105 protein-coding genes and 3 pseudogenes (2 of these 108 cut by a window edge) are annotated in these 115,343 nt (G+C 66.4%); 51 read left to right on the top strand and 57 right to left on the bottom strand.

Annotation, left to right across the window (positions count from 1 at the left end):
• Window positions 1-551: the 5' portion of an alpha/beta fold hydrolase gene (locus tag DMB37_RS00820; protein ID WP_135230984.1), read on the bottom strand. Its footprint begins 265 nt before the window's first position; only the first 551 of its 816 coding nucleotides appear in the window; it begins with the start codon at window positions 549-551; its stop codon lies off the left edge, out of view.
• A 138-nt stretch (window positions 552-689) separates the two neighbouring features.
• On the opposite strand from DMB37_RS00820, the gene DMB37_RS00815 reads away from it, so the two are divergent.
• From DMB37_RS00815 to DMB37_RS00805, 3 genes are all read left to right on the top strand, one after another.
• Entirely contained in the window at window positions 690-1,280 is a 591-nt protein-coding gene (locus tag DMB37_RS00815; RefSeq protein WP_370465300.1) for a TetR/AcrR family transcriptional regulator, read from the top strand.
• Window positions 1,277-2,116 carry an alpha/beta fold hydrolase gene (locus DMB37_RS00810; RefSeq protein WP_135230983.1) on the top strand — a complete coding sequence of 280 codons (840 nt, stop codon included), beginning with the start codon at window positions 1,277-1,279 and terminating at the stop codon, window positions 2,114-2,116. The genes DMB37_RS00815 and DMB37_RS00810 overlap by 4 nt, the downstream gene beginning before the upstream one ends.
• A 118-nt stretch (window positions 2,117-2,234) precedes the next feature.
• Entirely contained in the window at window positions 2,235-3,140 is a 906-nt protein-coding gene (locus tag DMB37_RS00805) for an alpha/beta fold hydrolase (protein ID WP_206055148.1), read from the top strand.
• Between the two features lie 185 nt (window positions 3,141-3,325).
• Here DMB37_RS00805 and DMB37_RS00800 read toward each other — a convergent pair whose 3' ends face one another.
• From DMB37_RS00800 to DMB37_RS00785, 4 genes are read right to left on the bottom strand one after another with little or no spacing between them, the layout of a single operon-like run.
• Window positions 3,326-3,577: a hypothetical protein gene (locus DMB37_RS00800; protein WP_135230981.1), complete on the bottom strand. Its 252-nt coding sequence runs from the start codon at window positions 3,575-3,577 to the stop codon at window positions 3,326-3,328.
• A 10-nt stretch (window positions 3,578-3,587) separates the two neighbouring features.
• Window positions 3,588-5,096, bottom strand: a complete 1,509-nt coding sequence (locus DMB37_RS00795) for a hypothetical protein (RefSeq protein WP_135230980.1) — start codon at window positions 5,094-5,096, stop codon at window positions 3,588-3,590.
• A complete protein-coding gene (locus DMB37_RS00790) occupies window positions 5,093-5,404 on the bottom strand; it encodes a WXG100 family type VII secretion target (RefSeq protein ID WP_135230979.1) in 312 nt (103 codons plus the stop codon). The genes DMB37_RS00795 and DMB37_RS00790 overlap by 4 nt, the downstream gene beginning before the upstream one ends.
• Window positions 5,405-5,444: 40 nt before the next feature.
• Window positions 5,445-5,774 carry a WXG100 family type VII secretion target gene (locus tag DMB37_RS00785; RefSeq protein WP_167768667.1) on the bottom strand — a complete coding sequence of 110 codons (330 nt, stop codon included), beginning with the start codon at window positions 5,772-5,774 and terminating at the stop codon, window positions 5,445-5,447.
• Window positions 5,775-5,899: 125 nt separating this feature from the next.
• On the opposite strand from DMB37_RS00785, the gene DMB37_RS00780 reads away from it, so the two are divergent.
• A complete protein-coding gene (locus tag DMB37_RS00780; RefSeq protein ID WP_370465392.1) occupies window positions 5,900-6,478 on the top strand; it encodes a DoxX family protein in 579 nt (192 codons plus the stop codon).
• Between the two features lie 7 nt (window positions 6,479-6,485).
• Here DMB37_RS00780 and DMB37_RS00775 read toward each other — a convergent pair whose 3' ends face one another.
• Window positions 6,486-7,697 carry a DUF418 domain-containing protein gene (locus DMB37_RS00775; protein ID WP_135230976.1) on the bottom strand — a complete coding sequence of 404 codons (1,212 nt, stop codon included), beginning with the start codon at window positions 7,695-7,697 and terminating at the stop codon, window positions 6,486-6,488.
• A gap of 119 nt (window positions 7,698-7,816) precedes the next feature.
• Window positions 7,817-8,581 carry a hypothetical protein gene (locus DMB37_RS00770; protein WP_135230975.1) on the bottom strand — a complete coding sequence of 255 codons (765 nt, stop codon included), beginning with the start codon at window positions 8,579-8,581 and terminating at the stop codon, window positions 7,817-7,819.
• A 383-nt stretch (window positions 8,582-8,964) separates the two neighbouring features.
• Here DMB37_RS00770 and DMB37_RS00765 point away from each other — a divergent pair, with 383 nt between their 5' ends.
• Complete coding sequence (locus DMB37_RS00765; protein ID WP_135230974.1) at window positions 8,965-9,867, top strand: PD40 domain-containing protein; 903 nt, start codon at window positions 8,965-8,967, stop codon at window positions 9,865-9,867.
• A gap of 20 nt (window positions 9,868-9,887) precedes the next feature.
• Here DMB37_RS00765 and DMB37_RS00760 read toward each other — a convergent pair whose 3' ends face one another.
• The 9 genes from DMB37_RS00760 to DMB37_RS00720 all read right to left on the bottom strand — a co-directional run bounded on the left by DMB37_RS00760 (window position 9,888) and on the right by DMB37_RS00720 (window position 20,099).
• Entirely contained in the window at window positions 9,888-11,309 is a 1,422-nt protein-coding gene (locus DMB37_RS00760; protein ID WP_135230973.1) for a S8 family serine peptidase, read from the bottom strand.
• A gap of 425 nt (window positions 11,310-11,734) precedes the next feature.
• On the bottom strand, window positions 11,735-12,337 hold the full coding sequence (locus DMB37_RS00755) for a DUF308 domain-containing protein (protein ID WP_135230972.1): 603 nt from the start codon (window positions 12,335-12,337) through the stop codon (window positions 11,735-11,737).
• A 218-nt stretch (window positions 12,338-12,555) separates the two neighbouring features.
• Window positions 12,556-14,493, bottom strand: coding sequence for a M3 family metallopeptidase (locus DMB37_RS00750; protein WP_135230971.1), 1,938 nt, complete (start codon window positions 14,491-14,493; stop codon window positions 12,556-12,558).
• A 79-nt stretch (window positions 14,494-14,572) separates the two neighbouring features.
• Window positions 14,573-15,244, bottom strand: a complete 672-nt coding sequence (locus DMB37_RS00745; protein ID WP_135230970.1) for a 1,4-alpha-glucan branching protein — start codon at window positions 15,242-15,244, stop codon at window positions 14,573-14,575.
• 115 nt (window positions 15,245-15,359) lie between these two features.
• Window positions 15,360-16,505 (bottom strand): RNA polymerase sigma factor, encoded by a 1,146-nt coding sequence (locus DMB37_RS00740; protein WP_135230969.1) that lies wholly within the window; start codon window positions 16,503-16,505, stop codon window positions 15,360-15,362.
• Between the two features lie 6 nt (window positions 16,506-16,511).
• Window positions 16,512-16,916 (bottom strand): YciI family protein, encoded by a 405-nt coding sequence (locus DMB37_RS00735; RefSeq protein WP_135237251.1) that lies wholly within the window; start codon window positions 16,914-16,916, stop codon window positions 16,512-16,514.
• A gap of 98 nt (window positions 16,917-17,014) precedes the next feature.
• The gene (locus DMB37_RS00730) at window positions 17,015-17,512 is read right to left on the bottom strand and encodes a pyridoxamine 5'-phosphate oxidase family protein (RefSeq protein WP_135230968.1); all 498 of its coding nucleotides are present in this window, start codon (window positions 17,510-17,512) and stop codon (window positions 17,015-17,017) included.
• 392 nt (window positions 17,513-17,904) lie between these two features.
• Window positions 17,905-18,861: a hypothetical protein gene (locus DMB37_RS00725; RefSeq protein WP_135230967.1), complete on the bottom strand. Its 957-nt coding sequence runs from the start codon at window positions 18,859-18,861 to the stop codon at window positions 17,905-17,907.
• A 740-nt stretch (window positions 18,862-19,601) separates the two neighbouring features.
• Window positions 19,602-20,099, bottom strand: a complete 498-nt coding sequence (locus DMB37_RS00720) for an SgcJ/EcaC family oxidoreductase (protein WP_135230966.1) — start codon at window positions 20,097-20,099, stop codon at window positions 19,602-19,604.
• Between the two features lie 244 nt (window positions 20,100-20,343).
• On the opposite strand from DMB37_RS00720, the gene DMB37_RS00715 reads away from it, so the two are divergent.
• A complete protein-coding gene (locus DMB37_RS00715) occupies window positions 20,344-21,804 on the top strand; it encodes a carboxylesterase/lipase family protein (protein WP_135230965.1) in 1,461 nt (486 codons plus the stop codon).
• 104 nt (window positions 21,805-21,908) lie between these two features.
• Window positions 21,909-23,114 (top strand): site-specific integrase, encoded by a 1,206-nt coding sequence (locus DMB37_RS00710; protein WP_135230964.1) that lies wholly within the window; start codon window positions 21,909-21,911, stop codon window positions 23,112-23,114.
• Between the two features lie 117 nt (window positions 23,115-23,231).
• Here DMB37_RS00710 and DMB37_RS00705 read toward each other — a convergent pair whose 3' ends face one another.
• On the bottom strand, window positions 23,232-24,131 hold the full coding sequence (locus tag DMB37_RS00705; RefSeq protein ID WP_135230963.1) for a hypothetical protein: 900 nt from the start codon (window positions 24,129-24,131) through the stop codon (window positions 23,232-23,234).
• 543 nt (window positions 24,132-24,674) lie between these two features.
• Between DMB37_RS00705 and helR the strand changes: the two genes are divergently transcribed.
• Window positions 24,675-26,873, top strand: coding sequence for an RNA polymerase recycling motor ATPase HelR (helR, locus tag DMB37_RS00700; protein WP_167768666.1), 2,199 nt, complete (start codon window positions 24,675-24,677; stop codon window positions 26,871-26,873).
• Window positions 26,874-26,946: 73 nt separating this feature from the next.
• On the top strand, window positions 26,947-27,894 hold the full coding sequence (gene ligD / locus DMB37_RS00695) for a non-homologous end-joining DNA ligase (protein ID WP_135237249.1): 948 nt from the start codon (window positions 26,947-26,949) through the stop codon (window positions 27,892-27,894).
• Between the two features lie 62 nt (window positions 27,895-27,956).
• Here the strand turns inward: ligD and DMB37_RS00690 are convergent, their stop codons facing one another.
• Window positions 27,957-29,015 (bottom strand): AraC family transcriptional regulator, encoded by a 1,059-nt coding sequence (locus DMB37_RS00690; protein ID WP_135230962.1) that lies wholly within the window; start codon window positions 29,013-29,015, stop codon window positions 27,957-27,959.
• Between the two features lie 68 nt (window positions 29,016-29,083).
• Here DMB37_RS00690 and DMB37_RS00685 point away from each other — a divergent pair, with 68 nt between their 5' ends.
• From DMB37_RS00685 to DMB37_RS00670, 4 genes and pseudogenes are all read left to right on the top strand, one after another.
• A complete protein-coding gene (locus DMB37_RS00685; RefSeq protein WP_240772175.1) occupies window positions 29,084-29,866 on the top strand; it encodes an NAD(P)H-dependent oxidoreductase in 783 nt (260 codons plus the stop codon).
• A 267-nt stretch (window positions 29,867-30,133) separates the two neighbouring features.
• The gene (locus tag DMB37_RS00680; RefSeq protein WP_206055146.1) at window positions 30,134-31,126 is read left to right on the top strand and encodes a BtrH N-terminal domain-containing protein; all 993 of its coding nucleotides are present in this window, start codon (window positions 30,134-30,136) and stop codon (window positions 31,124-31,126) included.
• A gap of 236 nt (window positions 31,127-31,362) precedes the next feature.
• Window positions 31,363-32,270 (top strand): annotated as a pseudogene (locus DMB37_RS41855) (aldo/keto reductase).
• A 248-nt stretch (window positions 32,271-32,518) separates the two neighbouring features.
• Window positions 32,519-33,079, top strand: a complete 561-nt coding sequence (locus tag DMB37_RS00670) for a hypothetical protein (RefSeq protein ID WP_135230960.1) — start codon at window positions 32,519-32,521, stop codon at window positions 33,077-33,079.
• Window positions 33,080-33,437: 358 nt separating this feature from the next.
• Here the strand turns inward: DMB37_RS00670 and DMB37_RS00665 are convergent, their stop codons facing one another.
• A complete protein-coding gene (locus DMB37_RS00665) occupies window positions 33,438-33,878 on the bottom strand; it encodes a nuclear transport factor 2 family protein (RefSeq protein ID WP_135230959.1) in 441 nt (146 codons plus the stop codon).
• Window positions 33,879-34,160: 282 nt separating this feature from the next.
• Here DMB37_RS00665 and DMB37_RS00660 point away from each other — a divergent pair, with 282 nt between their 5' ends.
• Together DMB37_RS00660 and sigJ are read left to right on the top strand one after the other, a co-directional pair.
• A complete protein-coding gene (locus DMB37_RS00660) occupies window positions 34,161-35,396 on the top strand; it encodes an FAD-binding oxidoreductase (protein WP_135230958.1) in 1,236 nt (411 codons plus the stop codon).
• A 168-nt stretch (window positions 35,397-35,564) separates the two neighbouring features.
• Entirely contained in the window at window positions 35,565-36,491 is a 927-nt protein-coding gene (gene sigJ, locus DMB37_RS00655) for an RNA polymerase sigma factor SigJ (RefSeq protein ID WP_135230957.1), read from the top strand.
• A 45-nt stretch (window positions 36,492-36,536) separates the two neighbouring features.
• Here the strand turns inward: sigJ and DMB37_RS00650 are convergent, their stop codons facing one another.
• From DMB37_RS00650 to DMB37_RS00625, 6 genes are all read right to left on the bottom strand, one after another.
• Window positions 36,537-37,355, bottom strand: coding sequence for an LLM class flavin-dependent oxidoreductase (locus DMB37_RS00650; RefSeq protein WP_135230956.1), 819 nt, complete (start codon window positions 37,353-37,355; stop codon window positions 36,537-36,539).
• The gene (locus DMB37_RS00645) at window positions 37,355-38,203 is read right to left on the bottom strand and encodes an alpha/beta fold hydrolase (RefSeq protein WP_135230955.1); all 849 of its coding nucleotides are present in this window, start codon (window positions 38,201-38,203) and stop codon (window positions 37,355-37,357) included. The genes DMB37_RS00650 and DMB37_RS00645 overlap by 1 nt, the downstream gene beginning before the upstream one ends.
• Before the next feature lie 176 nt (window positions 38,204-38,379).
• Entirely contained in the window at window positions 38,380-39,228 is an 849-nt protein-coding gene (locus DMB37_RS00640) for an NAD(P)-dependent oxidoreductase (RefSeq protein WP_135230954.1), read from the bottom strand.
• Between the two features lie 61 nt (window positions 39,229-39,289).
• On the bottom strand, window positions 39,290-40,177 hold the full coding sequence (locus tag DMB37_RS00635; protein ID WP_135230953.1) for an LLM class flavin-dependent oxidoreductase: 888 nt from the start codon (window positions 40,175-40,177) through the stop codon (window positions 39,290-39,292).
• 7 nt (window positions 40,178-40,184) lie between these two features.
• Entirely contained in the window at window positions 40,185-40,793 is a 609-nt protein-coding gene (locus tag DMB37_RS00630) for an ABC transporter permease (RefSeq protein WP_206055144.1), read from the bottom strand.
• A gap of 225 nt (window positions 40,794-41,018) precedes the next feature.
• Window positions 41,019-41,753, bottom strand: a complete 735-nt coding sequence (locus DMB37_RS00625) for a hypothetical protein (protein ID WP_135230952.1) — start codon at window positions 41,751-41,753, stop codon at window positions 41,019-41,021.
• Between the two features lie 458 nt (window positions 41,754-42,211).
• Here DMB37_RS00625 and DMB37_RS00620 point away from each other — a divergent pair, with 458 nt between their 5' ends.
• The 3 genes from DMB37_RS00620 (at window position 42,212) to DMB37_RS00610 (ending at window position 45,698) form a co-directional block, all read left to right on the top strand.
• Complete coding sequence (locus DMB37_RS00620; RefSeq protein WP_135230951.1) at window positions 42,212-42,853, top strand: hemerythrin domain-containing protein; 642 nt, start codon at window positions 42,212-42,214, stop codon at window positions 42,851-42,853.
• 210 nt (window positions 42,854-43,063) lie between these two features.
• Complete coding sequence (locus tag DMB37_RS00615; protein ID WP_135230950.1) at window positions 43,064-44,617, top strand: acyl-CoA carboxylase subunit beta; 1,554 nt, start codon at window positions 43,064-43,066, stop codon at window positions 44,615-44,617.
• Window positions 44,618-44,723: 106 nt separating this feature from the next.
• Entirely contained in the window at window positions 44,724-45,698 is a 975-nt protein-coding gene (locus DMB37_RS00610; protein WP_135230949.1) for a helix-turn-helix domain-containing protein, read from the top strand.
• On the opposite strand, the gene DMB37_RS00605 is transcribed toward DMB37_RS00610, so the two are convergent.
• A complete protein-coding gene (locus tag DMB37_RS00605; protein WP_135230948.1) occupies window positions 45,684-46,517 on the bottom strand; it encodes a hypothetical protein in 834 nt (277 codons plus the stop codon). The two genes, DMB37_RS00610 and DMB37_RS00605, sit on opposite strands and share 15 nt — an antisense overlap.
• 122 nt (window positions 46,518-46,639) lie before the next feature.
• Here DMB37_RS00605 and DMB37_RS00600 point away from each other — a divergent pair, with 122 nt between their 5' ends.
• A complete protein-coding gene (locus tag DMB37_RS00600) occupies window positions 46,640-47,602 on the top strand; it encodes a threonine/serine dehydratase (RefSeq protein ID WP_135230947.1) in 963 nt (320 codons plus the stop codon).
• A 15-nt stretch (window positions 47,603-47,617) separates the two neighbouring features.
• Here the strand turns inward: DMB37_RS00600 and DMB37_RS00595 are convergent, their stop codons facing one another.
• From DMB37_RS00595 to DMB37_RS00585, 3 genes are read right to left on the bottom strand one after another with little or no spacing between them, the layout of a single operon-like run.
• Window positions 47,618-48,007, bottom strand: coding sequence for a RidA family protein (locus DMB37_RS00595; protein ID WP_135230946.1), 390 nt, complete (start codon window positions 48,005-48,007; stop codon window positions 47,618-47,620).
• Window positions 48,008-48,026: 19 nt separating this feature from the next.
• On the bottom strand, window positions 48,027-48,686 hold the full coding sequence (locus tag DMB37_RS00590) for a transcriptional regulator (RefSeq protein WP_135230945.1): 660 nt from the start codon (window positions 48,684-48,686) through the stop codon (window positions 48,027-48,029).
• Window positions 48,683-49,855, bottom strand: a complete 1,173-nt coding sequence (locus tag DMB37_RS00585) for a pyridoxal-phosphate dependent enzyme (RefSeq protein WP_240772172.1) — start codon at window positions 49,853-49,855, stop codon at window positions 48,683-48,685. Before DMB37_RS00585 ends, DMB37_RS00590 begins: the two co-directional genes overlap by 4 nt.
• 173 nt (window positions 49,856-50,028) lie before the next feature.
• Here DMB37_RS00585 and DMB37_RS00580 point away from each other — a divergent pair, with 173 nt between their 5' ends.
• From DMB37_RS00580 to DMB37_RS41845, 6 genes are all read left to right on the top strand, one after another.
• Window positions 50,029-51,255: a cytochrome P450 gene (locus tag DMB37_RS00580; protein WP_135230944.1), complete on the top strand. Its 1,227-nt coding sequence runs from the start codon at window positions 50,029-50,031 to the stop codon at window positions 51,253-51,255.
• 25 nt (window positions 51,256-51,280) lie between these two features.
• Window positions 51,281-51,478 (top strand): ferredoxin, encoded by a 198-nt coding sequence (locus DMB37_RS00575; RefSeq protein WP_135230943.1) that lies wholly within the window; start codon window positions 51,281-51,283, stop codon window positions 51,476-51,478.
• 195 nt (window positions 51,479-51,673) lie between these two features.
• Window positions 51,674-53,701: a hypothetical protein gene (locus tag DMB37_RS00570; protein ID WP_135230942.1), complete on the top strand. Its 2,028-nt coding sequence runs from the start codon at window positions 51,674-51,676 to the stop codon at window positions 53,699-53,701.
• Window positions 53,698-54,705: a hypothetical protein gene (locus DMB37_RS00565; protein ID WP_135230941.1), complete on the top strand. Its 1,008-nt coding sequence runs from the start codon at window positions 53,698-53,700 to the stop codon at window positions 54,703-54,705. Before DMB37_RS00570 ends, DMB37_RS00565 begins: the two co-directional genes overlap by 4 nt.
• 17 nt (window positions 54,706-54,722) lie before the next feature.
• The gene (locus DMB37_RS41850) at window positions 54,723-55,097 is read left to right on the top strand and encodes a transposase (protein ID WP_135230940.1); all 375 of its coding nucleotides are present in this window, start codon (window positions 54,723-54,725) and stop codon (window positions 55,095-55,097) included.
• 154 nt (window positions 55,098-55,251) lie between these two features.
• Window positions 55,252-55,614: an IS3 family transposase gene (locus DMB37_RS41845; protein WP_135237246.1), complete on the top strand. Its 363-nt coding sequence runs from the start codon at window positions 55,252-55,254 to the stop codon at window positions 55,612-55,614.
• Here DMB37_RS41845 and DMB37_RS00550 read toward each other — a convergent pair.
• Window positions 55,499-56,332, bottom strand: a complete 834-nt coding sequence (locus DMB37_RS00550) for an SAM-dependent methyltransferase (protein ID WP_135230939.1) — start codon at window positions 56,330-56,332, stop codon at window positions 55,499-55,501. The genes DMB37_RS41845 and DMB37_RS00550 overlap by 116 nt on opposite strands.
• Window positions 56,333-56,416: 84 nt before the next feature.
• Between DMB37_RS00550 and DMB37_RS00545 the strand changes: the two genes are divergently transcribed.
• The 4 genes from DMB37_RS00545 (at window position 56,417) to DMB37_RS00530 (ending at window position 60,746) form a co-directional block, all read left to right on the top strand.
• On the top strand, window positions 56,417-57,373 hold the full coding sequence (locus DMB37_RS00545; protein ID WP_206055143.1) for an Lrp/AsnC family transcriptional regulator: 957 nt from the start codon (window positions 56,417-56,419) through the stop codon (window positions 57,371-57,373).
• A 385-nt stretch (window positions 57,374-57,758) separates the two neighbouring features.
• Window positions 57,759-58,502, top strand: a complete 744-nt coding sequence (locus tag DMB37_RS00540) for a class I SAM-dependent methyltransferase (protein ID WP_135230937.1) — start codon at window positions 57,759-57,761, stop codon at window positions 58,500-58,502.
• Between the two features lie 452 nt (window positions 58,503-58,954).
• A complete protein-coding gene (locus DMB37_RS00535; RefSeq protein WP_240772171.1) occupies window positions 58,955-59,926 on the top strand; it encodes a hypothetical protein in 972 nt (323 codons plus the stop codon).
• Between the two features lie 241 nt (window positions 59,927-60,167).
• Window positions 60,168-60,746, top strand: coding sequence for a hypothetical protein (locus tag DMB37_RS00530; protein WP_135230935.1), 579 nt, complete (start codon window positions 60,168-60,170; stop codon window positions 60,744-60,746).
• A 141-nt stretch (window positions 60,747-60,887) separates the two neighbouring features.
• On the opposite strand, the pseudogene DMB37_RS00525 reads toward DMB37_RS00530, so the two are convergent.
• Together DMB37_RS00525 and DMB37_RS00520 are read right to left on the bottom strand one after the other, a co-directional pair.
• Window positions 60,888-61,274, bottom strand: a pseudogene (locus tag DMB37_RS00525) (SDR family oxidoreductase); the annotation flags it as partial.
• A gap of 81 nt (window positions 61,275-61,355) precedes the next feature.
• On the bottom strand, window positions 61,356-62,519 hold the full coding sequence (locus tag DMB37_RS00520; protein ID WP_135230933.1) for an IS110 family transposase: 1,164 nt from the start codon (window positions 62,517-62,519) through the stop codon (window positions 61,356-61,358).
• Between the two features lie 353 nt (window positions 62,520-62,872).
• Between DMB37_RS00520 and DMB37_RS00515 the strand changes: the two genes are divergently transcribed.
• The 3 genes from DMB37_RS00515 (at window position 62,873) to DMB37_RS00505 (ending at window position 65,381) form a co-directional block, all read left to right on the top strand.
• The gene (locus tag DMB37_RS00515) at window positions 62,873-63,733 is read left to right on the top strand and encodes a haloalkane dehalogenase (RefSeq protein ID WP_135230932.1); all 861 of its coding nucleotides are present in this window, start codon (window positions 62,873-62,875) and stop codon (window positions 63,731-63,733) included.
• A 459-nt stretch (window positions 63,734-64,192) separates the two neighbouring features.
• Window positions 64,193-64,711 carry a hypothetical protein gene (locus tag DMB37_RS00510; RefSeq protein WP_135230931.1) on the top strand — a complete coding sequence of 173 codons (519 nt, stop codon included), beginning with the start codon at window positions 64,193-64,195 and terminating at the stop codon, window positions 64,709-64,711.
• Between the two features lie 16 nt (window positions 64,712-64,727).
• The gene (locus tag DMB37_RS00505) at window positions 64,728-65,381 is read left to right on the top strand and encodes a hypothetical protein (protein ID WP_135230930.1); all 654 of its coding nucleotides are present in this window, start codon (window positions 64,728-64,730) and stop codon (window positions 65,379-65,381) included.
• 60 nt (window positions 65,382-65,441) lie between these two features.
• On the opposite strand, the gene DMB37_RS40895 is transcribed toward DMB37_RS00505, so the two are convergent.
• From DMB37_RS40895 to DMB37_RS00490, 3 genes are all read right to left on the bottom strand, one after another.
• Window positions 65,442-66,542 (bottom strand): hypothetical protein, encoded by a 1,101-nt coding sequence (locus tag DMB37_RS40895; protein ID WP_206055142.1) that lies wholly within the window; start codon window positions 66,540-66,542, stop codon window positions 65,442-65,444.
• Between the two features lie 191 nt (window positions 66,543-66,733).
• The gene (locus DMB37_RS00495; RefSeq protein ID WP_135230929.1) at window positions 66,734-67,378 is read right to left on the bottom strand and encodes a DUF1361 domain-containing protein; all 645 of its coding nucleotides are present in this window, start codon (window positions 67,376-67,378) and stop codon (window positions 66,734-66,736) included.
• A gap of 102 nt (window positions 67,379-67,480) precedes the next feature.
• The gene (locus tag DMB37_RS00490) at window positions 67,481-68,332 is read right to left on the bottom strand and encodes an alpha/beta fold hydrolase (protein ID WP_135230928.1); all 852 of its coding nucleotides are present in this window, start codon (window positions 68,330-68,332) and stop codon (window positions 67,481-67,483) included.
• A gap of 99 nt (window positions 68,333-68,431) precedes the next feature.
• Here DMB37_RS00490 and DMB37_RS00485 point away from each other — a divergent pair, with 99 nt between their 5' ends.
• Window positions 68,432-69,064: a TetR/AcrR family transcriptional regulator gene (locus DMB37_RS00485; protein WP_135230927.1), complete on the top strand. Its 633-nt coding sequence runs from the start codon at window positions 68,432-68,434 to the stop codon at window positions 69,062-69,064.
• A gap of 336 nt (window positions 69,065-69,400) precedes the next feature.
• Here DMB37_RS00485 and DMB37_RS00480 read toward each other — a convergent pair whose 3' ends face one another.
• Window positions 69,401-70,375, bottom strand: a complete 975-nt coding sequence (locus tag DMB37_RS00480) for a YafY family protein (protein WP_135230926.1) — start codon at window positions 70,373-70,375, stop codon at window positions 69,401-69,403.
• A gap of 63 nt (window positions 70,376-70,438) precedes the next feature.
• On the opposite strand from DMB37_RS00480, the gene DMB37_RS00475 reads away from it, so the two are divergent.
• Window positions 70,439-70,792: a nuclear transport factor 2 family protein gene (locus DMB37_RS00475; protein WP_206055141.1), complete on the top strand. Its 354-nt coding sequence runs from the start codon at window positions 70,439-70,441 to the stop codon at window positions 70,790-70,792.
• A gap of 241 nt (window positions 70,793-71,033) precedes the next feature.
• The gene (locus DMB37_RS00470) at window positions 71,034-71,519 is read left to right on the top strand and encodes a DUF488 domain-containing protein (RefSeq protein ID WP_135230925.1); all 486 of its coding nucleotides are present in this window, start codon (window positions 71,034-71,036) and stop codon (window positions 71,517-71,519) included.
• A gap of 198 nt (window positions 71,520-71,717) precedes the next feature.
• On the opposite strand, the gene DMB37_RS00465 is transcribed toward DMB37_RS00470, so the two are convergent.
• From DMB37_RS00465 to DMB37_RS00455, 3 genes are all read right to left on the bottom strand, one after another.
• Window positions 71,718-72,578, bottom strand: coding sequence for an NAD-dependent protein deacetylase (locus DMB37_RS00465; RefSeq protein WP_370465297.1), 861 nt, complete (start codon window positions 72,576-72,578; stop codon window positions 71,718-71,720).
• A gap of 23 nt (window positions 72,579-72,601) precedes the next feature.
• Window positions 72,602-73,252 carry a transcriptional repressor LexA gene (lexA, locus tag DMB37_RS00460; protein WP_135230924.1) on the bottom strand — a complete coding sequence of 217 codons (651 nt, stop codon included), beginning with the start codon at window positions 73,250-73,252 and terminating at the stop codon, window positions 72,602-72,604.
• Between the two features lie 67 nt (window positions 73,253-73,319).
• Window positions 73,320-73,697 (bottom strand): VOC family protein, encoded by a 378-nt coding sequence (locus DMB37_RS00455; protein ID WP_135230923.1) that lies wholly within the window; start codon window positions 73,695-73,697, stop codon window positions 73,320-73,322.
• A 106-nt stretch (window positions 73,698-73,803) separates the two neighbouring features.
• On the opposite strand from DMB37_RS00455, the gene DMB37_RS00450 reads away from it, so the two are divergent.
• A complete protein-coding gene (locus DMB37_RS00450; RefSeq protein ID WP_240772170.1) occupies window positions 73,804-74,457 on the top strand; it encodes an ATP-binding cassette domain-containing protein in 654 nt (217 codons plus the stop codon).
• Window positions 74,457-75,233 (top strand): iron export ABC transporter permease subunit FetB, encoded by a 777-nt coding sequence (fetB, locus tag DMB37_RS00445; RefSeq protein ID WP_135230922.1) that lies wholly within the window; start codon window positions 74,457-74,459, stop codon window positions 75,231-75,233. Before DMB37_RS00450 ends, fetB begins: the two co-directional genes overlap by 1 nt.
• A gap of 14 nt (window positions 75,234-75,247) precedes the next feature.
• Here the strand turns inward: fetB and DMB37_RS00440 are convergent, their stop codons facing one another.
• Entirely contained in the window at window positions 75,248-75,700 is a 453-nt protein-coding gene (locus DMB37_RS00440; protein ID WP_206055140.1) for a MarR family winged helix-turn-helix transcriptional regulator, read from the bottom strand.
• A gap of 196 nt (window positions 75,701-75,896) precedes the next feature.
• On the opposite strand from DMB37_RS00440, the gene DMB37_RS00435 reads away from it, so the two are divergent.
• Window positions 75,897-78,461 (top strand): excinuclease ABC subunit UvrA, encoded by a 2,565-nt coding sequence (locus DMB37_RS00435; RefSeq protein ID WP_167768664.1) that lies wholly within the window; start codon window positions 75,897-75,899, stop codon window positions 78,459-78,461.
• Between the two features lie 49 nt (window positions 78,462-78,510).
• On the opposite strand, the gene DMB37_RS00430 is transcribed toward DMB37_RS00435, so the two are convergent.
• Window positions 78,511-80,784, bottom strand: a complete 2,274-nt coding sequence (locus tag DMB37_RS00430; RefSeq protein WP_370465296.1) for a molybdopterin guanine dinucleotide-containing S/N-oxide reductase — start codon at window positions 80,782-80,784, stop codon at window positions 78,511-78,513.
• A gap of 112 nt (window positions 80,785-80,896) precedes the next feature.
• Window positions 80,897-81,373, bottom strand: a complete 477-nt coding sequence (locus tag DMB37_RS00425; protein WP_135230921.1) for a nitroreductase family deazaflavin-dependent oxidoreductase — start codon at window positions 81,371-81,373, stop codon at window positions 80,897-80,899.
• Between the two features lie 306 nt (window positions 81,374-81,679).
• Here DMB37_RS00425 and DMB37_RS00420 point away from each other — a divergent pair, with 306 nt between their 5' ends.
• The 6 genes from DMB37_RS00420 to proS all read left to right on the top strand — a co-directional run bounded on the left by DMB37_RS00420 (window position 81,680) and on the right by proS (window position 89,958).
• Entirely contained in the window at window positions 81,680-83,965 is a 2,286-nt protein-coding gene (locus tag DMB37_RS00420; RefSeq protein ID WP_135230920.1) for an MMPL family transporter, read from the top strand.
• Window positions 83,966-84,045: 80 nt separating this feature from the next.
• Window positions 84,046-84,984 (top strand): TIGR03621 family F420-dependent LLM class oxidoreductase, encoded by a 939-nt coding sequence (locus DMB37_RS00415; RefSeq protein ID WP_135230919.1) that lies wholly within the window; start codon window positions 84,046-84,048, stop codon window positions 84,982-84,984.
• Window positions 84,985-85,378: 394 nt separating this feature from the next.
• The gene (locus tag DMB37_RS00410) at window positions 85,379-86,707 is read left to right on the top strand and encodes a family 1 glycosylhydrolase (RefSeq protein WP_135230918.1); all 1,329 of its coding nucleotides are present in this window, start codon (window positions 85,379-85,381) and stop codon (window positions 86,705-86,707) included.
• Complete coding sequence (locus DMB37_RS00405; RefSeq protein WP_135230917.1) at window positions 86,704-86,919, top strand: hypothetical protein; 216 nt, start codon at window positions 86,704-86,706, stop codon at window positions 86,917-86,919. Before DMB37_RS00410 ends, DMB37_RS00405 begins: the two co-directional genes overlap by 4 nt.
• Before the next feature lie 143 nt (window positions 86,920-87,062).
• The gene (locus DMB37_RS00400) at window positions 87,063-88,439 is read left to right on the top strand and encodes a hypothetical protein (RefSeq protein ID WP_167768663.1); all 1,377 of its coding nucleotides are present in this window, start codon (window positions 87,063-87,065) and stop codon (window positions 88,437-88,439) included.
• Between the two features lie 79 nt (window positions 88,440-88,518).
• On the top strand, window positions 88,519-89,958 hold the full coding sequence (gene proS, locus DMB37_RS00395; RefSeq protein ID WP_135230915.1) for a proline--tRNA ligase: 1,440 nt from the start codon (window positions 88,519-88,521) through the stop codon (window positions 89,956-89,958).
• Window positions 89,959-89,991: 33 nt separating this feature from the next.
• Here the strand turns inward: proS and DMB37_RS00390 are convergent, their stop codons facing one another.
• The gene (locus tag DMB37_RS00390) at window positions 89,992-90,696 is read right to left on the bottom strand and encodes a TetR/AcrR family transcriptional regulator (protein ID WP_135230914.1); all 705 of its coding nucleotides are present in this window, start codon (window positions 90,694-90,696) and stop codon (window positions 89,992-89,994) included.
• Window positions 90,697-90,848: 152 nt separating this feature from the next.
• Here DMB37_RS00390 and DMB37_RS00385 point away from each other — a divergent pair, with 152 nt between their 5' ends.
• Both DMB37_RS00385 and DMB37_RS00380 read left to right on the top strand, forming a co-directional pair.
• The gene (locus DMB37_RS00385) at window positions 90,849-91,778 is read left to right on the top strand and encodes an NAD-dependent epimerase/dehydratase family protein (protein WP_135230913.1); all 930 of its coding nucleotides are present in this window, start codon (window positions 90,849-90,851) and stop codon (window positions 91,776-91,778) included.
• Window positions 91,779-91,893: 115 nt separating this feature from the next.
• Window positions 91,894-93,615 carry a GMC oxidoreductase gene (locus DMB37_RS00380; protein ID WP_135230912.1) on the top strand — a complete coding sequence of 574 codons (1,722 nt, stop codon included), beginning with the start codon at window positions 91,894-91,896 and terminating at the stop codon, window positions 93,613-93,615.
• A gap of 35 nt (window positions 93,616-93,650) precedes the next feature.
• Here DMB37_RS00380 and DMB37_RS00375 read toward each other — a convergent pair whose 3' ends face one another.
• Together DMB37_RS00375 and DMB37_RS00370 are read right to left on the bottom strand one after the other, a co-directional pair.
• Entirely contained in the window at window positions 93,651-94,559 is a 909-nt protein-coding gene (locus tag DMB37_RS00375; protein ID WP_135230911.1) for a helix-turn-helix transcriptional regulator, read from the bottom strand.
• Window positions 94,560-94,633: 74 nt separating this feature from the next.
• The gene (locus DMB37_RS00370) at window positions 94,634-95,287 is read right to left on the bottom strand and encodes a TetR/AcrR family transcriptional regulator (RefSeq protein ID WP_167768662.1); all 654 of its coding nucleotides are present in this window, start codon (window positions 95,285-95,287) and stop codon (window positions 94,634-94,636) included.
• Window positions 95,288-95,377: 90 nt separating this feature from the next.
• On the opposite strand from DMB37_RS00370, the gene DMB37_RS00365 reads away from it, so the two are divergent.
• The 3 genes from DMB37_RS00365 to DMB37_RS00355 all read left to right on the top strand — a co-directional run bounded on the left by DMB37_RS00365 (window position 95,378) and on the right by DMB37_RS00355 (window position 98,412).
• Window positions 95,378-96,331, top strand: coding sequence for a DUF1295 domain-containing protein (locus tag DMB37_RS00365; RefSeq protein ID WP_167768661.1), 954 nt, complete (start codon window positions 95,378-95,380; stop codon window positions 96,329-96,331).
• Between the two features lie 157 nt (window positions 96,332-96,488).
• Entirely contained in the window at window positions 96,489-97,655 is a 1,167-nt protein-coding gene (locus tag DMB37_RS00360; RefSeq protein ID WP_135230908.1) for a glycosyltransferase 87 family protein, read from the top strand.
• Between the two features lie 7 nt (window positions 97,656-97,662).
• A complete protein-coding gene (locus tag DMB37_RS00355; protein ID WP_135230907.1) occupies window positions 97,663-98,412 on the top strand; it encodes a nucleotidyltransferase domain-containing protein in 750 nt (249 codons plus the stop codon).
• A gap of 4 nt (window positions 98,413-98,416) precedes the next feature.
• Here the strand turns inward: DMB37_RS00355 and car are convergent, their stop codons facing one another.
• Window positions 98,417-101,923, bottom strand: coding sequence for a carboxylic acid reductase (gene car / locus DMB37_RS00350; protein WP_135230906.1), 3,507 nt, complete (start codon window positions 101,921-101,923; stop codon window positions 98,417-98,419).
• 243 nt (window positions 101,924-102,166) lie between these two features.
• On the opposite strand from car, the gene DMB37_RS00345 reads away from it, so the two are divergent.
• The gene (locus DMB37_RS00345; protein ID WP_240772168.1) at window positions 102,167-103,618 is read left to right on the top strand and encodes an MFS transporter; all 1,452 of its coding nucleotides are present in this window, start codon (window positions 102,167-102,169) and stop codon (window positions 103,616-103,618) included.
• Window positions 103,619-103,774: 156 nt separating this feature from the next.
• Here DMB37_RS00345 and DMB37_RS00340 read toward each other — a convergent pair whose 3' ends face one another.
• On the bottom strand, window positions 103,775-104,281 hold the full coding sequence (locus DMB37_RS00340; protein ID WP_135230905.1) for a GNAT family N-acetyltransferase: 507 nt from the start codon (window positions 104,279-104,281) through the stop codon (window positions 103,775-103,777).
• Between the two features lie 27 nt (window positions 104,282-104,308).
• Window positions 104,309-105,441 (bottom strand): annotated as a pseudogene (locus DMB37_RS00335) (MCE family protein).
• A 128-nt stretch (window positions 105,442-105,569) separates the two neighbouring features.
• On the opposite strand from DMB37_RS00335, the gene DMB37_RS00330 reads away from it, so the two are divergent.
• Complete coding sequence (locus DMB37_RS00330) at window positions 105,570-106,922, top strand: cytochrome P450 (protein WP_135230904.1); 1,353 nt, start codon at window positions 105,570-105,572, stop codon at window positions 106,920-106,922.
• Window positions 106,923-106,977: 55 nt separating this feature from the next.
• Here the strand turns inward: DMB37_RS00330 and DMB37_RS00325 are convergent, their stop codons facing one another.
• The 9 genes from DMB37_RS00325 to DMB37_RS00285 form a co-directional block, all read right to left on the bottom strand.
• Window positions 106,978-107,463, bottom strand: coding sequence for a glutathione peroxidase (locus DMB37_RS00325; protein WP_135230903.1), 486 nt, complete (start codon window positions 107,461-107,463; stop codon window positions 106,978-106,980).
• A complete protein-coding gene (locus DMB37_RS00320) occupies window positions 107,460-108,686 on the bottom strand; it encodes a cytochrome P450 (protein ID WP_135230902.1) in 1,227 nt (408 codons plus the stop codon). Before DMB37_RS00320 ends, DMB37_RS00325 begins: the two co-directional genes overlap by 4 nt.
• A gap of 43 nt (window positions 108,687-108,729) precedes the next feature.
• The gene (locus tag DMB37_RS00315; RefSeq protein ID WP_135230901.1) at window positions 108,730-110,322 is read right to left on the bottom strand and encodes a succinic semialdehyde dehydrogenase; all 1,593 of its coding nucleotides are present in this window, start codon (window positions 110,320-110,322) and stop codon (window positions 108,730-108,732) included.
• 110 nt (window positions 110,323-110,432) lie between these two features.
• Window positions 110,433-112,028 (bottom strand): acyl-CoA synthetase, encoded by a 1,596-nt coding sequence (locus tag DMB37_RS00310; RefSeq protein ID WP_135230900.1) that lies wholly within the window; start codon window positions 112,026-112,028, stop codon window positions 110,433-110,435.
• Between the two features lie 24 nt (window positions 112,029-112,052).
• Window positions 112,053-113,294 (bottom strand): hypothetical protein, encoded by a 1,242-nt coding sequence (locus DMB37_RS00305; RefSeq protein ID WP_135230899.1) that lies wholly within the window; start codon window positions 113,292-113,294, stop codon window positions 112,053-112,055.
• Window positions 113,295-113,299: 5 nt separating this feature from the next.
• Entirely contained in the window at window positions 113,300-113,848 is a 549-nt protein-coding gene (locus DMB37_RS00300) for a nuclear transport factor 2 family protein (protein ID WP_135230898.1), read from the bottom strand.
• Entirely contained in the window at window positions 113,848-114,054 is a 207-nt protein-coding gene (locus tag DMB37_RS00295) for a ferredoxin (RefSeq protein ID WP_135230897.1), read from the bottom strand. The genes DMB37_RS00300 and DMB37_RS00295 overlap by 1 nt, the downstream gene beginning before the upstream one ends.
• The gene (locus DMB37_RS00290; protein WP_135230896.1) at window positions 114,051-114,857 is read right to left on the bottom strand and encodes an SDR family oxidoreductase; all 807 of its coding nucleotides are present in this window, start codon (window positions 114,855-114,857) and stop codon (window positions 114,051-114,053) included. The genes DMB37_RS00295 and DMB37_RS00290 overlap by 4 nt, the downstream gene beginning before the upstream one ends.
• Window positions 114,857-115,343, bottom strand: the 3' portion of a protein-coding gene (locus tag DMB37_RS00285) for a cytochrome P450 (RefSeq protein ID WP_135230895.1). Its footprint extends 716 nt past the window's final position; the window shows 487 of its 1,203 coding nt (coding positions 717-1,203); the start codon falls outside the window, past its right edge; it ends in the stop codon at window positions 114,857-114,859. The genes DMB37_RS00290 and DMB37_RS00285 overlap by 1 nt, the downstream gene beginning before the upstream one ends.

The raw sequence follows: 115,343 nt of genomic DNA, 5'->3' as shown, positions 1-115,343 counted from the left end.
GCCGGATCACGGTCGCCGCCGAACATCTCCTCGAGCACCTGCTCGGGCATCTCCATGTTGGCGTTGGCGAAGAACTTGCGCCAAGCGCCCAGTGTGTCACCGCTGGCATAGGTGGCGGCGAGATCTGCTGTGCTCGTTTGCAATCCATTGTCCAGCACGACGTTCAGCGGCGGCTCGTGCGCGATCGCGGTGCTGACGAGTTCCGGGTGCGCCTGCACCAGCGCCAAGGTGGTGACCGCGCCACCGCTGGAACCGAAGACGACGGCGGGGCCCGTGCCGAGGTGGACGAGGATGCGGGCCAGGTCGTCGGCGCGCAGTGCCGGGGTCGAGTCCTGTTCGGGGTCGTCGAGCACGCTGCTCTTGTGTCCGCGCGGGTCCATGGTGAGCACCGTGTGATCGGTGGCCAGCAGGTCGGCGAGCGGGGCGAAAGCGGCGGCGTCCATCGGGGCGCCGACCAGTGCGATCAGCGGTCCGCTGCCACGCACCTCGTAATACAGGCGGGCGCCCGGGACATCGAGGGCGTGGGCTGCGACGGACGACGTCTGGGTCATGGGTTCTCCTCTGCGGGTGCTACGTGCTCACGACTGACGACGGTGCGTGGGTGCGAAACTCATCGGCGACCGCGCGCTTGCTAAGCCTAATAGTCCTAGGTTATAAACTAGGTGTACTAGCTTTAAGGAGGTGTCCAGATGATGGCACGAGCCGGGTTGACCGCCGACCGGGTCACGCGCGCGGCGGCCGACCTCGCCGATGAGATCGGGTTCGAGAAGGTCACGATGTCGGCGTTGGCCAAGAAGTTCGGCGTCAAGGACGCCAGCCTCTACTCCCACGTCAAGAACCTGCAGGAACTCCGAGCACGGGTCGCCATGCTCGCCGCAGCCGAAAAGACCGACCTCATCGCGACCGCCGTCGCGGGCCGCGCGGGCCGTGACGCACTCGCCGCCTTCGCGCACACCTGGCGCGAGTACGCGCTGCGGTATCCGGGCCGCTACGCCGCGACCCAAGCGCCGGTGCCGCCCGGACTGGTCGAGCCGGCCCCCGGCGCAGTGCGCGGCATCGAGCTCACCTACGGCATGCTGCGCGCCTACGGCCTCACCGAACCCGACCTCACCGACGCGGTCCGGTTGCTGCGCAGCACTTTTCACGGCTACGCCGCGCTGGAGGCAACCGGCGGTTTCAGCCACTCCCGCGATACCGCCGCCTCCTGGGAACGCATCATCGACGCACTGCACGTCACGCTCGAGCAGTGGCCGTCCAGCGACGAGAAAGACGAGAAATGAGAACCGGCACCCTGAAAGTCCCTGGCGCCACCCTCTACTACGAGGTACGCGGCGACGGACCCCTGCTTCTATTGCTGCCCGGCAGCGGAGGCGACGCGGCCGTGTTCGACCCGATCGTTGACACCCTGGCCGAGCATTTCACGGTCACCACCCTCGACCCGCGCGGTTACTCACGCAGCACCCTCGACACCGCCGAGCCCGTCGGCGAGCTGGTCGCGACGCAACGCGACGACGCCTACCGACTCCTCGAAACCCTCACTCCCGCAGGTGAAGACGCCTACATCTTCGGCGGAAGCGGCGGCGCGGTCATCGCCCTGGATCTGCTCGTCCACCACCCCGAACGGCTGCGCCTCGTCATCGCCCATGAACCCCCATGCTTCGCGGTACTTCCCGACGCCGCCGAACAGAAGGCGTTCATCGACGAGGTCTACACCCTGTTCCGCACCGAAGGGGTCGCGGCCGCAGGCGCCCGCTTCCTCCAAGGCATCGGCGGCACCATGAAGCCCATGCCCGACCCCGCCGACCTCCCACCCCGCGCCGCCGAAATGCTCCACCGCCTACACGCCAACGCCGCGCCCATGATGGCCAACGAACTCCGCCCCATCACCTCCTACGAACCCAACGAGACTGCCCTCGCCGCCCACACCGACCGGCTCGTCCTCGCCGCAGGACGAGAAACCCGAGGCCAGCTCCCCCACCGCCCAGCCGCCACTCTGGCCGCTCATCTCAACATCCCTCTCACCGAATTCCCCGGCGGACATAGCGGATTCACGGACGAGCCCACCGAATTCGGGCATCGACTTCTGGACCTTCTCCTCACCGCCCGGGTGCCCTAATACTCCAGCCGGACTTGGGGGCCGCGGTATGCGGCGTCATGACAGAACATCCGGGACCGATGAGTTACTGCCGCGAAAGTGGTCTCTTCTTGCGAAACGCAACCGTAGAGGAGACGCCGTGCCGCTTCATGTCCAACGATCACCCGAGCACCTGGTCACCGTCGGCGACGCCGCCCTGTGTGTGACCACCTTCGGGTCTTGGCGGCAGCCGGCGGTGCTGCTGCCGAGCACCTCACGCCTGTTCTGGGAAGACGAGTTCTGCGAGCGCCTCGCCCACGCCGGCCGTTTCGTCCTGCGCTACGACATCCGCGACACCGGCCGATCGACCGCCTACCCCACCGGCTCCCCCGGCTACACCCTCCGCGACTTGGCCTCGGACATCATCGGCCTGCTGGATGTCTTCGAACTTCCCAGAGCGCACCTGGTCGGCTTCTCGGTCGCCGGATGGATCTGTCAACTCGCCGCCCTCGACCACCCCGACCGCGTCTCTGCCCTGACCCTCATCAACACCCGCCCAACGTCCCCCGGCCCGGCAGACCCAGACCTACCCGACCACTCGGACCGGATCAAAGAATTCCTCACCAAAACCCCCGCTCCGAACTGGTCCGACCGAGCAGCAGTGATCGACTACTGCGTCGAACAGGCCCGGATACGCGCAGGCGCAAACGGATTCGACGACCAGGAGGCGCGGCACCAAGCAACCCGAATGGTCGACCGCACCACCAACATAACCTCCAGCCTGCTCAACCTGGCGTACGTCGATACAGGTGACCGCTGGCGCCGACGCCTGACCAACCTCACCGCACCAACCCTCGTCGCCCACGGCACCGACGACCCATTCTTCCCGTACGGCAACGGTGAGGCCATGGCCCGCGAGATCCCCGGCGCCACCCTTCTCCCCCTAAATGGCATCGGCCACGAACTCCCACCCACCACCTGGGATCAACTGCTCACCGCCATGCTGGCACTCCAGCCGAAATCCGTGACCGATGAAGGTGCCGGACGAAGGGCGTCCATCGCGTGAACACGTCGTGTTCGTCAGTGACACAACTGAATTTGCAGTGATCGCCGGGCACGGCATAGTGCGTGATCGCTGGCAACGGTGGTCCGACAGTTCGACCGTTGGCAGGAACGAAACAGCCAAGTCTCGGGTATGCCCGACCCATCCCAGAGCTGCCGGGCACGTATTCTCGACCGTGCCCGGTGCGGTCACCCCCAGTACTCGCCGCGCTTCTTGCGTTCTTCGAGCTGGGCCAGGTATTCGGCTTCTTTCGGGGTGCCGAGTCGGTCCTCCCCGCCGAATTTCTCGGGCAGGTGTTTCTGCTGCTCGGGGGGTATGGCATCGCGCACGCGGTTGAATTCAGCGATGGCTTCCAGCATCCGAGCCTTTTCTTCTTCGCTCAGAGGGTTGTCGTTCTCATCGGGTCCTCTGAATATCGCACCATTGATCTCTGTTGGCATTTCTCTGCCCCTAACTCTTTTCACCCATGACGATGACTGTGCGGCCGTCAATTGTTTTGTTGGAAATAATTTCGAACTGAGTGGGCGATTTGAACAGCACTTCTAGTTCGTCGGGTAGTCCGCCGTTGTGGCCGATGTATTTGCCGTTTTGTGAGAATATCTGGAACTCGACGTTTCGAGTGACTTCGCTCTTCGCCGCGTCGGGCAGGGCCGACGACGAGGTGAACGGCATTTCAAGTTTGTCGCCTCCCTCCTTGTATGCGGCGATCTCCTCCGGGGTCAGTTCGACCCGGCGGGTAACGGGACCTTGGTAGGGCGGCATCTTGTCGAGTGCAGAGTTGACGTCGGCGATCCAGGCTTTTTCGTCGGGGGTGAGTTCGCGACCCTCGCGAATCGCCTTGTTGATGACTGACCCGTCGCTTACATAACGATTCAACGCCGCCTGTTCGGTCGGTGAGAGCTCGATCTTCGCGGTGCCGGGTGGGTGCCGCGTCGGCGGCAGCTCGATCGGGTCCTTCGTCAGCGGTGCGGGCGGGTCGGGCTTGGGTTTGAGCGCGCTGATTCGATCGAGCTCTTGGGAATGGCGGGCAAGGTCTTGGTCGAATTTCACGCCGGCCCGGATATTGCGGGCTTTCTGCCAGTTCTCGATGAGGGTACGCATGGGGCGCGCGTAGCGGGCGCAGATGGCTGCGGCTCCGGCCAAGCCGATCGCGGCACCGGCACCAAATGTGATGAAGGAGGACGCGACCGAGATCGCGGCGGTGATCGCGAGCTCTTGAATGAGCGCGTCACGGACCATCTCCAGTTGCTGCTTGAGTTGGTCGCGCAGGTCGTCTAGGGCGGCGCGGTGATCGCGGCACGACTGGGCCAGATCGCCCATAGCTGTGAGCACCTGCTCCGCAGCAACTTTCAGAGCTCGCAGATCCTCATCGATGAACGCCGCTTCGGGAGCGATGATGTCCTGGAATGCAACAGCTCCTGCTTCGAGGATCCCAGGAAATGCGGCGGCCCCTTCCGAGGTGCGGGCACTATCCCAAGTCAAACCAGCATTCGAGATGGTGGTGGCGTTGCCGTCGGGAATGGTGAGGCCGATCTTTTCGACCAGACCTAGCCCCTCGTCTACCAATCCCTGACCGGGGCCGCCGGCGCTGGGTAGCGGTATTCGGCAACTCAGCACCGGGTACATCGGCTTCGGGGGCTTTGCCGGTGCAGGCCCGGCGTCGATGGTCGCCCCGTGCTCGTCGAGGGCGCGCTGGTAACCCATCTCGTTGAGCACGATGGCGTACGAGTGGGCCGCGGTCGCCACCTTCTCGACCATTTTGAGGATCTCGGTCGCGCGCCGGTCGTAGGAGGCGGCCCACTCCCGGGCATCCGCGTAGCTGCCCGCCATGTCGGTAGCTTTTTGCAGCTCCGGCCAGCGCGCGTCGACGGCGGCCCACCAGGCCGACGCACCCGCGGCGACCTTGGCGGCGGTGTCGTAATAGACCGTGGTGTCGACGTCGAGAACAGTTCCGGTCACTGCGCGACCTGACCGCTGCGGCCCAGCATGGCGAGGTTGGCGGCGGTTCCGCTCTCGTAGGAGGCGTGGGCGGCCGCTGCGGCGGCGCGCATCTTGTCGAGTCCTTCGGTCATGCGGGCTGCGGCGGCGACCCATTCGGCGTGGGCGGTGGCGTGCGCGTCGGCGGCGGCACCGTTCCAGGTCGATTGCACGGTGGCGATGCGCTGGTCCAGTTCGGTCAGGGAGTCGGTGACGAAGGAGTTGAGTGCGGCCACCTTGGCGGTGACGGCGTCCAGGTGTGCGAGGTCGACGCGGTATTGGTCGGTCATAGAACGTTGTCCCCCAACGGGTCTCGGTGCGGAGCGACTGTCAGGGCAGGTTCAGCGAACTTACCGCAGCGGCATTGCCTGCGTCGGTGGCGGCGCTGCGGTCGACGACGACGCCGAGCAGGTCGGCCATGTCGGCGAGAGCTTCGAAGACGTCCAGGGCGCCGCGGTGGACCTCGTCCCACGCGGTGGAGTACGCGGTGGCCGCGGTGCCACGCCAACTCGACTCGAGCGCGGTGACGTCGGCCGAGGCCGATCGCAGACCGTTGATGAGGTTCTGGGCGGTGGTCTGCACGTAGCGGCCGGCGTCGCTGACGTGGTCAGGCACCAGGTTGAAGGTGTTCGGTGCCGCGTTGGCGGCGCTCTCGGTCAACGGTTGCTCCTCAGGGGTTCGGGGCACTCTACGCAAGGTTGGACGTGCCCGGGTCGCCGACGGTTCCATCTGAATCTATCGGTTCGGAAAACCACATCGCGGGCCACCGTTGCACACCTCTCCGAATGCCGGGTTGCTCGGGTTGTCGGCGCTGCGAACGCGTGCACTGCGGCACTGAACTGTGGCGGGTGTCCGATGACAGGCACCTCACCGCTTCGATTTGCGCGCCATTGCTTCGCCCAGAGGTCGGCCCCCGAAGTTATGTGACACTCGTAGCTATGCGCCCGCAAACTCGAACTGCTGACATCTGGCTGCTCTGTTGTCGTCTCAGCGTGGGGCTGATGTTCCTGATCGGTGCGGTCAAGAAGGTCACCGATCTCGACTGGTTCCGCGACGAGTTCGTCGCGCTCGGCGCACCGTTTCCCCACCTCACCGCCCCGGTCACCGCCTGGATCGAGCTCGTCGGCGGCGCCCTGCTCATACTCGGTGCCTGCACCAGAATCGCGGCCGCCGCTCTCGCTGCCACCATGGCCGGCGCGCTGTGGCTGTCGGTGATCCCAGCGATAGGCAAGAACTTCCACACTTTTCCCGACCGCGTCAGCAACTTCTTCTACGCCCCGGAATGGCTGTTGCTGCTCGTCCTCGCGCTGCTGGTCAGCATGGGCGCGGGCCGCGCTTCCGCCGATAGTCGGCGCCACGCATAGTTCGGCGTCAATCCGCCTGTGCCGGAGTTTGTTCCGGCCGCCACCACTGCGGAATCGACAAATAGGTAGCCGCCCGCAGCACCCACTCTACCGGCCCGTACCGGTGCTCACGCAACCACCAGGTACTCAACGCCAGCTGCGCGGCATAGGTAACCAAGGCAATCGCGACGACGCCGAACGGCGGAATCTCGTCGACCAACGCGAGCCCATAACCGGTGTAGATCAGCATGAGCACGATGGATTGCCCGATGTAGTTGGACGCCGCCATCCGCCCAGCTGGCGCAAGGTGCCCGAGCATGGTCGCGGTGCGCGGAGACTGAGTGAGGCAGATGATGCCCGCTATGTAGGCGAACGTCATCAATGGATTGACCAGCTGCTGAATCCCGGCCCACTGGCTGGGCATCGTCATCCAGTTCATCGATCCCGCGAAGGTGCCCAGCGACACCGGCAGACCGACCCCAAGGCCGCCGACCACGACCCATGGTGCCCACCGCCGCAACGTTTCCCGGTCGCTGAACAGCTGCCGTTTCCCTGCCGCCATACCGAGCAGGAACATGCCGAGGCTGGTGATCCCCTGGGTGAACCAGATCAGGCCGATGAATATCGGCGCGAGCCAAATCTGTGTGCCGAGGGTGTCTTCGAGGCTGCCGGTATATCCGTCGTGGATCCGCTGGAAGTCGAACAAACCGGACAGCGCCGCGAGTTTGTCGTCCTCGGCAGGCAGGAAACTCCACCCGCACCACACCACATACAGCACCGCCCCCGTGATCGCGGCGGTGCGCGCCTTCAGCTTCTTCAGCGGGATCAGGATCAGGCACAGGAACGCGTACAAGGTGAGGATTTCACCGATCCACAGCAAGAACACGTGCACCAGCCCGATCACCATCAACGCAAGACACCGGCGCAACAGTCGCGCGTTGGCCGAGACTCCCGCGCGCTGCGCCGCCGCGATCTGCAGGGTGAACGAGTAACCGAACAAGAACGCGAACAGCAGATAGAACCGGCCGGAGAACAAGGCCTCGACCACCGCGTGCACCGTGTGATCGAGGGGACCGTCGAAGCGCGGTCGCGGGTTGTCACTCGTCCCGCCGTACGACCACAGGCTGCTTGCGACGAGGACGTTGGTGATGAGGATGCCGAACAGCGCGAATCCCCGGAGAATGTCGACCTCCGCGATCCGTCGACCCGAGACAGCAGCGGGGAGAACCGATTCGGACATACCAGTGAAGTTAGCCTTCCGAACCGGAACCGCGCGTCCGTCGACGTGCTGACAACCGCGCCGACCTCCAGGGTGCCGCGACTGCGACCTGCGGCGTATTGACAATAGCCACCTGGCGGTCACGCCAAATCCGCGACCTCCAAGTAGATCTGCCGCTCGACGGCGATCTCGGCCAGAAATCCCTGTGCGCCACCGGATGCCGCCGTCGCCGGGAACGCGGCGACGGCCAGCTCCCCGGCGCGCAATCGCATACCGGTGAACTCCCGCTGCCCGAGGATGATCGGCTGTGCCTGCTCGAAAGTCTTCCGGACGACCTCGTCCGCGAGTGGCTCACCGAGCAGGTCGGTCACCGTGCCCGGCACGATCCAGGCCGAAACAATCTGATCGAAGCTCGGCTGACGGGCGATGTGATGCGCCAGATACATCCGGCTCGGCCGACCGAAGCACAGATGCGTGAGCAGTCCGCGACCGCGTTCGCGATCCGGATCGAGTTCGGCGAAGTGGACGACGCGTCGCACGGTGGCGAGTACGTCGCCGGCGATGGCAATGCCATCACGTTCACGTCTGCCCCGGATCAGGCTGCCGCGGAACGACTTGCGCGGGCGCGCACGCCCCGGGTCGAGCTCCGCGATCGGGAAGTCCTCGGGATCGAAGGTGTGAATGCCGGTGTAACCGGACCGCCGATCCGCGCCGAGCGCCCGGCTGCCGCGTTCGTCGAGTGCGACCTCGAGCAGCACCTGGTAGTTGTAGGGCGACTGGAACGTCGGACGGTACGACAGGTAGCAGTCGAGGCCGGTGCCGAAGGCGACCATGCCGTGCGTGCCCGCACCGCCTGCCAGTCCGGGCTGATGATGTCCGGAGGTACGAATGTGGATGGCGCTCACGACCCCGCCTCGATTCGCTCGCTCATGATTGGCTCCTTTCTCCGCACCCTCAGAGTGCCGACCTCCGAGGCCGCTGCCACGAGTGCTCGACTACTCGAATCCGCAGGTAGGGGCTACTCGGTAGGGGCGGGGGCGCACTCCGCTGCGCGATGGCCGATCGCTCTGTGGCATGCGGTGCCAGTCCGCATGCTGCGCCATCGGGGCAGCCGCCCGGAGCGCGGAAGGGCTTCGACTCGTTGTCGGTGCCGGGCTCGTTCGGCTGCGGTTCCGTCGCGGCGCTGAACCAATTGGCCCCGACGTAATCTCGTCCGCACCGAGCAAGCTTGGTACCGTCGCGGATTTGTTCGCACTGCGAGGGGGTTCGCGTGGCTAGGTTGGTCGGCATGCGGAAAGTGAAAGTCGCGCTACGGCAGGTGGTCGTCGGCGTTGCGCTGTCCGGACTGCTCGTCGGCTGCGGTCCGAATTCGGAGCCGTCGAACCCGGACCCGTCGCCCCGTTCGGAGCAACCGCGACGCACCGAGAAGGTGGCGTTCCAGGACGGCTGGCAATCGGTCTTCGTCATGAATCCCGATGGCACCGATGTCGTTCGGATCGGCGAGGGCAACCATCCGAGCTTTTCCCGCGACGGATCGAAGATCGTGGTCGGCGGCACCGCCATCTCGACGATGGATCCGGACGGCAGTAACGTGCGGCGACTCACCGACGGCGGCTACGGCCCCAAGTTCTCCCCCGATGGCTCGCGGATCGCCTTCGCCCGCGGCGGTGCCATCTATGCGATCAATACTGACGGCAGCGACCTGAAGCAGCTCACCGCGCCCCCGGATCCGACAGCCCCGCCCGGCCCCGGCCAAGCCTCGTCGCAGAATCCTGTGTTCTCCCCTGATGGTTCGAAGATTCTGTTCACGAGGACCGGCGCAATCTGGGTGATGGCCGCCGATGGAACACACGCGCGGCAGGTGCTGGCGGATCCGTTCTGGAACTCCGACCCGATCTTCACGCCGGACGGCACGAAGATCGTCTTCACCAGTAACCGGGGTGGGAAGAACCGCTCCGAGATCTACGTGATGCATGCCAATGGCGCCGATGTCCGTCCCCTCACCGATGACGCGACAGTGCACCCGGCGTTCTCGCCGGACGGCTCGAAGATCCTCTACTCCCGCAATCCAGCACCCGAGCCGGGCGCCCAGATCTGGGTGATGAACAGCGACGGCAGCAACGCCCGCCAGCTCACCGATCCGAAACAGACCGCCCAGCACCCGAGTTGGGGCGCGGGCACCGGTCGATGATCCCGATCGCTGGGCATCGGTCAGTAGGGCGCGGCCATGGCTTTCAAATCCGGCAGGTTGCCGATCCGCTGCCTCGCCGGGCGTCCTGGTGCGCTGGTCTGGGCCGATCCGGTGGCCCGCAGCAGCGCACGTATTTCGGCGGGCGTTTTGCGGGAATCGGCTACCGCGCTGATGCCCTGGTAACTCGCGATCGCGCCGGTGACGATCGGTGAGGCACTGGACGTTCCGCTGAAGACGTCGGTATACCAGAGGTCTTCGTCGGAACCGCCCTGCAAGTCGCCGTATCCGGTGGTGGTCACTTCCCTGCCCCAGCCTTGGGCGTCGGCGCGGGACCCGAAGTTGGAGAAGGCCAGTCGGGACCGGCCTGGGCCGTGGTCACGGCCGTGGAAGCCTTGCGGTGGCGCACCCGCTCCGACGACGATCGCACCCGAGTCGGCCGCGCCGCCGCGGAACGGGTTGCGCCACGAGGCGGGAAACCCGGCGGGGCGCCGGTCGTAGAGGGCGGCGTCGAGGTCTTCGGCGCCGTTTCCGGCTGCTTCCACCACGATGACGCCGCGGGCGACGGCGTAGCGGATCGCCGCGAGATCGTCGGGCCACCACTCGATCGCGATGTAGCCCGCTTGGTCCGGGCGGCCCGCATAGTCGAATCGCGGTCCGGGACGGTGCAGTTCGAGCAAGATGACATCGCCTGCACCGAGCGCGTCGGCGGCGGTGCGGATCGCGGCGGCCGAGCCGGGTCCGAAGATCGACACCGCGCGGATGAGCGCGTCGGGTGCGATACCGGTGATGCCGTAGGCGTTCACGTCCCCGCTGATCTCGCCCGCGACCGCGGTGCCGTGGTCGCGCCAGCCCCGATCCGGTGAGGGGTTGCCACCGATCACTCCGCCCTGGCCCATCAGCAGGTCTTCGTGGGTGAACCGCCACGCGCCTTCGATATCGATCACGCGCACCCCCTGGCCGCGTCCGCCGGGCATGGTCCACGCCCACCGCGCGTCGACGCCCTGCGGTGCGGGGTCGAGGTAGCCCTGGCGCGCTTGGAAATTCGGGGTGACCGCCGGTGCGTCATCGACCCGCGCACCCGGTGCACCGTCCGGGGCGATCGGCGGTTCGGCGGGCGGTTTGACGTAGGCCCCGGCGACCTCGTCGTCTTCGCGCAGTCGTGCGGCGACCGCGTCGAGATCCTCGGCGACGCCGTGCACGGAGAAGTACTGGAGATACATCGCGGCAACGGGCTCGTGCGATGTACCCGCGACACGAGCGGGCAGGCGGTTGGCCGGGCCGAAGATCCGCGCAAGCCGACAACCCTCGGGCAGCAGCGTCGTCAATCGCGCCTCGGTGCTCTGACTTTCACGCAAGGCGGCCGAGGTGAGCGCGGTATCCGCCCCGTTGGTGACCACGATCAACTCAGCCGGTGATCGAAGCGGCCGCTGTTGGAATGCCATGGTATTAAGTCAACCCCCTGCACGGGACCGGCACTACCGTAATGCGCTACGCATCGGTCACGAGCGCATGTCGGCATGGGGTGCACGGGGGTTGGGTGAGCACGCGTCGAGGCGAACCGTGCGCGACCGCGATATCCCGGGGCCGGATCACGGCGCGGCGCACAAGCCTTCTGAGGCCTGCCATCGTTCTCGTGGCCGCCCGAACGGCGCGCTGAGCAACTCCGGCTTGACGACGAGTGGCTCGGTGCCGCGCGCCGTCATGCCGCTCGGGCGGACCTGCATCGCAACATCGCGGCGGTGCGCGCGGAATTGCCGATCAGGGAGTCCGGCCGCACCCTATGCGCGCCACCATATTCCGCCGGATCTCCCTGTGCGCAGCGCGTGCACAAGACCAGACTTCGGCTTCGCGTGCACGCAACTGACGATCAGGGATCCAGGCGAACCGCGCGCATCCGCGACACTCCGGTCAGGTCCACCACACCGTGGCGTACCGCAGCCACGCTGAGCACCTCCATGGTCCCGATGAGGATGAGGAACAGTCCGACCACCAAGCCGAGCACATCCACCGAGTCGAAGGGCAGCACACCGACGATGATGCCGAGCAGCATGGTGGCCAGCCCGAACACTTCCTGCCTGCCGCCGCCGATCAGGTTGGTTGCCCAGACGGCGACCGTCGCATGGCAGATGCCGCGAATCGACCACGCCAGCGCGATCCAGAACGACAGCAGCAGTGCCGAATTGCCGCCGTTGAAGCACAGCATGGCGAGCAACAACGACACCACTCCGCTGGCGAAGACGAGCACGCGCAGGGCGGGCGCGATTTTCGCGCCGAACGCGACGACCATCTGCAGTCCGCCGTTAAGCAGCAGGTAGAGGCCGAAAAGCAACTCCGCGGTCGGCAGCGATTTGTGCGGCCATATCGCTATGACCACACCCACGATCATCGAGCAGGCACCGGCAACCACTATCGCTTGCCGGACACCGCCGGCCAGTGGTTCCGTACGCCCTCCGAGCTCGTTTTCGGGCATAGCTACATGATATGGCCGAGCCGTTCCGTTAGCCGCGTGTTTGCTTCCACTCGGTGCGCCGAGTGCCGATCATCGGACGCAGTCGGCACTCTCGCGGGAGCGCTGGACTCGCCGGTCGGTCAGGTCGGCGACCATCCATGCGGGTTGCTAGACCGTTGCCGAATGCTCTTATGATGCGTCCCTGACGATTCGGCAGCTCGAGAGTTCCGGGCCGGGACTTATGGGGCCGACCGACCAGCACTCGCCACCGGCGCGGTATCCAACCACGCCCGGAAAGCATCGAAGCCGGAGGGGCGACCGAGGAAGTCGGCCACCAGATCCGCCGCGTCCCGAGATCCACCGGGAGCGAGAATTCGATCGCGATATCGGTGCGCCACCGTGGGATCGAACAGGTCATCGGCGTCGAAGGCGGAGAACAGATCCTTCGCGATCACCAGACTCCACAAATACGTGTAATACGCAGAGGTGTATCCGGCGAGATGTCCGAACGAAGCCTGAAAATGCGTGCCCGGCAATCCGGGAATCATGCCGTAACGTTCCATGGCCTGCATGACCGCTGCGGTGTGGTCGGCGGGCCGGTCCCGGTGCAGCAGATACGACACTGCGGCGTAGCCGACCTGGGTCTTTATCGTAATTCCCTTACCGAAGTCTTTCGCCGCTCGCATCCGTTCCACCAGGTCGGCGGGGATGCGAGTGCCGGTCTCATCGATGGCGAAGCTGCCCAGAATGTCCGCGTCCCATGCCCATTCCTCGAGCATCTGTGACGGTGCCTCGACGAAGTCCCACTCGGTGGCCACGCCCGAGAACCGTGCCCATTCCTGCCGACCACCGAGCACATGATGAATCAGATGCCCGAATTCGTGGAACAGCGTGACGACGTCTTGGTGTTCCATCAGCCCACGGGGGAAGTTGCACACCAACACTCCCTCGGGCAGCAGCCGGTCGGTGATGCCACCGACGAGATCGAACTGCGCCGCATGCTTGTATTTGCCTGGGCGTGGATGAAGGTCGAGGTAGATCCGGCCGCGCCGTTCACCGTCGGCATAGACGTCATAGGCGGTGACGTCCTCGTGCCAGCGCGGGACGTCGACCGGTCGATACTCCAGGCCGAACAGCCGACCGGTCACCTCGAGCAGGCCGGTGCGTACCCGGGTGAAATCGAAGTATCGGCGTACCTCCGTGGCATCGACATCGAATTGTTCGCGCCGGATCAGCTCCATGTAGTAACCGGTCTCGGAACGGTCGATCGTGTCGGCGGGGTCGTCCTCCCGGCGGCGCGCGAGCAGTGCGTCGACATCGCGGCGGCCCGCAGCATCAGCAGCGGTGGAGATCCGCTCGATGAACTCGGCGATGGCGTTTCCGGTGCCGATCATCTTGACGTCGGCGTCGTAGTCGGGCCAGCTGTCGTAACCGAGGAGCCGGGCCTTCTCGTCCCGCAGGTCGAACATCTCGTGCAGGACAGCGTCGTTGGCCGGCCAACCGCGGTTCTCGAACTCGATCGTGAGGCTGCGGCGGGCATCGGCGTCGCGTGCGTAGACCCGGAACGGGCGGTAGTCCGGATAGTCGGTGGTGACGGTGACGAGTCCATCCTCGGCGGGCGGATGGGCGGCAATGAAATCGGCAGGCAGACCGTCGAGTTGCGCGGCGCTGAGCCGGACCGATCGGACGTCGTCCCGGATGGCGCGGCCGAAGTCCTGGTCCAGCACGGTGAGCCGCTCGGAGATCTCCCGAAGCCTGGTGCGGGTCTTCTCGTCGCGGTCCACGCCGCTGCGGCGGAAGTCGCGCAGCACATGCTCGCGCATGCGCAGGGCGACCTCGTTCAAGCCTGCCGGGTCGGTGGCGGCGACGACGTCGTAGAGCGCACGGTCGAGGTTGCGATCGGTCTTGCTCCGATCGATCTGCTGGACCAGCTCCTCGGCCAGGGTGCGCACATCGGACTCGGGGTGCACCTCGACGAACAATCCGGCGGCCGACTCGGCACCGCGCAGCGCGATGTCCGCGTCGTTCCAGCGGCCGAGCACCGTGGCGGTGTCGCGGGAAGTGCCGTCCTTCAGCTGCTTCAGCGTGTCCGAGGCGGACTGCAATCGCTCGCCGACGTTATCGGCGAGCCAGGCGGACCAGTCAGCGGATGGCAGGGCAAGCGGCTGCGGGTTCATTCCTCGACAGTAATCGCCGTCATCTCGGTCAAGGCAGAGATGGCAGCTGCCGGATCATTGTCGGCAGCCATGACGTTCGTCAACTCGCCACGTGACCGTCGAAGGACAAGAACACGCCGCGTACCGAAGCACCGTCCGGCAACTGCCACGACGCGGTGACGTGACCGGCACCGGCCCGGTCGGACGACTCGTCACCGGGTTGCAGAACCCGGTTCACCCGCACGATCGCAGTGCTGCCGGGTACTTGAGCACCGACCATTATGTCGGTGCGCGACGATCCGTCTTCCGCCACCACCGGCTCCGATTCCAGTGTGGGAACGGCGATGTCGGGGGTGGTCACCGCGACCGATTCGTCCACCGTCGCGCTGGCGTGCTGCGCCTGAGGTTCGACCGTTCCGCCGAGCAGGGCCAGAATCTGCGCCACCACCACCGGATCACGCGTCCCGTCGTAGAGCCACCGTTGCCCGAGCACACCATGCATCGACGTGCCGATCAGCGCGTCCTCCGCGCCGTCGCGCGGTGCGCCGCGATAGGCGAACGGCACCTGGTAGGTGACCGGCTCTTCGCCCGAAGTGTCGGTCACCACCATGAATTCGATCCCGACCTCCCCGTCCGGATCGTCGAGCCGGAAACCCCCGGTCCGCTGCAACACCGGGCGAGCGCTTCCGCGATACCACGACCTCGTCGGCAACCACGCGGCCAACAACTCGACTTTGGTGGGCACCATCGTGGTCTCGTGGATCACGGCCATGCTTCGAGTCCTCCTGCTCCGCCTCGCGGCGCTGTTGTGTCTCGAGTTTATGGGAACGAACCGACCCTGTTCCGTTGAGTCTGCGACGATTTCAGAGCCACCTCACCGACTCCACTCACCCGCGCAGCTGCGTGTTGAGTCGCGCGGCCTGACGCGTGAGATGAACGCGCTCGGGAAGGCTGGTGGCCGTCCCGGCGGCTTCGGTGTAGAGCCGTGCCGCGGTCACCAAATCGCCGTCGCGTTCGTGCAGGTATGCCGCGACCGCAGTGTGTCGAGGCAGGCCGGGGTCGAGCTCCGCCAAGGCGGCCAGCCCCGCCCGCGGTCCGTCGGCCTCGCCCACCGCGACGGCTCGATTGAGGCGGGCCACCGGGTTGTCGGTGAGGCGCAGCAGCTCGTCGTACCACTCGACGATCTGCACCCAGTCGGTCTCCTCGGCGGTTTGGGCGTCGGCGTGCAGCGCCGCGATCGCAGCCTGGGCTTGGAACTCCCCCAAGCGATCCCGGCTGAGCGCGGCTTGGAGGACATCGACACCCTCGGCGATCATGCGGGTGTCCCACAGGCTTCGGTCCTGTTCCGCGAGTGGCACGAGGTTTCCGTCGGAGCGGGTCCGGGCCGGACGCCGGGCGTGGTGCAGCAGCATGAGCGCGAGCAGTCCCGCCACCTCCTCGTGCTTGGTCATGACCGCCAGCTGGCGGGTGAGCCGGATCGCCTCGGCGGCGAGGTCGACATCGCCGGAGTAGCCCTCGTTGAAGACGAGGTAGAGCACGCGCAGCACCGTGCCGACGTCACCGGCGCGGTTCAACCGGACACCCGAGACGGTTCGCTTGGCCCGGCTGATGCGCTGGGCCATGGTGGATTCCGGCACGAGGTAGGCCTGCGCGATCTGTTTCGTGGTCAGCCCGCCGACCGCGCGCAGGGTCAGCGCGACGGCCGACGCGGGCGTCAAAGACGGGTGCGCGCACAGGAAATACAGCTTCAGCGTGTCGTCCGCTGTTTCCGCCGGTCCGGGCGCGGGCTCCTCCTCGAGCAGTTCCTCGCGCCGCCGCCGGGAGGTGTCGGCGCGGGCGGCGTCGAGGAACTTGCGCCAGGCCACGGTGACCAACCAGCCCTTGGGGTCGCGCGGCGGATCGTCCGGCCACCCGCGCACCGCTTCGAGCAATGCTTCCTGCACCGCATCCTCGGCCGCCGCGAAGTCCGCGCCGCGGCGGCCGAGAATGCCGATCACCGCGGGCGTAAGTGCCCGCAGCAGAGCGTCATCCACTGCGCGTCACTCCGTGATGGTCGGCGGCGGGCTCCAGAACGGGCGCACCTCGAGCCACTCTTGCACCGGCTTACCACCCGCACCCGGCGCCGCGGACAACTGACCGGCGAGCTCGATCGCCCGCTCGTAGCTGTCCACGTCGACCACCATCCAGCCGGCGACCAGATCCTTGGTCTCCGCGAACGGGCCGTCGGTAACCGGCGGCCGTCCCTCGCCGTCGTAACGCACGAACGTGCCCTCCGGGGCGATCGCCTGCGAGTCGACGTACTCGCCGGTGCTCTGGAGTCGAGCGGCGAAGTCCTCCATGTACTGCACATGAGCCGTGATCTCGTCCGGTGTCCACTGGTCCATCGGGACGCCGTTGACCGATGCGGGTGCGCCCCGATAGTGCTTGAGGAACAGGTACTTCATGAGGTTCTCCTTGATGTGGTTCGGCCCATTGTGGCCGGTCTGCTTCAGGGACGAAGCCACGGGCGGATTCTCGACATCGCGCCGCGAGATTTTCCGACTCAGGCTTGCTGACGCTCCGCCCGCTGCTGGACCAATTCCTCGATCGGGCTCGGCAGGTTCGTCTCGAAGTCGATCAGCTTCGCCCACGTGGGCGTCACCACGATCCGGACCATGCTGTCGTACAGCGCCCGAACCCCGGCCTCCCATTCGACGCGCTGCTCGGGTGTCATCTGGTAGCCGCCGTTCATTTGCAGGTACTCCTCCGGGATACCGTCGACGACGTCCAGCTCGACCTGACCGCGGATGAGCAACAGTTTCGGTGGATGCACCTCGGTGTCGATCGTCAACGCCACCATCGGGTTCTTGCGCAGGGCCGCCAGTTTCGGGGCGTTCGTGGAGGTGCACATGACGATCTCCGAACCGTTCCAGGTGAACCCGATCGGGATATTGCGGGGTGTGCCGTCCTTGGCCACGTACGCCAGACGGGTGAAGTCGCGAGCCAGCAGCTCTCGGCTGATCGGTCGGTTCAGCACCTCGGTGATCTCGTTCGGTTGCATGGTCGTCCTCTCGGTGTGGTCGGCCGTTCTGGCCGGTGTATCCCTAGGACGGAGCAGGTGACCGGTTCTCGACATCATCGTGCGTGCCGATTATCAGAAGTTTGGCGAAGAGGGGTGCACATGGCGAACGTGCCCTGCCCATAGCGATCTGCGACTTCTGAACACCCGGGACGACTTTCAGCTCGCACAGCTCGGCCGCCGAGTGGAGCCTGACGGTAGCGATGTGCGTCGAACGCCGCAGTGTGCCGCTCCCACGGTGTACACGGAACCCAGGTGCCCACTCTCGAATTCCTCTGTGGCGGCTCGCGCGGCGCCGGCTTCGGACCGATGCCGACTGGCGTTGCCGCCGTTCGATCCTGGCCGCGCACGACTCTGGATCGCCGAGTACGAACTCACGCCCCCGATCGACTGTCCACCGCCGTAACCGTTCCCGGCTTGCGGCGGGTTTCGGCGAGCAGTTCATCGAGCTGGGCCTCGGCGCGCTCGGCGCGGGCCAGTGTTTGGCTGCGTGCTTCGTCCAGTGCCGCGATGCGATGCGCCGCCTCGGTGCGTGCCTTCTCGATGGTGGCAGTTGCTTCGGCGCGGACCGCGGCGAGATCGGCGGCGGCGGTCCGGCGGATCTCGGCCAGCTCGGTACGGGCGGTGTCGAGTTCGGCGCGGACCCTGCGCCACTCCTCGCGAGCCTCGTTGGCCGCTTCGATGCGTTCCATCGTGGCCTGCTCCGCACGCTCGGTGGCCCGTTCGGCGTCGGCGGCGCGCTGGACAGCAAGGTCGCGTTCGGACTGTGCCGCACTGACCTGGGCAGCCGATTCACGTTGCGCATGTGCGATTTCCGTCGCGGCTCGCCGTTCCGCCCGTTCCACCTGTTCAGCGGCTTCCTTGCGAATCCGATCGACTTCCTCGGCAGCCTCGCGCCGCGCAGTGCGCACCTCGGCCTCCGCTTCACTACGCGCCGCGAATACGTCATCGGCGGCCTGCCTGGTGGCACGCTCCACTTCACGCAGCGCATCATCACGGGTGCTGTTGGCGTCGGCAACCAAGGCTTCGGCACGTTCGGCCGCCCCGGCCGCGTCATCGGCGGCGGCCTCGGCGAGCGCACGCGCCTCCTCCGCCTCCCGTCGCGCCTGTTCCGCGGCGACGGTAGCCATTTCGGCCTCGGCAATACGCCGGGCCGCATCCGCTTGCACCGCCTGGACCTGCGCTTCGGCCACGGACGGGTCGCCCAGGGTGGACAGCTCGGCAACAGCGGCATTCAGGGTGTTACCCAGTTGGTCTGCCAGGCCACGGAATTGGATGAGCAGCTCATCCGTACGGAGCCGGGCCGCAGTCACCGGCCCCTGCTGCGTCACAGTGACAGAACCGGCCGGTGCCTCCGACTCCTCCTGCAGCCGTTGACGTTCCCGCCACGCGCGCCATCGTGTGTGATCTGGATGGTCACAGTATTCCGAGGGACGGCCAGGTCCCCCGCCACGCGTGATCGGTCGGGAGCAGCCCGGGTAGTTGCAGACGTTGGACACCGGAGAATCGTAGCGTTGGTTTCGTCACTATTGACGTATTCACACGAAACGAAATATGCCGTGTCGCAGGAAGGTTCATTTACTGACCTCGCCGTACTGACCCCCGATAAGTGAACATTATCGGCGGTCAGACCCGATCGGCATTCCACAGACTCCCCCAAACTGGCTGGTTCTAATACGTTTACGTTTGGTCGCACCCAACGAAACGGAATCGCAACGAAACCCGGCGAAAACTGTGCACCCCTGCACGGGCGTACCACTTCTCAGTTCTGAGGCGTCAACTCTGAGCCGGAGGGGTGTAATCAACCAACTTGGAGAAGGACGCATGCCGCCTGTGCGGCCGCGCGCTCAACTCCTGGCGGATGGATGTTGGTCGGCGGCGGCCGCCGGTCGCTTCCCGATACTGCCGCCGAGTAGCCATCCGGTCGGCGGTGAGCAATGCGGTGGTCACGACTTGACCTACCCAACAATCCAGGGCTGACTACCGGGCGCGCCCGGCGTCGGAAGCCACTATCGAAGTCGCCAAGTGGGGCACGGTCTGCGGTGCGGGGTGCCAGTGGCGAAGGCGGCATTCACAGCGTCCGAGTCGGCGGCGCGTCTGAACCTGGCTGCGCGGGATGACGGCCAACCGGAGCCGCACTATGCGACGCAATCGGTGCGAAGTCATCGAGCCCGTTGAGTCGCGTGTTCTGTACCGCCCGGATCAGCCAGCGCCCCGAGCGTTGTACGAGCACCGCAGTGATGAGACCGCGACGGTCCTCAGCCCCGGCAGCGCCCGGCAAGACGTGACCGGGCCACACCCATTCGGTATGCACCAGCACCGCTCCAGGAGTCAGCGGCTGGATGTCGATGATCGTCTGGCTGTAGTTCTTCTTCTGCGCCAGCACGGATTCGGGTACATCCTCGTGCCCGCGCACATTTTCCTCCCGCGACCGCCACCACACGCCCCGATGCGTGATGAAGTCGCACTCCTCGGTAAACAGCTCGCCCCATTCCCGCATCTCATGCCGAACCCAGAGTTCGGTATAGCGGTCGAAGAGTTCCCGAATCGCCTCGGTGTCATCATGCATGCATGGAAGTCTGAAATATCAACCATAGTTCAGGTCAAGCAAAGTGGTTGAACCCGTCGGGCGCGCCTTGCCTCCGACCTCTGGTGGTCAGAGGGCCTGCTCAATCTGATTCCGAGTCAGGCCAGACCGTGCTGAAAGCTGCGTCGCTCCGGCGCGGGCACTGCCTTTCCAGCAGGGTGTTCTCGGCAGATGATTTTCAGGGGTTCCTCGTGGGCACCCATCGGACGGAAGTGAGCACTCTGACGTGAACGACCAATGTGAAGTCCGCACTACTGCTGGAGTTGTGCGCGGCAGGTGGGAGAACGCTGTGGCGGTCTTCCGGGGCATCCCCTACGCTCAGCCACCGGTTGGGGTGCGGCGGTTTGCGGCTCCTGTTGCGGCGCAGTCGTGGGATGGCGTTAGGGATGCGCTGGAGTTCGGACCGCCGGTGCCGCAGGCGAATTGGGTAGCCGGCGGTGACTGCTTGACCGTCAATGTCTGGTCACCTGACCTCGGTGCCGCCGGGTTGCCGGTGATGGTGTGGATTCATGGCGGCAAGTACCTCGAGGGCACCTCCGGCAACCCGCACCTCGACGGTACGACTCTTGCTCGGTCCGGTGTGGTCGCGGTCAACATGAACTATCGCGTCGGCGCGGAAGGCTTCGCCCGTATCGGTGGTGCTCCCGACAACCGTGGCATTCTCGATCAGGTCGCCGCGCTGCGATGGGTGCAGGACAACGTCGCTGCGTTCGGGGGTGACCCGGGGAACGTCACTGTGTTCGGCCAGTCTGCTGGCGCGGGTTGCATTGCGGCACTGCTGGTTATGCCGATGGCTGCGGGGCTGTTTCGTCGTGCCATCGCGCAGAGTGTCCCGGGCACTTACTTCACACCGAGGCTCGCCGCCGCGATCTCGGCAACGATCGCCGCGGAAGTCGGTGTGCAAGCCACCGTGGACGAGCTGGCTCGTATTTCACCGCGCGCCTTGATCGACGCGACCGACGCGGTCATTCAGAAGATGCCGGAGTACGTCGAATCGTGGGGACCCACGGCGCTGACGCCTACACCGTTTTCGCCCGTCGTCGACGGTGATGTCCTGGCAGCAGCACCATGGCGTGCGCTCGCCGCCGGTGCCGCGCGGGGCATCGATGTGCTCGTGGGGCATACCCGCGACGAATACCGACTGTTCAACGCCCGTCTCGGTAGCGAGGTAACCGATGAGCAGGTGAGCGCCACACTCGAGCTACTCGCGCCTGCCTCGGACAAGGACTACCGAACCGTTTACCTCGAGGCCAGTCCCGGACAGCTGGATGAACTCGTCAACGCCGACTGGCTGTTTCGGATGCCGAGTCTGCATCTTGCGAACGCTCACCACGCGGGAGGTGGGCAAGCCTGGACCTATGAACTCTGCTGGAGCTTCAATCCCGCGCAAGGCGCCTCACACAGCCTCGACAACCTATTGGTGTTCGGCACGCTCAGCCTCGACGAAGTGCGCAGCTACGGTGGGCCGACGGCGGTGGACGAGGCCCACCACATCGGCCACGAGATGCGCGCCGGCTGGCTGAACTTCGCGAGCACCGGCGACCCCGGCTGGGCCCCATACGATCCGGACACCCGGTCAACCCGCGTCTACGCCGCCGAGCCGAGCACAGAGCCTTACCCCGAAGAACGCTCGCGCCAGATCTGGCAGACCCACCGATTCGACGTCCACGATCTGCGTACCGAGTGACACGCACATTCGGCACACCCCCGACGCGCGGTAGGCACTCGATCCCGCGAATTCGACTGCCACGGCGGGACAATGTCATCGGTCTAGAAACAGGGAGCTGATCGATGGAAGAGCGCGCCGCTGTCATTGCGATGCCGGAGTCGGTGCGCACCGAGTTGCGTCGCGGGGTGCGCAGTGTGCTCGTGGACGCGGCCGCGCTGCGGTTGGTGCGGGAGCGGTTCGACGACGATCAGGCGGGTTCGCTACGCCGCTATCTCGAAGCATCGCAATCCGCGAATACGTTGCGCGCCTACCGAACCGACTGGATCGCCTGGTCGGCGTGGTGTCTGGACGAAGGCCGGCAGGCGATGCCTGCGGACCCGCTCGACGTCGCCGTCTACCTGGCCGCCGCGGCCGACGCGCGCCGCGACACCGGGGAGTGGGCGTTCAGCGCGGCGACGCTGGAACGCAAGTCCGCCGCGATTGCCGCCGTGCACGCCGCCAACGGATTGCCCTCCCCCACCCGCTCCGACGTTGTCCGCCTCACTCTGCGCGGCATCCGAAAGACTCGGCGCACACAGCCGAAACGCAAACGCCCCGTGCTGTTGCACACCCTCGACCAGTTGCTGGCCGGGCTACCCGAACCCGGCTGGCCCACCGAACCCGCTCGGCGCCGTGACGCGCTCGTCTTGTTGATCGGGTTCGCGGGCGCGCTGCGACGCAGTGAGGTCGCCGGGCTACGCATCGCCGACGTGGAGGTGCAACTCGATCACGCCACCGGTGAACCGGTCCTGCTGGTGCGACTGCCGTCGACGAAAACCGACCCGACCGGTGTCGCCGAACAACGCGTCGCGCTGCCCCGCGGCCAACGCCCGCGCACCTGCCCCGTCTGCGCGTTCGCCGACTGGGTGCGCCTGCTCGAAATACACACCGCCGCAGGCACATCCGGCCTGCGCGCCCACCTCACGAACGACACCTCAGACCCGGACATCCACCGCTGTCACGGCTTCACCGGAACCGCTCTCGCCGAGCAACCCGACCTACCCTTGTGCCCCACCATAAATCGTCACGGTACGGTCGGCGCCACCCCCATGTCCGGCCGAGCCGTCGCCGAACTGGTCAAACGCTACGCCGCCCGCGCCGGACTGGACCCCGACCTCTTCTCCGGCCACTCCCTACGCGCCGGCTTCGCCACCCAGGCCGCGCTCGGCGGTGCCAGCGACCGCGAGATCATGCGTCAGGGACGCTGGTCCAATCCCCGCACCGTGCACGGATACATCCGCACAGCAAACCCGTTGGAAGACAACGCAGTCACCAAACTCGGCCTCTGAACGTCTACGAAGTATCCTGCGCCCGACTTCGATGAGGTCGCGAAAGCGTCTATCGGCCGCAGATGCGTCGGTACGCCCACGGCACCGACCTCGCTTGGCCGGGAAGCTGACGCGAACTCAGTCGAACAGTTCGTCCGCAGTATCGACCAACACGGCGCGCCGAACCCACGTCTCGAGCTGATCCACGTCAGCACACCTCGACACCCGCGTACGAATTTCGTCGCTGACGGAAATGCCGCGAGCATCCAGCACCGTCAGAACCATGCGGGCCGCCTCACTCGCCCGACCTTCGTCGACATACTTCCGGGCGAAGTCGCTCTGGTACTCGTATCCCGTGGTCATCAGCTCCTCCAGCTGGTGTTGCGCCGACTCAGACAGAGCCTTGTGCACGATGTCATAATACATTTTCGCTCGCTCGTCCTCGGTCTTAACGAGGCCTGCGAGCAGGGCAGCGAGAACTTCACGTGCCTGCGGGCCTTCGGCGTGTGCGATCGCCGACAGCACCGCACGCTCCGGCACCGCAACGGCTTCAGCCGGATCGGTCACCGCGGGCACCTGGCCCGGGCCCAGCACCAGCGGACGCAGGGTCATGCCGGGATGCCCGAGGTCGATCGGTCGCGCCGCCCATTCCGCGACACCGACATCCGGCGCCACCACGAGCAGGAACACCGGGCATTTCAACCGCGCCCGAAGGGTGACGACATAAACCGGCCAGCTCCATTGTCGAGTGCCGTCTCGACGTAGCTGCACCTCGACCGCGATTCCTGCCACCGGGGTACCGGACCCATCGGTCAGCGAGAAGGCCATGTCCCCGCGAAATTCCTTGGGCCCGATGTCGGTGAAATCGCAAGCCTCGGTACGGGTCTGCTGGAAATCGGGTAGGGGCAACCCGAATACCTCATGCAGAAAACCTGCTGCCAGCTCGGGCCGACAGCGGAACAGTTCCACCAACCCCTCGTGGATGTATTTTGGCGGCATGCCCGTGAGATTACGCTGCGCCACCGACACTTTCGACATATTTCGCGCAATGTGCAGTGCTCACAAACATATTCGTCGGTCAGGCTTACCGTGTCCACGACCAGCGTCGCTGCAGCCGTCATAAAGCGTGGCTTTGGAACGTCCGATTCGAGGGTGCAGACCGGAACCGCGCTATTGTGCGCAACCAGTTTCCGGCAAGGGGAACCGTTCATACGGCGTCGCGAGGAGGTCCGTCTACTCCGGACAAGAAAAATGGAAAGGATCTACTCCTTCCCACTCTCAATGTATAGCGCACAGGGGGGCTTGCGGCAAGGCCGGGGTGATGCCGCACAATTGCTCGCCTAGGTCAGAACCCTGTGAATGGAGATTTCGGGTGCGCGTGTGGTGGGCGACGAACAGGTCGCGGGGCGACGAGGGGGCGGTTGTGAAGCTGCGAGGCCGCGACCGAGTGACGGCTGCGACCGTCGCACTTCGCACCGAGGCGGCAGCCGCGACGCTGCTGGGGCCGGTCCGGCAAGGGTCGACGGTGTCGGCATGAACACACGGGAGATGGTCGTAACAGAACAAGAAGTGAAGGGGCACATGCCAACCCACGGGTACGAAGACGAATTGCAGTCCGAGCGCAGCTATGTTGCCGGGCTCTACACGCGGCTCGATGCCGAGCGCGCCCGCGTGAAGGGCAGGTACGCGGCGGCGTTGCGCGGGAACGACGGCACCCCGATGGAACGGGATTTCGAGGTGCGCGCGCTGGCCAAGGAGGCGATGCGGCTGGACGTGGCGGACAACGGGCTGTGTTTCGGTCGATTGGACACGCTCACCGGCGAGCGATCCTACATCGGCCGGATCGGGCTGTTCGACGAGGCGAACGAGTTCGAACCGCTGCTGCTCGATTGGCGGGCCCCGGCGGCGCGTCCGTTCTATGTGGCTACCGCCGCGACACCGGAGAACATGCGTCGCCGGCGCCAGTTCCACACCCGTGGGCGTCGGTTGGTCGATTTCACCGATGAGGTGCTCGGCCGTCCGGAGGGCTCCGAGCGCGGGGACGCGGCGTTGCTCGCGGCGGTCAACGCGCCGCGCGGTGATGGGATGAACGACATCGTGGCGACGATCCAGGCCGAGCAGGACGAGATCATCCGGCTCGACCATCCCGGCGTGCTGGTGATCGAGGGTGGGCCGGGCACGGGAAAGACCGTGGTGGCGCTGCACCGTGTCGCGTATCTGCTCTACACCCAACGTGAGCGGATGGAGCGGCAGGGTGTGCTCGTGGTCGGACCCAATCCGGCGTTTCTGAACCACATCAGCCGCGTGCTGCCGTCGCTGGGCGAGACCAACGTGGTGTTCACCACCACCGGCGACCTCGTGCCCGGCCTGCGCGTCACCGCTGAGGACACGCCGCAGGCGGCTCGCCTCAAAGGTTCACTGCAGATCCTGGACGTGCTCGCGGCGGCGGTCGCCGATCGCCAGCGCCTACCCTGTGAGCCTCAGCTCATCGAGTTGGCGGATGTCACGGTGCGAATCGACGCCGAGATCGCGGGGTGGGCCAGAGAAGAGGCGCGGGCGAGCGGGCGGCCACACAACGAGGCACGCGAGGTGTTCCAGGAAATCCTTACCTGGGCGCTCACCGAACGAGCGATCGCCCGGATCGGCAAGGGCTGGCTGACCCGCTCGGACACCGAAGCATGGGAGCAGTTGCGGGAAGACCTGATCGCGGAGCTCGCCGACAACGCCGCGTTCACGGCCGCACTCGAGGAGTTCTGGCCGATTCTGACACCGGAAACGCTGCTGGCCGAGCTTTATACGTCCGCCGAACGACTACTCGCGGCGGGCGGCGACGAGGCCCTGTTGCGTACCGACGGCACCGCCTGGACGGTCTCGGACGTGCCGCTGCTCGACGAATTGGTCGATCTGCTCGGGCGCGACAAGCCCGTCGACCAGACCGCCGAGCGGGAACGCAAGGAGCAGGCGCAGTATGCCGCCGGCGTGCTGGACCTGATGGTGGGTCGCGAGGACATGATGGACGACGAGGACCACCTGTTCGCCCAAGACCTGCTCTACGCCGAAGACCTGGCGGATCGTTTCCTCGAGCGCGACACTCGGGAACTCGCCGAACGCGCTGCGGCGGATCGGGATTGGACCTACCGGCATGTCGTCGTCGACGAGGCGCAGGAGTTGTCCGAAATGGACTGGCGGGTACTGATGCGACGCTGCCCTGGCAAATCGTTCACCGTGGTCGGCGATCTGGCTCAACGCCGGTCGGCCGCGGGCGCTACCTCGTGGGACGCGATGTTGCAGCCGTATGTGCCCGGCCGGTGGATCTACCGGTCGATGACCGTGAACTACCGCACCCCTGCGGAGATCATGGCCGTTGCCGCTGCGGTACTCGCCGAGTTCGCCCCCGATGTACAGCCGCCGGAGTCGGTGCGCGCGTGTGGAGTCCAGCCGTGGGCGAAGCGGGTGCGCGCTGACGAATTGCCCACTGTCATCGAGGAATTCGTCCGCGAGGAGGCAGGTCGCGAAGGTACCAGCGTGGTGATCGGGCCGCCGGATGTGCCCGGTGCGGTGGCGGCATCGGAGACGAAGGGGTTGGAGTTCGACGCCGTTCTCGTCGTGGAGCCGGAACGGATCCTCGCCGACGGACCGCGCGGTGCGGCCGAGCTCTACGTCGCGTTGACCCGCGCCACCCAGCGCCTCGGCGTGCTGCACCAGGGAGAATTGCCGCAGGCCCTGACCGGACTCGCCGAAACCGGGACTCCCGCCCCGGTCGGGAGCCGACCACAGTAGTTATTGGCGCGACCGTCCCATACTTACCGATTGCTGGATATATGCTGATCTTGTGCAATCAGCGCCGGCGCCGATGCTGGCCGTCTCCGGGCGGCCACCGGCAGACACCGGTCTGTGGGCGATCGAGATGAAGTGGGACGGCATTCGCGCCCTCGGCCGATGGCACGGCGGGCAATGCCGGTTCTACAGTAGGAACACCCGCGATATCAGTGGTTCTTTTCCCGAGTTGACCACTGCTTTTGCTGGTCTCCTCGATGGCATGGACGTGTTGGTCGACGGAGAGATCGTGGCACCCGAGCCGGGCACCGGCGTGCCATCTTTCCGTCGGCTACAGCGCCGGATGCACGTGGTCCGGCCCACCGCCGAACTCTTGCGTGAAGTGCCGGTGCAATACCTCGTTTTCGATTTGCTCGGCGTCAACGGAGAGTCGATCATGGCGCTGCCCTATGCCGAAAGACGCGCCCGACTAGACGAATTGGCGATCGACCTACCCCTCACTCGCACCCCGCCCTACTACGTCGACGTCACTTCGGCCACCATGCTCGAGGTCGCCAGGGACCACGGACTGGAAGGCATCATCTCCAAACGCCTCGACTCCAGTTATCAGCCCGGCCGCCGCTCCCCCGCCTGGATCAAAACCCCGCTACGCAAAACCACCGAGGTGGTCATCGCCGGCTGGCTCCCCGGCAACGGGCGCTACTCCGGCATCTTCGGCTCCATCGTGATGGGTGCCTACGACGCGGCGGGCCGCCTCGTGCACATCGGCAACGTCGGCACCGGCTGGACGATGCGAGACCGCAAGGTCCTCCAGTTCCGCCTCAACGAAATCACCCGCCCCGACACCCCTTTCGACATCCCACCGCCACGCTCCGTCACCGCATCGGCGCACTGGGTCGAACCCGAACTCGTGGCCGACATCGAATACCGCGAGGCCAGCGCCGACGGGCTCCGCCACCCGAGTTGGCGCGGTCTGCGGACCGATAAGGCGCCGCACGAAGCCAAAACGCCGGATCTCGGCTGATATCCACCCGGGTCCGCACGCGGCATCGCCGGTACTGGAATCTCAAGGGGATACCCGATTGGTTAGCGCGAGACCGAGACCCCTGTCCTCGTCGCACGCGTGCGGCGTGAGCGCGTGGCGTGGTTCGATGCTGTCGAGATCCACCCGGACGACGACTCGTCGCGGGGTGCGGCCCGCACCAGCGCTGCCCGGAACTCGGTGGGACTCGTCCCGCGGAGCCGTTTGAAGGCCGCGCTGAAGCCGAAGGTGTCGGAGTAGCCGACCGTGTTCGCCACCTGGGCGACGCTGCGAGCCGGGTCGGCGAGCAGTTCTTCGGCTTCGGCCATGCGCCATTCGGTGAGGTAGGCCAGTGGCGGTTCGCCCATCACTTCGGTGAAGCGCCGAGCGAACAGTGCGCGCGAGACCGCCGCCTCGGCGGCCAGGCTCGCCACGGTCCAGCGGTGGAACGGCCGGTCGTGGATGGCGGTGAGCGCCGGGCCGACGATCGGGTCGGCCATCCCCCGGTACCAGGCGGGCGCGCAATGCTGCTGTTCGGCGAGCCAGGTGCGCAACGTGCAGACCAGTGCCCAGTCCAGCAGCCGGTCCATCAGCGCCTGCGAGCCCGCGCTGAAACGGACTGCGTCGGCGGCGGATTGCTCCAGCCACAAGCACATTTCAGGGTCTTCGTTGATCACCATCACCTGCGGGAGCGCTCGCAACAGCCGTTCGTGGCGTCGCCCCGATGCCCGGTAGGCGCCGACGAGCAGCGAAGTCTCGCCTGGCACACCGGTTGTGGATGGCGTGACGATCAATTCCGATGCCGCGCAACTGGTATCGGCCGGGCCGAATCCGTCCGGCACGAAACAGGACAGCTCGTAGCGCTCGTGCGGACGGTCGAGCGCGTCGGGCGCGTCGGCAAGGTAAAAAGGTTCACCCGCCTGCACGAGCGCGGTGTCGCCGGCGACCAAGCTCGTGCGCGATCCATCAGCGAGCACCAGCGTGCCGTCGCCACGCAGCACCGTCACCATGATCAGGGGCGCACGGTCGGCGAAGCGAATCGTCCACGGCGGGCGCAGCACGGCATGGGCCACGACCGATCCCTCGGCACGAATGCCGCTCAGCAACGAACTCAACGGGTCCACCCTGCCATCGTAGACGAATTCCTATCGAATGAAGATGATCACCCATAGATCGTCCACACGATCCGCGGTTGACTGATGCGACCGGGCCCGACCAGCCCGCACCCGATCGAACAGGAGAACGCACCGTGACCCAGTCCGCCGCCACCATGACCCCCACCGCCGGATCGAGCACCACCGATTCCGCCACACCGGGCGCCACCGCGCTCGTGGTCCTCGGCCACCACCGCTCCGACTCGCTGTCCGCTCATATCGCCGGCCGCGCCGTCGGCCGCCTCGCCGCCGCCGGGTACACGGTCGACTTCCTCGATCTGCAGGCCGAGAACTTCGACCCGCGGATGACCGTCGCAGACCAGCCCGAGTGGGGCAATCGCGACAAGGTCTACTCCCCCACCACCGAGGCGCACATGCGGCGCCTGCTGGCCGCCGAGATCGTGGTCGTGGTGTTCCCGGTCTACTGGCAGAGCGTTCCCGCCCTGCTCAAAGGCTGGATTGATGCCGTTTGGAACTACGGTTTCGCCTACGGCCGCAGCAAGCCGCGCCTAGCAGGCAAGCGCATCCTGTGGCTCGGATTGGCCGGAGCGACAGCCGATGACGCGATCATCCCCGGCATGCAGCGGCTACTGGAAGCCCAGCTCAACGACGGCTTGGCCTACTACAGCGGTTTCGCGGACTCGCGGGTAGGCCTGCTTCCCGATGCCGAGGAGCAGCCCCAAAGTATCGACGCCGAAGGCAATCTCGTGATCGGCGAGGCGATCGACGGGGACGCGCGGACCGCCCACTACGCCGCCTTCGACGCGAAGGCCGATGGCTTCGTCGACGCATTGCTCGCCGCGAGTCACGTCGCCGCCTGAAAGGGGGTTGAAGAACATCCCGCGCACCGATCCGAGCGACGGCCGGACCGAATTTCGCCGGGTAGTGCCGATCTTTCTCGAGGCGGGCCAGAAGTCCGGCCGGGATAGCGTTGGACTCTCCCACCACGGGAGAGTCCAACATAATGGCAGCGCGATTTCTTCGCCGTCCAAGAGTGCGGGCTGTACGTGAGGCCGTTCCCGCTTGGGCAAGCGGAAGCGCCGAGAGAAGAGTGATGATCGCTGCCCAGGAAGGGTGTCCGCATAGCCATGCTGATCGACATTGATGCCCGCGGTATGCGGCATTGTGAGACAACCGCTTTGGGCGTGCTGCTGCGACAGCATGGGCTCGAGCTGTCCGAGCCGATGATGTTCGGTCTCGGCTCCGGACTGTCGTTCATCTACTGGGACAGTAAGAGTATGGGCTTCCCCTTCCTCGGCGGTCGGGTCAAGCCGTTCGAACTCACCAGAAACCTGGCCACCCGGCTCGGGCTGGAGCTCTTGGTCCAGGAGACCAGCTCCCCCCGCAAGGCGTGGGAGAACCTGGTTGATCTCCTCGGCGCCGGCCACCCCGTCGGCCTTCAGCTCGACAGCTACTACTTGGACTACTTCAAGTCGAAGGTGCACTTCGGCGGTCACGTCGTCGCCATGTACGGCTACGACGACCACGACGCCTACCTAGTGGACACCGACCAGCAAGGCGGCGCGGTGTCCACCACGCTGACCAGCCTCGCCCAGGCCAGGGCCGCGCGTGGTCCGATGACCGCCAAGCACCGATCCTTCGCCCTCACTGCTGCGCAGGACCCGCCTTCCCCGCAGAGCCGGATCGTTCCCGCCATCACCGCCTGCGCCGACGCTTTCCTCAACCCGCCCATCGCCAACCTCGGATACCGCGGCATCGAAAAGGCGGGCAAGCTGGTACCCACCTGGTTCGAGCGGACCGACGACCCGCAGCGCGACCTACCGCAAGCCGCCCTCTTGATGGAGCAGGCAGGCACCGGCGGCGCCCTCTTCCGCAACTTCTACCGCGACTTCCTCGCCGAATGCACCCAAACCCTCGCCAACCCCCACCTGCGCAGCGGTCACCGGTTGTACGTCGAGGCGGCGACCGGTTGGACACAAGTCGCCGCACTGATCGCGCAAGCCGGTGAGTCAGGCGATGCGCAATACCTTGCCCGAGCAGGCGCCCTCCTCAGCGACCTCTCCCGGATCGAGCGCGAAGCCATGCAGGCGCTGAGCCGGCTCGAGAGTGAGCTGAAGTAGCTGGTGGTGGCCCCGGATAACTTTGTTGTCCAGCGACACCTGCAGACCGTCGCAGCCACAGCGGCGAAGATTTCGGGGCTTTCCGAGCCTGGGATAGCGGCTGGCGGGCACGACCGCCTGCGGTGCAATACATTCGCGCACACCGCTGATCGCGCACTGGCTGAACAGAGAGCTGGTGTTCCGGGGCGCTCGGCGGCTGCGGAATTGTGGTTTTGCCGTGTGGCAGACTGACTTTCATGGTTTCGGGCGGGATGGATGCGGCGGCTGGGGGATCCTGGAAGCTCGGCGAGTCGACGGTCAATCGGATCGGGCTGGGCGCGATGCGGCTTCCGCAGTACGGTCAGGCGTTCGCAGCGGATGCGGTGCCGCGCGATCGGGGTGACGCTGTTCGGGTGCTGCGTCGGGCGGTCGAGCTCGGGGTGAATCACATTGATACTGCCGCGTTCTACTTTTCCCGATTGCGCTCGGCGAACGAGCTGATCAATCACGCACTGGCTCCGTACCCCGATGAGCTGGTCATCGCCGCGAAAGTCGGGCCGCGCCGCGATCGGTCCGGGAATTGGCTGGAGCCGGCCACACCGGGGCAACTGCGCGGTGAGGTCGAGGAAATCTTCGCCAACTCGGCCGCGATCATCTCGACCTGGTGTATCTGCGGCGGTCCGGCCGCGACTCGATCGCCGAGCATTTCGGTGTGCTGGCCGAGTTGCGCGAGGCCGGGCTGATCCGTCACCTCGGGGTCTCGAATGCCACGCCCGCGGATTTGGCCGAAGCGCAGGCGATCGCCCCGGTGGTGTGCGTACAGAACCCGTACGGGCTGGGCCACCGCGGCGACCAGGACGAGTTCGTCGACGCCTGCGGTGCGCAGGGAATCGCGTTCGTGCCGTTCTTCACCATCGCCGGTACGGGTCGGGAAGCGGGTATTACGCCTGGCGAACACCCGGAAGTCGGTGCGATCGCCCACGCTCACGACGCCACACCAGCGCAGATTCGCCTGGCATGGGCATTGCACCGCGGTCCGCATCTGCTGCTCATCCCCGGCACAGGTGACCCGGACCACCTGATGGACAACGTGGCCGCGGCCGGACTATCGCTCACGCCAGACGAGTTGACCCGGCTCGACGCCGTACACCGAGCCCAACACTAAGGACGAACTCCAAGCGGCAGGCGTGAAATCGACCCAAAACCGCCGGTTGACCGATGACACATCGGGTCGCCCTGTTGGTCGGACGATCAGGAGGAAGTGTGGCTGGCATCGGCCGAGAGGCGAGTGGCATCAGTTCCCCCTGATCGACTGTCCAGCAGCGGATTTCGCAGCGTACATCGGCACATGCTCAGGAGCGCGCATCAACGGATGCCCGGGTCCGCCGAGTTCAGCGCAACGAAGTTCCCCGCATGATGGTGGGCATGACCGATGCGCGACCAGTGTCCGATTTGCTGAACTCCGGCCATTTCGGCAACGACGCGATCAGGGCAGTCGAATCCTTGAACGAGACCGGGCGTGCGGCCGAGTGCCCTCAATTCACCGATCGTCTGGTGGCTGCGCTGCTGGATGGTCTGCGGGCGTTGGACGCTCTCCCCCGCAACGATCCGTTCTGGCGGTCCACCAACGGCATCGCCACCTTGACCAAGGTGCGCAACCATGCCGCACAGCGCCTTCGTGCCGCTCCCGAGGACGGCGCAGCCCGGTGGGTACTGGTCGCAGCGGAGGTCGCTGTGGGCGGCGACGACGGTGGGCTGGCGTGGCTGGGTCCGTTGATCGCGGCCGACGCGGCCCTCGTCGACGATGCCGTCACCATCGCTGACATCCTGGAGAACCTGATCGGATCGGATGCCTCGCAAGCTCTTCGGCTCGCATGCAGCGGGGTCGATCGCGAGCAGCTGAGGCACATTGCCCGCACCGAAGGTAATGCGGCTGCTCAGCGCGTACTGGCTCTGTTCGACGGCGACCGCTGACCGCAATCCGCGGTTGACGCCGGGGGTGTGTTCGGCGGATTCGGCGAGGAAATCGAGATCCTTGGCGTGGTCGTGGTGGGTGTGGGCGCGGAAGACGATGTCGACCCGTTGTCCTTCACTCCGGCCACGGTTGTCCGCGCTCCAGCCGCTGCGGGTGGTCGACGCGCTAGGCGGCGGTGGATGCCATGGGGAACCTCTCCGATCTGATGTTCTGCCAAGGATCGGGGCGCGCGGCGGAATCTCCAGCGAATTGTTCGGCGGCAGTGGCGAATTCGGTGAAGGTCATCGGCCGAAGACGGTGTGTCGGCTGACGTCACCGTCGACCGGCCCGGGTATCCCGAGCCGGTCTGCGGTTTCGTCAGGCAGGTTGGTCCTTGTCCGCGGCGAGCCAGACTTGCATGTTCTCCGGGTTGATCGGAATCGAGATGTGTTCGTGGGTGATCAGCCAGCCGCCGTTCGACCGGTGCAGGCACACCGTCTCGCGGACCCAAATCGACGCTTGCAGACCACCTTTGCGGGTTCCCGAGTCCAGGTGCAGCATGTTGGCGAAGGCGACGTCGCCGCTGGTCCGCACGGTGCGGTCGTGGGTTTGCAAGCTGATACGGCCCTCGTAGCCGTCGAACCAGCGCAGGAAGTTGCGGCGCACCTCGTCGTGCCCGGCGAACCGGAGTGGGGGTACGACGTCGTAGTAGACGATGTCGGGGTCGTAGTGCTCCATGAGTCGATCGATGTTCTTCGACTGCTGTGCCTCAGCACGGTCGGCGAAGAACGCCGCGAGTTCGGAATCGTTGGTAGTCATCGCGTCCTCTGTTCGGGATTCCGACCGGCACCGGTTCGCCGGCGACGGCCGCTGTGGTTCCGCTACTCCGACGACGCCGCCGTCCGGAATGTGAGGCGCGCTGCGGCTGGGCCGACGGCGCAACGCCCATCCAAGAGGTCGCCGCCCAGCGAAATTGCCTCCGCGAGCTGCACATTCGGCCCGAAAATTGCCATAGGCGAAAATTTCCGGAGTCGGCTAGGGTCGGTTTCATCCCAGGGCCCCGGGGTTCGAAATATCGGTCGAACTCGCTGTGGAGGAACAATGTCTGACCATTCCGACGTCGTCGTCATCGGTGGCGGAATACTAGGGTGCACAATGGCGCTGCACCTGATCGAAGCCGGTGCCGGAAGGATCCTTCTGCTGGAACGCGACGGGCTCTTCCAGGGCACCAGCGCAGCTGGCGCCGGATTCCTGGCAAGCTGGACACCATTCGCCGCAGAGCAAGCCGTCACCAGCTACAGCCTGGACTACTACGCCCGGCTGCAAGCCGAAGGCCACGACATCGACCTGCGTCGCAACGGGATCCTGTCGCTGGACGCCCGAGCGTCCTCATTGCAGGAAATCAGGGACAGCAGGGCGGAGTACGGCGAGCAGGCCACCGTCCTGGACGCGGCCGAAGTCGAGGCGCTGACCCACGGCCTGATCGCGGGCAGTGGAATATCCGGTGGATTGTTCGCGCCAGGCGGTGCGCAGGTCTTCGCGCCGAAGGTCGGGGCAGCCCTTGCCGAGCGGCTGCATCGTTACCCGGGAGTGGTCGACGCGCGGCGGCCGGTAACCGCGCTGCGGACCCGCGGCGGTCGCATCGTCGGCGTCGAAACCACCACCGGGACAATTGATTGCGCGGCCGTCGTGGTAGCGGCGGGCGCCTGGAGCAACGAATTGCTCGCTCCCCTCGGCATATTTCTGCCCACCGCACCGCAGATCACCTCACGGATCATCACCGAGAACCTCGACCTGCCCGGCACCCTGCCCGCGCTGTTCCTTTCGGGTCTGATCCCCGAGGATCCCGACGGCGGAACACTATTGTGGGTGCGCCGCCACGACGGCGGCTTGCTGTGGGGCGGCACTTACGACACGTACCCGCGCAACATCCTGCTGGACGCCCCGATGCCGGAACGGCTCGACGAAATCCCTTACGACGGTGTGCGGGAACTGCTGCGAGTGGCCGCACGCGCCGACACCGTCATGCCGGCCCTTGCCCGGCGATCCAGCATCACGGTCGAACACGGCGCACCCTGCTACACCCCTGATTGGCGTGCACTGGTCGGGCCGGTCGCCGCGGTCGAGGGCCTCTATGCCCTGACCGGAGACAACGAAGCCGGGTTCACCCACGGCCCCGGCCATGCCAAGGTTCTCACCGACCTACTCCTGCACGGAACCAGCGAGCTGACCCCCGCCGACGACTGGAGCCCCGACCGTTTCGGCGATCAATACGCCACCGAAACCGCCGTCATCGAGGCCTATCTCGACTACCAGAGGTCGTTTGCCGCCAGGTGAGCTTGTTGCCGTGGGCCTTGCTCGGGCCCACCGCTGGTCGTGGGTGGCGGCGAACGTCCCCGCCGCCCACGCCAGTTCCCGCGCGGTCGCCCTGGCAACATCACATTCCGGACGGCTGTTTCGTCGTAACGATGTGAGCGGAAGCAACAGCGGAAGATCGGCGACACGATGACCACCGATGCGGGGCCGGACGGGCGGCTCGATCCGAGTCTGGACACGATCATGAGCGAGCGTCGGCAGCTGATCAATCTCGCGTATCGGCTCCTCGGTTCGCTTGCCGATGCCGAGGACGTCGTGCAGGAGACCTATGCGCGCTGGTATGCCATGTCCAGGAATCAGCAGCGGGCCATTGCGTCCCCGGGTGCCTGGTTGACGAGAGTCGCGGGCCGCATCTGCTTGGATCTGCTCGGTTCGGCGCGCGTCAGGCGGGAACGCTATGTCGGCGAGTGGGTTCCCGAACCGCTGCCCGACCGCGGTGAGTGGAGCGAGGGCACCGACCCTGCCGACCGGGTCACCCTGGACGAGTCGATCACCATGGCTTTTCTTGTCGTGCTCGAATCGATGACCCCGGCCGAGCGCGTGGCGTTCATCCTGCACGACGTTTTCCGCTACCCGTTCGCGGAAGTGGCCGAGATCGTCGGTCGCAGCCCGGCCGCGTGCCGTCAGCTCGCCACCTCAGCGCGCAGGCGCATCGATGCCGCGCAGCCCGCCGCGGCACCTACCGCCGAGCTGGCGCGCGTCGTCCGAGGGTTCAAGCAGGCGTGGGAAGCCCGGGACATCAACGCCCTCATCGGTTTCCTCGACCCCGCCGCGACGGCCATCGCCGACGGCGGCGGTCAGGTCAACGCTGCACCGCGCCCGATCGAGGGTAGCGAGCAGATCGCCCGCTACCTCGCCGACGTCTCAGGCCGGGTACGCGGTGTGACGATCCTGGAGCGCACGGTCAACGGCCAACCCGGTCTGGTGACCCAGATGAACGGCACCGTTACGGCGGTGGTGGCGTTCGATATCTCGGACAATCGGATCCGACGCATCTGGGCTGTCCGCAATCCCGACAAGCTCCGCCAATGGACGACCGCACAGCTCATTCGATAGTGGCCGGCCGGTGTTGCCACGCAAGCGAACTGCCGAATCGCACCGTCACCCTTCGACCGGCCCGTCGCGGAGTACACCGCGCAGCTGGTCCAGTGTCACGGTGTCCGGCTCGAACTCGGCCAGCCACCAGGTGGCGCCCGCTTTGGCGTAGGGCGCGGGGTCGGCGTTGGCCGGGAGGGGGACGGCGATGTCGAACGGGGTGGTGTTGTGCTGCCGGAGGGCGGTGAGGGTGGTGGCGATGTCGGCGAGTTGGTCGGGGTGCTCGAGGTTGACGGGGAAGAAGCCGTCGTGGCGGGCGGCGCGGCGCAGCGGGCGAAGGTTGCCGGGGAATCCTGCGGCCCATACCGGTACGCCGGGGCGTTGAATGGGAGTGGGCAGGAAGGTGATTCCGTCGACGGTGTAGTGCTCGCTGTGATGGTGCACCGGCTCACCGGACCAGGCAGCGGTGAGGATCTGCAGTGATTCGTCGAGCATCCGGCCGCGGCGCCGGTCGTCGAGTTCTTCGCCGGTGGCCGATAGTTCTTCGGCGAAGCGGTTGCTGCCGAGGCCGACGCCGAGGGTGAGGCGGCCGCCGCTGAGGCGGTCGAGTGTCGCGGTTTCCCTGGCGACCTTGGTGGGTCGGCGGCGGGCAAGGGGTGTGACCATGGGGCCGAACCGGAGGTTTTCGGTGGCGGTGGCGATCGCGGCCAGGGTGATCCACGGGTCGGCCACCTGCCGGACCGGCTCCCGCCAACGCACGTGGTCCCAGACGAACATGCCGTGCCAGCCTGCCTCCTCCGCCTCGGCGGCGAGTCGCGCTACCGCGACCGGGTCGGCGAGATCATCGAAAATCGGTAGCCAGAGTGCCGACTGCAACGTGGTCATCAGAGACCGCCTTTGGTGTGCTGAAGCAGGGCCGGGACGAACACATCCCAGAGCGGCTTCGGTAGGTCGTGCCCGGCGCCTTCCAGGATCAACAGCGTCGCGCCGGGAATCGTGTCGCGCAGCGAATATCCGTGCGGGAGTGGGAAAACCGGATCGTGGTCGCCGTGCACCACCAGAGTCGGCGCCTTGATGGCGGCGAAGTCGCGGGACGCCCCGTCGAAGCTCATCGCGTAGTGGTTGACGAGGGTGGATCCGATGTCGCGAGTGCGGGCCACGTCCCGCTCGACCAGTGCGCGGGTGGCGGATTCGTCGAAGTAGGGTGAGCCGCCCGAGTACAACTTCGCCGAGGCGACAACATAATCCACTACCGCGCGGGAATCAGTGGGGTCCGGGTCGGCAGGGGTGCTGAACTCCTCCGCCGACGGCGGAAGTCCCTCCGCGCCGGTGGAAGTGGAGACGAACGTCAGGGACGCCACCCGGTCGGGGTGGTCTACACCGAGAATGAGCCCGATGCCGCCGGACATCGATCGGCAGACGATGTGTGCACGCTCGATGTGCAGGGCGTCGAGGAGACCGAGTGCGTCCGCGGCCAGGTCGGTATACGCGTAGCCCGGCTGCCCCTTCGGGTAGCTGGTGGATCTACCGGTGTCCCGGTTGTCGTAGCGGATCACGAACCGGTCGCCGCGCGAGATCTGTTCGCACAGTTCGGTTTCCCACCACAGCATCGAGGCGGATGCGCCATCGATGAGCAGGATCGCCGGGTCGGCGGGATTGCCGAAGGTCTCGAAGCACAGCTCGACCTCGTTGAGCTCGACGAGTTGCTCGCCGTGCGAAAGGGAATCGGTCATGGAGGCAACGCTAGACCGCACGGTCCGTCACCAACAGCGCCAGTTTTCGATCGATCAGCGAGGTGACTCGCCAGCCTGGATTCACGTCCGAGGTGGAACTGCGGCATTTCACCGCGCTCGGCCGCCCAGGCCGACGTGGACTCGTTCGGCCGGGCGATCGTGAGCCAGGGACGTCGCTAGCCGACGAGCGCCGCGGCGTCGTAGGTCGGCTGATAACCGAGCTGCCGACGAGCTTTGCCGGAATCGTAGACGCGGTCGATGGTGGTCGGCAGTGGCCAGCCTTGCTGCTGGAACAAGGCGACGATGTCGGGCGCTCGTTGTTCGAGCAGTGGTCTCGGGTCGTGCCACAACTGCTGGGTGTCGTTGGGGCGGAACACCATTGGCCCGGCAATGTTGAATGCGCCGGTTACCTCAGGGTGTTCAGCGGCCAGTCGGTGGGCGCGGGCAACATCGCGGACGTCGACCCCGCGATAGAGCCGGTGGGCAGCCCGGATAGCAAGCTCCTCCGGGAAGCAGCGGGCGATGCGCAGCACGACTGCGGTGAGCGTCCGATCACCTTCGGCGACAAGCTTTTCCGCGGCGAGCTTGGTTTCGTCATAGATGTCGCGCGGCCGAGGTTCCAGCGTTTCGTCGACCCAGACCGCGCGATCGGCGGGCACCAGTGCGTGGCCGTATACCGAGGTGCTGCTGGTGTAAACCATTCGCCGGACACCACATTCGGACGCCTGCTCGAGCAGCGCGGCGGTGGCGTCCACGTTGACGGCACGGAACTCGTCGTCGCCGACCCGGCCGACGTGCGGAGCGTGCAGCGCAGCGGTGTGCACGACAACCTCGGCCCCCTTCAAGGCGCGTGCTCGAAGTTGCGGGTCGCGCAGATCGCCTCGATGGGTGGTCCACTGGCCGGGAAGAACATCCCAGCCGCGCACCTGCCAACCCGCCGCGTGCATTTCCTGCGCGACGGCAGCTCCCACCACACCGGACGAACCAGTTATCAAAACTACTGCCGACTCCACGGACTCCGACATTACCCGCGTGGACGCCGACCCCGACATACCTGCTGACCGCGCACCTCAGCGGCTGAGGTGGTCAGGCGCACAGGGCTCGGGTGGCGGGGATGACGTCGCTGATCCAGCGGCGGAGTTGGGTGTCGTCAGCGGATTCGGGCCAGTAGACGAAGGTGTCGAAGCCGGTTTCGTTGGCGAAATCGGCGAGGATGCGGGCCCAGCCTGCCGCGTCGGTGCGGATCGGCGCTTCGCCGCGAAGCGTGACCGGGCCTGGAGTTTCGGTGATAGTGCCGACGAGTTGGGCCATCCGGGTGATGTCGGCGGGGTTACGTCCTGCGTCGGTCGCGGCGAGGGAGATGATGTCTTGTGTCGCTTGCCATTTCTCGTACGGCAGGTAATGCGGGATGGGCGCGGCCCAGCCGTCGGCGATCCGTCCGGTGAGTGCGTTGGCCTTCGGGCCGACGCTGCCGAACCAGATGCCGACCGGATGTGCGGGCGCCGGCCCGGACTGCACGCCGTGCACGGTGTAGTGCGTGCCATGGACTTTCGCCTTCGTCCCCGGCAGCCACATGGCGCGGATGATCGCGGTGGCTTCCTCGAGTGCTTGCAGCGCTTCGGGATTCGACCGCACCGGGCCGCCCATGGCGCCGATCGCGGGCCAGAACGCGCCCGCGCCCAAGGCCAGGTCGAATCGGCCCCCGCTGAGCAGATCCAGAGTCGCGGCTTGTTTCCCGAGCATCGCGGGGCCGCGCAACGGCAGGCTCGCCACATCCGGAAACACCCGCAGCCGTTCGGTTTCCGCCAGAATGGTGGCGATCACCGCGAACGTGTCGGCCAGTCCGCCCGAGTACGGATGGTCCTGGATGCCGAGCAGATCCAGGCCTTCCCGGTCCGCCACCTTCGCCATCGCACGCAACTGCGGCAGCTCGGTCACAGTCGGCGCCAACTGAATACCGAATCGTAAATTCACAGTGCGATCATGCCAGCCCGCTCAGCCGTGATTCTCTATGCCTCGGCGGCGCGTCATCCCGGGGTCGGCACAGTGCGGCGACGAGGTAACCGCCGCCTCCGGCGATAGCCAAGACCCAGTACAGGTTTGCTCCGTCGAGCAGTAGCGCGGCCGACGACGTCACCGCAAGCCAGGCACCGAGCGTGTACTGGACGAGATCACGATATGCGGCTCCGCCTGCGAGGTAGATCATTCCGACGACGAGGCCGGACCCGGTCGGCCACAACAGCGTCTGTACCTGCACGTCGTGCAGTGCCGCCTGCAGAGCTGTGATGATGAGAAACAGCGCAGTGAAGCCGATCAACCACGATGCGGCCAGCAAGATGCCGACACCAGCCTCGCGACCGTGGGCACCGCGCTGCGCTCGGACCGCGAACACGCCGGTGACGGCCAGGCCGACCAGCAGTCCGCCGAGGAGAAGAACCGGCGCGACGGCGGAAGGTATCGGCAGACTGGGCTCGTCGCCGTAGGTCAGCGCGAATGCGGTGTAACCGAGCAGCCAGGCGAAACCGAAAGTCAGATACGAGGGTCTGTTATTCGGAACGGTGGCCACTGCGCGTGGATTGTGATGGGACATAGCGGTCCTCCTATGTGGACATAGAAAGTAGAACCCGCCCCGCCGAGACACTCCATGAGCGAGAGTCTCGAACACATAGCCCAGCGTCTCGTTAGTTGACGTTGCGTACCGTCGTCGGACCCGAGATGCTCGCGCGAATCTTCGGCGACCAGGTATCCCGCCCGCCCTGCGGCACCAGTGCGCGGCTTCAGCGTCCGCGCTCACCGGCACATAACGAGGCCCTGTTCAGCTTCGGACGCCGAGTGTGCCGGTCCAGGCTGCAGTGTCCAGGCCCGCGCGACGGGCCAGTGCGAACATGGCGGCGATGTCGTCGTCGGTGCGTGGCCGGGAATCGTCGCCGGGGTAGTGCTGCTCCGTCAACCGCGTCATCGACTCGGCGAAGGAGCGCAGCACGTTCTCCGTGACGGTGCCGCGCTCGGCGGCGTCGAGTAGCTGGTCGCACAGCTCAGGCATGCCGGCGTCGGTGGCGTCGAACTCCAGCCGCTCAGCGATCTCGCCGACCGCACCCTCCCGGGTGGTCAACGACGAGATGCCGCAGTCGAGTCCGTCGTCGGCCAGGTCGTCCGGGTAGGGCGCCCGATGCCAGGCCCCCTCGTCGAACCAGTAGACACAGCCGACCATGTAGTCGTCGATCAGGCCTTGAAGGTAGTGGCGCGGTAGCCATTCCGGGGCGCCGGCCAGCAGGTCGATCGCGGGCTCGTGCGTTTTGACGTTGCTCGATTCGTCTTCGCCGACGAGTACCGCGCGCCCGACGCCGTACCACTTGAACACCCACCAGGTGCAGCCGCAGTCGTCCCAGTGCAAGCCGTCGTCGTCGATCCAGTATCCGTAACGATGGTGCGCGGGCTCGCGCTCCTGGTCCCGGTCGTAGGTCGCGACCGCGACGGCCGCCCACCACGTCCACAGCAGTCGCGCGTCCGGCAGGTCGTCGGGGCGCCCCGGGCGGTGCAGCTTCGCCAAAATTGTTCTCCTGATCCGCGTTTCGGGTGCCAGCATAGGCGGCCGCCGCGACGTCGCGGATCGATGCCACCCGGTGCGGCGGAACGAGCCCGGTTCCCGCTGATCGGCCCGGAGCATCTCACCGACTCGCCGCACCGATTGACCGAGATCGCCGCACTGACGTCCCGGCCGGGTCTAGCCACCTGGGCGCGCGAGCAGCCGCCCTCGAGCGACCTCGGCCGGGTGTCCGACGGGACGCTCGCGCCGACGAATGCGGCCCCGGCTCCCCCGCCCAGCGCCTCGACGGCGCGGGGCCAGATGCAGACAGATCCGGTCTCGCTTGCCCTCCACTGTCGAGCGTTCCAGAGGATCGCCGTCCGGGTGCGTTATTGTCGATCCACAGGGACCCGCCGGCTGCCCCGAGAGCTAGTTTGCCTGGCGTCCAGTGCTGACCTGAAATGCGTTATCAGGGAGGAATTGTGGACATTACCGAGCTGATTCTCGACGACCACCGTGAGCAGCGGCGGCTGTTCGCGATCCTGGAGCAGATCGACCGCACCGAGACCGAGGTGCTTTCCGCGATCTGGGACCGGCTCGCAGCCTTCCTCGAGCTGCACGCGAAGGCCGAGGAGGAGATCTTCTATCCGGAGCTGCTGCAGGTGGGTATCGCGGCCCGGCGCGCGGATCGGGTGGAGGACGAGACGCTCGACGCGATCCACGACCACAACGAGATCAGGGACGCGGTCGCCGAGGTGGCACAGCATCAGGTGGGCACCGATGACTGGTACGCGGCGGTCGCGGCGGCGAATCTGGCCAACAGCGATCACATGGCCGAGGAGGAACGCGAGGGCCTCACCGATTTCCGCAGGCTGGCCGGGCTGTCGCGCCGCCATCGGCTGGCCGTCGCCTTCGCCGCCTACGAGGCGCGCAATTACGCCGGTGTCGAGGCGGTCGACGAGGATCCCGCCGGCTACATCCGCGAGGTCGAGAAGAAACTGCCGACCAAGACCAAGCCGGCAAACGAGAGCGAGCCGTCGACCGAGGACCAGCCGCCGGCCACCGAGAACAAACCGACGCCCTCGAACGGATCGCTGAGTGTCGGCAGCCTGAAGCGCAACTGACCCCCGGCACGCGCCAACCGCCACGTCGCCTCATACCCCACACGGCACAGTCGACCCGCTCCGGGCCCGCTTTCGAGCTGTTGGGAATGCCATACCAATCGGGCCCGAACTGTGACCTGTCCCGCATATGGGGACTGTTATCGCGTTCTTGTGTCTACACCGCTTAACGTCGCCAAGGCACAACAGTTGGTAGGGAAGGTGGCGACAAGCGTGGTTGATACCCAGGCGAAGCTAGATGAACTGGTCAAGATCCTGGCGATCGCTGCGGAACCCGCAGGTGAGGGCGGTATTGCCAAGCGGGAGAAGAAGGGCATTCCGAGCGTCCGGGAGCGGATACACATGCTGCTCGACCCCGGGACGTTCCGCGAGACCAGCGCGTTGGCGCGCCAGCCCGACCAACCGGACGCTCTCTACGGCGATGGACTGGTCACCGGCCGCGGGTTGATCGGCGGCCGTCCGGTGGTGGTGATCGCGCACGACCAGACCGTCTACGGCGGGTCGGTCGGCATCACCTCCGCCCGAAAGTTCATGCGCGCGTTGCAGTTCGCGTTCGACAACGCCTGCCCGGTGGTGACGATCAACGACTCCGGCGGCGCACGGATCCAGGACGCGGTGGGCTCGATCGCGTCGTTCGGTGATATTTCCCGCGTGTTGGAGAAGCTGTCCGGCTATGTGCCGCAGGTGTCGATCATTCTCGGCAAGTGCGCCGCGGGTTCGGTGTACGGGCCGATCAATACCGACGTGCTGATCGGCACCAAGGATTCCTACATGTTCGTGACCGGGCCCGAGGTGATCAAAGCCGTCAACGGTGAGGACATCTCGGCCGAGGACCTCGGTGGCGCACAGGTGCAGGCCAAGCGCGGCACCCTGCATCACGTGGCGGCCACCGAGCAGGAAGCCTACGACTGGGCCCGCCAGTACCTGAGCTATTTCCCGACCAGTTGCCTCGAGCAGCCGCCGATCGTGAATCCGGGTCTGGAGCCGGAGATCACCGCGACCGATCGGGAACTCGACAAGATCATCCCGGATTCCGACCGCACCGGGTACGACATGCACGAGATCCTGCTGCGGATCTTCGACGACGGTGAATTCCACGAGGTGCGTGCGGAATTCGCGCCGAACCTGATCACCGGATTCGCCAGGGTCGACGGTTTTCCGGTCGGTGTGATCGCCAATCAACCGCTGGTGCTCGGTGGCTCCATCGACGCGGCCTGCTCGGACAAGTCGACCTATTTCATCCGGCTCTGCGACGCGTTCAACATTCCGCTGGTCTTCGTCGTCGATACGCCGGGCGTGCTGCCGGGTCTCGATCAGGAAGCCAACGGGGTGATTATTCGCGGTGGCCGGGTGCCGCGCGCGATCATCGAGGCGACGGTGCCGATCATCAATCTGGTGGTGCGTAAGTCCTATGGCGGCGCCTACGGCATGATGGCGGCCCGGCAGGTGGGCGCCGATATCAGTTTCGCCTGGCCGACGGCCCGGATCGCGGTGATCGGCGCCGAGAGCGCGGTCGACCTCATCGGCAAGCGGCAATTGGCGGCGGTGCCTGCGGAGCAGCGGGCGGCCGCGCGCGATTTCATGGTCAACCATTACAACGAGACCATCGCCACCCCGTGGATCGCCGCCGAACGCGGGTACATCGACGCCGTCATCGAGCCGGCCCGCACGCGCCTGGAGATCCGGCATGCGTTGCGCTTGTTGCGCGACAAGCCGCCGGTCAAGCCGGAGTTCAATCCGCGGAAGCATTCGGTCTATCCGATGTGAGCGCTCTCGAAGCGGCACCATGAAGGTGGTTTGACTCGGCCCCTGCTGCGGGGAACTATGGGCGCGGCGGGGGTCCGAGAACGAACGCGGAATGGATCGGCCGGCGATGGACAGTACTGGAGCGGACTTCGCCGCCTCGCGTGGGGTTTTCGCCCTGGATTCGACCGATCCGGGTGCGGTATCGCGCGGTTTCGAGACCTTCCGGCACGGGTGGCAGACACAGGTCGGCGACGGCTTTCCGCTGCCGACCTTCAGCCCGGTGACCACCGGTGATTTCCGGGTCAGAAGCCGCGTCGCGAAGCTGCGCGACGTGGCCGTCACCGATCTCGACAGTGCGTCGGTCATCCGCACGGCAGGTACTCCGTACGGCTACGACGATCAGGTGCGCATTTACGTAGTGCGCCGCGGCATTTGGACTTTGGGTGCGTCGGCCGATCATGACGAATACACCGTCGCGGCCGGGCAGTTCCTGCTGCGGCACGGCCCGCCGTTGCATTTCGGGGCGACGCCGGAGACCACGGTCAGGATTCTCACGCTGCCCTCCGCCGTGCTCGCGCCGCGACTGCGGAACCGGAGCCGCACCGAGGCGGCGGACTCGGCCGAGCTGCGCCTGCTGATGGCGCACACGACCATGGTGCACGCCACCGTGGCGGACCTCGGCCCGGCCGGTGTGCACGCCGCCCACGGCGCCATGCTCGAACTGGCCAGGGCGGTGACGACGGGTCGGTTCGACGACGCGGAGCCGGAGCTGCGGCCCGCGCTCGCTCAGGCGGCGAAGGCCTTGGTGGACAGCCGGCTTGCCGATCCCGAGCTGTCTGCGGCGATGCTGGCCCGTGAACTCCACGTCTCCGTGCGCACTCTGCAACGAGCGTTCACCATGGCCGGCGAGTCGGTGACCGGCTACATCCGCGACCGCAGGTTGGCACAGGCGCGCCTCGCCCTCACTGCCCCGTCCCACCGGCCGACGGTCGCCGAACTCGCCGCGTACTGGCAATTCTCCGACAGCAGCCATTTCATCCGCGCGTTCAAGAAACGCTACGGCCAGACGCCCGCCGAGTGCGCCCGTTCAGCGAGGCCCTAACGACTTGGCGCGCAGTTCACCTCGCGGACCGATCGCCTCGGCCACGCCCAGACAGGTGCCGCCGAGAAAGATGCCGAGCTGGTAATGGACGGAGTCGGCATCGAAAGACTGGACCAGGACGCCGATTTCGTAATTTCCGGGATAGGTGACCTCGCCGACGTAGTCGATGCGATAGGACGACGGTGACAGGTCGGGCACCAGCCCGTCGAGGTCGAGTGCCGCGGCGGTGAATGCCGCGACCGCCTCGTCGTACCAGGTGGCCAGCGCGATGAAATTGACGTGCTGATTGATGTCGACGTCGCTGATCCGGGCACGCAGCGGGGCGAAGTACGCATAGTGGTTGCGCTGCTGGCGTTCGGCATTCGGACGGGTTACCACCGTCTCGCTGGAATCCGGGCCTGCCAGAGCGGTGAGATCGGTGACCAATTCGTCCGGCAGGGCGAGTGGGCCCGCGGTGCCGAACAGCACGACCGTGGCGCTACCACTGCCCACGCGGTGGCCGCCGGCGAACACCGCATGTCCGTAGGTGAACGACGACCGCCCGATCCGACGGATATCGGTGTGCACCTCGATATCGGTGTCCGTGCCGCGGGCGGGGGCGAGTCGTTCGACGCTTTGGCTGACGAAAATGATCTGATAGGGACCGAATGCACCGGCCGCTACCAGTCGTTCGAACCGCGGCAGTTCCAGTCGTATCCGAGCGTCCTCCAGCCAGCGGGCCATCCCTACCGTGCTCACGGTGCCGTCCCGACCCAGATCGCCTTGCCGCACTCGGATATCGGACCTGACCGGAAACGCGCAGTCACTGATGGTTTTCATGAACGGGGACACTAGAAGGAATCCGTGATCCGGGACATCGGCCAGCCGGCTTATGGCGTGGATGTTCCATAGGGTTGACGCGGTTGTTCAAACGGCAGGTTGCCGCTGGGTATCGTCGTGCTGTGCTCGAGACACGGCTCGATCTGGACCGGATTCGTGCGGCCCGCCGCGTGATCGATCCGATCTTTCTGGATACCCCGATGTACCGATGCGATGCGCTGGGGCGTCGGCTCGGCTGCACGGTGAGTATCAAGCTGGAGACGGCGAATCCGGTGCGTAGTTTCAAGGCTCGCGGTACCGAGCTCGTCTCCAGTCTGTTGAGCGAGCAGGAGCGAACGGCGGTGGTTTGTGCCAGCGCGGGCAACCTCGGGCAGGCGCTGGCGTGGTCCGGTCGCCGCCGTGGCTTGCGGGTGACCGTGGTGGCGTCGCGGCGGGCGCCTGCGGCCAAGCTCGATCGGATCCGTGCGCTGGGTGCCGAATTGCTGGTGGTGGACGGCGATTTCGAGATGGCCCGCGAGCAGGCGGTGGGTATCGCGCGATCGCGCGGGATTCGGCTGGTCGAGGACAGTCTGGACGTGGAGACCTGTGAGGGGGCCGCGACGATCGGGCTCGAGGTGGCGGATTCGGCGGACGCGTTCGATGCGGTGCTGATCGCGCTGGGTGGCGGGGCGATGGCCACCGGTATCGGTTACGTCTTGAAGTCCCTCACACCCGGTGTCGAGGTGCTCTGTGTGCAGCCCGCGGGTGCACCGGCGATGACCCGCTCGTGGCATGCGCGGCGGGTGATCACCACCGAGTCGTATGACACCATCGCCGACGGGGTCGCCGGTCGATTCCCCATCCCTGCGGTGTTGGACGACCTCCTCGCGGTGGCGGACGACGCCGTGCTGGTTCAGGAGTCATCGATCATCGCGGGCGTTCGAATGCTGTGGGAGCACACGGGTTTGGTGGTCGAGCCCTCCGCCGCGCTCGGTGTCGCCGCCGTCCTCGAGGATCCGGGCCGTTTCGCCGGGCGTCACGTCGTGACGGTCATCTGCGGTGGCAATGTCGACCTGGATGCTTATCTCGGGTGGATATCGGCGTGATTCGAATTCGCCCTGTCATTCCGGGAGCGCGGCGATGGCGTGGATCTCGATAGCCGAGTCGTAGTGCAACGCACTGGCGCCCGCCACGATACGAGCCGGGCGGTGCGGGCCGAGCCATGCGGCATAGATCGTGTCGAAGGCGGGCCAGTCCGCGAGGTCGGTGACGTGTACCGAGACCGATACCAGCCGGGTCCTGTCGGTACCTGCGGCGGCCAGACACCGGTCGAGGTTGTCGAGGACTTGCCGGGCCTGGACGTCGAAAGGCGCTCCGGCCAAGCTGTTTCCGCCTTCGTCGACCGGCAGCTGGCCGGAGAGGTAGGCGAGCCCGCCGTGCATGGCGACATGCGAGTAGTGCCCGGCCGGTGGTCGCAGATCTGGACTGTTGCGTAGCTGGATGTCGGTCATGTCCGGAGCAGTCCTTTGTTTACTTGGCGTAGTTGTAGACACTGGCGCGGGAAACGCCGAGCAGGTCGGCGATGGTTTGCGCGGAGCCGCTGGATTCGAAGTAGCCGTCGCGGCGAAGTTGTTTGACCAGTTCGCGTTTGGCGTCGACGGGCAGACTCCGCGGGGTGTGTGAGCGGGCCGCGGCGAACGCCTCGATGGTCTCGCGCAGCTCGCGGGAGGTCCGGTCGCGCAGCGTCTCGAGGACCTCGCCGCCGTGCGCTACCTCGGTGGCGACGAGGTTCGCGAGGGTGCGGGTCAGCGGGGACAACGAGGAGACGTCGAGGTTCAGGCACAGCGCCGCGACGTATCGTCCCTGCCTGTTCTTGATGCCGATCGAGGTGCTTTTGACCGGTCGTCCGTCGGGGAATCGGTTGGGGTAGTTCTGGATCACGCTCGGGTAGTCGGGGTCGGCGATGCGCGCCAGTCCGAGCTCGGTAGCCGAATCCCCTACCTGCCTGCCCGACAGGTTGTTCTCGATGGCGCGGATAGCGTGCTGCGGATTGCGCAGGTCGTGGAGCACGACCTCGCACAGTCCGGGAAACATCCGGCCGATCGCGCCCGCGATCTTTTCCGCCTCGGCCAGGAGGTGCTCGTCCTCTTCGGCACGGTCATTGCGGGTCGTATCGTCGTCGGCGCTCATGCACGCGCCCCTTGTCCTTGATTCGCGCGGCCTTCGTCGAAGATGCCTGCCATTTTCTCCGACGACTTGGTCCCGGCGCCGGTGAGGACGACCACGGTGGTCTCGCGCTCGCCGACGGCGCCCTCGGCGATGAAGTGGTCCAGCGCCGCGGCGGCGACGCAGCTGGTGGGTTCGGCGTAGAGGCCGCGCGAGGCGAGCTTGCGCACCGCTTTCCGGATCATCGCCTCGGAGACGGCGACGGCCGCGCCACCGGAGCGGCGGATCGCGGCGACCGCTTCGGGCAGCCGGACCGGATCGGCGATCGCGGCGCCCTCGGCGATGGTGGGAACGCGTGGTTCGCGGCCGGCCGGGTCGAGACCGTTGACCGTGTCGGCGATGGTCGCCCAGTGCTCGGGCTGGCCGACGAACAGGCGGGGCCGGTGCGCGATCTGGCCCGCCGCGAGCAGCTCGCTGAACGCGATGTCACAACCCAGGACGTTGCTGCCGGCGCCGGCGACCAGCACTACGTTGTCGGGAGCCTGGAACCCGAGGTCCTCCCACATCTCGTAGGCCACGGTCTTGGTGCCCTGCAAGAAGAATGGGTGCCAGTTGTGGCTGGCGTACCTGATCTGTTCGGACTGGCGGATCGCCTCCTGCGACACCTCCGCACGGGTGCCCGCGACGAGTTCGATCTGCGCACCATGGGCGCGCACCTGCAGAATTTTCGCGGCCGAGGTCGACTCGGGCACGATGATCTTGGCTCGGATCCCGGCGGCGGCGCTGTAGGCCGCGACCGAGGAGCCGCCGTTGCCGGAGCTGTCCTCGAGCACGTGGTCCGCGCCTTGGCCGAGCAGGTGCGAGACCATCACCGCTACCCCGCGGTCTTTGAAACTCGATGTCGGGTTGAACCATTCGAGTTTGAAGTGCACGCGCCGACCCGACCAGTCCATCGGCACCATCGGGGTGCAGCCCTCGCCGAGGCTCACCCGGTGGCGCGCATCGACCGGGATCGCCGCCTGGTAGCGCCACAGCGACCGTTCCGAGGTGACGATCCGGTCTTTCGTGATACCCGGCAGCGCACTCATCGCCAGTGCGGTGCCGTCGTCACCGCGCCAGCGAGGGTCCGCGATGTCGTAGCGGTGACCGGACCGGTCGTACAGGAATGCGTCGGTGATGGGCGTGTCGGTCACAGTCTCAATCCTTCTTGCCGGTCCAGGAGGTTCTAGACTATCAGTCTAGATTTGTATTCACAGTCTAATCCAGCCGCTGATGCCGCCCAGGAGGCCGTATCAGCGCCGTGACAGCCGTATGTCAGGTCGTTCCGCGACCGTGGTCCTCACAACAGCCACGAAAGGAAAACCTGATGACTAAACCGGTTTCGATCCCGAACGGTCTCCCCACGGCGCGCGACGCCGGCCCCTTCGATCCGCCCAGCGAGATCAGCCGGATGCGCGAGGCCGGCCCGGTCTGTCCGCTGATCTTCCCCGACGGGCACGAGGGCTGGTTCGTCACCGGATACGACGCGGTCCGCCAGCTCATGGCCGATACCCGGTTCAGCTCGCGCCAGGATCTCGGCATCATGCACGTGCCCTACGAGACACCCGGCATGCCCGCTGCCACCGAACCGTCCCCGCAGATTCCGGGTCTGTTCATCGCCATGGACCCGCCGGATCACACCCGGCTGCGGCGCATGCTCACCGGCACCTTCACCGTCCGGCGGATGAAACAGCTCGAAGAGCACATCATCGAGATCGCCGAGCAGCAGTTGGCCGAGATGGCGAAATTGACCCCGCCGGTCGATCTGGTCAAGGAGTTCGCGCTGCCGCTGCCGTCGCTGGTGATCTGCGAAATGCTCGGCGTCCCTTATGCGGACCGGGAGACCTTCCAGGTCAACTCCGCCAAGTTCCTGGTCAAGGACCAGTCGCTGGAGGAGAAGATGGGCGCGTACGGCGCGATGATGGGCTACCTCGCCCAGCTGGTCACGGCCAAACGCGCCGAACCCGGCGACGATATCCTGTCCGACCTGGCCCGCAACGACGAACTCGCCATCGAGGATCTGACCGGCATCGCGTTCCTGCTGCTGCTCGCGGGCCACGAAACTACTGCGAACATGCTGGCGCTGGGCACTTTTGCGCTGCTCGAGCACCCGGACCAGTTGGCCGAACTGCGTGCCGATCCAGAGCTGGTGCCCGATGCCGTCGAGGAACTCCTGCGCTACCTGTCCATCGCTGACATCTTCTATCGCTACGCCACCGAGGACATCGAGCTGTGCGGTGAAACGATCCGCAAGGGATCGACCGTCGTCGTCTCGCTGCTGGCCGCCAATCACGATCCGCAGCGCTTCGACAACCCCGGCACCCTCGACATCCATCGCAAGGCGCGCGGTCACCTGTCCTTCGGACACGGGGTGCACACCTGCCTCGGCCAGCAGCTCGCTCGCATCGAAATGCGTGCCGGCTTCGCCGGGCTGCTCCGGCGCTTCCCGACCCTCGAGCTCGCCATCCCGGCCGACGAGGTGAAACTGCGGACCGACATGAACATCTACGGCGTGCACGAATTGCCGGTCACGTGGACGCAACCGGCCCCGTAAACCCTCGAGCACGAAGGAGATAACGATGACACGGCTTGTCGCGGATCGGGAGCGCTGTATCGGATCGGGCATGTGCGCCCTCATCGCGCCGGAGGTGTTCGACCAAGACGAGGACGACGGGCGGGTGCGGGTGCTGGATCCGAGCCCGCGCGGTGGTCACGCGGCGGTGCGCGACGCGGTGGACGCTTGCCCGGCCAGGGCACTCGACATCGACTCGGACTAGCGGACATCGGCTCGCGCCGCCGGGCCCGACCTCAGGGCCTGGACGCGCCTCAGCGAATCGCCCCAACAATGCGCCGAAAAATGAAGTAGCCCACTACTCGTGTTACCGCCTCCTCCCCGTCCCACGCTTTTTCTGGGGCGGGAAGAGGAGGAACGACATGATGAAATCTCGAGAGCACGACAGCGGGAGGATGTCATGACCGGTATCCCCACGCAGTTCGCGATCGCCGATCTGGTGCTGGAAGCGCGCGAAGCCGCGGGACTGCCCGTCCCAGCGAGTGGCGATCTGCCATTCTTCTATCTGGGTGCGATCGGCGCGAAACTCGGTGACTTTCTGCCCGCGCGAACAGAACTCGGCGCGGGCGAACCGAACAGCCGGGTATTCGCCGCCTGGTTGCCCATTCTCGGCCTGCTCGCCGGAACACCGGCTGTCCCCGGCCTCTACGCGAACCTGTCCACGCTGAGGGAACGGCTCGACTGGTTCAGGGCGCTGACCCAGCAGGCCGACCTCGCGGCGAAGCTGGAACTCGTCACCAATCTCGACAAGATCGAGGAGATGGACGGCATCATCACCGCGATGCGGGCCCAGCTCGCGACGGTGGCGACCCTGGCACCCACGTTCGCGCTGGCCGTCCGCAGCGTCGGTGGCAGTGCTACCACCCCCGCCGACCAGCGGTGGAAGCTCCACCCGACCCGGCAATGGCGCGCTCGGGATACGTTGCACGGCAGCAAGACCGGGCTCTTTCTCACCCAAATCCGCAGGCGCGCCGACGTCAGCGGCGACAGCAGGCTGCGGGCGTATGCGGACGGGATGATGGTCGCCTATGCCGCGCAGGCGTGCGGCAACCCGTTTCTCAACGGCATCGTCGGCGGTCCCCGCCGCAATCATTGGTGGCGTCACCAGTGGCTAGGGAACTATGTCGACACCTGGGTGTGGGGATACGTGGAGAAGCGCCGTAAGATTCGTGCGACCGGGGCCGAGATGGTCTTCAATTCCGGTGGTCTCGTACCGAATCCGACTCTCCCGACCTGGGATAACGTCTGCGGCGCCGAATTGCACCGCCGCATCACGATGGGCGGCATCGATCAGAATTCGGTGTTCGCCGCGATCGGCGCCGGTACCCCGCTGCCACCGCGACTGCCCGCCGCATTGGTCACCCTCTGGTCGGACAGCTACCAAGCCGCCTACGGCACACCGGCTCCCGGCCTCGGCATCAACGCCGGGGGCATTCAAAGCGCGTATTCGCTGACCTGGCTGACCCTGTGGATGTCCACGTCGAGCAGCTTCCTCGGCTGCCATCCGCCGGACCAGATCAACCCGCCCGACAGCTGCGGTCCCCGCCCGGACTGGGTCGCCGTCGACGGTTCGGTGGTGCTGCCCGGCGGCACCGTCATCACACCGCCGAAACCATCGATCGGCAGCGTCTCGGCGCTGGAGACGGCCAGCGCCATTGCCGCGGCGTTGCTCGGCCTGGCCAACTACGCGATCGGCAATATGGCAGGCGGCGCCGCGATGCTGGCCGGTGCAGTCGCACTCCTCGACGACGCCACCCCGCCCGACTGGGACAAGCTCAGCTGCCACGCCGAGTGGTTCGCGGTCTACCTTGCCAACTTCGAGAACGCCCTGCGTGACCTGCTGGTCACCGCGGGATTGATCCCGCCGTATACGACACAGCTGGCGCACAACCCGGTTGCGTTCACGCCGATGGGCGGCGCCCAGGTGGTGCCGCCCACGGCCGCGCTCAACACCTGCCGGAGCAGGTCCGGACTCGAACAGGGGTACCCCCGCTCGGTCTGGTCGCCGGCACCGGCGAATCTGAGCAACTGGACCCAATATCCGACCGAACCGGTCGAGACACCCCGCCAGGTCTCCTATCCGGCGAATGCGGTGTGGCCCTTCCATTTCGTCGACGGCTGGACGTTCACCGCCAACGGCGACGGCACCTACACCTCGACCCAGGTGAACCCCATGGTGCGCCGGAACACCACACCTGCACTGCTCAGCGCCCAGGAATGGCAGGAGCGAGCCGACCAGGCGGTCAACGACGCCAGCCTCGAACGCGGGTTCGGCAACGCCGTCGACAACGCCCTAGCCCTGCTGGCCGCCGACCCGACGATGAACTTCCTGGACTGGGACCTGGACGCGGACCGTGGTATCGGCTGGCCGGCGTGGACCTGGAGTGCGCCCGCGGTGCAGCCCGGCGAGATCGAGCTCGAACCATGACGCTCGAAAAGGACGGTAAGACAATGCAAGAACACGACGACGAGCCTGCCCCGCTGCAACCCGGTGCCAAACTCGTGCTCGGGTACGACTACTCCGACAACGGTGACGGGCGCCCACTCCCCTACGGAACCGTCTTCTACTGCTCACCCTTCATCGCGCTGTCCACCGCCGATCCGGTGACCGGCTGGATACCGCCCGATACCCCGGCAATCCTCACCGCCACGGTCCAGAACCTGTCCGGTTTGGGCGCCGCATTGGGCACGAAGCTGAACTTCTACTACGCCAGACCGAGTCTGGGCGCGCTCACCGACGTTACCTGGATCGGAGAATCGAAGCCGAAATCGCTGCCGCCCGGTGCCGCGGAGATCATGGAGTGCACCACGCCATGGACACCGACGCTGGATTTCGGCACCCATCAGTGCCTGCTCGTGCATGCCGAAAGTCTCGAAGAGAAAGTCGAATTCCCCTGGCGCGCCGATCTCGATCGCCGCGTCGGTCAACGGAATCTGGTCGTCGACCCGCCCGGCACCGCGGGCACCAAGATATTGACGGTCACCAACCCGTTCGCCTTCGACGCGGTGACCTGGCTGGTGCAGCACAGCTGGCGGATCAGCGGCCTCACTCCGCAGGTCACCCATGCCCTGGGGACGACTCTGGCAGACCTGTGCTCCCACGTCGCCGACCCGAAACGCCGTCGCCTGCTGCTCCGGCACGACGTCGAGGTCAGCGTAGGCGAGCCGGTGGGCATCCACTTCGAAGGCTTCGGCAGCGACGAGCCGTTCGAGCTCTTCGACGACCGCACCGTCGAACAGCTGTTGCGGCGCCGCGGCGAGAACTCCGGCGGTCATGTGCTCGCGGAGACGGCGCTCCCGCCGGGGTCGAAGCGCGACACCGTCTTTCACGTGGCGAGCCCGGATGACGGTGCCACGTATGTGCACCAGCTGACCCAGGTGATCGGCGGCATCGAGATCGGGGGTTACACCGTCCTCGCAGTGTCGGACTAACTGCCGAAGTCCCAACGTTGGGGGCAAGAGGAGACAGGGCTCTGCGGCCGCGCTTTCTCGGAGGGCTCTGGCTGTGGTCCGATAGGGCCGGAAGGAGTCATTCGTGGCAGCACCGAAGAAGTACCCCCGACAAGTTGAAGGCGAGGGCGGTCCGCCTGTATCGGGAGCCGGACCCGAAGCCGACGATCCGTAAGTTGGCCGAGCAGCTCGGGGTGCATCACGAGGCGTTGCGGAACTGGATCCGCCAAGCCGAAGCCGACGCCGGCGAACGCGATGACAGGCCGAGCGCCGACATGCTCGCCGAGAACCGCGCGTTGAGAAACGGGTCGCGGAATTGGAGCGGGTCAACGAGCTATTGCGTTCTGCGAGTGCGTATTTCGCCTCGGAGCTAGGCCCGGCCCGGCGGTGATCATGCGGTTCATTCAACAGAACAGCCAGCACCTGGTCGAGCTCCTACTGCGGGTCCTGGGCATCGCGTCCTCGACCTACTACTAATGGAAGAAACGCGCCGCGCAGCCGTCGGATCGCTGGGTCGAAGACGGGAAGCTGCTGGCCGAGATCGTCGACATTCACACCAATTCTGGCGGCACCTACGGGTCGCCGAGAGTGCATGCGATGTTGCGGCGCAGAGGGATTCGCGTCGGCCGCAAACAATGCACGATTCCGTGTGTTCGAGGCGGCCGACGGACGTGGGGTTCGCGACGAACGCTCAGCGGTACGGCCCGGCAGTCGAAGGTAACCGCGGGCCGATCCGACGGCGCTGATGTGACGGTCTGGCTCCGAACGGCAGCGATCAGGCACCGCGTTCCGCGCGCACGAGGAAGCCGTGCGGCGCGCCCGGGGTGTCGCGAGGGAGGTTGGGATGCGGCCAACGGCCGAATCGGGTTCCCACGGTACTCATCAGGGTGACTTCGGGTCGCCAGCCGCGTGTGGTGAGCAGGTCCTCGGGCCGGTCGGTGCCGAATAGCCACGGCGCCTGCATTTTCGCCATGCGGTCGAGTAGGGGGCGCATGGCCGGATGTTCCAGGAACGACTGCCCGACGATATCCATGTGCAGGCGGCTGCCGGGCGCCGACAATGCGGTGACCCGGTCGAGCAGGCGAAGCACGTCGGACTCGGGCAGGTATTGGGTCAGGCCCTCGATCAGCCATTGCGTTGGTGCGTTCGGATCGAAACCGGCGGCGATCAGTGGTCCGGTCCAGTCGCTCGCCAGGTCGAGGCCCACCGGCACTCGGACACATCGGGGCGCTGCGTTGATGAGTTCATCTTTGACCGCGAGCACGGCAGGCCGGTCGAGTTCGAACACGGTGGTGCCTGCCGGAAAATCGAGCCGATAGGCGCGGGAATCCATACCTGCGGCAAGGATGCAGATTTGGAGCGGGCCTGGCGCGGCAAGCATGTCGTCGAAGTATCGCGTCCGCACCACGATGGCCGGATTGTCGCCGAACTCGTCGAGCAGCTCCTGCCCCGCCACTCCCGCGAGGCGGGCCGCGAACGGATCATCGAAGAGGCGGTCCGGACGCGCCGACTCCACGGCGCGCATGCGGGCTGTCAGTCGCCCGGTGAGAGCTACCGGGTCGAGGGTGTCGGTGCCGGTGGAAACTGAGGTCTGGTCATGGTCTGCCATAGTGGGAGTGTCACGCGGAGTTGGCAGATCCGGGATGGACGCACGTCCAATGTGACGGATTCCGAAGATTCAGGGGCAACTTTGGTGGATTCACTCGACAAGCAGTTGGTGCATGCGCTTGCCGTCGATGGTCGCGCGTCGTTCAGCTCGATCGCGGAGGTGCTCGACTGCTCGGACCGCACGATCGCGTACCGATATCGCAAGCTCAGGGCGGCGGGGCTACGAGTGGTCGGTTCCCTCGACGGTCGACGACTCGGCTACGTCGATTGGCTGATCCGCATCAGCTGCGCCCCGGATGCGGCGCTTGCGGTGGCGACCGCGCTGGCGCGCCGCGACGACACATTCTGGGTCCATCTGGCGTCGGGCGGTACGGAAATCGTCTGCATCACGCGGACGCGCGGTGCCGGAGATCAATTGTTGCTGGAAAAGCTCAGTCGCACACCGCGAATCATCGGCGTCACGGCACAGTGCATGCTGCGTGGGGTAGCCGGTGTGGGTGGGTGGCCCGGTCGGCTCGTTGCGTTGAGCCCGGACCAGGTCGCGCGCCTGCGCCCAGTCGAGAGCCCCGGTGGGTCCAATGAACCCGAGCCGGTCGAGTTCACCGATGCGGACTGGTCGCTGATGCAGGCCCTGGCGGTCGACGGCCGGACAGGGTTCCCGGGTCTGGCCGCCGTGACGGGCTGCTCGGCGTCCACCGTGCGGCGGCGATTGGCGCAACTGCGGCAAGACGGAGTGCTCTACTTCGACATCGACCTGGATCCAACCTGGTTCGGCTACCACTGTCACGCGATGTTGTGGCTCACCGTCGCGCCCGCCGAATTGGCCTGCGTCGCAGACACACTCGCCCGGCACGTGGAGATCGCCTACGCTGCGGCCACCACCGGGACCACCAATCTGGTGGCGTTCGCGGTATTCCACGATCTCGACGCGTTGTACGACTATCTGGCCAGGCGCATCGGCGCCCTGGACGGCGTGCTTCGAGTCGAGTCGTCACTCATCGGCCGTCAGGTCAAGCTCGCAGGCGCACACGTCAAGGCCTGACCTGCTCGACTGCGTTGGGGAACAGGCAGATTCAGCAGCCTCGACCTGATCACTTATCGCCCATCCGCTCGCCGCGAGAATGTCGTCCACGGTTTCGTGCGGGACATCCGGATGACGCGGCGAGGGTGCCCAACGCGATCAGCTCCGAATGTGTTGGAGCCATGGGACCTTGGGGTTCCCGTGGAAACGGCGCGGAAGCCAACGGATTTGGCGTAGCCGTAGGTCAGGGCAGGAGATTCCTGGGTCAACCTCTGGTGACTGCCCACGCCTGGTTGCAGATCCGCTGCCGAGCTGCGCGTCGCAGTACCCCGAGACCGGTGAGCTATGTTTCAGACCGAGGCGGTTGCACCCGGTGACGCGCGTTCATGGCTGTTAGCTTCGAGGTATGGAAGCCTCGACACCTCCGGACGGCTCTGGCCGTGCTGCGGCCTACGATCCGATCGCCGAAGTTTACGCTGCGGAGAACGCGACCAGTCTGCTCAACGAGTATTACAACAGGCCTGCGATCCGTGATCTGCTCGGTGACGTCTCCGGTAAGCATGTGCTGGACGTGGGGTGTGGCTCCGGTCCAACGCTCGTCGACTTGATCGAGGGTGGAGCTACGGCCGTCGGCATCGACGGCAGCAAGGCGCTCATCGACATCGCCCGCGGCCGCGTCGGAAGCGCCACAGAGCTGTACGTCGCAGATCTGGCTGACCCGTTGCCGTTCGACGACTCCACCTTCGACGATGTCGTGTGCTCTCTGACGCTCCACTATCTCGAGGACTGGCATTCCCCGCTGACGGAGATCCGACGGGTGCTGAAGCCCGGAGGCCGCCTGATCCTGTCTGTGGAGCATCCGCTTGTCATGTGGTTCACCGCCGTCCAGGCAGGCAACACGACGAACTACTTCGCCACCCGGCCCCGGCACGTGACGGACATGGCAGGGCAGGACGCCGACCTGACGTTTTGGGACCGGTCCCTGTCGACGATGTTCAAGACCTTCTTCGACACCGGATTTCGAGTGACCCACCTCGATGAGCCTGGTCCCGCACCGGAGGCGCTGGAGCGGTTCCCAGAATTCTTCGAAGATAGGGATGACCCCCGCTTTCTGGCCTTCCTGTTCCTGGTCCTGGTCCCGGCAGCTTGATCTCTGTACAGATCCGATCAGTCCGGTCGGTTAACGATCGGCTGACAGTGCTTCTCAACGCACGATAGTGCCGAAGAGCGTGCGTGCATGGCGTCCGCCGACGAGTGTGCAGCATGTCGGTACGGGCAGACACAATGCAGGATATGGAAACCGGTGATGTCAAGGACGCGGCCCAGCCCTTCCCGGCTGTGAACAGATGGCAGGTGGGTTTGACCTGCGCCGCGATCGTCGCGGCCGGCTACCTCGTCGCCTGGCTGGTGCACGAGCCGGAGCCCACAGATCGGGCCGAAAGTTCCTATGTCACTCCGCCGGTCGCGTTTCCGGTGCGGATCCCGGGTTGCGATGTCGTGGAACCTCCGCGGGAAGGGCAAACGTTCGGGATGATGTACTCCGGCACGGATAGTTATGACAATCCGTCCTATCCGTGGTTCTCCGGTCCCAAGGCGGGCGCGATGACGCAGGCGCTGCACGATGGGCTCCCCGGTGATGTCGAGATCGTCTTCGCGCCGGTAACGCGCTCGCTGGTGTTCCAGCCGATCCTCGGCGATGCCACGCAGAACAAGGGATTCGACGGATGGAGCGAGGCACGCGCCACGCTGCTGCGCGCTGACCGAGAGGGCGCGCTGGCGGTGACCGTTCGCCAGTCCACCAAGCCGATTCGACCGTGCGTCGCCGGCGAACTCGACGAACGGCGCCACCTTCCCGACGGCACGATCGTCGACACCCAGGACACCTGGTACGAAATGAAGGGAGTTCGCACCCTTACGCGCGACGCCACCGCTTATCTACCCGACGGATCCGTCGTTCACGCGAACGCCACTGATCACGCCGCCGAGGGCAGCGGCCGTACCCGAGCTGTCCCCTTGTCCATCGATGAACTCGTCGCGCTCGTGACCGACCCCGGACTACGCATCAGCGCGCCGGTCCCGCCCGGAACGCCGCGCCCGCCCGAGGTCTGCCTGCGCTTCTGGAAATCCGGCGCGGTGATCGATCAGGCCCAGGCTCGTCGATGGGACGAGGTGCTGGCCCAGATCCCGCTCGACGGTGTGACCCTGGACCGGCCGCTGGGGGCGCTGCTGCAAGGTGAGAGGGGCGGCGGGGTGTGCCAGGTGGTTCGAGTAACCACGCTCGGTTGGCAATCGCGGTTGGCCGTCGTGATCAGTACCGAGCAACCCCTGCCGCAGGAGCCCGATACTTCCTCCTACGATGGCGCGACGCGGCGGCTACCCGACGGGACTGCGGTCGAGACCCGCGAAGTGCGAAGTGCGGCGCTGTCGTCCACGCCGCGAACTGACCGCACGGTCACCGTCACCCACCCGTCCGGGACACAGATCAAAATCTCCTTCGACGACGCCCCCGCCGAGCTTCTGCCGTTAGCGCTGCTCGAGCAGATCGCCCTGAATCCGGGACTCGACGTGTCGTGATGAGAGCGATCCGTGCTGACTTCAGTCAGTGCGGGTGAGCGATCATGCCGCGTGGCGCGCGTTCCCCGGGTTGTTCGGTGCGTGGCTCGCCGTCGTGATCAGGCTCCGACGCATCGCGGCGGCGACTATGTGTTCCCATTGGGATCGAAGATCTAGCATGACGCGCCTGGCGTGACCTGGGAGCGCACCGAATCACTCGCAAGCCCTGCTCGCCCGAACTCGAAGCTCGGAGGCATTTGTCGTGGTGCGGATTTCACTTGGTATCTCGCGTCGCAAGTTCGTGTGGACTGCTTTTGGCGTCGTCATGCTCGGCGGGGTGGTCACGGCCGGTCCGGCATCTGCGGATTGGCCCGCTGACCAGTCATTCACCATAACCAGCGTCAAAGTCTCCGGTACCTGTTTGAGCGCGGAGGGCGAGCTTGTCGTTCTGAAGAGCTGCTCGGGCCGCATCGAACAGGCTTGGCTGGCGATCGACGGGACGCGAGTGACCCGCGTCCGCAATGTCGCGACCGGACAATGTCTGTTGGCCGAGCTGTTCGATGGCGCGGTGCGGCTGCGGGGCGTCGACTGCGGGCACAGCGGGCTGAGTGATCAGCGTTGGAAGTATCTCAACATAGCGGGGTACACAGACCGGGGAGTGATTCAACGAGAGGCATACAGTCGCGGTACCCCCAGCAGGTGTTGGCAGGCGTTCACCTATGCGGGTGGGCCGAGTGGCACCGGTGCTGTCGGCAGTATCCGAACGGCCACCGACTGCGAGATGATCAAGGGCGACGCGCTCCCGGCCGAGAATCTGTGGATGCTTAAGCCGACTCGCTGAGTCGATACTGCCACTCGATTCGGACATCGGATCGGCCCGCCACGCTGCATGCGCCGAATATCAACGGCCCGAGATCATCTCGGGCCGTTCGCGTCGGTAGAATGCATACTCTTGCCGACTACACGACGTATTCCAGGTGTATCAGTGGCCCATGCCCATGCCGCCGTCGACCGGGATGATGGCACCGCTGATGTAGGCGGCGTCGTCGGAGGCGAGGAAGCTGATGGCCGCGGCGACTTCGTCGGGTCGGCCGATGCGCGCCGCCGGTATCGCCTTCAGAGCGGCCTCGCGCGCGTCGTCGGATACCTCTTGCTGAGTCATGTCGGTATCGATGAACCCCGGAGCGACCACGTTGGCGGTGATGTTTCGTGACCCGATCTCGCGGGTGATCGCGCGAGCCATGCCCACCAATCCAGCCTTGGCGGCCGCGCAGTTCACCTGGCCGGGAATGCCGGACTGGCCGGCGATCGAGCCCAGGAAGATGATGCGCCAGAACCGCGCCCGCAACATTGCTCGGTTGGCTCGCTTGACGCAGCCCCCTGATCGGTCAGTTCCTGGGCGAGACATGGCGCGCGTTCGCGGACCTCCGCAGCTGGCTCCCCTCTCGCGTCAAGACATGATTCGCAGGTCGGGAGTATTCTGGTTATCGGTGAGTCCGGGTTGTGGCTTGTCCGAAGTGCCGGTGTGCGGGGTTGAGCCGGTCGCGCTGGAGTCAAGAGTCGCCCCCGATTGCCCTCCCGGGCTTGCCGTTTCCCGTCGTTGCTGGTCGGCGAGCATGCGCGCGTAGACGATATTGGACAGGCGGCGTTTCAACGCCCGCGTCGCTTCCATCGAGGTCTTGCCCGCAGCTTTGCGGCGGTCGTAATAGGTGCGGCCCGCGCTGGGATTACGCAGCTGAACGATGGCCATGATGTGCAAGACCCGATTGATTTTCCGGTTCCCGGCACGCGATAGCCGATGCCGTTGCTGCTGACCAGAAGAAGCATCCAAGGGGGCGGTGCCGTTCCAGGACGCGAACCGGTTGCGGTCCCGGAATCGGTGCAGGTCACCGACATCGGCAAGCAGCCGGGCGGCCCCAGCGGGTCCGATCCCGTTGAGGTCGGTCAAGGTGGAACCACGTTCGGCGACGAGCTCGCGCAATTCCTTATCCGCGGTCTTGATCTTGCGATCGATGACCTCCAGTTGACCGATCAACTCAACGGTCAGGCGGCGGCGGACCTTGCCTGCGGGATCACGGGGCTTGACGGTCGCGACCAACTTCCGTGCTTGCATCGCGGACAGGAATTTCTTAGCCCCGCCGGGCAGCAATTCCAGCAGCAACCGGTGTAAACGGTTGACGGTGTCGGTGCGGGCGCGGCCGAGTTCGTCGCGTCGGTCGGCGAGCATGCCCAACGCGATCAGTTCCGAATCAGCTTGCACGCGATGCAGATTCGGTGAACGTAAAGCCGCCAACGCTACTGAATGCGCATCGACAGGATCGGTTTTGCGGCCGTTGCCGGTGGCGAATACCCGCACCTGCGCCGAGAGTTTCGCCGGCACATCGACGACGGTTTCACCGTCATGGACCAGGCGGTGGGCGAGGTGGCGGCCGATGCCATTGCATCCCTCGATCGCCCACACCCGATCCGGGTATCGCCTTGCGGCGGTGAGCATTGCGCTGTAGCCGGCGTTGTCGGTGTCATATCGCCCCGTCGCCAGCACCGCTGCCGCGGGGTCGATGATTTCGATCGTGGCTGAGCGTTTGTGCGGGTCCATCCCGATGATGACCTTCACCAGTGCATCCTTCCCGAATCGACGGATGGTGTCCGTGCGGGAAGGCACCGCTACTTCGAGCTGGGCAAACCCCTCTTAAGCCATTCCCTGCACGGTGACCGGTGAGGAGCAAGCCATTTGAGAGCCACACCAATGACGCAGGTGGGCAGCCGATTACCGAGCTTCTCACCGGGCACCTGGACCCGATCCTGGCCGGGATCAAGCCCTAGCGCCAATGCTAAGTAGCCGATTACCGACCGTCAGGTGGTTGCAGTGTGGAACTCGCCGGAATCGCAGGTTTTCAACGGTTTTCTTGGTGGGTCCACCACGCCCCGTTGGACCACATGTAGCCTCGCGCCTGAGGGAGGGGCCTGATGTTGATCGACTTTGTTCCTGACGGGGATCTGTACCCATTCGAGTCGCGTTGGTTCGACTCGTCTGCCGGCCGGGTTCACTACATCGATGAGGGCACGGGGCCGGCTATCTTGTTTTGTCACGGTGCTCCGGCGTGGAGTTTCCTCTACCGCAACATCGTGAAGGACCTGCGCGATCGGTACCGGTGTATCGCCGTCGACTACCTGGGTTTCGGATTGTCCGAGCGCCCTGCGGGTTTCGGCTACACCATCGCCGAGCTCGCCGCGGTCCTCGGTGAGCTGATCGATCACCTGCGACTCGACGGCTTCGTTGTGATGGGACACGATTGGGGCGGACCCATCGGTCTGGGCGCGGTCACCGCGCGCGCGGACCGGGTGCGGGGGATCGTGCTGGGCAACACCGTGTTCTGGCCGATCGAAGCGATGGCTAATCGGGCTTTCAGCGCGATCATGAGCAGCCGTCCGATGCAGCGGCGGATACTGGAACAGAATTTCCTCGTCGAGCGCGTCCTGCTCACGGAGCTGGGGCGCACACTCACCGCGGCCGAGGCCGAGCACTATCGCGCGGTGCAGCCCACTGCCGAGGCCCGGCGCGGACTTGCCATGATGCCCAGACAAATTCGTGCCGCGCGCCCGCTGCTGAACCAACTCGCCCGAGACGTGCCCGTCCTGCTCGGCGACAAGCCGACCCTGCTGGTGTGGGGCATGCGGGACATGGTGTTCCGTCCGAACGACTGCGTCCCGCGGATGCGGGCCGCCTTCACCGATCTCGACGTGGTCGAGCTGCCACACGCCCGGCACTTCATTCAGGAGCATGCGTCGGAGGCGATCACAGCGGCGATCGCACAGCGATTCCCGTAACCGGCTGGGGTCAAAGACATCCCGCCCTGACTCGACAGAGTGCAGGCGGCCCACCTCGGCATGCGGGAACGAACGACGAACCCTGGCAGCGATGGCGTAACGAAGTATCGGTGGTCGCCGCTGCCCGCCGCGCGCTTCCCGGTCTGCAGGTGCCTCGGCGACCGTCGACGGGATGGTAAGGCCGCGTGCGGTTTTGCATACGCTGACGATATGGCCGGGCTTTTAACATCTGCTCTATGCGTGTACCGGTCATTGAGGACGAGCCCTCGAGACGTCCGCTGCCCGGAGGGTCCGTCTTCTCTCGGGTGACGGCCCGACTTCCTGTGCAGCATCGCGGATTCCGATGAGGTGTACCGACTTCCGTCGCGTCGACTCCGTCAGATCGATGCTCCGTTGAGCGATTTACCTGGCACTACGCCGTGCCCAAGCCTGTGGTGCGGTCCAACCGAAGGAGTACCGTTGAACAGAACCAAACTCGCTCTCCTCTTCGTCGCGGTCCTGGGCTCGGTGTCGGCACCGGCGCATGCCGAACCCACGACACCCGGAGCGCTGGGATCTGGATTTCCTCAGGTGTTCAGGCTGTTCCAGCTCAGCGACCCGAACAACCCGGCCTGCGTCTACTACAACCAAGTCGCCGCAGGCCGTGGCGCGGCGGCGGACGCTTCCAACTGCAAATCCGATGCACCGCATTGGTTCCGGCGGGATACCCTGCCCGATTCCGTTCTGTTCCAGCTCGACGACTTCCCCGACAAGTGCCTCATCGGCGATGCCTCGACCTCGCCAGGCGTGGTGATCGTCGGGTCTTGCGACGACCCGCGCGCGGGCTGGGTCGGCGGCGGGAGCACCAACCCGCCCCGATGGGCGTTCGCGCCGAGTTCTGCGCCGCGAATGTACTTGCGCGACAACGGGATAGCGCTGGTCCTGCAGAACACCAAGGCCCCACTCCAGACCCCCGGGTACTACTGGAATCCCCAATAAGCCAAGTGGATAATCGTTGGCCGAGAAGGTATTTGAAGAGACGCCACCCGTGTCGGGCATGTGCGTGAGCAGGGTAGATCAGCCGCCGAGCCGAGTACGGCTCGGCGGGTTGCTTGCCATCCCTGCGCTATTTGCCGCAACGATCGCGACATGGTTCATTGCCGTGCCCGTAGACGGGTTGGCGGTCCGCTTCTACCGATTCGACGCCATCCCCCTCATGGCGGCCCCGATATTCTGGACGATCGCCGCGGTGCTCTGCTTTGCGTGCGACCCTAGGCTTTCTCGGTACCGCAAGTGGGTGTGGAGAACGTTTGTTGCCGTCGTGACGCTGGTGACGATACCGCTATGGATTTTCACGGCGTTCATAGCAGCCTGGTCCGGCGATGACGGCAACGTCAAAAACATCACGCTGAGCTCCGACGGCCGCCACGAAGCGGTCATGGTGCCTCACCACGCCTTCGATTCCGGCTGCCGCGTATGGCTTCGAGAGCGCGGCGGGCTGTTCAGCAGGCAGGCACTGGTGTGGGTCGAGTACGAAGGGCCCTGCCCCGCACAGATATCCTTCATAGGCGATAGCACGATCAGCGTCACCGAGTTGCACGGTGGGAAGACCCTGACGACGACCTTCGACCCCGACCGAACCTCAGTCGCTGCCGTGTTGTACTCGTAGCGAAGCTACTCCTTCTCGATCCGCAATCGCCGCTCCACGGGACCCGGCCGGACCGACGCGTCAGGTGAGCTGGTCCGGTTCAACCTCCTCGGTTCCGCCGGGGCTTTCGTCCCGCGCGGTGATCGCCACCCCGCGCGCTGCTGTGAATCTGTGGCTGTTGGCTATGGCCCACGTTCTGATCGCGGCGCTCTGTTCCGGATTCATGCGCGGCGTCCAGCGGCCATACCGCACGCTTTCCACGCCCATGCTGTGTGCGGGGAGAAGCCGCGAGAGCTGTTCGAACTGGGTCGGTGTCACGAAGGCCAGGTAGTAATCATGCCCGAAAGCCAGCGACGCCAGGATGGTACCGAGGGCAAAGGTGTGCTCACCGATCTCTTCGAGGAACGCTTGGATGTATCCGACGCGATCGTGCTGGGCATGCTCGGCGTCGAAGGCGGCGACCCAATCCCAGGGCAGCGCCGTGGGATAGGAGCTCAGTGATGTCAACTGCTCGCGGACAGACTGGGGATCGGCGGCACGGGAGATGACCGCTATGCCCGCGACCGCGTCTGGAGATTCGGGGTCGCGAACCGATTCGGCGGCGCCAGGGGTGAGGTGAGCCCGTCGTTGCGCCATGATGGCCCGCACGCTGGACTCGAAATCGGGTTGCTGGCGGGCATAGTCATGGGCGTAGGCCGCGACTTGCGAGGTCTGGCGCACTACGCGGTCCGGTTCGGGTGGGGCGGGCCAGAATTGCAGGAGGTACCGGTCCAGCAGTGGCTCATCGTCGAGTCGGACGTCCTTCTCCCGTGCCTGGTCCATGCCTTGGGCGCAGTACCGCACCCGGTAGTCGAGCCCTTCTTTCAAATCCAGGTCCCAGGAGGCCTCGCCTGCCCACTGCACCAGGAAGCTTCGATCCGAGACCGGGTAGAAGGAGACCTCCACGACGTCTTCCCATGCCGGATCCAGCGGTGGAGCCTGGCCGTGCACTTCGACGGTGAAGCCGACGTCGCCGGTGTGCAAACCGGTGCGCAGGAAGAGCTCGCCGGGTACCGCGGCGCCGCACAGTCCTGAGCTCTGCCCGGCGAACGCCTCGTCCATGCGCGAGTTGATGCCTCCGGGGGCACTCTCAACATAGATCTGGCCGTAGGAGACACCGACCTCGCGCTCGAGTCTGAACACCTCTCACACCATCCCCACCGACGAGCGCCCGCCATGGCCCGGCTGCGGCGCCCCAGATGACGAGGGGACGTTCATCTGGGCAGGATCGGCGCCGGCCAGGGCGAGGGGCTCGGCAGAAGCCTGGTGCGGTCTGGTACTTCGGGAACGGATCATGAGCGGCAGCGTAGAGAAACCCACTGACACGGCGGCCCTCAAACCGCGCGGCGGAGGCGGCGCAGATCGGCCACCGCCGTCTCGACCACCGCCTTGGTCACGAAATGTCCGACGGCGGTGACGAAGAAGGTGGCCACGATGAGGATGGGGGCCCAGGACCAACTGAGGGCGAGGACCATGCGTTCGAAGGTGCCGCGGGGTTGGACGACGGGTTCCCAGCTGTTGAGGCGGGTCCAGCGGCCGAGGAAAACGCCTACCGCGCAGAGTAGGTGCAGGCCGAGGGTCATCGGGGCGCGCCAGCGGGTTCGGCCGATGTGGTCGAGGTAGCGGCCGAGTTCGGCCAGCGCGAGGTAGTAGGCGAGGAAGCCGGAGGCGATGAATGTCGCATAGACGGGCAGGACCGTGGTGACCACCGGGCCGTCACCGAGGAAGCGGATGTCGTCGCGGAGGTGCACGAGGTCGGTGACCACATAGGGCGCGTTGGGCAGGAACAGCACGAACAGCACGGCGCCCGCCCACCACAGTGGCGAGCGGGACACCTTCCGATCGCTACGTCTCCACCGAAACACCAACAGCGCCAACACCACTGGCACCCAGGCCAGGATGGTGTTCCAGGCCAGCCAGACGAAATCTCGCCGGACCACATCCAATAGGCCCGGCCCCACCCGATCGAGTACATCCATGGCGCCATCATGGGCGATCGGAGGCGCCGCGGCGGGCTCTCCGAGCCGGAGGCCACCACATCGCTACAGGCTCACCACACCATCTCCACAGTCGCAGCGGGTTCAGCGAGTCAGGAAGGACTGCAATGCGGTGATCAGCGCGGCCGGATTGTCTTCCTGCACATTGTGTCCCGCGTCCGGCACGACGACGAGTTGCCCGTCGGGGATGCGCTCGACCAGACGTTCCGCGGCGGACTGCGGCAGCACTCTGCTGCGACCGCCGCGCGCCAGCAGCACCGGGACCCGGGACAGTTGCGCGGCCAGTCGTTCGAGTGCGGCGAGGATGGCCGGGAAGTCGGGTGGAGTCAGGTCGCCTTTGGGCACCCAGCCGCCGTCGTCGGTGCGGCGGAACAGTGTGCTCATGCGGTAGGTGACGCCCGCGCGATCGGCGCGCGGACTGACCCGCATCGCGGAGTCCACCACCGTGTCGAGTTCCCGGACCGGGCCGAGCCCTAAGATGAATTCCCTTACTCGCCGGGTGCTTTCGAAGTCGGCGCCGGGGGCGACATCGATGAGCGCGACTCGTTCCACCAAATCCGGCCGCGTGTCGGCGATGTGGGCGGCAACCACGCCGCCGAGCGACATGCCGACGAACCGGACTCGCTCGAAACCGAGATGGTCGGCCGCGGCGGCGACGTCGGCCGCCATGGTCTCGATCCGGTAGTCGTCGGACCACTCGCTGTCACCGTGCCCGCGCAGATCCAGCGCGACCAGCCGGACAGCGCCGCGCAGGCCGAGGCAGACGAAGTCCCAGGTATGCGCGGTCAACGCCCCGCCGTGCAGCAGGATGGTCGGGAATCCCGTTCCACCCCAGTCGAATCCGTGCAATCGGCAGCCCGCGCGGGAGAAACGGAAGTCGCGCGGCGGTGTCGGATCGTGGATCGGGACACCCAAGGCCGCCGCTCGCTCGGTCATCGACGGAATCGTGGATTGTCCTCGCACGGCGCCACCTTCCTTACCTTGAGTATCCAAGGTAATGGATACTACCTTGGATACTCAAGGTAATATTTGCGGATGGCCACCCGAGTGCGACGCAAACCCGATGACGCCAAGCGACTGATCCTCGAGGCCGCGGGCAAGCTACTCGCCGCGGGCGGCCCGGCCGCCGTGCAGGTGCGCGCCGTCGCCGCCGAGATCGGGGTCTCCGATGCCGCGGTCAACCACCACTTCGGTACGCGCAACGGACTATTGGAGGCACTGCTGCGTTTCGGCGGCTCCAAGCTGAAGGCCGAACTGCACACGGTCCTCGCCACGTGGACCGACGGACCCATCGAACCCGCCGAGCTGGTGCGCGCACTCGCCGCGCTGTACGCCGACGGGTACGCAGAACTCGCGCTCGCGCTGCACCGCTCCGGCTGGCGCGACGCCGGAAGCGGGCTGCTCGACGAGGTGGTCGACCGGCTGCACAGTCAGGCAGAGCAGCACTGCACCGCGACCGGTCGAATTCCCCCGCCGCGTGAGGCGATTCAGCTGACGATCGCCGCGCTGCATCAAGCTGTCGCGACGGATCCGCTGTTCGGAAACGAATTCCGCAGGAGCGTCGGGCTGGACGCGTCGGCTCGTGAGCGCATGCTCGACTGGTGGACGGAGATCTTGCGCGCGACGGTCGCCGGGACCGAAGGGGCGACGGCGCGCTCGACGAGCTAGGGACAGCCGGTTCCTCAGGAAATCGTTTCGCCGAGATGGACGAGTTCGGTGATGGGGTCGGCGCGAGGCGGCCACAGCTCACGGGGCAGGTGGTGGCCCATGCGCTCGGAGGCTTGCCGCAAGTCCCACCCGCCCGATGCCGACAAAATCACCTCCGTCCGGCATGCGATGCCATCTTGCACGAGCCGCAAACTAGTCGCGACATAGCTTTTCAGCTGGCGATTCTTTCCGGATTCCACGCCGTCGCGGCGCCCTCTGCGGTGCAACCGTCATATCGGCTGCACGCAATGCCGAATTGCACTCGCCGCCAGAAGCTTCGATAGCAGACGACGACGCTCAGGGTGACAGTTCGTAGCGGGTGGCGATTGCGGTGGCACGGTCGCGCAAGGCGGTGCGCAACCATTGTGGGGACAAGGCTTCGGCGTTGGTGGCGAGTTGCCATAGTGCCCATTCGGCGTGGCGGGGGTCTTGAAAGGTTGCTTCGAGTCGTAGCCAGCCGTCGGCTTCGGTTTCTTCGGCGCGGACGGTCAGTGCGGTGTCTACCAGTTCTTCGCGGCGGGCCGGGTTCATGCGTAGTAACACGGTGACTTGGTCGCCGCCGGTTCGGAATTGCGTGCTGCGTTCCTGCCAGGCCTGGGATAGGTCCACGCGGTCCGGTCGCTGGGCGGGTTCGGGGAGTTCTTCGGCGGCGAGGATTCGGGACAGTCGGTAGGTGCGGTCCGCGCCGGACTTGGTGGCCAGTAGATAGCCCTGGCCGCGGACGGTGACCAGGCCGATCGGGTCCACCGTGCGCCAGGTCGGGTCCTGGCCCACGGCCGCGTAGTGGATGCGCAGCTTGTGTCCGGCGAACACCGCGCGCCGGACCTCGGTCACCACGGTGTCGGGCACCTCCTCGGCGACTATGCGGCGCGAGAGCAGATCGGTTTCCGGTTCGATGAGCAATCGCTGGGCCGCGTCGTTGGCGGTGGCCCGATAGCTTTCGGGGAGTGCGTCGACCACCTTGCGCATGGCCGAAGCCAGCGCCGAGCCGAGGCCGAAGGCCTGTGCGCCGCGCCGTGATCCGGCGACCAGTAGGGCGAGTGCCTCGTCGTGATTGAGTCCGGTGAGCTCGGTCTGGAAACCGGGGAGCAGGGCGAATCCGCCGTGCCTGCCGCGTTCGGCGTAGACGGGCACGCCGGCTGCGGACAGCGCCTCGATGTCGCGCAGCACGGTGCGCGTGGACACCTCGAGCTCGCGGGCCAGCGCGGTCGCGGAGAGCCTTCCGTGCTGGCGCAGCAGCAGCACCATCGAGACCAACCGGTCGGCGCGCATGGGCAGAATTATGCCAGGAATACACGACACAGGATGTCGTGATTCGTTGAGAGGCTTAGGAGTATGACAAACAAGAATGTGGCCACTGACCCCAACGACCTGGGCAAGTACTTCATCGAGCGCGCCAACGCGGGCGACGTCGACGGACTGGTGGCGTTGTACGAGCCGAACGCCGTGCTGGCGTTCCCGCCCGGCAACCTCGCGACCGGACATGCGGAGATCCGGAAGGTGTACGAGCAGTTCGTCGCGGCCGCGCCCGTGCTGACGCCGGGTCGGCAGCATCCGGTGCTGATGAGCGACGATCTGGCATTGACGGCATCCACGCTGACCACCGGCGAGGTGGCGGTCGAGATCGCTCGTCGTCAGCCGGACGGGTCGTGGTTGTGGGCGCTCGACCAGCCGGTACTCATGCCGTAGTGGAGCCGGGCGGTGGGCTCGGGCGAGCCCACCGCTGTGGGGCAGGTAGCGGAGCGGCGCCGAGCTGACCGAACTCGTGCTGGGTGTCGCGATCCGAGCGTGCGGCGCCGCGTCGAATGTCAGATATGGGCTGGGCTGACGGCGCCGATGGCGGCGGATTGCCCACGCTTGGTTCGCAATCCACACGGCGAGCGCCTTGCCATCCCGGCGCGGCTTCGCCACCGAGTTGGGCAGGTACTGGATGAAACGAATTGCGACGATCGGGGTCTACGGTTTCACGGCCGCAACCTTCATCGAGCAACTCACCGATGCGGGCGTGGGATTGCTGCTCGATCTGCGCCAGCGCCGCGGCGTTCGGGGCGCCGAGTACTCCTGGGCGAACTCGGCGCGGCTCCAGCAAGCGCTCGCCGCGGCGGACATCGGCTACCGGCATGTGCGGGAGCTGGCACCGACCACCGAGATGCGCCACCTCCAGTACCGCGAGGACGACCGCCAAGGTGTCGGCAAACGCAACCGCGTCACGCTGGCCACCGAGTACGCCGAGCGCTATACCCGGGAGATCCTCGACCCGTTCGACCTCGGCACGCTCGTGGCGGAGCTACCGAGCGGCTCGATGACTGCGCTCTTCTGTGTCGAGCGCGATCCGCAGGCCTGCCATCGCTCGCTCGTGGCCGCCCGCCTGCATGTCGAGCACGGACTGCCGGTCACCCACCTGCACCCGCACTAAACGCTTTTCGCCGCGGTCGCCGCCGACCCCGGTGCCCCGCCGGGTGCGCACCTGGCCACATGCGGCGTGACTGAGGCGGCAACCCTGGTCTGGGGTCGGCGGGACGAGTCGCACGGGCAAACCCCCCACCGGGGCACGCGCAAAGTTGACACCCAGTACGCACGACGCTGCCGGCACACCGTGCCCGCCGGCCAGTACTCACCCTGCCGAGGACAAAACGCGTACGTCCCCGAGCGCGTCGGCGAGCGCGACCAGCGCATTCGAGCATCCGGCGTCGAGTAGGCACGTGGCCAGCTCATCCCCGCGGGTGGTCCCCCGGTTGACGATCACCACTGGCCGACCGGTTTTCGCCGCGTGCCGCACGAACCGCAATCCCGACATCACGGTCAGCGACGACCCCGCGACCAGCAGCGCATCTGCCTCGTCGACGAGTTCGAACGCCGCCGCCACGCGCTCCTTGGGCACGTTCTCCCCGAAGTACACGATGTCGGGCTTGAGCATTCCCCCGCAGCTCGCGCAGTCGACCATCCGGAAACTGTCGGTGTCCGCGACGACCGCATCGGCATCGGGGGCGACTTCCACCCCGTTCGTCGTCGCGCCCTCGGCGAAACCCGGGTTCGCGGTTTCGAGCCGCTCCGCCAACGCCATCCGCGATATCAACGCCTCGCACCGCAGGCACCGCACTCGCGCGTAAGTGCCGTGCAGGTCGATGACCCGCCGGTGTCCGGCTTTGGTGTGCAGCAGATCGACGTTCTGGGTGATCAGCCCGGTGACCACACCCATCCGCTCCAACCGCGCCAGCGCGCGATGCCCCGGATTGGGCCGGGACGCGTCCATCCGCCGCCAGCCGATGTGGTTGCGTGCCCAATACCGCTGCCGGAACACCGGATCGCCGACGAACTGCTGATAGGTCATCGGGTTACGCGGCGGCGAGGCCGGCCCGCGATAGTCGGGGATGCCGCTGTCGGTGGACAAGCCGGCACCGGTGAGCACTACCACCCGGCGACCGGCGAGTACCTCGACCAGCCGCTGGACATCTGGCTCCGACATGTCCGACATCAGTTCAGGGTACGACGGCCCGTTCAGACGCGGCGCATGACCGAGACCACCTTGCCCAGCACAGCGGCCTGATCACCGTCGATGATCTCGTAGGCGGGGTTGCGCGGTTCCAGATACACATGCCCGTTGCGCCGCCGGTACACCTTCACCGTGGCCTCGCCGTCGATCATCGCCGCCACGATCTCCCCCGAGTGCGCCTCGTTCTGCTGGCGCACCACCACGATGTCACCGTCGCAGATCGCGGCGTCGATCATCGAGTCGCCGCGCACCCGCAGCCCGAACACGGTGCCGCGGCCGACGAGCTGGCGCGACATGGTCACCATGTCGTCGGTGTGTTCCTCGGCGAGGATGGGTGTGCCCGCGGCGATGTCGCCGACCACCGGCACGGCCACCGAGTCCTCGTTGGTCTCCCGCGGCGCCGACCCGTTCAGGAACATCCGCACATCGATCGGCCGCGACATCGTCTCGCTGCGCCGCAGGAACCCCTTCTCCTCCAGGCTGTTCAGATGCTTGGACACCGACGACGACGAACGCAACCCCACCGCGTCCCCGAGCTGCCGGGAGTTCGGCGCGTAGCCGTGCCGCACCACCCAGTCCCGGATGGTGGCGAGGATCCGCTGCTGGCGCTCCGGCAGCCGGGAAGTGTCGAGATGCTCGAGGTCGTCGTAGGTCACCGGGGCATCGTAGAGGTCGCCGCCGATCGCACGGCCGCACAGCCCATTCCGGTGGAGTGTCGCGCCCTCAGCCGAGGCCGCGTTCGGATGTGCTTCGCTCGACACAGAATTCGTTGCCCTCGGGATCGCGCAGGGTGACCCAGCCCAGACCGTCGGCGGTGCGGTGATCCTCGAACAGCGTCGCGCCGAGCCCGATGACCCGCTCGACCTCCTCGTCGCGGGTGCGTTCGGTCGGCACCCAATCGAAGTGGATCCGGTTCTTCACCGTTTTGCCCTCCGGGACCCGGATGAACAGCAACCCCGGCACCGGCTCGGGCGCGACCAGCAAAGCCTCGTCGTCGTCTGCTTGGTCCTCGTCGGAGACGGGCCAGCCGGTGACGTCGCTCCAGAACGAGGCGAGCTTGTACGGATCGGCGCAGTCGATGGTCACGTGGCGCAGCAGCATGGCAGCGAGCCTATCGGTGGCCCGAGTGCCGATGCAGCACAATAAAATCGCCGCGCTGTACCGGCCGATGTGCGTCGGCGCGCGCGACGCGTAGCAGGATTGCCGCGTGCACACCTTCGTCCTGGACCGGGTCGGCGCGGTCGCCGACTCGACGCCGCTGCTCGTCGACCTCGACGTCACCATGTCCGGTGGCCGATGCACCGCGGTAGTCGGGCCGAGCGGTACCGGCAAAACCACGCTGTTGCGATTGCTCAACCGTCTCGCCGAACCGAGCAGTGGACGGATTCTGCTCGACGACATCCCGATCACCGAACTCGATGTGCCTGCGCTGCGCCGTCGAGTCGGGTTGGTGCCGCAGCGCCCGGTGCTGCTGGCCGATGTGGTGGCCGACGAGCTGCGGGTAGGGTGCCCGGACTTGTCGACCACGCAGGTCACCGCCCTGTTGGGCAGGGTCGGGTTGCCGGAGTCGTTCGCCGAACGCCGGTGCGTGGAGTTGTCCGGCGGTGAGGCGCAACGGGTGTGCCTGGCCCGCGCGCTGGCCGTCGAACCGGACGTGTTGCTGTTGGACGAGCCCACCTCGGCGTTGGACGCGGTCGCCGCCACCGCCGTGGCCGAGCTGATCCGCGCGCACGCCGACGCGGGTGGCACCGTGGTCCTCGTCAGTCACGACCAAAGTTTCGTGCGGACCGCCGCCGACGACATCCTGATACTCGACGACAAACATCTGGTCCAGGACGATCAGATCGATCGGAACCCGTGATGGCGGAGGGTCTTTCGGTCCCCGACTGGACCGGCGTCTCGGCCTCGCTGCTGCTGGTCGCGCTGGCCGCCTTCATCGCCTACCGCCAGCACCTGAAGCTGACCCGTGAGCTGGTGATCGCCGCGATCCGGGCCGGAGTTCAGCTGGTCGCGGTGGGTGCGATCCTGCTGGTCGTGTTCCGGCACACCGCATTACCCGGTGCGTTCGCGTGGGTGATCCTGATGGTGATCATCGCCGGGCAGGTCGCGGGACGTCGAGGTGCGGGCTTGCCGCAGGCGCGGCGCGCCGCGACGATCGGCGTTGCGGTCGGTGCCACGATCACCCTCGGCGCGCTCGTACTGCTGGGGGTGATCTCCACCGAACCCCGCGTGGTGGTCCCCGTCGGCGGGATGGTCGTCTCCGGCGCGATGCAGGCCACCGGTATCGCGTTGCGGCGGATCCGGGAGGACGCCAGGCAGGCCCGGCCCGCCATCGAAGCCCGATTGTGCCTGGGATTGCCTGCGCGGCAAGCGTTTCTGCCGCATCGGCAGTCCGCGCTGCGCACCGCACTCGTGCCTGCCATCGACTCCACCAAGGTGGTCGGCTTGATCAGCCTGCCCGGCGCGATGACCGGACTCATCCTGGCCGGGGTCGACCCGCTCACCGCGATCCGCTATCAGATCGTGGTCATGTACATGCTGCTCGCGGCCACCGCACTGGCTGCGCTCGCCGCCGCGAGGGTGGCCGAACGCGCGTTGTTCGACGACGCCCAGCGGCTCGTACCCCTCCCCGACTGACCGCAGCCGAGGTTCTAGGACTTGCCGTCGGCGTCGCGTGCATGCCCGGCGGCGCGGAGCGTGGCGAGGGCCGTGGTGACCGTGTGAATCGTCTGATGGTCGAGTACCGCGCCGATGCGCTGTTGGAGTTCACCTTCGAAAACGACGGTGGCACGGTCGAGGACCTGCCGTCCGGTCGGGGTCAGCACGACGAGAGATGATCGGCGGTCGTCAGGGTTCGCGCGGCGTGCGCAGTAGCCGGCCGCCTCGATTCGGTCGACCACTTTGCTGGTGCCGCCGACAGTGATCGAGAACTCCGCGGCGATGTCCTGCACGCGGCTACCGCTGTGTCCGGCCAAAAATCGCAGGATCTCGAACCAGGTCAGCTGGAGATCGCATTCGGTACGCAAGGTCGCGTCGATGGCGTTCCACAGCTCGATCTCGTATCGAATCAGGTTGTCGTACAACGACTTCGAGTCGGTTGTCATCACTATTCCATTGGTCCGTGGTCGTAGCGGACGGCCCCCATCGGGTTGCGAGCACAACGTTAGCAAACTATATTCCATGGAAGCAACTTCCGTGTTTGCGTATTTGCTCGACCACATGGACGCCCTTGCACGGCGAACACCCGCCTCCGCAGCGGCCGGTGCCGGACCCGATTCCCCGCTCGACCAAGGAGGCGCTATGACCAGCGACGACGGCGACCCGGTGCCGACGGGCGCACCGGATCGGGCACGACTCGACGCGCAGCCGCCGGCGATCGAGGTGCACGGCGCGAAGGTCCACAACCTGAAGGACATCGACGTGTCGGTGCCGTTGCGCACGCTGGTTGCGGTGGCGGGCGTGTCGGGGTCGGGCAAGTCGTCGCTGGCTATGGGGGTGCTGTATGCGGAGGGATCGCGCCGCTACCTCGAGGCATTGTCGACTTACACGCGCCGCCGCATGGCGCAGGCGCCACGCGCGGCCGTCGACAGTGTCGAGCACGTGCCCGCGGCGCTGGCGTTGCGCCAGCGGCCGGGTGTGCCCGGGGTGCGCAGCACCTTCGGCACCTCGACCGAGCTGCTCAATGTGCTGCGGCTGATGTTTTCGCGGCTCGGATCCCACTGCTGCCCGAACGGTCACCGCCTCGAACCCACCATCGACGTGGCGCTCGACCTCGAGCTGACCTGCCCGGTGTGCGGAGCAACGTTCTATCCGCCGGGCGCGGAGTCGCTGGCCTTCAACTCCGACGGTGCGTGTCCACGATGCTCGGGGACCGGGGTGGTGCGCGAGGTGGACGAGAACACGCTGGTGCCCGATCCGTCGCGCAGCATCGAACACGGCGCGGTGGCCCCGTGGTCGATGTTCGGATTGACGGTGATGCCGCAGGTGGTCGCCGAGATGGGCGTGCGCACCGATGTCCCGTACGCGGATCTGACCGCCGCCGAACGCGACATCGTCATGCACGGACCCGCCGAGAAACGCAATATCAAGGTCGGCACGAAGAACGGCAAGCTGTTCGAGATGAACTTCACCTACCGCAACGCGGTGCGATCGGTGCAGGAGGCGCTGAACAAGGCCACCAACGAGCGCGGGCTCACCCGGGTCAACAAATTCATCAGCGCCCAGGTCTGCCCCACCTGCCACGGCACCCGGCTCAGCGACAAGGCCCGCGAATCACAGGTGGACGGCATCGATCTCGCCCAGGCCACCACCAAGACCCTCGACGAACTCACCGCGTGGGCACCCACCCTCGAGCCGACCCTGCCCGCGGAAATGCGCCAGATGGCACGCAATCTCGTCGACAAACTCCTCGAGATGGCACGCCGACTGCTCGACCTGGGATTGGGGTACCTCAGCCTGGACCGGGCGAGCTCGACCCTGTCGACCGGTGAGCGCCAACGCGTGCAACTGGCCCGCGCGGTACGCAACCAGACCACCGGGGTGCTGTATGTCCGCGACGAACCTTCCATCGGCCTGCACCCCTCGAACGTGGATGGCCTGCTCGGGGTGATGCGGGACCTACTACGCGACGGCAACTCGGTGATCTGCGTCGACCACGACGTCCAAGTCCTGCGCGAAGCCGACTGGCTCATCGAGATGGGCCCGGGCGCCGGTAGCGAAGGCGGCCGCGTGCTCGCCATCGGCAGCCCCGCCGACCTCGGCACCGACCGGGCCTCGTTGCTCGGCGGATTCCTGAACGGCCGGGAACCGGTGGTCGTGCGGTCGCGCACAGGCGGCGGCGAGATGTTCGATCGCGGTCGTATCCACCTGGCGACCCAGCCCCTGCACACCGTCCATGCGCTGGATGCGGACATCCCGCAGGGGCGGATAACCGCGGTCACCGGCGTCTCCGGCTCCGGCAAAACCACCCTGATCCTGGAAAGCCTGGTCCCCGCACTCGCGGCGCGCATCGCGGGCGACCCGCTGCCCGCCCACGTCAGCACCGTCGACGCACCGGGCATCACCCGCGTCGACATGGTCGACGCCACCCCCATCGGCATCAATGTCCGCTCCACCGTCGCCACCTACAGCGGCGTCCTCGACGATCTGCGCCGCGCCTATGCCGCCACGCCCACCGCTGTCGACCGTGGGCTCACCGCCGCGGACTTCTCCTACAACACCGGCTCGCTGCGCTGCCCCCGCTGCGAAGGCACCGGCCAAGTGTCGCTGGATGTGCAGTTCCTCCCCGATGTCGACATCGACTGCCCCGCCTGCGCGGGCACCCGGTACGCGCCGACCGCACGAGAGATCTTGCGCCCCATCCCCGGCGATGCCGGAATCTCCCTGCCCGACTTGCTCACCCGCACCGTCACCGAGGCCGCCGGGCTCACCGCCGACATCCGCCGGGTCCGCGCGCGGCTGCACACCCTCATCGACCTCGGACTGGGCTATCTCACCCTGGGCGAAGCCACCCCGGCACTGTCCGGCGGCGAAGCACAACGGCTCAAACTCGCCACCGAACTCGGCCGCAACCAGAGCGACACCCTGTTCATCTTCGACGAACCCAGCGTCGGCCTGCACCCGCTCGACATCCGCACCCTGCTTGCGGTTATCGGACGCCTCAACGACAACGGCGCCACCGTCCTCGTCATCGAACACGACCTCGACATGATCGCCAACGCCGACTACATCATCGACATGGGACCCGGCGGCGGTGCCGCCGGCGGACGCATCGTCGCCACCGGAACCCCCGGCGAGATCGCCGAGAACTCCCACAGCATCACCGGCCGCTATCTTGCTGAGCACCTGAAAAGCGCGACCGGGTAAGCCGATAGATCCAGCCGAACTTCACACGTCACCGAATGCGTTGCGCCACTTACCGAATCGTGCGCGGCGGACGATCGACAGCCAGCTCCGGCACCGCACCGGTGTACCGCTCGATCTCGACCAGCGACAACTGCCCGGTGCAGCCTTGACTGAGCTTCGAGGAGGGACGGTCCGCGATCAATACGTTCGGATTGCCGTGGCGGCAGAACGCGGGATCGGCCGGGTCCGGGTCGTACCAGGCGCCGGTGGACAGCTGCGCTACCCCCGGCCGGACCGCGTCGTCGACGATCAGCCCAGCCAGGCAACTGCCGCGCTTGCTGACAATACGAACCACATCGCCGTCGTGCAGGTCACGGGCGGCGGCATCCTCGGGATGCAACCGCACCGGTTCACGACCGGTGACTTTGCTCGATTGGCTGTACGCACCGACATCGAGCTGACTGTGCAGCTTGGCACGCGGCTGGTTGGCCACCAACTGCAACGGGAACTCGGCCGCGGCCGCACCACCCAGCCATTCCTCGGGTTCCAGCCACACCGGATGGCCGGGGCAGTCCGCGTACCCGAAGCCCTCAATGGTCGCCGAGCAGATCTCGATCTTGCCGCTCGGCGTGCTCAGCGGGAACTGGTCCGGGTCGGCCCGGAAGTCCGCGCCCAGGACCTGATTCGGGTCGGGTACCGGCAATTCGAGGTGCTCGCTGGCCCAGAACGTGTCGAAGTCCGGTAGGTCGTGCCCGGCGTGGCGCAGCCGCCATTCCTCGTACAGGTGGCGCAGCCATTCGCCGACGGTGCGGCCCTCGGTGAATTCCTTGCCGACGCCGAGGCGTTCGGCCAGCTCGCCGAAGATGGCGTAGTCGTCGCGCGCGGTGCCATGCGGCTCGGTGAGCGCCTTCATCGCGAAGAACACTCGATCCCCCGCGCCGTAGTCGTCGCGTTCGATGGTCATGGTCGCCGGCAGCACGATGTCCGCGTGCCGCGCGGTCGCCGACCAGAACGGATCGTGCACCACCACGGTCTCGGGCCGGGCGAACGCCGCGCGCAGCCTGGCCAGATTCTGATGGTGGTGGAAGGGATTCCCGCCCGCCCAGTAGACCAGCCGGATATCGGGATACACCAGGTGCTGGCCGTCGTACTCATAGGATTGCCCGGGGTTGAGCAGCATGTCGGCGATTCGCGCGACCGGAATGAACGTGTCGACCCCGTTCGGTCCCTGCGACAGTCGCGGCGGCGCGAACTCCTGGGCAGGCTCGCCCAGACTGGCCGCCGAGCCGTAACCGTGCCCGAACCCGCCACCGGGCAGCCCGATCTGGCCGAGCATCGCCGCGAGCACCACCCCCATCCACAACGGCTGCTCGCCGTACTGCGCACGCTGCAACGACCAGCTGACCGTCACGAAGGTCCGTGCCGCCGCCATCTCGCGCGCGAGCGCCCGGATACGTTCAGCGCTCAGTCCGGTGAGCGACTCGGCCCACTCCGGCGTCTTGACGATCCCGTCCGCCTCGCCCCGCACATACCCGACGAACCGCTCGTAGCCGACGGTGTACTTGTCCAGGAATTCCTTGTCCGCCAAGCCTTCCGCGTCCAATACCTGCGCCAGTGCGAGCATCAACGCCGTATCGGTGCCCGGCCGCGGCGCCAGCCACTCCGCTTCGGCCTCCGCCGGGATGTCGTCGCGCAACGGTGAGATCGATACGAACCGGCAGCCCCGCGCCCGCGCTGCCCCGATCCACCCACGGGTGTTGTGCCGCGACACACCGCCCGGCGACACCGCCGAGTTCTTCGGCGACAACCCGCCGAACGCCACCACCAGCTCCGCGTGCTCGGCGAGCACCGCCTTCGACGTCGCCTGCTCCAGCACGAAACCGAGGTCGCCGATCACATGCGGCAGCAAAACCTGCGACACCCCGAGGCTGTAGCTGTTGACGTGCCGCACATACCCGCCGAGGCAGTTCAGGAACCGATGCACCTGGCTCTGCGCGTGATGGAACCGTCCCGCACTCGCCCACCCGTAGGACCCGCCGAACACCGACTCCGCACCGTACTCGCGGTACACCCGCCCCAGCTCACCGGCGAGCAGATCCAGCGCCCGCTCCCACGACACCGGCACGAACGGCTCATCACCACGTCCTGGAGCGCCGGGCCCGTGCTCCAGCCAACCCTGACGCACATATGGTTGATCGATCCGGGTCGGGTGGTGCTGGGCGGAGGCCACATTCTCGATCAGCCGCATCGGCTCCGGATCCTCGCGCCACGGTCGAACAGCCGTCAGCCGTTCACCGTCGCTGTCGGCCTCGAAAGCGCCCCAGTGCGTCAGATGCGTGGTCACCAAGACACCGTAACCCGACCGTCCGACAAAGTGGCGGCCACGTCTACCGCACCGAAAACACGCGACTTACGGGCGCTGCGAACACTTTTCGCTCAACCACGGTCGAGTCGGGTCAAACGCGGCGCAGCTCGAACATCCGGAACTGACGACCGCCGGAGAGCTCGTACTCCATCTCGTAACCCGGCCAGAACTCGACGGCCAGATCCCACGCGGGTTTGCGATCGACGCCGGTGAGCTCGGTGACGCTGACGGTGAACTGCGCACCCTTGTGCCGCACCGTGGCGGTATCGGCGGCCCGGAGATTCGCCGACCACACCGGATGCTTGGGACTGCCCCAATTGGACCCGAGCACGAGGAAGTTCGCACCGCGCGGCACATACAGCAGCGACGTGGTCCGCGGTATCCCGGTCTTGCGACCCGGCACCGTCACCTCGATCGAGGGCAGGCCGACCACATCCAGCACGCCCATCCGCCCGTCGGTCCAGCGCCGAACGGCGCGCTCCACCGGAATGACGACCGGCGCGGTGCGCATGACCCAGCGCTGTCGGGCCAGCCGTCGAGCGATCGGAGGCAGCGGATTCGACACCATCCTCGAATGGTGACACGTCGCCGTCCCAGCGCCGCATCGGCGGGCCGGACCGAGGGGCAGATCACATCGGGGACGGCGCAAAGCCGTTGACAGACAACGTTCCACGAACGACAAACCGGCCTTGACCCGCGCGTCCACTGCCCGATTTCCATGTAAAACTCTCAGGAAGATCGCTCCGCACCGCCGGTACTTTGGAGAACGCGCACATCGGGCGCGACCACCGGAAGGATGCAGTCTCTTGATGATCGGTGCCCTCAGGCCGCTCCGCACACCGTCGACCTGTCCGCACTTACGAAGAGCCGCCTGATGTTCGCGCACTGGGGAAACTTCGTCCACCGGTTCCGATTCGTCGTCATCGGCCTCATCGGCGCCGCACTGCTCGCGCTCGGCGCGTACGGGTCGGACCTGTCCGGGCATCTCAGCTCCAGCGGCTTGGACGACCCCACCTCCGAATCCGCCGAGGCCGCACGCGTATCCGACGACGCGTACCTGCGCGACCACCGCGCCGACGTCCTCGTGCTCTACACCGCACCGCCGGGCGTATCGCTCGACGATCCCGCGTTCAGCGGCAAGATCGTCGACAACCTCAACAGCCTGCGCCGCGAGCACCCCGACGAAATCCTCGCGATCAACGGCTCGTATTGGCGCACCGAGACCGGCCAGCAGCAACGCAGCGCCTTCGGCCGACCCGAACTCGGCCGCGCCTTCGCCTCCATTGCCATCAAAGGCGACACCGACACCGAAATGGTGAACAACTTCCGGAAAGTGCGCGAAGCCTTCTACATTCCGGGCATCGACGTGCAGGTCGCCGGCCTGCAACCGGTCGCGGGCACGCTTACCGACTCACTCGACGAGGACATCCGTCTCCTGGAAGTCGTCGCCTTCCCAGCGGTCGCAGTCTTGTTGTTCTTCATTTTCGGCGGATTGGTGGCCGCCGCCCTGCCGCTGATCGCCGGCGGGCTCACCGTGCTCGGCGCCAACGGCATCGTCCGGTTCATCACCGAATTCACCGACGTCAACTCCTTCGTCTCCGGCGTCGTCTCGATGATCGGCGTCGGCCTGGCCATCGACTACGGCCTGTTCATCGTGAGCCGATTCCGCGAAGAACTCGCCGAGGGCTACGACACCCAGACCGCGGTACGCCGTGCCGTGATGACCGCAGGCCGCACCGTGGTGTTCTCGGCGACCATGATCATCGTCAGCCTCGGCGGCCTGCTGCTGTTTCCCCAGGGATTCCTGAAATCCATGGCATACGGCTCCATCGCCACGGTCTCCCTCGCCGCACTCACCGCACTCACCGTCCTGCCCGCGATGCTGAGCATCCTCGGCCCACGCGTGGACATGTTCGGTCTCAAACGTTTCGGCAGAACCAAGACCGCCGACGAGGTCGAGAACAGTTTCTGGGGCCGATCCACCCGATGGGTGATGAAGCACCCCAAGCGAATTGCCATCCCGATCGTCCTCGGCCTGCTGCTACTGATCATCCCCGTGAAGAACATCGCCTTCGGCGGCTTCAGCGAAACCTATCTGCCACCGGACAATCCGACGCGGCTCGCACAAGAAGCGTTCGACGACACCTTCCCGCTCCGTAAAGCCGATCCCGTGCAACTCGTGTTCATCTCCGAGGACAAGAACACCCGCGGCATCAGCGATGTGGTGAAGCAGGCGAATCTGGCGCCAGGCCTCGTCACGCCGCCGGCTGCGGACGGCCCCTTCGGCACGCCCTCCCCCTCGACCATCCGCCCCGGCGTCTACAAAACAGAGGCGACCCTCTCGGTCGAAAACGCCAACAAGACCATCGACTACCTGCGCTCGCTCGACGTACCCGACAACGTCACCATGCTCGTCGGCGGCCAGCCCGCCATCCAAAAGGACTCCATCGACGGCCTTTTAGGCCGCATCCCATTCATGATCGCCGTCGTGCTGTTCCTCACGACAATGCTGATGTTCCTCACCTTCGGCTCGCTGATCCTGCCGATCAAGGCCGCGCTGATGAGCGCGCTCGGCCTCGGCACCACCCTCGGCATTCTCACGTGGATATTCGTCGACGGGCACGGCGCCGGGCTGCTCAACTTCACCGCGCAGCCGATCAGCTCGCCGGTCCTGGTGCTGATCATCGCCATCATCTACGGACTGTCCACCGACTACGAGGTATTCCTCCTGTCCCGCATGGTCGAAGCCCGCTCCAAAGGCGCGACCACCACCGAGGCCATTCGCATCGGCACCGCACACACCGGGCGGATCATCACCGCGGCCGCGCTCATCCTGCTCGTCGTCACCGGCGCGTTCGCGTTCTCCAAATTGGTGATGATGCAGTACATCGCCTACGGCATGATCGCCGCCCTCATCATCGACGCGACCATTCTGCGCATGCTCCTGGTGCCCGCCGTGATGAAACTCCTCGGCGACGACTGCTGGTGGGCACCCGCCTGGATGAAACGCATCCAACAGCGCGTCGGGCTCGGCGAACCGGTCCTCGACGACGAACACCCCGCCAACCGCGACATGACCGACCTCGTCGAAACCACGCCCGTCACCGACCCGGTCACCGTGCGGCTCCCCGTCGTCACCGCGGATCAGTCACGCCGCTGAACCCGAATTCGCCCTCAGCGGAATCACTTACGGCATCCGATCGGCGGAATTAGCGTGGGCAGCTCGAAAGGAGGTCGAGCATGAACGCTCCGATCAAGTTCTCCATGACCGCCAACATGATCGACGTAGGGTCCTGGCCGGACTTCGCCAGCGGCTGCGAGCAGGAGGGCTTCGACGCGCTGATGGTGCCCGACCATCCCGGCTCGTTCGCGTCCCCGTTCGTGGCCCTCGCCGCCGCCGCGACGGCCACCGAGACGATCCGGCTCGGGACCAACGTGGTCAATGCCGGGATGTGGGAGCCGTTTCTGCTCGCCGGCGAGGTCGCCACGCTCGATCTCGTGTCGAATGGGCGGGCGCTGTTCGGGATCGGCGCGGGACACACCCCCGCCGAATGGACCATGCAGGGCCGCGAGCATCCGTCGGCGGCGGCACGGGTAGCCAGGATGGTCGAAGTCACCGACACCACGCGGCGGCTGCTCGGCGGTGAGACGGTGACCTTCGCGGGCGAGCACGTCCAACTCCGGGACGCCGTGCTGGCTCGGCCACGTCCGGTGCAGAAGCAGGTACCGGTCCTCGTCGGCGGCAACGGGACCCGCGTGCTCCGGTATGCCGCCGAAACCGCCGATATCGTGGGCTTCTCCGGACTCGGGCGGACCCTGGCCGACGGCCGCAACCATGAGACCCGCTGGGGGCTCGACCAGATCGACGCGCAGGTCGACCTCGTCCGGGACACCGCCGCCGCGGCGGGCCGGACACCCGCGTTCGAGGCGCTGGTGCAGCACGTGGAGATCACCGACGACGCCGAGGCGGCCTGTGCCCGGTTCGCCGAGGATGTGCCGAGCACCAGCGTCGCAGAGTTGCTCAGCGCGCCGTTCGTGTTGATCGGCACTGTGGACGAGTTGGTGGCCGAGTTGCGTGCGCATCAGCAGCGCTGGGGGTTCGAACGATTCGTCATGCGGGCCGCCGCCCGTGCGGCCGGCGCCCAACTCCTTGCCGCACTCTCCTCCTCGGAGTCGTAGCAGTCCGCCCGGCACGGCCCGCTCCACTCCTGGCTGGTGAGTGGGCTGTGTCGGGTGGTTTCGCATTGGTGGATTTGTGGGTTGTTTCTATTGAACCGTTTGTATGCGTAGATGCGCATATCTAAGTAACTATATGGTTTTAATCGACTTCAACCTTCCTGCTTGGATCCGTCCACCCGCCACCGCACTTACGAGATGCGCACTACCTGAGCCGAAGTCGTGGCGTTGCCACCACCTCCCCTACCCCGCAGGAAGAGCCGAGCCCTTACCTCCTCCACTACCCCGCGCGGTACATCAGCTCGACGCACCCCACAGATCCCCCGAAACGGACATACGACCAGTTACGCTGTCCCCCAGGTCCATAGCCCCGGTCATTTCGTTGAACAGGAGCTCGATGCGATCACAGCGTCCTCGCCGCGTCTTCGCCGCCCTCGCGGCGGCCACCGCCGCGCTCCTCGTCGCCGGCACGGCGGTCGCTGCCGCACGCCCGGATCCACCGGCCCAGGTCGCACCGCTCGGCGCCGACTTCCTGTGGGGTGTCGCGGCATCGGGATACCAGGCGGAAGGCCATGCGCCCGACAGCAACTGGTCCCGGTACGTCGCGGCCGGGAAAACCACTGACCCGTACCGTGATTCGATCGACTTCGTCAACCGGTACCGCTCGGACATCGCCCTGGCCGCCCAGCTCGGCGTGCAGGTCTATCGAATCGGCCTGGAGTGGGCGCGAGTACAACCGCGGCCCGGCGAATGGGACGAGGCCGGACTCCGCTTCTACGACAACGTGATCGCCGCGATCATCGAGGCGGGCATGCGGCCGATGCTCACCATCGACCACTGGGTGTATCCGGGCTGGGAGGTCGATCGCGGCGGCTGGCGCAGCCCTGGGATCGTGGCGGACTGGCTCGCCAACGCGCGGCTGCTCGTCGACCGCTACGCCGCGAACGACCCGCTGTGGGTCACCTTCAACGAGCCGATGGTCTACATCGTCAACGAACTACGCAAAGGCGGCCTGTCCCCCACCGACGTGCCGGCCATGCACGACCGAATCGCGCAGGCCCACAACGGCATCTACGACTACATTCACGGCGTGCAGCCGGGCGCGATGGTCACCAGCAACGTCGCCTACATCCCGACCGGCGAGGACGTGATCAACAAGCCGCTCATCGACAAGATCGGCGCGCGCCTCGACTACATCGGCATCGATTACTACTACGGCCTCTCCCCCGAGAGCCTGCTGGCCGGCCCGCCCGACTTCGAAAAGCTCTGGACCCAGCCGCTACAGCCGGAAGGCATCTACTACGCCTTGCAGCACTACGCCCGCCAGTTCCCCGGCAAACCGCTCTACATCGTGGAGAACGGTATGCCGACCGAGAACGGCGCACCGCGCGCCGACGGCTACACCCGCGCCGACAACCTGCGTGACACCGTCTACTGGCTGCAGCGCGCCAAGGCCGACGGCATGAATCTGATCGGCTACAACTACTGGAGTCTCACCGACAATTACGAATGGGGTTCCTACACTCCACGTTTCGGTCTCTACACGGTCGACGTGCTGACCGATCCTACGTTGACTCGTCAGCCCACCGATGCGGTCCCCGCCTACGCCGCCATCACCCGGGCGGGCGGCGTCGCTCCCGACTACCGGCCCACCCGGGCGCCCCAGAACTGTTCCCTCGTCGACGCCGCGGCCAGCTGTCTCGACCCGGTCACCGTCCCGCGATGACCGGTGCGCACGAAACCTCCGATGCCACAGCGGTATTGCGGCGCTGGGAAGAATCCGGCGCCGTGTGGCGGGTTCTCCGGCGCAGTGCCGGTCAGGTAACCATCGGTCTGTATGAGTGCACGGGTGGTCAAGAAGTCGACCGCTTCACCTCGACGGATCCCGCACTGCTGCGGTTCCTCGGCAACCGCTCGGGCAACCAGGACCTTGACTGAACCGCTTGCGGTTAACGGGAAATGAACAGCCCGACCGTCGAATGTCCAAGCCGGACAGCACATCGCATACTCTCCTTCAGCTGACGACCGGTGAACTTCTCATCCGGCAGCGCTCGACAGGAAGAGGACGGCCCGCGACTCACATGACCACCACCAGCCGCCGTGCTCTGTCCGGTATGTCCCCGATCGACGACGGGGCCGGTCCTGCGGTCGCGGGACACCGCGTCGTCCTCGTCACCTTCGCCGGCCGTCGCGATCGAATGGAATTACTGACCCGCTACGTGGCGGAGGCGATGCGGCGCAAGCTGATCGGCGAGTGGCATGTCTGGAACTTCTCCCGCAACGAAGCCGACGATCGCTGGCTGCGCGAACAGTTCCCGGCAATCGGGCGGTCACCGGACAATCAGGTGTACTTCCCTGCGGGCCGGGTGACCGTTGCGGGCAATGCCCGCTGGCGTTGCCGGGTGCGGGCGGGACACGATGTCCACATCGCCTTCGGACCGCATCGCGGGGACGGCGACGCCCCGGCTTACGAATTCGTGATCGGCGGCTGGTCCAACCAGCGGACCGTGCTGCGCCACATCGACAATCGCGATCTCCTCGTCCGGGACCACGACGACCGCACGAACCGGCGGCCACCCATCGCAACGGCCTCGACGCCAGGCATCATGTCCGGCAACGCGTTTCGGGACATCGAGCTGTCGATCGACCCGACCGGAGTCGGACTCTCGGTCGACGGCGCGGAGATCATCGACAACCGAACGCCCGTCCCAGCCGGGATGTACGACGTCCAGGTGAAGACCGGGTACGGTTCCGACGGTGAATGGCGTTTTCCGGGCGTCACGGAGTACCTGTACAACACCGATGGCCCGGGATGGGGGCAGGTCTACGACCTGTATTCCGCCCACGCCCAGTACTACGCCGACTCGGTCTTCCTGAAATGCGATGACGACATCGTCTATCTTCAGCTCGACAAACTGGCCGACTTCCTCCGGTTCCGGATCGATCAGCAGCGCTATTTCCTGGTGACCGCGAATGTCGTCAACAACAACGTGTGCGCCTACTACCAGCAGCAATCAGGCGCGATCCCGGCTAGTCTGATGACGCTCGAGCTCCCGCCCGGTGGGTTCCGCGGCAGCCTGTGGGAAAGCCATGAGCTCGCCACGCGGCTGCACAACCACTTCCTCGACAACCCGGATGCATTCGAGCAGAACAGCACCGCCCCGATTCCCTGGAGCGAACGCCTGAGCATCAATTTCGTCGCATGGCTGGGCCGGGATCTGTCGTACATGTCCGCGATATCCGGGGACGGGGACGACGAACGCATACTCTCGGTCGATATCCCGTCCTACCTGAAGCGACCGAACTGCATCTTCCCGGGATTCGTGGCCAGCCATCTGTCCTATTTCTCCCAGGAAGCCGCGATGGATACGGCCACCCTCATGTCGAGATACCGGCGGCTCGCGGCGGAGCGCGGCCTGCCGCCGCCGGAACGGTCGACGGAGCGGGCCGGTCGCTGACCGAGCCGCCATCGGCCCCGCAGGTCAGCAGCGATAATGGCGGATAAATTCACTGGCGTGCGGCGATAGCCTTGTCGACATGGCACGGGATGAGCGCGGCGTGACCGCCCAGAGCGCGGATTTCGCCACCTGGTACAACGAGCTGGTCATCAAGGCCGGCCTCGTCGATCGTGGGCCGGCCAAGGGCACCATGGTGATTCGACCGTACGGCTACCGGATCTGGGAGTTGCTCCAGGCCGAGCTGGACCGCCGAATCAAGGAGACCGGGCACGAGAACGCCTACTTCCCGCTGCTGATCCCGCAGAGCTACCTCGAACGCGAAGCCGACCACGTCGAGGGCTTCGCCCCCGAACTGGCGGTTGTCACCCACGCCGGCGGCAAGGAGCTCGAAGAACCGCTGGTGGTGCGGCCGACCTCCGAGACGATCATCGGCGAGATGATGGCGAAGTGGATCTCCTCGCACCGAGACCTGCCGATGCTGCTCAACCAGTGGGCCAATGTCGTCCGCTGGGAGATGCGCCCCCGAATGTTCCTGCGCACCACCGAGTTCCTGTGGCAGGAGGGTCACACCGCACACGCCGACGAGCCGGAAGCTCGGGCGGAAATGGAACTGGCGCTGGACATCTACACCACGGTCGCGCGGGAGTTCGCGGCCATGCCGGTCGTGCCGGGCCGGAAGACGCCGGGTGAGCGGTTCGCCGGGGCGGTCGAGACGCTCACCATCGAGTCGATGATGCGCGATGATAAAGCCCTGCAGGCAGGCACCTCCCACTATCTGGGCACCAACTTCGCGCAAGCCTTCGGTATCCGCTACGCCGCCGTCGACGGGCGAGAAACGCTGTGCCACACCACCTCGTGGGGTATGACCACCCGCATGATCGGCGCCGTCGTGCTGACCCACGGCGATGACCGCGGTCTCGTCCTGCCGCCGAGGCTGGCGCCGCACCAGGTGGTAATCGTGCCGATCATGCGTGGCGACAGCGCCGCCGCGGTCCTGGCCGCGGCCGAGCAACTCGCACAGAACTTGCGCGCCAAAGGGATTCGCGTGTACGTCGACGGTCGCGATCAAACACCCGGCTGGAAGTTCAACGAGTGGGAGATGCGCGGCGTCCCCCTCCGCGTCGAAGTCGGCCCCCGTGACCTCGCCGCGGGGACCGCCGTGCTCGTACGCCGCTTGGGTGACGAAGGGAAGCAAATCGCGGACCTGGCAACCCTGCCCACCACCATCCCGGCCATCCTCGATGACTTCCAGACCTACCTGCTGGCCAGAGCCACCAGCTTCCGTGACGAGCACACGCACGAGGTCGACGACTGGACATCGTTCGAGGCAGCCGTCGCCACCGGCTGGGCCCGCGCGCTCCACTGCGGAAACCCCACCTGCGAGGACGAGATCAAAGCCCGCACCGCGGCAACGCCCCGGTGCATCCCGCTGACCGGCACTCCGGACTCGGGCCCCTGCGTCCGCTGCTCCGCCCCCTCCGCCTACGGCAAGCGCGTAATCTTCTCGCGCGCTTACTGATTCGGGCGGGGGCCAACGCCGCATTCCAGGTCGCTATGCGGGCGCCCGGTACCCGAGCATGTCGAGCAGACCGTCGAGTTGGTGCTCGAAGAGCTCGTCGCGGTCGGCGAAGGTGTCGGTGCCGTACATGTCGAACACGTCGGCGCTGATGGTGCCGAAGAGGCTCGCCCAGAAGGTGATGCCGCGGGCGAGGAGCCAATCGGGGAGGTCGAGGTGGAACTCCTCGCGGATCTGGGTGAAACTCGCTGCGAGGGGCGCAGATACGCGAGGCTCGGTGGCGGGTGGATGCAGTAGGTCCGCCTGGTAAGCGCGGGCGAAGAGCTTTTGCAGGGTGGTGATCACCCGGGTGCCGGGGGCCATGGTTTGGTCGGCCGGGGCTTGGTAGCCAGGCACCGGGGTGCCGAAAAGCAGGCCGTAGCGGGCGGATTCGGCGTGCGCCCAGCCACGGACGGTGCGGGCGAGGACGCGCAGCTGCTCGATCGGGTCGTCGGGGGCGGCGGCGAGGGCGGCGTCCACGGTGTCGCCGAGGGCGTTGTAGCCGTCCACCACCAGCAGGGTGAGTAGCTCGTCGCGGCTGCTGACGTAGCGGTAGACGGCGGAGGAGACGACGCCGAGATCGCGGGCGACCGCGCGCAGCGAGAGGGCGGCGGCCCCGTCCGTGGCCAGGTGCTCGCGGCCGATCCGGACTATGTCGTTCATGGTCTGAGCCCTGGCGCGGGCCCGCGGTGTCGTCGGCATGTCTCCCACGGTGCAGTAACCAGAGAGCATTGTCAACAACAGTGAGCAGTGCTCTTGACAAGGGCTGAGTGGTTGCCGCATGCTCGTGCACATCAGAGAGCACCGCTCTCTAAGGCAACCGGGCACCTCGGCCCCATCGAAGGGATTCACCAATGTCTGACCTGCACATCGTCACCGGCGCCGGACCGGTCGGCACCACCATCGCCGAGCAGCTCGCCGCCGCAGGCCACCAGGTGCGGGTACTCACCCGGTCCGGCCGCGGCCCCCGGCATCCGTCGATCGAACTCCGCCGGGTGGATGTCGCTGCGCCGGAATATCTTTCGGGCCAGTTCGACGGCGCCGTCGCGGTCTATCACTGCATCCACGGTTCGAAGTACTCCGCGAAGGTCTGGCGCGCCGAATTGCCCGGCGCCGAGCAGGTGGTCATGGACGAGGCCGGAAAGGCCGGCGCGGTGGTGGTCTTCCCGGAGAGCCTGTACTCGTACCAGCCGACCGAGGGACCGATCACCGAAACCTCGCCCCGCACAGGACGTTCCGGCAAGGGTGCGGTGCGCGAAGAACTGCTGCGCGCCCGCGCCGCACACCCCACCGCGACGGTCAGTGTCGTCTCCGCGGACTTCCTCGGTCCGTACGTCCACGCCTCGATGGCCGGTGATCAAATGTTCGCGCCGATTCTGGCGGGCAAGCGGGTCAGCGCCTTCGGCAAGATCGACCTCCCCCACTCGTTCACCTACATCCCCGACCTGGCCGCCGCCATGATCCGCGCGGCAGCCGACGAGTCGGTGCACGACACCGTTCTGCACGCACCCACCGCACCGGCGATCACCCAGCGTCAGCTCATCAATGCCATCGCCGACGCCGCCGGTGCACCGCGGCCGAAGGTCTCCGTCATCCCGGTGTGGATGATGAAAGTGCTGGGCGTGGCCAGCCCGCTGCTGCGCGAACTCGCCGAACTCGGCCACCAGCTGGAGCGCCCGTTCGTCCTCGACGCCACCGACAGCGAGCACAAGCTCGGCCTGCGCCCCACGCCCCTCGACGAGGCCGTGGCCACCACCGTCGCCTGGTGGAAATCGCAGGCGTGATCCCGGCGAGCGGGTGGCGGCGGACCGAAGTCGCGTCACCCGCCCTGGTGCTGCGCACAACCTACTCGGTAGTAGTGTTAGCCGAGTCACTGGCGACCCGATCGAGGAGCTTCCTATGGACCAGCGAGCAACGGATTTCGACGTTCTCATTGTCGGTTCTGGGTTCGGTGGCAGCGTCACGGCGCTGCGGTTGGTCGAGAAGGGCTACAAGGTCGGCGTGCTCGAGGCCGGCCAGCGGTTCGCCGACGACGAACTACCGAAGACCAGCTGGGAGCTGAAGAAGTTCCTCTGGGCGCCGAAGCTCGGCTGCTACGGCATCCAGCGCATTCACCTGCTGCGCGATGTCCTCATCCTCGGCGGCGCCGGTGTCGGCGGCGGCTCGCTGAACTACGCCAACACGCTGTACGTGCCGCCGGAGCCGTTCTTCCGGGACGCGCAGTGGCGTGACATCACCGACTGGCGCGACGAGCTCGCCCCGTACTACGAGCGCGCGCAGAAGATGCTCGGCGTGGTGCGCAACCCGCACATGACGCCGGCCGACGAAGTGTTCAAGCAGGTCGCCGACGATCTCGGGGTCGGCGACACCTTCGTGCAGACACCCGTCGGTGTGTTCTTCGGCGAACCCGGAAAGACCGTGGCCGACCCGTACTTCGGTGGCGTCGGACCCGAGCGCACCGGGTGCATCGAATGCGGTGACTGCATGGTCGGCTGCAAGTACGGTGCCAAGAACACGCTCGTGAAGAACTACCTCTACCTCGCGGAAAAGGCCGGGGCGCAGGTCATTCCGATGACCACGGTGATCGATCTGCGGCCGCATCCGGACGGCACCTGGGACGTGTCCACCGCGCGCACCGGCGCATGGGTGCGCAAACACCCCAAGACCTACACCGCCGCGAACGTCGTGCTCGCGGCAGGCACCCGCGGCACCCAGAAGCTGCTGTTCGCCATGCGGGACAAGGGCGCATTGCCGGAGCTGTCGGACCGGCTCGGCCAGCTCACCCGCACCAACTCCGAATCGATCGTCGGCGCGGCGACCAAGAAGGTCACGCCCGGAGTCGATTTCACCAAGGGTGTCGCGATCACCTCGTCCATCCACCCCACGCCCGACACGCATATCGAGCCGGTCCGCTACGGCAAGGGCTCCAATGCCATGGGTCTGCTGCAAACACTGATGGTGGACGGCGGCGGCCGCATCCCCCGCTGGCTGCGCTTCCTCGGCGTGGTGCTGCGCCATCCGATGGACCTGCTCGGCTTCCTCAGCACCAAGGACTGGAGCGAGCGCACCATCATCTCGCTGGTCATGCAGCACCTGGACAATTCGATCACCACCTACACCAAGCGCGGACTCTTCGGCCGCAAGCTGACCAGCAAACAAGGCCACGGCGAACCCAACCCGACCTGGATCCCGATGGGCAACGACGTCACCCGCCGGGTGGCCGCCAAGATCGGCGGCATCGCAGGCGGCAGCTGGGGCGAGATCTTCAACATCCCCCTCACCGCCCACTTCCTCGGCGGCGCGGTGATCGGCGCCGACCCCGAACACGGCGTAATCGACGGCTACCACCGAGTTTTCGGCTACCCGACGCTCAGCGTCGTAGACGGCGCCGCCGTCTCCGCCAACCTCGGCGTCAACCCCTCCCTCACCATCACCGCCCAAGCCGAACGCGCCGCCGCCTACTGGCCGAACAAGGGCGAGGTGGACACCCGCCCCCCACTCGGGGCGACATACCAGCGCATCGCCCCGATCGCCCCCGCCAAACCCGTCGTCCCCGCGAACGCCCCAGCCGCACTTGTTCTTCCGATCGTCCAGATCCGAGAGACGCCTGCCACAGGCTGATCTCGGCTCAGCGGACCGGATGCCGGCAGTCGGCTTCAGCCTGCCGCGGCGGCGGCGTGATACTGCCGACGGTGCTCTTCCCAGGGCGCGTGCTGCTGCTCCGGTGTCATCGCGAGTAGCTTTCGCAGCTGGGACCATTGGGTTTCGTCGGTCGGTGTGTAGATCTGGACCCAGGCGCCGGATACGGCGGGGAGGGACATGCTGGTGATGAACATTTCCAGTTCGCCGATGGCGAGGTTGCGGATTTGTTTGATGCGGTTGGCTGGGACGGCGACGTCGTTGCGGGCCCACAGGGCGGCGAAGTCGGTGCTGGCGGTGCACATTTCCTCGATGAACTCTTGCCAGGTGGGGTCGTCGAGGTTCTTCGCGTAGGCGCCGCGTAGGTAGGCGACCATGCGACGCAGGTCGTCCCAGCTGTGCTTATAGGTGTTGCAGCACTGTGGGGTGAGGAAGACGCGGCGGGCGACATTGCGCTCGCCGAGCAGGAAGCCCGGGCACAGTGCCGCGTAGGACTCGTTGAACGCCAGCAGGTCGTACTTCGCGCTGAGTACCGCGGCGGGCAGGGGCGTCAGATGATCGAGGATGGTTTGCATCTCGGCGGGCAGCGCGGTGTTCGCGTGCGGACTCGGCACGGTCGGCACGTCGGCGAGCCGATAGAGGTGCCCGCGCTCGGCGTCGTCGAGGGCCAGCGTCCTGGCTACCGCGTCCAGCACCTGCACGCTGACATTGATCTGGCGTCCCTGTTCGAGCCAGGTGTACCAGGTGACGCCGATGCCGGACAGCTGCGCGACCTCCTCGCGGCGCAGCCCGGGTGTGCGGCGGCGCGGACCGGGCGGCAACCCGACGTCGTCCGGGGAGATCTTGGCCCGCCGCGACTTCAGGAAGGTTCCCAGTTCCGCGCGGCGCGCTTTGCGCACCGCGCGCACGTCCAGCACTTCGGTCATCAGATGATCGTGCCGGATTCCGCTAACGGTATCCAGGTGCTGCCAGTACCAGTTTCAGCGCCCGTCGCGCTGACCTACCGCGAGTCGGACGGCAACTCATCGACCGAATCATGGGGCGCGCCCGGGCAATCGAGCGCGTCCAAGCAGTTCAGCAGATGTGGGCGAATCGCAGTCCAGTCGGACCAGTCGGGCGCCGCGCCGGGAATCGATGCCGCGAGGGCGATGCCGCGCACCGTCGCCACCACCATGTCCAGCAGGCTGTCGAAGCCCGGCGACGCAGCGTAGGTGGGCAGCAACACCTTGGCCTTCCGGCGAAAAGCGTCCATCCCGGCGGTCATCAGTTCGACAGCGCTGCGCGCGATCTCGCCATCAGTGCGGGCGACGTTGAACAGCTCGAAAACGGCGGGCGTGATGGGCAGGCGATGCAGGCGCCAGAGTCCGTCCAACATCGCCGCGGCGATCTCGCGTTCGGTGGCGTCGGGCTCCGGAGCCGCGGCGAACTCGACGAACAACTGTTCACCCAGCCGCGATATCGCCGCGTCGACCAACGCCGCCTTCGATGGAAAGTAGTACTGCTGCGCGCCCTGACTGACGCCCGCCCGCTCGGCGACTCCGCGCGTCGAGGTCCCGGCATAGCCGACCTCGATCAGGCTGGCGAGAGTCGCGTCCAGCAACGCGTCCACAGTCTCGGCTCGCCGTTGGGCCTGCGTTCGCTTCGCGCTGCTCACCAGTCCATATTAGCAATACATGTCAGCCGACTTGTTAAGTCGAACGACTTGGAATACGCTCGAATGGCACCCCCGAGCCAGGAGGCACCCGTGGCCGACACACCGAGCCAGCGACCGATCAAGAGGTTCTCGGCCTCCATAGTCAGCGTTCCGATCTTCGTCGCAATGCTGGTCGACGAGACCACCCGCACCTTCGCGATCGTCAATGCCGTGGCACAGCTGACGCTGTTCCTCGTTGTCGCGTGCCTGCCTGCCTGGCGCACGCTCCGGATGAGCTACGTCGATATCGCCTGGCCGTGGGGCCTCACCGTGCTCGGCGTGCAGGTACTGGTGCTCGGCGAGCTCTCGCCGTTCACCGCTGTGATCGCGTGCTTCTATCTGGTGGTCGGAGGGCGCATGGGGCTGGCCGCCCTGACTCTCTGGCGCGCAGGCGAATTCGACAAGGAGCTGCCCCGCTACCGCTTCCAGCGGCTGCGCTGGAAGCGCACGTCACTCGGCAGCGAACGCGTCGACCTGGTCGCGGAGGTACTCGTGCAGGGCTGGGCGAACTGCACGGTGCTCGCGGTGCCCGCCGCGCTGGCCGTGTCCGCCGACAAGCCGGCCTTCTCCGCCGTCACAGCGGCCGGATTCGTGCTGTGGGCTTGCGCATGGGCGCTGGAATCCACCGCGGACATGCAGAAGCTGCGGTTCGGGGCGGCGTCCGCGAAGGCCGGAGTCAAACGCAGCTGCGATGCCGGCCTGTGGAAGTACAGCCGCCACCCCAACTACTTCTTCCAGTGGTTGCAGTGGACGGCTGTCGTGGTCATGTGCCTGCCCGAACTCGTCGACCACTTCGGCCGGACGAACCTGTACAGCGCGGCACTGCTCGCATTCGGGCTGGTCGGCTGCTCGGTATCGATGTACTGGTGCCTGGTCTCCTACACCGGCGCCATCCCCGCCGAGTACTACAGCGTCCAGAAGCGACCGGACTACCGCGACTACCAAGCGCGCACCAACATGTTCTTCCCCGGACCGGCCAGGACACCGTCGCGTACCGCCCGGTAGCGGTAACGATTCAGCGACGCGCCAACACCCGAGACCCGGGGCGTGCCCGAGCTCGAGTTATTCGGTAAGTTGATCACTTGTGCCCAAGTCCCGCATGCTGGAATTTCCACGCACGGGCCCAACACTTTTCATACTGGCCGCAAGCGCTGCTCTCGCGGTGATCCTGCTGTTCACCACGGTCGACCCGTGGCTCGAGAAGGCAGGCATCCTGGACGGCGGGCTGGACGTGCACGTGTATCGGGACGGCGCCTGGCGCATCCTGCACGGACTGCCGCTCTATACCGAGCCGACCATCGCTGGGCTCCTGTACACCTACACGCCCTTCTCCACCATCGCCTTCATCCCGATTGTCGCGATCCCGTGGTTGTACGTCGCCGACACCTGGCTGGTGTTGAACCTGCTGGCGCTCTTCGGTTGTGTCTTGATCTGCTGGCGCATCCTCGGCTACCGGATCACCGCCCGGCTCACCGCTGTCAGTGCGCTACTGGCGATCACGTGCGTGTTCATCGAGCCCGTCCGGACCACCCTGTTCTACGGGCAGATCAACCTGATGCTGATGCTGCTGGTGCTGTGGGACTTCTCCCGCGCCGACGGAAGCAAGCTGCGCGGCATCGGCGTCGGACTGGCCGCCGGTATCAAGCTCGTCCCCAGCTACTTCGTCGTGCAGTTCCTGGCACTGCGCCAGTGGCGTTCGGCGGCGACCGCGGTGGCGGTGTTCGTCGCCTCGATCGTCCTCGCCTGGATAGTGCTGCCCACCGATTCCCGGCAGTACTGGACGTCGACCTTCTTCCAGTCCAATCGGATTGCGGACGACATGCACCCGTCCAATCAATCCCTGCGCGGCGCGATCGCACACCTGACCCACCATCCGGCGCCGATCTGGCTCTGGGTGCTGCTCGCCGGGGCCGTCGCCCTGGTGAGCTTGGCGATCACGGCGGGTCTGCACCAGCGCGGCGAACGGCTGCTCGCGGTCACGCTCGCCGGTCTCACGGCCTGCGCGGTGTCCCCGTTCTCCTGGGACCACCACTGGGTGTGGTTCGTTCCCCTGTTCGTCTACCTGGTGCACAAGGCGCAGTCGCAGTGGCGCTGGTGGATCGTGATCGCGGCTCTTTTCGTATCGATCGGCGCGTGGACGTGGGAGTACGACCCGGACTATGTGGTCGTGGGGCTGTTCCTGTTTCCGCCGTGGTGGCCGGGTGCCCAGATCCTGATCAACAGCTTTGTCATCGTGTATGCCGTGGTGCTGGTCTGCGCCGGAGTGCTGTTGTTCAGGCTCCGCCGCGAAGGCGTCGAGGTCACCGATGAGGCGCGAACAGTGAGATGAGACAGGTATGAGCGTGCCGCCAGAGGCCGAAGCCGTACTCGACGAATTCGCCGGAGAGATCAGGTCCGTCGCGGCGGCGGTCTCGCTTCAAGTGGGCGGCTCGCTCGCCAGCGGTGATTATCGGCACGGTGTCAGCGATTACGACCTGGTGGCGTTGCTCGAACGGCCGTTGAGTACCGAGCAGCGGCGCCGGATCGCGCGGTTCCATCGCGGGTTCATCGCCCGCCGACCCGAAGCCGCGAAGCTGCACTGCGTCTACGTACCGGTGGACGAGCTCGCTGCCGTCGAGGCACCGCATGTGACGTGGGCCGCGCAGATGCTGTTCGAGCGACCGCTCACCGGGATTGCCCGGGCGGAGTTGTTGCGCTTCGGATTTGCGGTGTTCGGGGAATCGCCGGCAGCCTTGATCCCGCCGGTCACCGCGGCCGAACTCGCCGAGGCGGTCCGCCGCGACCTCAGTGGCTACTGGGTTCCCGCGCTGCGCCGTCCGTGGATCTGGCTGCGCGACAGCTACATCGACCTCAGCCTGTTCACCCTCGCTCGGGCCGAGGTCACCTTGGCGACCAACGAGTTGATCACCAAGCGAGAGGCCTTGTCCCGGCTGGACCGGTTTCATGTCCCCGCCGAGCTGATCGAACAGATACGACAGCGGCGAGAAGGGCACACGGTGCCGATCTCGCCGCTGTCCCGGTTACGCCGGGCGACATCGGTACACGGCCTGGTCTCCGACGGACTGCGAGTCTTACTGTCCTACTGAGGATTCAGAGCAGCTGCAGCAATCGCAGATCGCTCACGTACTTGTCGATCAGCGCCGAGGACAGATGCGGAATGTCGTGCTCGGGAGTGATATTCGAGGTCTGCACCGCCGCCTGGAACTTCTTGGCAGGCAGCAGGGAACCCCGAACCGGCGGGCGCTGATGACTGTAGGCGCGCAGCAACGGCAGCACCGAAGCGTTGCGCTGTTTTTCCGGCAGACCACGAATGGCGGTCTCGAACCGGCTGAACCACTCGTCGTAGTCGGTGATCCGCTGGATCGGCAGGCCCGACTCGATGAGCCAGTCGACGAAGGAGTCCAGCGAGATACCGTCGTCGTACGGGTTCAGCACGTCGTAGGTCTGGTAGCCGTCGACAGCTTGGACACCCAGCGCGGTGATCGACGCCGCGGTGAAATCGGCTGGCAGACCCTCGTAGTGTGCCCGCTGCCGGTTTCCGGCGGCATCGGTGCGGTAGAACGAGTGCGGCGCCACACCGGTGGCGACCAGGCTGAGGATCAAACGCGTGAACATGTCCTGGACGTTGAGCTGACCCGCATACCGGCTGTGCGCCAGGATCATGTCCGAACGGAACACCGCGACCGGCAGCCCGCACAGATCGTGCGCCTCGCGCAGCAGCACCTCGCCCGCCCACTTGCTGTTGCCGTAGCCGTTGGCGTATCCGTCGTCGACGGCGCGCACGGCGCTCATCTCACGGACATCGCTGTCCTCCTGGAACGCGGCCGGGTCCACCTGATCGGCCACTCCGACGGTGGACAGGTAGGTGACCGGCTTGCGCCGCCCGGTGATCGCCAGCCGGATGATCTCCGCGGTGCCGACGACGTTGGGCCCGAACAATTGGCTGTACGGCAGCACGTGGTTGACCAGTGCGGCGGCGTGCACGATCAGGTCGACCGTGTCGGCCAGCCGTTGCCAAGTCTGTTCGTCCAGACCGAGATTCGGGTCACCGATGTCGCCGGGCAGTACCTCGAGATGCCCTGCCGCTAGTCGACGATAGTGCTCGAGCAATGCCGGATCGCCGCTGTCGAACGCCGCGTCGAGCCGGTCTCTGGCCGCGGCCGCGTCGCTGCCGCGCACGATGCAGATCAGCGTGCCGCCAGTCTTTTCCAGCCGCTCCAGCCATTCCAGCGCGAGGAAGCGGCCGAGGTAACCGTTGGCGCCGGTCAGCAGAACCGTCTGCGCCGGAACGGGCGCGACCGGAATGCTGTTGGCAGCAGCCAGCGTTCGGGCATCGATGAACTTGTCGAGGGTCAGGTCGGCCGCGTTGATTTGCGTCCCGCTGCCGTGTACCGAGACGACCGACGGCCGCTTCGCCCCCGAACCACGTTGCGCCTCGATGTATTTCGCGATCTCCGCGAGGTTGTTCGCCGGGCTGATGATGACGCCGACCGGCACCTCGACACCGAAGGTGTCGTTGAGCACGTTCGAGAACGACAGCGCCGACAGGGAATCGCCACCCAGGTCGGTGAAGTGCGCGTCGGGCCGCAGGTCGGCGGCGGAGATATTGAGCATGGCCCGTGCCGCATGCGTCACCGTGTCGAGCACCGGACGTTCGGTGGCTTCGCGGCGCAGCGCCAGCATCTCCTCGGTCTGCCGCTCCGCCTGCTCGGAGTAGATCCGTTCGAGGCGAGCGCCGTAGCGTTCCTTCAGCTTGGGGCGCAACAACTTCCCGATTCCGGAGAGCAGGCCGTTGTCCGTGGTGAACGGCTCGGTCTCGATCAGGAAATCACGGGGAATCTCGTAGGACTGTAGGTCCAACTCCTTCGCCAGCTGCTGAATGGAGGCGGCCAGCGCGGTTTTCAGGTTTTCCGGGTCGCGGTCGCGCAGCGCGTCGTCGGTGGGCACGATCACCGCGAGCAGGTAGGCGCGTTCACTGTTGCCGTAGATGAAGATCTGGCGGATCAGCGGGCTGCTGGCGTATATCGCCTCGAGGTGGGCGACGGTGACGAACTCGCCCTGGGACAGCTTCAGCACGTTGTTGCGCCGGTCCACATACATCAGCTCATCCGGCCCGAGTTCGGCCACGATGTCACCGGTCTTGTAGAAGCCGTCCGCGTCGAAGACCTCTGCGGTCACCTCGGGCCGCTTGTAGTACCCGGGAATCTGATTCGACGTCTTGACCAGCAATTCACCCCGCGGGTGCGGCTGATCGGTGCGGAAATAGCCCAGCTCGGGCACGTCGACGAGCTTGTAGTCGAGCACCGGCGGCCGCTGCACCCGATTGTCCATCAGGACGTTCACGCCCGCCTCGGTCGAGCCGTACCCGTCGTGCAACCGCAGGTCGAGGACGGACTCCATGAAGGTGCGCATCTCCGCGCTGATCGGGGCGCTGCCGACGACCACGCCCAGCATGCGGCCGCCCAGGAAGTTCTGCCGCAGATCGGCTTTCACCGCTCGATCGAGCTCCACCGGGTCGACGTCGACGCCGGAGAGCCGATCCAGCTCGCTGCGGTAGCGCTGAAAGATCATCTCGCACACGCGCGGCACGAAGAACACCTCGATGGGGCGCACCAGGGCCAGGTCCTCGAACAGCGTCGACATGTCGCTCTTGGCCGCGAAGTACGCGGTGCCGCCGCGCGCGAGCACGCCGGTCAGCGACAGACGGCCGGCGATGTGACTCATCGGCATGTAGTTGAGGTTGATCGCTACCCCGTTGGCTGCCGGGTGCCAGGTCGAGCTCAGCAACCGCTCGGTGTACATCGCACCCTTCGGCGTGCCGGTGCTACCGGAGGTGTAGATGAGCAACGACAGCGGGTCCTGGTCGGCGGCGGGAACGAACAGCGTCGCGGGCGGCAGCGCGGCACCCCGTTCGCGCACCGCGTCGAGCGTCTCGACAATCACCGAACTCGCCGCGTCGGCCAGCCGTTGGCGGGCGGTGTCGAAGGCGGCGCGCTGGTCATCGTCTTCGGGGTGGTAGTCGAACACCACCAGGCGCTCCGGCGAGGTGCCCGCCAGGAGGCAATCCACGGCCGCGCCGAGGTGTTCCGGAGTCGACGCGAGCACCCGCGGCGCCGTCTCGGTGAGGATCGCGGTCAGCTGCGGCACCGCCGCGCCGGCTTGCAAGGGGACACTGGTCGCGCCGAGGTAACTGGTCGCGAGGTCGAGCGTCGCGTAATCGATGCTGGTGAAGCCGACGGTGGCGACGAAATCGCCTGCGTGCAATGGCTTCTCGGGGTCGTGCTGCCATGCGGCGGCGACCGCACCGACGCGCTGCCACAGTTCGCGATAGGTGATCGTGTCGAACCTGGGCAGCAACCGCAAGGAGGTGCGCCCGGTCGCGGGATCGGTGGCCGGTTCGAACGCGCGCTGCCCGACGGCGGGGCGGTCGGCATAACTGTCCATTACGGTGGCGATGATCTGCCCCAGGCGTAAGCCGGGTTCTCGGATCGCCGCGGACACCGCCTCGTCCGGCCGCGCGGCCTTGACCTGTTCGTCTTCGGCAAACAACGCCGCGATCCGGCGTTGTAGCCGTTCGTCCCGTGCATCAACCGCCATGGCAAATCTCCCTCGTTGACAAAGTAGAAACGCCCTGCATCTCTAAATATGTTAGCTTGTCTAAGTATTTCCGGGAAGACGCTGCTCCGAGGACTGAACGAGTGGCGTGCGCCACAGTTGACCGTAGCCCCTATTTGCAGGCGTGAAAACTCCCGAATGCCCGAATCGCTTTATCCAGGTGGTGCCGATACCAGTTTTAATGGGCTCCTGTTACTGGTGCTGCCGAGCCCGCAAGCTCAATGCATGACGCAGATCTTGTCGCCGGATCCGGCAGCCGCACAGCCGGTTGTCGCTCCCCCGGCCGCTCCACCCGCCGCGCACGGTGCGCGGCGCACCCTGGCCATCCTCATCGTGATCCTCACCGGTCAATTCATGGCCGTGCTCGACGCCGCCATCGTCAATGTCGCGATCCCGTCGATCCGTAGTTCCCTGCACACCTCCGGCGCCGCATTGCAGCTGATCGTCGCCGGTTACGTGATCGCCTATGCCGTGCTGCTGGTGACCGGCGCCCGCCTCGGCGATCGGTTCGGTCAGCGGCGGATGTTCATCGCCGGGCTGGCCCTGTTCACGCTCGCCTCGCTGGTCTGCGGGCTGGCATGGAACGAGGCGTCGCTCATCGTGTTCCGGTTCGCGCAGGGTGTCGGCGCGGCGGCGATGGTGCCGCAGATCATGACGCTTATCCAGCGCACCTTCACCGGCAATGCGCGAGCCAAGGCGCTCAGCGTGTACTCCGCGATCCTCTCCGGCGGCATGGTCGCCGGGCAGGTGCTGGGCGGGCTCATCGTCAGCGCCGATCTGTGGGGCAGCAGCTGGCGCGGGGTGTTTCTGGTCAATGTGCCCATCGGGGTGGTGCTACTGGTGTTGGCGCCGCGAATTCTGCCCACCGTGACGGAGCGTTTCGACCGCACGATCGACCTCGCCGGGCTCACCGTGCTCACCGCCGCCGTGCTCGCACTCGTGCTGCCGTTGGTGCTGGGCCGCGAACTCGGGTGGCCGATGTGGTCCTGGATCTCGCTGGGCGCCTGCGTGGTTGCCTTCGCGGCATTCGTCGGGATCGAGCGGGCCGTGGCAGCGCGCGGCGGCGAGCCGTTGTTCTCGCACCGCGTGCTCGCCGCACCGGGACTACTCCTCGCCGCAGCGACGCTGTTCGTGATCATGGCGACGTTCGGCGGTTGGATGTTCGTGATGGCCATCCATTTGCAGAGCACGCTCGGGTACAGCGCGCTGCACGCCGGGTTGCTGTTCATCCCGATGGGCGTCACGTTCGCCGTCACGGGTCTGAACTGGGAACGCATCCCAGATCGCTACCACGCCACGATGATTCCGTTCGGCCTCGTGCTGGCCGCCGCGAGCATGGTGGCCGTGGGTGCGCTGCTGCGCAACGGTGCCGACGTAGGACCGCTCGTGCTGACGCTGCTCGGGGTGTGCGGGGTCGGCAACGGTCTCGCGTTCAGCCCGCTGATGACGCGGACGCTGGCCAAAGTGCCGATGAGCTTGGCTGCGGACGCCAGCGGAATCCTGGTGACCAATGTGCAGCTCGGGATCGTGGTCGGCATCGCCTCGTTCGGCTCGCTGTTCCTCGGGCTGGCGGGCACTACGGCGCTGTCGGCGTCCCATGCGCTGGGCGCGACGGCGATCGCGGAAGGAGTAACGGTACTACTCGCAGCCGCCCTCTCGGTCCGCGCGGCACGGTGACGAAGACACACGGATCCCCGGCACTCCGCCCGGGATCCGTGTTGTCGACCGGCCGCCCCCGCACTCGCGGAATCCCGTACCGACTTTCGGGATCCGCACCCACGACGGCCACCTAGCGCCAGTGCGGATCCCGAGAACCGGTGCGGCCGTTGCCCTTCAGCGGGGCAGGGCGACATGCACTCGATGCTCGGCGCCGTAGTGGACGCCGGTGCCTACGGCCAGGAAGCCCAGGCGGGCGGCGAGTTGGAGGCTGGGCTTGTTGTCGACATGGACGAGGGCCCAGACCGAATTCAGGGCAAGGTCGGTGAGGCCGTGGTGGAGGAGCGCGGCGGCGGCCTCGGTGGCGAGTCCGCGCCCGCCGTAGGTGGGGCTGAGATACCAGCCGATTTCAGGCAGGTTGTCGGGTAGTTCCCATGACGGGCGGAGGTGGCCGATGCCGACGACAGTGCCGTCGTGCAGGAAGGCCCAGTGTCCCATCCCCGGCGGCCCGGCGAAGGCGAGCCGCTGCCGCATCATTTCCCGCGCCTTGTCCGGAGCACTGATATCGAGGTCGAGGTAGGTGCTCATGCTTTTGTCCGCGAAGACCGCGACGACGGCGTCGGTGTGCTCGGTGCGCAACGGCACCAGCGTCAGCCGCTCGGTCTGCAAGGTGGATTGCCCCATGCACTGATCCTGCACGCTCACAACGGGTCACGGGGGTGAGACTCCCGGTAGGCCCTCGAACAGAATTTGGAAGACCTTGGGGGCGTTGAATTTCAGGGTGGTGGAGGGGGCGTAGGGGTGTTTTCGGCGGTGTCGGTGACGAGGTAGGGGGCGTGGGAGCCGGGGATCCGGTCGAGGATGCCGGTGCAGTGGGGGCCGCCGGTGGCGTTGACCTTGGGGAGGTCGTCGGGGTAGGTGTAGGGCTCGCCGCCGTACATGAAGCCTGCATTGAAGACGGCGCCCGGTTGGATGCCGCCGACGAATGATTCTGCGGCAGGGAGTGTTTCGGCCAGGCCCAGGACGAGGCAGTTCAGTACCGGCTTGTAGGTGTTCAGCAGGCCGGTGGTGGGGCGGAGCAGGTCCAGGGTGGTGGCGAGGTGGTGTTCGTTCTCGGTGAGGACGGCGTGGGTGGTATCGGCCAGCCCGATGACGTTCAGTAGCACCGCGTCCAGATCAGCTTGCTGGTCGGTGAGGGTGGCGCTCGTGGTGGTGGCGTTGGCCGTGGTGCGCAACAGGTCGTCGATGGTGTCGGCGTAGAGGGCGGCGACCTCGGCGACGGCGACCGTATCGCGGTGCAGGGCAGGCAGACTGGGGTTGATGTCGCGGAGATAGGTGGCGGCCCGCGCCAGCAGGTCGCCGAGTTTCTCGCCGCGGCCCTGTAGTGCGGTGGACAGGGCGGTGAGGGTGGCGTTGAGCCGCTCCGGCGCGATCTGCGCCAGGATCCGCGTGAGCTGTTCGAACAGCGTGTTGAATTCGACGGTCACCGCGTCCGCGTGCACGGTGGCGCCGGCGCGCAGCCGGTCGGCCGAAGGATGAGTCGGGACAACGAAGTTCACGTACTTCCCGCCGAAGATCGTGGTGGAGCGGATGTCCACGCGTACATTCGCCGGAACCAGTGGCAGGGATTCGGGATCGAGCGCGAGCCGCAACTGCACCCGGTCGGCCACCCGTCCCACCGACTCCACCCGGCCGATCTCCACCCCGCGCAGTTTCACCTTCGCCGCGGGATCGAGTACCAGTCCGCTGCGCGGCGCGTCCACGGTCACGGTGGCCGTCGCGACATACCGGCCGGTGAACATCGAAAGTGCCACACCGACTATGGCGACCAGCACGACGACCATGGCGGCACCGGCCAGCTTCAACCGGATGGCCGACCACAGCGACCATCTTGCCCGGTCACCTGTGTCGTAGTAATGTCCAGACACGTGTCCATGGTAGGTTCGGACCACGATCCCCGGGAGGGTTTCCGATGACTCTGGTTACGCCGCAACGCGTTTCGGGTGCGCAGCAGGAACTCGGTCACCTGCCGGAATTCCGGACCGACCCGATCGGCTTGATGCGCAGAGTGCGCGCGGAATGCGGCGATGTCGGATCCTTCGACCTCGCGGGACGACAGGTGATCCTACTGTCGGGTGCGGAGGCCAACGAGTTCTTCTTCCGTTCCGGCGACGAGGATCTCGATCAGGCGGCCGCGTATCCGTTCATGAAGCCGATCTTCGGCGAGGGCGTCGTCTTCGACGCACCGCCCGAACGCCGTAAGGAGATGCTGCACAACCAGGCTTTGCGCGCCGAGCAGATGCGCGGCCATGCCGCGACGATCGCCCGCGAGGTGGACCGGATGCTCGCGCACTGGGGCGATGCCGGCGAGATCGACCTGCTCGACTTCTTCGCCGAACTGACCATCTACACCTCCTCCGCCTGCCTGATCGGCGTCAAGTTCCGCGACGAGCTGGACGAACGATTCGCCCGGCTCTACCACGATCTGGAGCGCGGCACCGACGCCCTGGCATACGTGGACCCCTACGCCCCCATCGAGAGCTTCCGTCGCCGCGACGCCGCCCGGGCCGAACTCGTCGAACTGGTCCAGGGCATCATGGACACCCGCGCCGCGAATCCCCCGGCAGGCAAGGACGATCGGGACATGCTCGACGTGCTGGTCTCGATCGAAGACGAGCACGGCACCCCGCGATTCAGCGCCAGCGAGATCACCGGCATGTTCATCTCGATGATGTTCGCCGGGCACCACACCACCTCGGGCACCGCGGCGTGGACGGTGATCGAACTGCTCCGCCACTCCGATCAATTGCGCCGGGTGGTCGACGAACTAGACGACCTGTACGCCGACGGCTCCGACATCAGTTTCGGCGCGCTACGCCAGATCCCGAACCTGGAGGCGGTGCTCAAGGAGACCCTGCGCCTGCACCCGCCGCTGATCGTGCTGATGCGCGTGGCCCGCGGCGATTTCGACGTGTGCGGGCACCACATCGCCCCGGGCGACCTGGTCGCCGCCACCCCCGCGATCTCCAACCGGATCGCCGAGGACTTCCCGGATCCGGAGCTGTTCGACCCCGGCCGCTACGCCGACCCGAGGCAAGAGGACATCGTCAACCGATGGACCTGGATCCCGTTCGGCGCCGGACGACACCGCTGCGTCGGGGCACCGTTCGCCCTGATGCAGCTGAAGGCGATCTTCTCGATCCTGCTGCGGGACTGGGAGTTCGAGATGGCGCAGCCGTCGGAGAGCTACCGCAACGACCACAGCAAGATGGTGGTGCAGCTGATGCAGCCCTGCACAGTGCGCTACCGCAGGCGGCAACGCTGAACCCCCCGAACATGATTCGAGGCCCGTCCCCTTGGACGGGCCTCGAAACGTGCAGTCAGAGCAAAGATTCGATCGATGCGACGAGCGCCGACGCGTCGGGGCCGACGGTGGGCCGGAACCGCCCCGCCACCTTGCCGTCGCGGTCGATCAGGAACTTCTCGAAATTCCACTGCACGTCACCGGCCGCGCCGTCGGCGTCGGGAGTTTCGACCAGCGTCCGGTACAGCGGGTGCTGGTTCTCGCCGTTGACGTCGGCCTTGTCCAGCAGCGGGAAATCGACGCCGTAGGTGGTCGAGCAGAATTGCTGGATCTCCTCGGCCGAGCCGGGCTCCTGGCCCATGAACTGGTTGCAGGGCACCCCGACCACACTGAAGCCGCGCGGGCCGTAAGACTTCTGCAATTCGACCAAACCGGAGTACTGCGGCGTCAGCCCACACTTGGAGGCCACGTTCACCAGCAGCACCACCTTGTCGCCGACCAGCTCGGACAGCGTCGTGGATTCCCCGCTCAGCGTCTGCAGCGGTACGTCTCGAAGACTCATTCGTATCGGACCTGCCAATTCTTGATTCCGTTGATCCACCCCGACCGCAACCGTACCGGATCTGCCGCCTCGGTGATCTTGGGCATGGCCTCGGCGATGGCGTTGAACATCAGGTCGATCTCGAGCCTGGCCAGGTTCGCGCCGACGCAGTAATGCGCGCCGGTGCCGCCGAAACCGACATGCGGATTCGGGTCGCGCAGCACGTCGAAGGTGAACGGATCGGCGAACGCGTCCTCGTCGAAGTTGGCGGAGCCGTAGAACAGTCCGACCCGGTCGCCTTCCCGGATCCTGGTGCCACCGATCTCGGTGTCCGCGGTAGCGGTGCGCTGGAACGCGGTGACCGGCGTGGCCCACCGGACGATCTCGTCGGGCGCGGTGCGCGGGCGCTGTTGTTTGTAGAGCTCCCACTGCTCCGGATGGTCCACGAACGCTTTCATGCCGTGCGTGATGGCATTGCGTGTTGTTTCGTTGCCCGCCACCGAAAGCAGAATGACGAAGAAGCCGAATTCGTCGGAGCCGAGCGACTCACCGTCCACGTCGGCATGCACGAGTTCGGACACGATATCCCCGGCCGGGCTACCGCGCCGCTCCTCGGCCAGATTCCAGGCGTAACCGAGAATTTCGGCGGAGGCGAGCGCGGGATCACCGTAATCCGGATCGTCGTAGCTGAGCATCTGATTCGACCAGTCGAACAGCTTGCGCCGGTCCGCCTGCGGCACGCCGATCAGCTCGGCGATCGCCTGCAACGGCAGCTCGCAGGCGACCTGTTCGACAAAATTGCCGCCGCCCGTTTTTTTCGCCTCGTGCACAATGGCATGCGCGCGTTCGGTCAATGCCGCGCGTAATCCCTCCACCGCGCGCGGGGTGAAACCCTTGGTGATGATCTTGCGGAACTTGGAGTGCTTCGGCGGATCCATGTTCACCAGTAGCACGTTCGACGCGGCCCGCTGTTCCGGTGTGATGTCGTCGGACAACCGGATGATCGAGCCCTTCCGTTCGGAGGAGAACAGCTCCGAGTTCCGCGAGACCTCCTTGACGTCGTCGAGTTTGCTCACCACCCAGTAGCCGCCGTCCCGGAAACCACCGGAGTGGTCGTCGGGTTGCCGATTCCACCAGACCGGCGCGGTCCGGCGCAGCAGGGCGAACTCCTCGATGGGCCTTCGCGTCTCCCACAGGGCTGGATCGGTGAAGTCGAATCCGGCCGGCAACGACGGTGTCGCCACGGCTACCTCCTCAGGTGGTACTGCGATCCGCGCCGAATCGGGTTCAGCGCAGCCTGGTTCGGCGCATCAGCCGCAAGGACATCAGCGTCATCTTCAGTTGCTTCTCATACGGCTGGCCCGAGCGGGCGGACAGCACCTGGCGCTTGAGCACGCCGACGTTGACCGTGTCGGTGTACTTGAGCAACCCCTGGTCGCCGTGCCGGGTGCCGACGCCGGACTGCTTCACCCCGCCCGACGGCGTGCCCTTGGCGGCGTAGGTCGCCACGAAGCCGTCGTTGATATTGATGTTGCCCGCCTGGAGCTGGGCGGCGATGCGATTGGCGCGGGCCAGGTCTCGGCTCCACACACTCGCGTTCAAGCCGTAGTCGGTGTCGTTGGCGAGCCGGATAGCTTCCCGTTCGTCATCGAACGGATACACGCTCACCACCGGGCCGAAAGTCTCCAGCGTCGCGTGCGTCATCTCCGGGGTTACGCCGGTGAGCACCGTCGCCTCGTAGAACGCGGGACCGATGTCCGGACGCGCTTTACCGCCGGTCAGCACGGTGGCGCCCTTGGCACGGGCGTCCTCGACGTGCGCGGCGACCCGATCCCGGTGCTGCACCGAGACCAGCGAACCGAATTCCGGTGTGTAGTCGTACGCGGCACCGATCTTGCTGTTGAGTTCGTCGGCGGCAGCGACCAATCGGCGCACGAACTCGTCGTAGCGACTGCGGTGCACGTAGATCCGCTCGATGTGCATGCACGCCTGGCCGGAGTTGGCGAACACCGAGAACGCCGCACCCGGCACCACCTCGTCGAGGTTCGCGTCGTCCAGCACCAGCATCGGGTTCTTGCCGCCTAGTTCCAGGCTGCACCCGATCAGGTTGCGCCCGGCCTGTTCGCCGACCACCCGGCCGGTGGCGGTCGAGCCGGTGAACATGACGAAGTCGACGCTGTCGATCAGGGTGGGCCCGATGTCCGGGCCTTCACCGCAGACGACCTGCACGAGTCCGCGCGGCAGACCGGCCCGGTGCAGCAGCTCGACGCCGTAGAGGACACACAGCGCGGTCTTGTTGTCCGGCTTGAGGATTACGCCGTTACCCGCCATCAGCGCGGGCATCGCGTCGGACAGCGCGATCGCGAACGGGAAGTTCCACGGCGCGATGACCGCCACCAGCCCCTTGGGCCGGTGCTCCTCGGTCGAGGTGGTCACAATCGGCATCGGGCCACCGCGGCGCTTCGAACGCAGCACGCGGCGCGCGGTTTTCAGGTAGTGGCTGATCACCATCGGCACGTCGCACGACTCCTCGACGGCCATCCGCCGGGTCTTGCCGCAGCCGATCTGGATGAGATCGGCGATGGTCTCGACCTCGCCGAGGATCAGTTCGTGCATCTGCTCGAAGACCCGCAGCCTGCTGCGCAGCGGCAGCGCGGCCCATTCCTGTTGTGCCGCACGGGCCGTCGCGGCGGCCGCGCGCACGTCCGCGGGGGTGGACTGCGGGAGCTCACCGACCGAAGCGCCGGTATAGACCTCCGTCATCGAGTACGGTGCGGCGGTACCGTCGGCAACGACCAGCTCGGTCAACCGGCCGACCAGCGCACCGGTGATCCGTGCGGGCAGCGCCGCGGCGGGACTCTTCTTCGTCTCAGTACTCATCGGGACTTCTCCATGACATGCGGCATCGCCGCAGGTATCGGGCCGGACCTTGCCACCGAATTAGAACATGTTCCTATTGCGTGGGGTGGACGTTCGCGCAGGCTCATGGCTCAGTCCGTGTGGTAATCCGGGGCGCGCTGGGTCGTAACGTCCTTGGCCCACCGGTAGTCCGGTTTGCCGCTGGGGGCTCGGACCACGCTCTCGGTCACCCAGATCTTCTTGGGCACCTTGTATCCGGCGAGGTGCCGACGCACATGCTCGGTCAGCGCCGCGAAGTCGACCGGCTCTGCGACGGAGACCACGGCGGCGACCTGCCACCCCCATCGCTCGTGCGGGACACCGACCACCACCGCGTCGTAGATCCCGTCGTGCGCCTTCACCACCGCCTCGACCTCTTCGACGAACACCTTCTCGCCGCCGGTATTGATCACCATGTTGCCGCGCCCGAGCAACGTGACCGACCCGTCCACCTCGATCCGCGCACGATCGTCGGTGACCACGATGCGCGCACCGTCGACGGTCTTGAACAGCTTGCCGGTCTTCACCGGATCTTTGTAGTAGCCGAGCGGCACCGACCCGGTCTTCGCCAGCCACCCTTCCTCGCCGGGCTGCACCGGACGTCCGTCGTCGTCCACCACCAGCGAACCGCGCCCCGTCTGCACGCGCGGCCCGCGACCCGGGTTGTCGTCCTTCTGCGCGAACCCTATTCCGCCGAAGCCGGTTTCGGACGAACCGATCGAGTCGGTGACGACCAGCGACGGAAACAGTTCCAGCAGTGCGTTCTTCACCGGCTGCGACAGCAGCGCGGCACCCGAGCCGATGGCGATCAAGCCTGCGGCGTCGACGGGCGCGGCCCGGTAGGCGTCGATCAGTGGCCGCGCCATGGCGTCGCCGGTGATGACCATGACCTGCGGGCGGTGCCGAGCGACCGCCTGCCACACTCGATTCGCGTCGAACCGTGGTTCGAACAACACCGCGTTACCCGACCACAGCGCGGTGAAGGTCGGCATCATGGCGGCCGCGTGGATCAGCGGCGGCAGCACGAACCAGGTGCTCTGCTGACCTTGCGCGCCGACGCGGGACTGCTCGTACTCGTCGGCCACCGGAACGCCGGTGTAGAAGTCGATGCCGCCGCCGAGCACTCGCCACATGTCTTCCTGGCGCCACATCACGCCCTTCGGCAGCCCCGTGGTGCCGCCGGTGTACATCATGAACAGGTCGTCGGCGCTGCGCTCCGGGAAGGCTCGCTCGGCCGGACCCGCGGCGAGAGCGTCTTCGTAGTGCACGGCGTCGACCGGTGCCACGGTGCCGTCCGGCACCACGATCCGGTGTCGCAGCGAAGGCACCCCGGCCGCGGCGGCGTGCACCGCCTCGGCGTAGCAGGCGTGATAGACCAGCGCCTCGAGGTCCGCGTTGTCGTAGACATACCGCAGTTCCTCGACGCCGTAGCGATAGTTGATATTGATGGGGACGGCTCGGATCTTGAAGCAGGCGAGCAGCGTCTCCATCGTCTCGATGCTGTTGTGCATCTGGAACCCGATATGGGTGCACGCGCGGAGACCGGCCGAAGACAGATGCGCGGCAAGCCGATTGGCGCGCGCGTCGAGTTCGGCGAAGGTCAGTCTGCGGTCACCTTCGCGCAGTGCCACCCGATCGGGCATCGCGTCGACGGAATGTTCGAACAGGTCGGCGAAGTTACGGGCCACGGCGATTCACTTTCTCGATACTTCTCACACCACCGTCAGCGGCAAGGGGATACCACGATCGGTGAAGGCAAAGGCTGCGCCGCCACTGAATCGGGTCAGCGCGACATCCGACGACTCGCGGAACGACTTGTCCGTGCGGGTGATCTCGATGGTCAGCGCACGCGCGCCGGAATCGGTGGTGCGCGCGGCGAATCGGGGGTTCACGCCGCGGGCCATCGCGTCGATCGGCGCGAGATGCTCGGCATCGATCAACGCGGGCCAGACGCCGTCCGCTACGGCGCCACTGTCCCGCGGAATCGTCAGCTGGACAATGTCCTCGGTCGCCAGCACGCGAACACCCGTATAGGACAATGGGTTCCACGCCGGATGCAAGCGCAGGACAGTGGCCAGCGCGGCCATGTCGTCGCCGAGATGCAGGCCCTTGCGCAATCTTTCGGCGGTGAGCCCGGCGATGCCCGCGAACTGCTTGCGGCCGATCTCGATCGCCGCGTCCGGCTCGAGCCGGCCCCGCACCGCGATCAGGAAACCCAGGGCGAGCAGATGATGTTGCAGGCACACCTCGTCCGCCATGCGGATCAGCGCCGATTTCGAGAAGTCCGCGAAGCGCAGATCGCTCAACAGCGGGCCCGCGTAGTCGGCCTGCCCCTCGTCGTCGGGATCGATGTCGGCCAGCTCCAGTCGCGCGGCGGCGGAGTCCGCCACCAGGTCTGCGTTGGGCGGTACCGGCGGCGGGACGTGCGCGGCGTCGATGGTGACCGTCCACGCACACATGGGTTTCCGGTCGGCCGGGCGGCGCGGCGGCCGATGGATCGGCCGGACCTGCGCGTGCGGGTTGGTCGCCAGCGCGGTGGCGTCGAACGTCGGATCCTCGATGTCATGGCACATGCCGACCACGAAGTCGTCCCCCATCGGCTCCACATCCAGCAGCGCACCGCAGTGGTCGAGCCAGAACTCGCCGTGGTCGCGGTCATCGACGCGGAACCGGAAATCCATGAATTGCGGCGGTGCGCCGATGTCGAGCTGTAAGCCCTTGAAGATGGTCACCACATCGTCACCGGTAAAGCCGAACGCGCGCTGCATGCGCCGCGTGTAGACCGGGCTGGCGAGCTGCCACTCCTCGATCGCGACGGCGGTCATCTCGGACCGGCCGAAGGCCGCGATGGTGTGCGCCATGCCGGACCGGTCGATCAGGTGCCCGGACAGCAGCAGTTCCGGCAGCAGCGTCGCGAGCCGTGCCCGCGACAGCTGCTCGAAGTTACTCGACATCGGTGTCACCACAACGAGGCCGGGGCCTGACCGATGGGATACCACCCGGGCAGCGGGCCGGCCATCGACCGTTCGATGCGCTGCTGCATGCCCGCGGGCAGCACCTTGCCGGTGATCATTTCCATGAACATGTGCGAGACATTGCCGAAGTCGAAAAAGTCGCGCTGCCACGACCATTGGAAGTCGCCGCCGTAGCGGAACCAGCTGCCGCCGATGCCCTCGGGTGAATAGTGGCGCCCGTCGGGCCGTTTCACCTCGGAGATCTGTTTCCAGAAGCCGATGACGGTGCCGCTGCGGTCGTCGATGACGAACTCCTGGTACGGGTAGGTCCAGCCGTCGAGCCCCTGCATCTCCTGCCCCAGGGCGAGGTCGCGGATCTCCGCGCGGCCGACCGCCATGAATTCTTGGGTGGGGCCGTAGTTCCAGCCGTAGGTGGCGTCCTCGGTGTACATCTCGGCCAGCGGTTTCCAGTCGCCCTTCTCCTCGCAGCGCTGGTTCTCCAGCTGCCACCGCCGGACCATCTCGTCCAGTTCGTCGCGTGCGAAACTCGCCATTACCGTGCACCTTCCGTGGAAACGATCGACAGGGCCTGGGTCGGGCAATACTTGACCGCTCGCTCAATGTCGGCGCGGGCGGCCGGATCCGGTGTGTCCACCAGGATTTCGACCTTGCCGCGCTTGGGCACCCGGAACGCGTCCGGTGCCTCGTCCTGACATACGGCGTGGCCCTGACACAGGTCCAGATCGGCGATGACTCTCACTGTTGGCTCCCGCCTTGTTCGTTCGACAGCTCCCGCAACGGCGCCTCCGGCTGGACCTCGACCAGCACGAGGTGGGCACCGCGCGGCGTGGACACGACGGCGACCACCGCGGCGGCCAGGTCGCGCGGGCGCAGCATGATCGGATGCCGCGCGAAACCCCAGTCCTTCCACGCATTCAGCAGCGGCCCGACGACTTCGGGGGTGGAGTCCATGCCCATGCCGGTGAGCGTCGGCCCTGGACGCACCACCGAAGCCCGAATACCGGTGCCCTCCAGCTCCATTCGCATCTGCACGGCCATCGCCTCCAGCCCCGCTTTGGCCGCGCTGTAGGCGCCGGTGCGCGGCCGGGGCTCCGGTGCGCAGTCCGAGCCGATCAACACGACGTCGCCGCGGCGGCGCTCGAGCATGCCGGGCAACACCCGGTGCACCAGCCGATGCGCGCCCCCCAGGTGCACCTGGACTTGATGCAGGAACCGCTCCGGGTCCATCTCGTGCACCGGCGAGAACTCGATGTCCCCGGCGCTGGACACCAGAATCTCGATGGGGCCCAGCGCGTTTTCGGCGGCCGCCACGAATTCATCGATCGACGCCGCATCGGTGACGTCCAGCCGGTGCGCGAAGGCCTCGCCGCCGTCGGCGCGAATCTTGTCCGCCAGGTCCTCGCACTGCTCGACCCGGCGCGCGCCCAGCGCGACGGGATAGCCGAGGTCGGCCAGCGCGACCGCGGTGGCGGCACCGATGCCGGAGGACGCACCGGCCACCAGCACCGGCCTGCGCGCGGGATGAGGTTCGAAACGCGCCACTATCTCGCCTCCACCACGATGGGAAGGTGCGCGAAGCCGCGCACATTCGAGGAGTGCACCCGCACGATGCCCGCCTCGGCGACGTCATAGGACCGCACCCGGGCCGCGAACTCCCGCAGCGCGACCGCCGCCTCCAGCCGGGCCAGGTGCGCGCCGAGGCAGTAGTGCACGCCCGCACCGAAACTCGCCAGGCCCGCCTTGTCGGCCCGGTCGATGCGGTAGGTGTCGCCGTCGTCGAAGACGGCGGGATCGCGGTTGGCCGAGCCGATCAGCAGCAGCACCTTGGCGCCCGCTGGGATGGTGTCGCCGTAGTAGTCCAAATCGACGGTGGCCGAGCGCGCGATCACCTGGCTGGAGGTGTCGTAGCGCAGCGTCTCCTCCACCCAGTCCGTGACGTGCGCGGGTTCCGCCGCGACCTTCGCGTACTCCCCCGGGTTGCGCGCGCCCCAGTACAGCGCGTTGCCCAGCAGCTTCGTCGTGGTCTCG

The sequence above is a fragment of the Nocardia sp. CS682 genome, from assembly GCF_004634405.1.
GTDB classification, from domain to species: domain Bacteria; phylum Actinomycetota; class Actinomycetes; order Mycobacteriales; family Mycobacteriaceae; genus Nocardia; species Nocardia ninae.
Note: the sequence above shows the minus strand (reverse complement) of the source record. Positions and strands in the feature narration are given on the sequence as shown.

Coding starts and splice junctions, on each gene's coding strand:
- DMB37_RS00775 (WP_135230976.1), bottom strand. CDS start 7,697: ATGTCCGAATCGGTTCTCCCCGCTGCTGTCTCGGGTCGACGGATCGCG.
- DMB37_RS00390 (WP_135230914.1), bottom strand. CDS start 90,696: ATGCCGACGACACCGCGGGCCCGCGCCAGGGCTCAGACCATGAACGAC.
- DMB37_RS00465 (WP_370465297.1), bottom strand. CDS start 72,578: ATGTCGGACATGTCGGAGCCAGATGTCCAGCGGCTGGTCGAGGTACTC.
- DMB37_RS00330 (WP_135230904.1), top strand. CDS start 105,570: ATGACTCTGGTTACGCCGCAACGCGTTTCGGGTGCGCAGCAGGAACTC.
- DMB37_RS00410 (WP_135230918.1), top strand. CDS start 85,379: ATGCGATCACAGCGTCCTCGCCGCGTCTTCGCCGCCCTCGCGGCGGCC.
- DMB37_RS00425 (WP_135230921.1), bottom strand. CDS start 81,373: ATGGTGTCGAATCCGCTGCCTCCGATCGCTCGACGGCTGGCCCGACAG.
- DMB37_RS00470 (WP_135230925.1), top strand. CDS start 71,034: ATGAAACGAATTGCGACGATCGGGGTCTACGGTTTCACGGCCGCAACC.
- DMB37_RS00490 (WP_135230928.1), bottom strand. CDS start 68,332: ATGACCGAGCGAGCGGCGGCCTTGGGTGTCCCGATCCACGATCCGACA.
- DMB37_RS00565 (WP_135230941.1), top strand. CDS start 53,698: ATGACGCTCGAAAAGGACGGTAAGACAATGCAAGAACACGACGACGAG.
- DMB37_RS00420 (WP_135230920.1), top strand. CDS start 81,680: ATGTTCGCGCACTGGGGAAACTTCGTCCACCGGTTCCGATTCGTCGTC.
- DMB37_RS00710 (WP_135230964.1), top strand. CDS start 21,909: ATGGAAGAGCGCGCCGCTGTCATTGCGATGCCGGAGTCGGTGCGCACC.
- DMB37_RS00345 (WP_240772168.1), top strand. CDS start 102,167: ATGACGCAGATCTTGTCGCCGGATCCGGCAGCCGCACAGCCGGTTGTC.
- DMB37_RS00515 (WP_135230932.1), top strand. CDS start 62,873: ATGTTGATCGACTTTGTTCCTGACGGGGATCTGTACCCATTCGAGTCG.
- DMB37_RS00665 (WP_135230959.1), bottom strand. CDS start 33,878: ATGACTACCAACGATTCCGAACTCGCGGCGTTCTTCGCCGACCGTGCT.
- DMB37_RS00375 (WP_135230911.1), bottom strand. CDS start 94,559: ATGACCGAAGTGCTGGACGTGCGCGCGGTGCGCAAAGCGCGCCGCGCG.
- DMB37_RS00630 (WP_206055144.1), bottom strand. CDS start 40,793: ATGTCCCATCACAATCCACGCGCAGTGGCCACCGTTCCGAATAACAGA.
- DMB37_RS00650 (WP_135230956.1), bottom strand. CDS start 37,355: ATGACCACGTTGCAGTCGGCACTCTGGCTACCGATTTTCGATGATCTC.
- DMB37_RS00340 (WP_135230905.1), bottom strand. CDS start 104,281: ATGGGGCAATCCACCTTGCAGACCGAGCGGCTGACGCTGGTGCCGTTG.
- DMB37_RS00760 (WP_135230973.1), bottom strand. CDS start 11,309: ATGGCATTCCAACAGCGGCCGCTTCGATCACCGGCTGAGTTGATCGTG.
- DMB37_RS00670 (WP_135230960.1), top strand. CDS start 32,519: ATGATGGTGGGCATGACCGATGCGCGACCAGTGTCCGATTTGCTGAAC.
- DMB37_RS00810 (WP_135230983.1), top strand. CDS start 1,277: ATGAGAACCGGCACCCTGAAAGTCCCTGGCGCCACCCTCTACTACGAG.
- DMB37_RS00750 (WP_135230971.1), bottom strand. CDS start 14,493: ATGAACCCGCAGCCGCTTGCCCTGCCATCCGCTGACTGGTCCGCCTGG.
- DMB37_RS00720 (WP_135230966.1), bottom strand. CDS start 20,099: ATGCATGATGACACCGAGGCGATTCGGGAACTCTTCGACCGCTATACC.
- DMB37_RS00380 (WP_135230912.1), top strand. CDS start 91,894: ATGGACCAGCGAGCAACGGATTTCGACGTTCTCATTGTCGGTTCTGGG.
- DMB37_RS00300 (WP_135230898.1), bottom strand. CDS start 113,848: ATGGCGAGTTTCGCACGCGACGAACTGGACGAGATGGTCCGGCGGTGG.
- DMB37_RS00475 (WP_206055141.1), top strand. CDS start 70,439: ATGACAAACAAGAATGTGGCCACTGACCCCAACGACCTGGGCAAGTAC.
- DMB37_RS00680 (WP_206055146.1), top strand. CDS start 30,134: ATGCTGATCGACATTGATGCCCGCGGTATGCGGCATTGTGAGACAACC.
- sigJ (WP_135230957.1), top strand. CDS start 35,565: ATGACCACCGATGCGGGGCCGGACGGGCGGCTCGATCCGAGTCTGGAC.
- DMB37_RS00405 (WP_135230917.1), top strand. CDS start 86,704: ATGACCGGTGCGCACGAAACCTCCGATGCCACAGCGGTATTGCGGCGC.
- DMB37_RS00735 (WP_135237251.1), bottom strand. CDS start 16,916: ATGAAGTACCTGTTCCTCAAGCACTATCGGGGCGCACCCGCATCGGTC.
- DMB37_RS00305 (WP_135230899.1), bottom strand. CDS start 113,294: ATGTCGAGTAACTTCGAGCAGCTGTCGCGGGCACGGCTCGCGACGCTG.
- DMB37_RS00355 (WP_135230907.1), top strand. CDS start 97,663: ATGAGCGTGCCGCCAGAGGCCGAAGCCGTACTCGACGAATTCGCCGGA.
- DMB37_RS00480 (WP_135230926.1), bottom strand. CDS start 70,375: ATGCGCGCCGACCGGTTGGTCTCGATGGTGCTGCTGCTGCGCCAGCAC.
- DMB37_RS00580 (WP_135230944.1), top strand. CDS start 50,029: ATGACTAAACCGGTTTCGATCCCGAACGGTCTCCCCACGGCGCGCGAC.
- DMB37_RS00440 (WP_206055140.1), bottom strand. CDS start 75,700: ATGACAACCGACTCGAAGTCGTTGTACGACAACCTGATTCGATACGAG.
- DMB37_RS00575 (WP_135230943.1), top strand. CDS start 51,281: ATGACACGGCTTGTCGCGGATCGGGAGCGCTGTATCGGATCGGGCATG.
- DMB37_RS00435 (WP_167768664.1), top strand. CDS start 75,897: ATGACCAGCGACGACGGCGACCCGGTGCCGACGGGCGCACCGGATCGG.
- DMB37_RS00765 (WP_135230974.1), top strand. CDS start 8,965: ATGCGGAAAGTGAAAGTCGCGCTACGGCAGGTGGTCGTCGGCGTTGCG.
- DMB37_RS00485 (WP_135230927.1), top strand. CDS start 68,432: ATGGCCACCCGAGTGCGACGCAAACCCGATGACGCCAAGCGACTGATC.
- proS (WP_135230915.1), top strand. CDS start 88,519: ATGGCACGGGATGAGCGCGGCGTGACCGCCCAGAGCGCGGATTTCGCC.
- DMB37_RS00815 (WP_370465300.1), top strand. CDS start 690: ATGATGGCACGAGCCGGGTTGACCGCCGACCGGGTCACGCGCGCGGCG.
- DMB37_RS00385 (WP_135230913.1), top strand. CDS start 90,849: ATGTCTGACCTGCACATCGTCACCGGCGCCGGACCGGTCGGCACCACC.
- DMB37_RS00790 (WP_135230979.1), bottom strand. CDS start 5,404: ATGACCGACCAATACCGCGTCGACCTCGCACACCTGGACGCCGTCACC.
- DMB37_RS00590 (WP_135230945.1), bottom strand. CDS start 48,686: ATGAGCGCCGACGACGATACGACCCGCAATGACCGTGCCGAAGAGGAC.
- helR (WP_167768666.1), top strand. CDS start 24,675: ATGCCAACCCACGGGTACGAAGACGAATTGCAGTCCGAGCGCAGCTAT.
- DMB37_RS00705 (WP_135230963.1), bottom strand. CDS start 24,131: ATGTCGAAAGTGTCGGTGGCGCAGCGTAATCTCACGGGCATGCCGCCA.
- DMB37_RS00400 (WP_167768663.1), top strand. CDS start 87,063: ATGACCACCACCAGCCGCCGTGCTCTGTCCGGTATGTCCCCGATCGAC.
- DMB37_RS00640 (WP_135230954.1), bottom strand. CDS start 39,228: ATGTCGGAGTCCGTGGAGTCGGCAGTAGTTTTGATAACTGGTTCGTCC.
- DMB37_RS00745 (WP_135230970.1), bottom strand. CDS start 15,244: ATGGCCGTGATCCACGAGACCACGATGGTGCCCACCAAAGTCGAGTTG.
- DMB37_RS00595 (WP_135230946.1), bottom strand. CDS start 48,007: ATGACCGACATCCAGCTACGCAACAGTCCAGATCTGCGACCACCGGCC.
- DMB37_RS00660 (WP_135230958.1), top strand. CDS start 34,161: ATGTCTGACCATTCCGACGTCGTCGTCATCGGTGGCGGAATACTAGGG.
- DMB37_RS00780 (WP_370465392.1), top strand. CDS start 5,900: ATGCCGGGTTGCTCGGGTTGTCGGCGCTGCGAACGCGTGCACTGCGGC.
- DMB37_RS00455 (WP_135230923.1), bottom strand. CDS start 73,697: ATGCTGCTGCGCCACGTGACCATCGACTGCGCCGATCCGTACAAGCTC.
- DMB37_RS00755 (WP_135230972.1), bottom strand. CDS start 12,337: ATGCCCGAAAACGAGCTCGGAGGGCGTACGGAACCACTGGCCGGCGGT.
- DMB37_RS00540 (WP_135230937.1), top strand. CDS start 57,759: ATGGAAGCCTCGACACCTCCGGACGGCTCTGGCCGTGCTGCGGCCTAC.
- DMB37_RS00645 (WP_135230955.1), bottom strand. CDS start 38,203: ATGACCGATTCCCTTTCGCACGGCGAGCAACTCGTCGAGCTCAACGAG.
- DMB37_RS00605 (WP_135230948.1), bottom strand. CDS start 46,517: ATGAAAACCATCAGTGACTGCGCGTTTCCGGTCAGGTCCGATATCCGA.
- DMB37_RS00415 (WP_135230919.1), top strand. CDS start 84,046: ATGAACGCTCCGATCAAGTTCTCCATGACCGCCAACATGATCGACGTA.
- DMB37_RS00535 (WP_240772171.1), top strand. CDS start 58,955: ATGACGCAGGCGCTGCACGATGGGCTCCCCGGTGATGTCGAGATCGTC.
- DMB37_RS00315 (WP_135230901.1), bottom strand. CDS start 110,322: ATGAGTACTGAGACGAAGAAGAGTCCCGCCGCGGCGCTGCCCGCACGG.
- DMB37_RS00325 (WP_135230903.1), bottom strand. CDS start 107,463: ATGAGTCTTCGAGACGTACCGCTGCAGACGCTGAGCGGGGAATCCACG.
- car (WP_135230906.1), bottom strand. CDS start 101,923: ATGGCGGTTGATGCACGGGACGAACGGCTACAACGCCGGATCGCGGCG.
- fetB (WP_135230922.1), top strand. CDS start 74,457: ATGGCGGAGGGTCTTTCGGTCCCCGACTGGACCGGCGTCTCGGCCTCG.
- ligD (WP_135237249.1), top strand. CDS start 26,947: ATGCTGGCCGTCTCCGGGCGGCCACCGGCAGACACCGGTCTGTGGGCG.
- DMB37_RS00800 (WP_135230981.1), bottom strand. CDS start 3,577: ATGCCAACAGAGATCAATGGTGCGATATTCAGAGGACCCGATGAGAAC.
- DMB37_RS00550 (WP_135230939.1), bottom strand. CDS start 56,332: ATGGCAGACCATGACCAGACCTCAGTTTCCACCGGCACCGACACCCTC.
- DMB37_RS00730 (WP_135230968.1), bottom strand. CDS start 17,512: ATGCAACCGAACGAGATCACCGAGGTGCTGAACCGACCGATCAGCCGA.
- DMB37_RS00570 (WP_135230942.1), top strand. CDS start 51,674: ATGACCGGTATCCCCACGCAGTTCGCGATCGCCGATCTGGTGCTGGAA.
- DMB37_RS00495 (WP_135230929.1), bottom strand. CDS start 67,378: ATGGATGTACTCGATCGGGTGGGGCCGGGCCTATTGGATGTGGTCCGG.
- DMB37_RS00610 (WP_135230949.1), top strand. CDS start 44,724: ATGGACAGTACTGGAGCGGACTTCGCCGCCTCGCGTGGGGTTTTCGCC.